Source organism: Snodgrassella sp. M0110 (assembly GCF_016101465.1).
Taxonomy (GTDB): Bacteria; Pseudomonadota; Gammaproteobacteria; order Burkholderiales; family Neisseriaceae; genus Snodgrassella; species Snodgrassella alvi.
On sequence record NZ_JACFQM010000004.1, the window covers coordinates 57,672 to 173,014 of the forward strand.

99 protein-coding genes and 1 pseudogene (2 of these 100 cut by a window edge) are annotated in these 115,343 nt (G+C 41.6%); 47 read left to right on the plus strand and 53 right to left on the minus strand.

The window, feature by feature from the left end; translation table 11 throughout:
• Window positions 1-405, minus strand: the 5' portion of a protein-coding gene (locus H3T84_RS06975) for a condensation domain-containing protein (RefSeq protein WP_198218675.1). 2,460 nt of this gene lie to the left of the window's left edge; the window shows 405 of its 2,865 coding nt (coding positions 1-405); its start codon is at window positions 403-405; its stop codon lies beyond the left edge, outside the window.
• 221 nt (window positions 406-626) lie between these two features.
• Between H3T84_RS06975 and H3T84_RS06980 the strand changes: the two genes are divergently transcribed.
• The 7 genes from H3T84_RS06980 to H3T84_RS07010 all read left to right on the plus strand — a co-directional run bounded on the left by H3T84_RS06980 (window position 627) and on the right by H3T84_RS07010 (window position 9,359).
• Window positions 627-2,240, plus strand: a complete 1,614-nt coding sequence (locus tag H3T84_RS06980; protein WP_198218676.1) for a (2,3-dihydroxybenzoyl)adenylate synthase — start codon at window positions 627-629, stop codon at window positions 2,238-2,240.
• Between the two features lie 32 nt (window positions 2,241-2,272).
• Window positions 2,273-3,148: an isochorismatase family protein gene (locus H3T84_RS06985; protein ID WP_198218677.1), complete on the plus strand. Its 876-nt coding sequence runs from the start codon at window positions 2,273-2,275 to the stop codon at window positions 3,146-3,148.
• Window positions 3,149-3,202: 54 nt separating this feature from the next.
• The gene (locus tag H3T84_RS06990) at window positions 3,203-4,804 is read left to right on the plus strand and encodes an ABC transporter ATP-binding protein (protein WP_198218678.1); all 1,602 of its coding nucleotides are present in this window, start codon (window positions 3,203-3,205) and stop codon (window positions 4,802-4,804) included.
• Window positions 4,801-6,393 carry an ABC transporter ATP-binding protein gene (locus H3T84_RS06995; protein ID WP_198218679.1) on the plus strand — a complete coding sequence of 531 codons (1,593 nt, stop codon included), beginning with the start codon at window positions 4,801-4,803 and terminating at the stop codon, window positions 6,391-6,393. Before H3T84_RS06990 ends, H3T84_RS06995 begins: the two co-directional genes overlap by 4 nt.
• 64 nt (window positions 6,394-6,457) lie before the next feature.
• Window positions 6,458-7,246, plus strand: coding sequence for a 4'-phosphopantetheinyl transferase (locus H3T84_RS07000; protein WP_198218680.1), 789 nt, complete (start codon window positions 6,458-6,460; stop codon window positions 7,244-7,246).
• 161 nt (window positions 7,247-7,407) lie between these two features.
• Window positions 7,408-8,571 (plus strand): isochorismate synthase MenF, encoded by a 1,164-nt coding sequence (locus H3T84_RS07005; RefSeq protein ID WP_198218681.1) that lies wholly within the window; start codon window positions 7,408-7,410, stop codon window positions 8,569-8,571.
• Between the two features lie 20 nt (window positions 8,572-8,591).
• Entirely contained in the window at window positions 8,592-9,359 is a 768-nt protein-coding gene (locus H3T84_RS07010; protein ID WP_198218682.1) for an SDR family oxidoreductase, read from the plus strand.
• A 40-nt stretch (window positions 9,360-9,399) separates the two neighbouring features.
• Here the strand turns inward: H3T84_RS07010 and H3T84_RS07015 are convergent, their stop codons facing one another.
• The 3 genes from H3T84_RS07015 to H3T84_RS07025 form a co-directional block, all read right to left on the minus strand.
• Window positions 9,400-9,870 (minus strand): hypothetical protein, encoded by a 471-nt coding sequence (locus tag H3T84_RS07015; RefSeq protein WP_198218683.1) that lies wholly within the window; start codon window positions 9,868-9,870, stop codon window positions 9,400-9,402.
• Window positions 9,871-9,972: 102 nt separating this feature from the next.
• The gene (locus H3T84_RS07020) at window positions 9,973-10,200 is read right to left on the minus strand and encodes a helix-turn-helix domain-containing protein (protein ID WP_370524065.1); all 228 of its coding nucleotides are present in this window, start codon (window positions 10,198-10,200) and stop codon (window positions 9,973-9,975) included.
• A gap of 12 nt (window positions 10,201-10,212) precedes the next feature.
• On the minus strand, window positions 10,213-10,761 hold the full coding sequence (locus H3T84_RS07025) for a DUF2975 domain-containing protein (RefSeq protein ID WP_198218684.1): 549 nt from the start codon (window positions 10,759-10,761) through the stop codon (window positions 10,213-10,215).
• A 629-nt stretch (window positions 10,762-11,390) separates the two neighbouring features.
• On the opposite strand from H3T84_RS07025, the gene H3T84_RS07030 reads away from it, so the two are divergent.
• The 6 genes from H3T84_RS07030 to H3T84_RS07055 all read left to right on the plus strand — a co-directional run bounded on the left by H3T84_RS07030 (window position 11,391) and on the right by H3T84_RS07055 (window position 27,999).
• Window positions 11,391-12,326 carry a DMT family transporter gene (locus H3T84_RS07030; protein WP_198218685.1) on the plus strand — a complete coding sequence of 312 codons (936 nt, stop codon included), beginning with the start codon at window positions 11,391-11,393 and terminating at the stop codon, window positions 12,324-12,326.
• A 1,538-nt stretch (window positions 12,327-13,864) separates the two neighbouring features.
• The gene (locus H3T84_RS07035; protein ID WP_198218686.1) at window positions 13,865-24,244 is read left to right on the plus strand and encodes an ESPR-type extended signal peptide-containing protein; all 10,380 of its coding nucleotides are present in this window, start codon (window positions 13,865-13,867) and stop codon (window positions 24,242-24,244) included.
• A gap of 978 nt (window positions 24,245-25,222) precedes the next feature.
• On the plus strand, window positions 25,223-25,579 hold the full coding sequence (locus H3T84_RS07040) for a hypothetical protein (protein WP_198218687.1): 357 nt from the start codon (window positions 25,223-25,225) through the stop codon (window positions 25,577-25,579).
• Window positions 25,580-26,165: 586 nt separating this feature from the next.
• Complete coding sequence (locus H3T84_RS07045; RefSeq protein ID WP_025331586.1) at window positions 26,166-26,711, plus strand: iron transporter; 546 nt, start codon at window positions 26,166-26,168, stop codon at window positions 26,709-26,711.
• Between the two features lie 107 nt (window positions 26,712-26,818).
• On the plus strand, window positions 26,819-27,154 hold the full coding sequence (locus tag H3T84_RS07050; protein ID WP_025331587.1) for a cupredoxin domain-containing protein: 336 nt from the start codon (window positions 26,819-26,821) through the stop codon (window positions 27,152-27,154).
• A gap of 14 nt (window positions 27,155-27,168) precedes the next feature.
• Window positions 27,169-27,999, plus strand: coding sequence for an FTR1 family protein (locus H3T84_RS07055; protein WP_198218688.1), 831 nt, complete (start codon window positions 27,169-27,171; stop codon window positions 27,997-27,999).
• 112 nt (window positions 28,000-28,111) lie between these two features.
• On the opposite strand, the gene H3T84_RS12315 is transcribed toward H3T84_RS07055, so the two are convergent.
• Window positions 28,112-28,237, minus strand: a complete 126-nt coding sequence (locus tag H3T84_RS12315; protein WP_255518379.1) for a hypothetical protein — start codon at window positions 28,235-28,237, stop codon at window positions 28,112-28,114.
• A gap of 143 nt (window positions 28,238-28,380) precedes the next feature.
• Here H3T84_RS12315 and H3T84_RS07060 point away from each other — a divergent pair, with 143 nt between their 5' ends.
• From H3T84_RS07060 to efeB, 3 genes are read left to right on the plus strand one after another with little or no spacing between them, the layout of a single operon-like run.
• The gene (locus H3T84_RS07060; protein ID WP_198218689.1) at window positions 28,381-29,199 is read left to right on the plus strand and encodes an FTR1 family protein; all 819 of its coding nucleotides are present in this window, start codon (window positions 28,381-28,383) and stop codon (window positions 29,197-29,199) included.
• Window positions 29,186-30,079 carry an EfeM/EfeO family lipoprotein gene (locus H3T84_RS07065; RefSeq protein WP_198218690.1) on the plus strand — a complete coding sequence of 298 codons (894 nt, stop codon included), beginning with the start codon at window positions 29,186-29,188 and terminating at the stop codon, window positions 30,077-30,079. The genes H3T84_RS07060 and H3T84_RS07065 overlap by 14 nt, the downstream gene beginning before the upstream one ends.
• Window positions 30,080-30,089: 10 nt before the next feature.
• The gene (gene efeB, locus H3T84_RS07070) at window positions 30,090-31,379 is read left to right on the plus strand and encodes an iron uptake transporter deferrochelatase/peroxidase subunit (protein ID WP_084548220.1); all 1,290 of its coding nucleotides are present in this window, start codon (window positions 30,090-30,092) and stop codon (window positions 31,377-31,379) included.
• A 129-nt stretch (window positions 31,380-31,508) separates the two neighbouring features.
• Here efeB and pepN read toward each other — a convergent pair whose 3' ends face one another.
• Together pepN and H3T84_RS07080 are read right to left on the minus strand one after the other, a co-directional pair.
• Window positions 31,509-34,154, minus strand: a complete 2,646-nt coding sequence (pepN, locus tag H3T84_RS07075) for an aminopeptidase N (RefSeq protein ID WP_198218691.1) — start codon at window positions 34,152-34,154, stop codon at window positions 31,509-31,511.
• Window positions 34,155-34,314: 160 nt separating this feature from the next.
• Window positions 34,315-35,607, minus strand: coding sequence for an MFS transporter (locus H3T84_RS07080; protein WP_198218692.1), 1,293 nt, complete (start codon window positions 35,605-35,607; stop codon window positions 34,315-34,317).
• A 336-nt stretch (window positions 35,608-35,943) separates the two neighbouring features.
• Here H3T84_RS07080 and H3T84_RS07085 point away from each other — a divergent pair, with 336 nt between their 5' ends.
• Complete coding sequence (locus H3T84_RS07085; RefSeq protein ID WP_198218693.1) at window positions 35,944-37,344, plus strand: amino acid permease; 1,401 nt, start codon at window positions 35,944-35,946, stop codon at window positions 37,342-37,344.
• A 239-nt stretch (window positions 37,345-37,583) separates the two neighbouring features.
• Here the strand turns inward: H3T84_RS07085 and H3T84_RS07090 are convergent, their stop codons facing one another.
• The gene (locus H3T84_RS07090) at window positions 37,584-38,369 is read right to left on the minus strand and encodes a thiazole synthase (RefSeq protein WP_232346141.1); all 786 of its coding nucleotides are present in this window, start codon (window positions 38,367-38,369) and stop codon (window positions 37,584-37,586) included.
• 718 nt (window positions 38,370-39,087) lie between these two features.
• Between H3T84_RS07090 and H3T84_RS07095 the strand changes: the two genes are divergently transcribed.
• The 4 genes from H3T84_RS07095 to H3T84_RS07110 all read left to right on the plus strand — a co-directional run bounded on the left by H3T84_RS07095 (window position 39,088) and on the right by H3T84_RS07110 (window position 42,918).
• Window positions 39,088-39,228, plus strand: coding sequence for a hypothetical protein (locus tag H3T84_RS07095; protein ID WP_198218695.1), 141 nt, complete (start codon window positions 39,088-39,090; stop codon window positions 39,226-39,228).
• Window positions 39,229-39,410: 182 nt separating this feature from the next.
• Entirely contained in the window at window positions 39,411-40,853 is a 1,443-nt protein-coding gene (locus H3T84_RS07100; RefSeq protein ID WP_198218696.1) for an SH3 domain-containing protein, read from the plus strand.
• A 924-nt stretch (window positions 40,854-41,777) separates the two neighbouring features.
• Window positions 41,778-42,284: a MarR family winged helix-turn-helix transcriptional regulator gene (locus H3T84_RS07105; protein WP_198218697.1), complete on the plus strand. Its 507-nt coding sequence runs from the start codon at window positions 41,778-41,780 to the stop codon at window positions 42,282-42,284.
• On the plus strand, window positions 42,271-42,918 hold the full coding sequence (locus tag H3T84_RS07110) for a peroxiredoxin-like family protein (RefSeq protein WP_198218698.1): 648 nt from the start codon (window positions 42,271-42,273) through the stop codon (window positions 42,916-42,918). Before H3T84_RS07105 ends, H3T84_RS07110 begins: the two co-directional genes overlap by 14 nt.
• 198 nt (window positions 42,919-43,116) lie before the next feature.
• Here the strand turns inward: H3T84_RS07110 and H3T84_RS07115 are convergent, their stop codons facing one another.
• From H3T84_RS07115 to H3T84_RS07125, 3 genes are all read right to left on the minus strand, one after another.
• Window positions 43,117-43,644, minus strand: coding sequence for a DUF1440 domain-containing protein (locus H3T84_RS07115; RefSeq protein ID WP_198218699.1), 528 nt, complete (start codon window positions 43,642-43,644; stop codon window positions 43,117-43,119).
• Between the two features lie 365 nt (window positions 43,645-44,009).
• Window positions 44,010-44,204 (minus strand): sulfur carrier protein ThiS, encoded by a 195-nt coding sequence (gene thiS, locus H3T84_RS07120; protein ID WP_198218700.1) that lies wholly within the window; start codon window positions 44,202-44,204, stop codon window positions 44,010-44,012.
• Window positions 44,204-45,319 (minus strand): FAD-dependent oxidoreductase, encoded by a 1,116-nt coding sequence (locus tag H3T84_RS07125; protein WP_198218701.1) that lies wholly within the window; start codon window positions 45,317-45,319, stop codon window positions 44,204-44,206. The genes thiS and H3T84_RS07125 overlap by 1 nt, the downstream gene beginning before the upstream one ends.
• Before the next feature lie 169 nt (window positions 45,320-45,488).
• On the opposite strand from H3T84_RS07125, the gene H3T84_RS07130 reads away from it, so the two are divergent.
• Window positions 45,489-45,761: a DUF3079 domain-containing protein gene (locus tag H3T84_RS07130; protein WP_198218702.1), complete on the plus strand. Its 273-nt coding sequence runs from the start codon at window positions 45,489-45,491 to the stop codon at window positions 45,759-45,761.
• Between the two features lie 815 nt (window positions 45,762-46,576).
• Here H3T84_RS07130 and pta read toward each other — a convergent pair.
• Together pta and H3T84_RS07140 are read right to left on the minus strand one after the other, a co-directional pair.
• Window positions 46,577-48,289 carry a phosphate acetyltransferase gene (gene pta, locus H3T84_RS07135; RefSeq protein WP_370524066.1) on the minus strand — a complete coding sequence of 571 codons (1,713 nt, stop codon included), beginning with the start codon at window positions 48,287-48,289 and terminating at the stop codon, window positions 46,577-46,579.
• A gap of 624 nt (window positions 48,290-48,913) precedes the next feature.
• Window positions 48,914-49,171 (minus strand): hypothetical protein, encoded by a 258-nt coding sequence (locus H3T84_RS07140; RefSeq protein ID WP_198218703.1) that lies wholly within the window; start codon window positions 49,169-49,171, stop codon window positions 48,914-48,916.
• Between H3T84_RS07140 and H3T84_RS07145 the strand changes: the two genes are divergently transcribed.
• Window positions 49,170-49,826 (plus strand): PQQ-binding-like beta-propeller repeat protein, encoded by a 657-nt coding sequence (locus tag H3T84_RS07145; RefSeq protein ID WP_100116614.1) that lies wholly within the window; start codon window positions 49,170-49,172, stop codon window positions 49,824-49,826. The two genes, H3T84_RS07140 and H3T84_RS07145, sit on opposite strands and share 2 nt — an antisense overlap.
• A gap of 782 nt (window positions 49,827-50,608) precedes the next feature.
• On the opposite strand, the gene H3T84_RS07150 is transcribed toward H3T84_RS07145, so the two are convergent.
• The 3 genes from H3T84_RS07150 to H3T84_RS07160 form a co-directional block, all read right to left on the minus strand.
• Window positions 50,609-50,917, minus strand: coding sequence for a hypothetical protein (locus H3T84_RS07150; protein ID WP_198218704.1), 309 nt, complete (start codon window positions 50,915-50,917; stop codon window positions 50,609-50,611).
• Between the two features lie 54 nt (window positions 50,918-50,971).
• Complete coding sequence (locus tag H3T84_RS07155) at window positions 50,972-51,613, minus strand: hypothetical protein (RefSeq protein ID WP_198218705.1); 642 nt, start codon at window positions 51,611-51,613, stop codon at window positions 50,972-50,974.
• 310 nt (window positions 51,614-51,923) lie between these two features.
• Window positions 51,924-53,339 (minus strand): hypothetical protein, encoded by a 1,416-nt coding sequence (locus H3T84_RS07160; protein WP_198218706.1) that lies wholly within the window; start codon window positions 53,337-53,339, stop codon window positions 51,924-51,926.
• Between the two features lie 257 nt (window positions 53,340-53,596).
• Here H3T84_RS07160 and H3T84_RS07165 point away from each other — a divergent pair, with 257 nt between their 5' ends.
• Window positions 53,597-54,601 carry an MBL fold metallo-hydrolase gene (locus tag H3T84_RS07165; RefSeq protein WP_198218707.1) on the plus strand — a complete coding sequence of 335 codons (1,005 nt, stop codon included), beginning with the start codon at window positions 53,597-53,599 and terminating at the stop codon, window positions 54,599-54,601.
• Between the two features lie 276 nt (window positions 54,602-54,877).
• Here the strand turns inward: H3T84_RS07165 and H3T84_RS07170 are convergent, their stop codons facing one another.
• The 5 genes from H3T84_RS07170 to earP all read right to left on the minus strand — a co-directional run bounded on the left by H3T84_RS07170 (window position 54,878) and on the right by earP (window position 59,954).
• Complete coding sequence (locus H3T84_RS07170; RefSeq protein WP_100126139.1) at window positions 54,878-55,531, minus strand: TetR/AcrR family transcriptional regulator; 654 nt, start codon at window positions 55,529-55,531, stop codon at window positions 54,878-54,880.
• Between the two features lie 51 nt (window positions 55,532-55,582).
• Window positions 55,583-56,632 carry a UDP-N-acetylmuramate dehydrogenase gene (gene murB, locus H3T84_RS07175; RefSeq protein WP_198218708.1) on the minus strand — a complete coding sequence of 350 codons (1,050 nt, stop codon included), beginning with the start codon at window positions 56,630-56,632 and terminating at the stop codon, window positions 55,583-55,585.
• Entirely contained in the window at window positions 56,629-58,014 is a 1,386-nt protein-coding gene (locus H3T84_RS07180; protein WP_025331609.1) for an MATE family efflux transporter, read from the minus strand. The genes murB and H3T84_RS07180 overlap by 4 nt, the downstream gene beginning before the upstream one ends.
• 139 nt (window positions 58,015-58,153) lie before the next feature.
• The gene (gene efp / locus H3T84_RS07185; RefSeq protein ID WP_025331610.1) at window positions 58,154-58,714 is read right to left on the minus strand and encodes an elongation factor P; all 561 of its coding nucleotides are present in this window, start codon (window positions 58,712-58,714) and stop codon (window positions 58,154-58,156) included.
• A gap of 43 nt (window positions 58,715-58,757) precedes the next feature.
• Window positions 58,758-59,954 carry an elongation factor P maturation arginine rhamnosyltransferase EarP gene (gene earP, locus H3T84_RS07190; RefSeq protein ID WP_232346143.1) on the minus strand — a complete coding sequence of 399 codons (1,197 nt, stop codon included), beginning with the start codon at window positions 59,952-59,954 and terminating at the stop codon, window positions 58,758-58,760.
• Window positions 59,955-60,374: 420 nt separating this feature from the next.
• On the opposite strand from earP, the gene gyrA reads away from it, so the two are divergent.
• The 3 genes from gyrA (at window position 60,375) to H3T84_RS07205 (ending at window position 64,228) form a co-directional block, all read left to right on the plus strand.
• The gene (gene gyrA / locus H3T84_RS07195) at window positions 60,375-62,978 is read left to right on the plus strand and encodes a DNA gyrase subunit A (RefSeq protein ID WP_198218709.1); all 2,604 of its coding nucleotides are present in this window, start codon (window positions 60,375-60,377) and stop codon (window positions 62,976-62,978) included.
• Window positions 62,979-63,145: 167 nt separating this feature from the next.
• On the plus strand, window positions 63,146-63,343 hold the full coding sequence (locus tag H3T84_RS07200; RefSeq protein ID WP_025331613.1) for a (2Fe-2S)-binding protein: 198 nt from the start codon (window positions 63,146-63,148) through the stop codon (window positions 63,341-63,343).
• Between the two features lie 243 nt (window positions 63,344-63,586).
• Window positions 63,587-64,228: a rhodanese-like domain-containing protein gene (locus tag H3T84_RS07205; RefSeq protein ID WP_198218710.1), complete on the plus strand. Its 642-nt coding sequence runs from the start codon at window positions 63,587-63,589 to the stop codon at window positions 64,226-64,228.
• A 319-nt stretch (window positions 64,229-64,547) separates the two neighbouring features.
• On the opposite strand, the gene H3T84_RS07210 is transcribed toward H3T84_RS07205, so the two are convergent.
• The 3 genes from H3T84_RS07210 to H3T84_RS07220 all read right to left on the minus strand — a co-directional run bounded on the left by H3T84_RS07210 (window position 64,548) and on the right by H3T84_RS07220 (window position 66,141).
• Window positions 64,548-64,955 (minus strand): GNAT family N-acetyltransferase, encoded by a 408-nt coding sequence (locus H3T84_RS07210; RefSeq protein WP_174834228.1) that lies wholly within the window; start codon window positions 64,953-64,955, stop codon window positions 64,548-64,550.
• 112 nt (window positions 64,956-65,067) lie between these two features.
• A complete protein-coding gene (locus H3T84_RS07215) occupies window positions 65,068-65,505 on the minus strand; it encodes an NAD(P)H-dependent oxidoreductase (RefSeq protein WP_370524081.1) in 438 nt (145 codons plus the stop codon).
• Window positions 65,506-65,712: 207 nt separating this feature from the next.
• Complete coding sequence (locus H3T84_RS07220; RefSeq protein ID WP_025331616.1) at window positions 65,713-66,141, minus strand: MerR family transcriptional regulator; 429 nt, start codon at window positions 66,139-66,141, stop codon at window positions 65,713-65,715.
• Window positions 66,142-66,504: 363 nt separating this feature from the next.
• On the opposite strand from H3T84_RS07220, the gene H3T84_RS07225 reads away from it, so the two are divergent.
• The 5 genes and pseudogenes from H3T84_RS07225 (at window position 66,505) to H3T84_RS07245 (ending at window position 70,390) form a co-directional block, all read left to right on the plus strand.
• A complete protein-coding gene (locus H3T84_RS07225) occupies window positions 66,505-68,073 on the plus strand; it encodes a hypothetical protein (protein ID WP_198218712.1) in 1,569 nt (522 codons plus the stop codon).
• A 175-nt stretch (window positions 68,074-68,248) separates the two neighbouring features.
• Window positions 68,249-68,476: pseudogene (locus H3T84_RS12470) on the plus strand (DNA polymerase beta superfamily protein); the annotation flags it as partial.
• Between the two features lie 266 nt (window positions 68,477-68,742).
• Entirely contained in the window at window positions 68,743-69,141 is a 399-nt protein-coding gene (locus tag H3T84_RS07235) for a cupin domain-containing protein (protein WP_198218714.1), read from the plus strand.
• 29 nt (window positions 69,142-69,170) lie between these two features.
• Window positions 69,171-69,497 (plus strand): carboxymuconolactone decarboxylase family protein, encoded by a 327-nt coding sequence (locus tag H3T84_RS07240; RefSeq protein ID WP_084548196.1) that lies wholly within the window; start codon window positions 69,171-69,173, stop codon window positions 69,495-69,497.
• A gap of 149 nt (window positions 69,498-69,646) precedes the next feature.
• On the plus strand, window positions 69,647-70,390 hold the full coding sequence (locus H3T84_RS07245) for an SDR family oxidoreductase (RefSeq protein ID WP_084565262.1): 744 nt from the start codon (window positions 69,647-69,649) through the stop codon (window positions 70,388-70,390).
• 322 nt (window positions 70,391-70,712) lie between these two features.
• Here the strand turns inward: H3T84_RS07245 and H3T84_RS07250 are convergent, their stop codons facing one another.
• From H3T84_RS07250 to H3T84_RS07320, 15 genes are all read right to left on the minus strand, one after another.
• A complete protein-coding gene (locus tag H3T84_RS07250; RefSeq protein ID WP_041881260.1) occupies window positions 70,713-71,135 on the minus strand; it encodes a F0F1 ATP synthase subunit epsilon in 423 nt (140 codons plus the stop codon).
• Window positions 71,136-71,145: 10 nt separating this feature from the next.
• Entirely contained in the window at window positions 71,146-72,543 is a 1,398-nt protein-coding gene (atpD, locus tag H3T84_RS07255; RefSeq protein WP_084548194.1) for a F0F1 ATP synthase subunit beta, read from the minus strand.
• A gap of 33 nt (window positions 72,544-72,576) precedes the next feature.
• Entirely contained in the window at window positions 72,577-73,452 is an 876-nt protein-coding gene (atpG, locus tag H3T84_RS07260; RefSeq protein ID WP_025331623.1) for a F0F1 ATP synthase subunit gamma, read from the minus strand.
• 24 nt (window positions 73,453-73,476) lie between these two features.
• Window positions 73,477-75,021, minus strand: coding sequence for a F0F1 ATP synthase subunit alpha (atpA, locus tag H3T84_RS07265; RefSeq protein WP_025331624.1), 1,545 nt, complete (start codon window positions 75,019-75,021; stop codon window positions 73,477-73,479).
• 10 nt (window positions 75,022-75,031) lie between these two features.
• Entirely contained in the window at window positions 75,032-75,568 is a 537-nt protein-coding gene (locus H3T84_RS07270) for a F0F1 ATP synthase subunit delta (protein WP_078475494.1), read from the minus strand.
• Between the two features lie 4 nt (window positions 75,569-75,572).
• Window positions 75,573-76,043: a F0F1 ATP synthase subunit B gene (locus H3T84_RS07275; protein ID WP_025331626.1), complete on the minus strand. Its 471-nt coding sequence runs from the start codon at window positions 76,041-76,043 to the stop codon at window positions 75,573-75,575.
• Window positions 76,044-76,107: 64 nt separating this feature from the next.
• Window positions 76,108-76,338, minus strand: coding sequence for a F0F1 ATP synthase subunit C (atpE, locus tag H3T84_RS07280; RefSeq protein ID WP_025331627.1), 231 nt, complete (start codon window positions 76,336-76,338; stop codon window positions 76,108-76,110).
• A 56-nt stretch (window positions 76,339-76,394) separates the two neighbouring features.
• Window positions 76,395-77,255 (minus strand): F0F1 ATP synthase subunit A, encoded by an 861-nt coding sequence (atpB, locus tag H3T84_RS07285; RefSeq protein ID WP_025331628.1) that lies wholly within the window; start codon window positions 77,253-77,255, stop codon window positions 76,395-76,397.
• Window positions 77,252-77,584, minus strand: coding sequence for an ATP synthase subunit I (locus tag H3T84_RS07290; RefSeq protein ID WP_172338527.1), 333 nt, complete (start codon window positions 77,582-77,584; stop codon window positions 77,252-77,254). Before H3T84_RS07290 ends, atpB begins: the two co-directional genes overlap by 4 nt.
• Before the next feature lie 206 nt (window positions 77,585-77,790).
• Window positions 77,791-78,645 carry a ParB/RepB/Spo0J family partition protein gene (locus H3T84_RS07295; RefSeq protein ID WP_084548191.1) on the minus strand — a complete coding sequence of 285 codons (855 nt, stop codon included), beginning with the start codon at window positions 78,643-78,645 and terminating at the stop codon, window positions 77,791-77,793.
• An 87-nt stretch (window positions 78,646-78,732) separates the two neighbouring features.
• The gene (locus H3T84_RS07300) at window positions 78,733-79,503 is read right to left on the minus strand and encodes a ParA family protein (RefSeq protein ID WP_174832367.1); all 771 of its coding nucleotides are present in this window, start codon (window positions 79,501-79,503) and stop codon (window positions 78,733-78,735) included.
• Complete coding sequence (gene rsmG, locus H3T84_RS07305; protein ID WP_174834233.1) at window positions 79,500-80,135, minus strand: 16S rRNA (guanine(527)-N(7))-methyltransferase RsmG; 636 nt, start codon at window positions 80,133-80,135, stop codon at window positions 79,500-79,502. Before rsmG ends, H3T84_RS07300 begins: the two co-directional genes overlap by 4 nt.
• Complete coding sequence (gene mnmG / locus H3T84_RS07310; RefSeq protein ID WP_084551373.1) at window positions 80,128-82,020, minus strand: tRNA uridine-5-carboxymethylaminomethyl(34) synthesis enzyme MnmG; 1,893 nt, start codon at window positions 82,018-82,020, stop codon at window positions 80,128-80,130. The genes rsmG and mnmG overlap by 8 nt, the downstream gene beginning before the upstream one ends.
• Window positions 82,021-82,168: 148 nt before the next feature.
• Window positions 82,169-82,492 (minus strand): hypothetical protein, encoded by a 324-nt coding sequence (locus H3T84_RS07315; protein ID WP_025331633.1) that lies wholly within the window; start codon window positions 82,490-82,492, stop codon window positions 82,169-82,171.
• A gap of 40 nt (window positions 82,493-82,532) precedes the next feature.
• Window positions 82,533-82,970 (minus strand): surface-adhesin E family protein, encoded by a 438-nt coding sequence (locus H3T84_RS07320; RefSeq protein ID WP_037394744.1) that lies wholly within the window; start codon window positions 82,968-82,970, stop codon window positions 82,533-82,535.
• Between the two features lie 93 nt (window positions 82,971-83,063).
• Here H3T84_RS07320 and recQ point away from each other — a divergent pair, with 93 nt between their 5' ends.
• From recQ to H3T84_RS07350, 6 genes are all read left to right on the plus strand, one after another.
• Window positions 83,064-84,854 (plus strand): DNA helicase RecQ, encoded by a 1,791-nt coding sequence (gene recQ, locus H3T84_RS07325; protein ID WP_198218715.1) that lies wholly within the window; start codon window positions 83,064-83,066, stop codon window positions 84,852-84,854.
• A gap of 462 nt (window positions 84,855-85,316) precedes the next feature.
• Window positions 85,317-85,985 (plus strand): LexA family transcriptional regulator, encoded by a 669-nt coding sequence (locus H3T84_RS07330; protein ID WP_198218716.1) that lies wholly within the window; start codon window positions 85,317-85,319, stop codon window positions 85,983-85,985.
• A 614-nt stretch (window positions 85,986-86,599) separates the two neighbouring features.
• A complete protein-coding gene (nrdD, locus tag H3T84_RS07335) occupies window positions 86,600-88,741 on the plus strand; it encodes an anaerobic ribonucleoside-triphosphate reductase (protein ID WP_198218717.1) in 2,142 nt (713 codons plus the stop codon).
• A 2-nt stretch (window positions 88,742-88,743) separates the two neighbouring features.
• Complete coding sequence (gene nrdG, locus H3T84_RS07340; protein WP_198218718.1) at window positions 88,744-89,214, plus strand: anaerobic ribonucleoside-triphosphate reductase-activating protein; 471 nt, start codon at window positions 88,744-88,746, stop codon at window positions 89,212-89,214.
• Window positions 89,215-89,592: 378 nt separating this feature from the next.
• A complete protein-coding gene (locus H3T84_RS07345) occupies window positions 89,593-90,150 on the plus strand; it encodes a hypoxanthine-guanine phosphoribosyltransferase (RefSeq protein WP_025331639.1) in 558 nt (185 codons plus the stop codon).
• Between the two features lie 522 nt (window positions 90,151-90,672).
• The gene (locus H3T84_RS07350; RefSeq protein WP_198218719.1) at window positions 90,673-90,843 is read left to right on the plus strand and encodes a hypothetical protein; all 171 of its coding nucleotides are present in this window, start codon (window positions 90,673-90,675) and stop codon (window positions 90,841-90,843) included.
• Window positions 90,844-91,337: 494 nt separating this feature from the next.
• Here the strand turns inward: H3T84_RS07350 and H3T84_RS07355 are convergent, their stop codons facing one another.
• Complete coding sequence (locus H3T84_RS07355) at window positions 91,338-91,736, minus strand: cytochrome b562 (RefSeq protein WP_198218720.1); 399 nt, start codon at window positions 91,734-91,736, stop codon at window positions 91,338-91,340.
• Between the two features lie 72 nt (window positions 91,737-91,808).
• Window positions 91,809-92,975, minus strand: coding sequence for an acetylornithine deacetylase (argE, locus tag H3T84_RS07360; protein WP_084587385.1), 1,167 nt, complete (start codon window positions 92,973-92,975; stop codon window positions 91,809-91,811).
• 129 nt (window positions 92,976-93,104) lie between these two features.
• Between argE and H3T84_RS07365 the strand changes: the two genes are divergently transcribed.
• The 6 genes from H3T84_RS07365 to fghA all read left to right on the plus strand — a co-directional run bounded on the left by H3T84_RS07365 (window position 93,105) and on the right by fghA (window position 98,643).
• Window positions 93,105-93,329 (plus strand): RNA-binding S4 domain-containing protein, encoded by a 225-nt coding sequence (locus H3T84_RS07365; protein ID WP_037474876.1) that lies wholly within the window; start codon window positions 93,105-93,107, stop codon window positions 93,327-93,329.
• Window positions 93,326-93,499 carry an oxidoreductase-like domain-containing protein gene (locus tag H3T84_RS07370; RefSeq protein ID WP_198190403.1) on the plus strand — a complete coding sequence of 58 codons (174 nt, stop codon included), beginning with the start codon at window positions 93,326-93,328 and terminating at the stop codon, window positions 93,497-93,499. The genes H3T84_RS07365 and H3T84_RS07370 overlap by 4 nt, the downstream gene beginning before the upstream one ends.
• On the plus strand, window positions 93,496-94,332 hold the full coding sequence (locus H3T84_RS07375) for a PHP domain-containing protein (protein WP_198218721.1): 837 nt from the start codon (window positions 93,496-93,498) through the stop codon (window positions 94,330-94,332). The genes H3T84_RS07370 and H3T84_RS07375 overlap by 4 nt, the downstream gene beginning before the upstream one ends.
• Before the next feature lie 581 nt (window positions 94,333-94,913).
• Complete coding sequence (locus tag H3T84_RS07380) at window positions 94,914-96,161, plus strand: condensation domain-containing protein (protein WP_198218722.1); 1,248 nt, start codon at window positions 94,914-94,916, stop codon at window positions 96,159-96,161.
• Window positions 96,162-96,609: 448 nt separating this feature from the next.
• Complete coding sequence (locus H3T84_RS07385) at window positions 96,610-97,719, plus strand: S-(hydroxymethyl)glutathione dehydrogenase/class III alcohol dehydrogenase (protein ID WP_174830731.1); 1,110 nt, start codon at window positions 96,610-96,612, stop codon at window positions 97,717-97,719.
• A gap of 90 nt (window positions 97,720-97,809) precedes the next feature.
• A complete protein-coding gene (fghA, locus tag H3T84_RS07390; RefSeq protein WP_198218768.1) occupies window positions 97,810-98,643 on the plus strand; it encodes an S-formylglutathione hydrolase in 834 nt (277 codons plus the stop codon).
• Window positions 98,644-98,667: 24 nt separating this feature from the next.
• Here the strand turns inward: fghA and pyrI are convergent, their stop codons facing one another.
• A complete protein-coding gene (gene pyrI, locus H3T84_RS07395) occupies window positions 98,668-99,126 on the minus strand; it encodes an aspartate carbamoyltransferase regulatory subunit (protein WP_025331648.1) in 459 nt (152 codons plus the stop codon).
• Window positions 99,127-99,132: 6 nt separating this feature from the next.
• Window positions 99,133-100,074 carry an aspartate carbamoyltransferase gene (gene pyrB, locus H3T84_RS07400; protein WP_198218723.1) on the minus strand — a complete coding sequence of 314 codons (942 nt, stop codon included), beginning with the start codon at window positions 100,072-100,074 and terminating at the stop codon, window positions 99,133-99,135.
• A 253-nt stretch (window positions 100,075-100,327) separates the two neighbouring features.
• Between pyrB and H3T84_RS07405 the strand changes: the two genes are divergently transcribed.
• On the plus strand, window positions 100,328-102,508 hold the full coding sequence (locus H3T84_RS07405; RefSeq protein ID WP_198218769.1) for a primosomal protein N': 2,181 nt from the start codon (window positions 100,328-100,330) through the stop codon (window positions 102,506-102,508).
• A gap of 116 nt (window positions 102,509-102,624) precedes the next feature.
• On the opposite strand, the gene H3T84_RS07410 is transcribed toward H3T84_RS07405, so the two are convergent.
• The 3 genes from H3T84_RS07410 to sstT all read right to left on the minus strand — a co-directional run bounded on the left by H3T84_RS07410 (window position 102,625) and on the right by sstT (window position 106,075).
• Window positions 102,625-103,521 (minus strand): glycosyl transferase, encoded by an 897-nt coding sequence (locus H3T84_RS07410; RefSeq protein WP_198218724.1) that lies wholly within the window; start codon window positions 103,519-103,521, stop codon window positions 102,625-102,627.
• Between the two features lie 191 nt (window positions 103,522-103,712).
• Window positions 103,713-104,708 (minus strand): LLM class flavin-dependent oxidoreductase, encoded by a 996-nt coding sequence (locus tag H3T84_RS07415; protein WP_232346145.1) that lies wholly within the window; start codon window positions 104,706-104,708, stop codon window positions 103,713-103,715.
• 131 nt (window positions 104,709-104,839) lie between these two features.
• Window positions 104,840-106,075, minus strand: coding sequence for a serine/threonine transporter SstT (sstT, locus tag H3T84_RS07420; RefSeq protein ID WP_174832379.1), 1,236 nt, complete (start codon window positions 106,073-106,075; stop codon window positions 104,840-104,842).
• A 343-nt stretch (window positions 106,076-106,418) separates the two neighbouring features.
• On the opposite strand from sstT, the gene H3T84_RS07425 reads away from it, so the two are divergent.
• A complete protein-coding gene (locus H3T84_RS07425; protein WP_198218725.1) occupies window positions 106,419-107,165 on the plus strand; it encodes a hypothetical protein in 747 nt (248 codons plus the stop codon).
• A 10-nt stretch (window positions 107,166-107,175) separates the two neighbouring features.
• A complete protein-coding gene (locus tag H3T84_RS07430; RefSeq protein WP_198218726.1) occupies window positions 107,176-107,748 on the plus strand; it encodes a hypothetical protein in 573 nt (190 codons plus the stop codon).
• A gap of 23 nt (window positions 107,749-107,771) precedes the next feature.
• Here H3T84_RS07430 and H3T84_RS07435 read toward each other — a convergent pair whose 3' ends face one another.
• The 7 genes from H3T84_RS07435 to gmd all read right to left on the minus strand — a co-directional run.
• A complete protein-coding gene (locus H3T84_RS07435; RefSeq protein ID WP_198218727.1) occupies window positions 107,772-108,764 on the minus strand; it encodes a glycosyltransferase family 2 protein in 993 nt (330 codons plus the stop codon).
• Between the two features lie 12 nt (window positions 108,765-108,776).
• Window positions 108,777-109,601 carry a glycosyltransferase family 25 protein gene (locus H3T84_RS07440; protein WP_198218728.1) on the minus strand — a complete coding sequence of 275 codons (825 nt, stop codon included), beginning with the start codon at window positions 109,599-109,601 and terminating at the stop codon, window positions 108,777-108,779.
• Window positions 109,602-109,675: 74 nt separating this feature from the next.
• Window positions 109,676-110,455, minus strand: a complete 780-nt coding sequence (locus H3T84_RS07445; protein ID WP_198218729.1) for a putative nucleotide-diphospho-sugar transferase — start codon at window positions 110,453-110,455, stop codon at window positions 109,676-109,678.
• An 80-nt stretch (window positions 110,456-110,535) separates the two neighbouring features.
• Window positions 110,536-112,290, minus strand: a complete 1,755-nt coding sequence (gene msbA, locus H3T84_RS07450) for a lipid A export permease/ATP-binding protein MsbA (RefSeq protein ID WP_198218730.1) — start codon at window positions 112,288-112,290, stop codon at window positions 110,536-110,538.
• Between the two features lie 28 nt (window positions 112,291-112,318).
• On the minus strand, window positions 112,319-113,743 hold the full coding sequence (locus H3T84_RS07455) for a glycosyltransferase family 1 protein (protein WP_198218731.1): 1,425 nt from the start codon (window positions 113,741-113,743) through the stop codon (window positions 112,319-112,321).
• A gap of 25 nt (window positions 113,744-113,768) precedes the next feature.
• Window positions 113,769-114,674, minus strand: coding sequence for an NAD-dependent epimerase/dehydratase family protein (locus H3T84_RS07460; RefSeq protein ID WP_198218732.1), 906 nt, complete (start codon window positions 114,672-114,674; stop codon window positions 113,769-113,771).
• Window positions 114,674-115,343, minus strand: the 3' portion of a protein-coding gene (gene gmd / locus H3T84_RS07465) for a GDP-mannose 4,6-dehydratase (protein ID WP_198218733.1). Its footprint extends 365 nt past the window's final position; the window shows 670 of its 1,035 coding nt (coding positions 366-1,035); its start codon lies beyond the right edge, outside the window — the gene reads right to left on this strand; its stop codon occupies window positions 114,674-114,676. The genes H3T84_RS07460 and gmd overlap by 1 nt, the downstream gene beginning before the upstream one ends.

Below are 115,343 nucleotides of genomic sequence, written 5' to 3' on the forward strand. Positions count from 1 at the left end.
AATCATATCGGCATCTATATGCAGGCGGAAAACCTGATTACCCAGAAGGCTGACAGAAAAACGTACTGTCTGTCCTTCATCCAGACTGAGTTGCTGATGTGTCCATTGCCGGCGTTTGTCTTCAAGTTTCTGTTGCTGCTGCGCCTCGGATAAATGTAAAAAATTATCTATTTCCAATACATTTTGCGGCAGCGTATCTCTGATCCTTACTTCACCTTCGGCATTCAGTTGCAAACGTAACAGTTCATGCTGCCGATACAGACATTCAATTGCCTGTCTGAGCCTGTCTGAATCCAGCTGAGTGCCATTGAATTCGGTATACAGATGCGCAGCCACACCACCGAGCATGGCGTCATGCACACGCCCAAACCAGCATGCAGACTGCATTGGAGTAAGTTCACACATTATTTCTTTACTCTGTTGACAAATTTACGATTTTTGACGATGATACAGTTAAATGAAAATGATTACTAGTTTCATTTAACTAAAATTTATCACTACAGCAAACCGTAATCAGCAATCCTGAACAGACCATCAGAAAAATGTTGGATGATTCAATTTGTTTTGATTAATCAATATTTTTGTCTGATTCAGCTGGTTTAACAGATAGAAAAAAGGCTGATAAGATGATTAGCTATACACACTGGCCTGAAGATTTAGCCCGGAAATACCGCCAGAAAGGTTACTGGCTGGATCAGCCGTTAACCCGCGTGCTGACACAAACAGCCAGACAGTTTCCGCAGTCAACTGCGATTATCTGTGGTGAACGGCATTTCAGTTATGCGCAGTTAAATCAGTTTTCCGATAATCTGGCAGCCCGACTGAGCGCACAGGGCTTTGGTATAGGTGATACTGCACTGGTGCAGCTACCTAATATTGCCGAATTTTATATTGTCTTCTTTGCTCTGCTGAAAGCCGGTATTGTGCCTTTGAATGCACTGTTTAATCATCGTCAGCATGAATTAAAGAGTTTTTTCAGCCAGATTAAACCCCGGCTGCTGGTGGCTTCACGCCATCATGAAGTATTTAGCGGAAATGACTTTCTGACTGAACTGACTGCTTTACAGCTGGCGCCGGCTTTAACTCTAATGCTCAATGCCTTTGCTGATGATGAAAGCCTGCCGGACTGGTATACCACTGCGCAATCTGATATCAGCCATTATGCTGCCACACCGGCAGATGAAGTGGCTTTTTTCCAGCTTTCCGGCGGCAGTACCGGTACGCCGAAACTTATTCCGCGTACGCACAATGATTATGATTACAGCGTGCGTGCCAGTGCCGAAATCTGCGCTCTGAATCAGCATACCCGATTACTCTGTGCCATGCCGGCAGCACATAATTATATGCTGAGCTCACCCGGCGCTCTGGGTGTATTTCATGCCGGCGGATGTGTGGTAATGGCGGCAAGCCCTGAACCACTGAGCTGTTTCAGCCTGATTGAACAGCATCAGGTGACCATGGCTTCGCTTGTACCCAGTGCCGTATCTATGTGGTTACAGCAGGCACCTGAACAACTGGAAAAGCTGCACTCACTACAATTAATTCAGGTAGGCGGTGCCAGTTTCCCGGAATCAGTGGCACGACAGGTATTAAATGTTTTTGGCTGTCAGTTGCAGCAAGTATTCGGGATGGCGGAAGGACTGGTGAACTATACGCGGCTGGATGACAGCGAAGAGCTTATTGTTACCACTCAGGGGCGTCCTATCAGCCCGGATGATGAAGTAAAAGTGGTGGATGAAAACGGTGACGAAGTGCCTGCCGGAGAAACAGGTATGCTGAAAACACGCGGTCCCTATACCTTTCGCGGTTACTACCAGAGCCCTGAGCACAATACACAGGCTTTCGATACAGAAGGCTTTTATTATTCAGGTGATTTGGTACAGCGTAACAGCAACGGATATTTGAAAGTGGTGGGACGGGTTAAAGATCAGATTAACCGCGGTGGCGAAAAAATTGCTGCTGAAGAAATTGAAAAACTGATGATTACCCATCCTGATGTTACCGAAGCCGCACTGGTTGCTATTACGGATGAACGTTTTGGTGAAAAGAGCTGTGCATTTATTGTGTCACAGAATCAGCACTTAACTGCTCTGAGCCTGAAACGCCATCTGCTCAATCTGGGTATTGCTCATTACAAACTGCCTGATCAGGTATGCATTGTTGATAGCCTGCCGCTTACTGCCGTCGGCAAAACCGACAAAAAACGCTTACGTGAAACCTTTCAGCAAAATCCTGCCTGAAATAATTATCAGAATGAGAAACGAGAGACAGCATGACTATCAAACAAATCGCTGATTATCCGATGCCTGCTCTGGCACAAATCCCGCAAAATAAAACCGACTGGGAAGCTGATGCTGCGCGCTCTGTATTATTAATTCATGACATGCAGAATTATTTTCTGAATTTTTATCAGCAGGACAGCACACTCATCCGGACAATGATAAAGAATCTGCAAAGTTTGCGCAGCTGGGCGGCTCAGCAACAGATTCCCGTGGTGTATACCGCCCAGCCGCATCAGCAGAATCCTCAGCAACGGGCGCTGCTGAATGATATGTGGGGTGTGGGTATTACTACCGCACCTGTTGAAGAGCAGAAAATAGTTGACGCCCTGACACCACGTCCGGAAGATACCATACTGACCAAATGGCGTTATAGCGCTTTTCAGCGTTCAGATTTACTGGCACACATGCATAACTGGCAGCGTGATCAGCTGATTATCGGTGGTGTTTATGCGCATATCGGCTGTATGCTTACCGCTGCCGAAGCATTTATGCAGGATATTCAGGTATTTTTTGTAGCTGATGCACTGGCTGACTTCTCTGCGGAGCAACACCAGCAAGCGTTAAATTATGTTGCCGGCTGTTGCGGGCAAGTGACCACTACAGAAGCATTGTTACCGGCAACAAATAGTCTTACCCGTGCATGGCTGACACAAAAAGTTCAGACATTACTGGAAATACCGGAAGAAACCATTAACCCTGAAGAGAACCTGATTCTCTACGGTCTGGATTCTTTACGCATTATGCAGTTTGCCGCTGAACTGAAACAGTATGACATCAATATTGGCTATGATGTACTGGGTCAGCAGCCTTCACTAAACAACTGGTGGCAGCTCATTGAAAAACAAAATAAAACTGTTTCAGCCTAGAATTGGCTGCAAATAATTAGCCGGACGCTGCATACAGCTTTGGAAACATAAAACATGACTGACTTAAATCTATCCGGCAAGAGCATACCGTCCGGTCTGGCACATCAGTGGCGGGTAGCCCTGCCCGGGCTGATAAGCGGTACATTTGCCGCCGTAATTGCCGGTATCGCTATGCTGGCAGGGCTGTGGTTTATCATTAAATTTATCGATAACATGAGCTGGTGCTGGCTGAATTATGCACTGGTCAGCTGGCTGCTGGCCGCTTTGTTTACAGCCTTGTCCTCATGGCTGGCACATCAGGCAGAAAGCCGCTTTGCGGCGGCTTTACGCCGGACAGTGGCACAGCATTTAATCCGCCTGCCGTCCAATATACTGGCTAAACAGAATGAGCAGACACTTAAACAGCTGCTAACCGATGATGTTGCCAGTTTGCATCATATGCTGGCTCATTTACCCGGTGAGATTGCCGTATTCACGGTTATTCCGCTTTTATCCATCGGTATCCTTGTTTATTTTATCGGCATATCGGCAATATGGGTATTATTACCCGGACTGATTGCTTCGGTTTATTATCTCATCATCATACCGCGCATGACCCGGCGTGACGGTACCGCACGTATGCAGGTAATGCTGGATATTATTAATAAAGCCGATGAATATGTACGCGGGATTCCGGTTTATCGTATTTACGGGCAGCATTCCAGCGCATTAACTGCCTATACAGAAGCAACTGAAAAATTTACCCGCAATATGGTGCACTGGGTAGCCAAGGCAGCCACACCGGCAGCCATAGCCACTGCTATGTTACAGGCAGTAGCGACATTTGCCATTGGCTACTGGGTCAGTTATACACAGGACACCACTACTCTGGCTGCCACTCTGTTATTCAGTCTGGCCATTGTGACACCCGCATTACGTCTCGGGCATGGTATTGATTACATCAGAGCCGGACGCGCTGCTGCCGGACGTCTGACCGAATTTTTACATCAGCCTTTATTACCGGCCGGAACCATAAATCATCTGCCGGAGCCGGCAGTATTATCTATGCATGATGCAGTTTTTTCTCAGGAAGAACATCCGGTTTTACGCAAACTCAGCTTCACATTTCCCGCCGGCGCCATTACCGCTATTACCGGCCCCAGCGGAGCAGGTAAAACCACTTTACTCAATGCATTAGCCGGATACATACCATTGACATCCGGAACTGTTCAACTGGGTAAGACCGATCTGTCTGCATTACATGATGACACCCGCCACCGGCTGATTCTGTTTATTCCGCAAGGATATGATGTTTTAGACAATACGATTCGTGCCAATCTGGCCTTAACTGCTCCTGATGCCAGCGATGAAGTCATGCAGCAGGCTCTGACCAGAGCCAATCTGAATCTGGATTTATCAACACCTGCCCGTACCCTGTCCGGCGGAGAAAAACAACGTATTTGCATTGCACGGGCTTTTCTCACTCAGGCAGAAATTATCTTAATGGATGAGCCTACCAGTGCGCTGGATGATCAGAATGCCCGGGAAATATTTCAGGCCTTGCAGGAACTGGCTCATACTGCGCATAAAACCATTATCATTGTTACTCACCAGCCGGCTCTGGCCGATAAAGCCGATGCAAAACTGGTACTGGAAGCATTAAGGAGCGAGGCATGAATACAGCAGCCGGCAACAAACACTCCCTTTTTGAAACCATACCGGCCGCCACCAGACCCCGCCTGATTGCTGTCAGCATCGGCTGGATACTGGTTGCCGTACTGGAAGCATGTGCTTACACCATACTGGCTCTGGCTATAGTAAATCAGCAGTCGCCACTGTGGGTAGTGATTAGTGCTGCTATTGCCATAGTGATTACAGTACTGGTTACCCGTAACGGCTTTCTTACCGGCGTACGTCTGGCCGGAGATTTATTTGCCGCACTGGGGCGTTCTCTGTCCAGCGCTAAATTATCCTGGTTTAAGGACCAGCGCCGTGCGGTTATCAGTAAAACTGCCGGACAGGAAATTCCGAATTTCATGAGCATTCCGGCACATCAGTTGCAGACGTTTTTACATGCGCCCTGTCTGCCCCTGTTTATCTGTATCGGGCTGGCCTTTGTTGCCGGTACAGGCATCATGTTAGCAGCACTGGCGATGATATTGCTGTCCTTACTATTACAAGTATGGGCACAATATGCTTTAAATAAAACTGATGCACAGCGCCATCAGACCGAACTGGACAGCACCACGGCAACCATTGAACTGGTTGAACACCTTACTCTGCTGCGTACATCCGCAGGTTCAGCTCATGCGCTGGATACTATCCAGCAGCGCTGGAGCACTCAGGAAAACCTGCTAAGCAAAATTAATTGCAGTGCAGCCAGTGCAACGCTGATAGCTACTTTAGCTAATGTGCTGCCCATGGCAGGTATGGCGGTTTATTGTATTTTGTCCGCTCAGAACGATGAATACCTGATACTGGCTGTATTATTACTGATGGGGCGCGCCGGCGCACCATTAAGCGCACTGGCTACTGCCGGTCTGAGCATCAATGACTTAATCAGCTCACTGCGCCACTTTCAGCAACTTACCCATCCTCCGGTACTGCCTGAAGCAGAAGAAACGCGCACCCCGAAGCATGCACAGTTATCTCTGCATAATCTGAACTGTATCACCGGCTCGACAACCATTAATCAGGATATCCCCGAAGGTGCACGCTTACACGTCGCCGGTGTTAGCGGCAGTGGCAAAAGTACCTTGCTGCAACTATGCCTGCGCTTTGATGATCCGGCTATGGGAGAAATCAGATTAGACGGCATTCCACTGCCTCAACTGTCTTATCAGACACTGACAGACAATATGGCTTATGTGGCTCAAAACCCGATTATTTTTACCGGCACTCTGGCAGACAATATCCGCATCGGCCGTTTTGATGCCAGTGACGCTGAAATCGAAGCTATTGCCAGACAATGTATGCTGGGAACAGTTATCGACCGGACGGATGAAGGCATTCACCAACATGTCGGCCAGCAGGGCTCTGCCCTATCCGGCGGCGAACAGCAGCGCGTAGCCATTGCCCGTGCTCTTATCAAGCATGCGCCGATACTGATTCTGGATGAAGCCACATCAGCACTGGATGAAAGCACGGAACAACAACTGATTGACACTATACTCAGCCAGTCCCGTACCCTGATTTTTGTGTCGCATCGCAGTGCGGCTCCGTGGCAGCCTACCCTGACTCTGGATTTATCGCCGGATATTACATAAACACCAGATATGATTCAGGCAAATACTACTGATTAGAGCCATATCTTAAAAATACGGGCTATGCATGTCATTTATATCAGACCTGGGTAAAACAGACTGCCGGCAAGACACTTCTGCCGGCAGCAGAAAATTGCTATTGCCGGTGAATGATTCGCCTGCATTATTCTGTCATCGCACAATCAGCATCGGCAATAACACCATTCACCAGATATGCATGCCATTAGCCGACACAGCGGTTTTGCATAAAATTGGTCAGATACATAACATCTTTCTGCCGGACAACATCAGAAAAAGCCGGCACAAACGCCAGACAGAATTTATAGCCGGCCGGCTGACGGCAAAATATGCATTATTACAGTATGGTTACAGCAACTTTAATCTGAAAACAGGCTCACAGGGACAGCCGCTTTTTCCTGAATCCTTACAGGGAAGTCTGAGCCACACCAGCAATCAGCGCCAATGTCTGGCTATTGCCTGCGTACAGAAAAAACAGCCGACACACCGCTATCTGGGTATCGATATTGAATACCGGCAGCATCAGAGTATTATGAATGAGCATAAATCCACTCTGAGCCTGTTTCTCCGGGCGGCCGAATTACGCTATATAACCGAACACAGTACTGACCTGCCGTTGATGGCGCTGCTGCTTTTTTCAGCAAAAGAGAGCATTATCAAAGCATGGTTTCATCAATATCAGAAACTGATTAATTTTACTGATATAGCTTTCCAGTCGTATCGTCATTCATACCTGAATTTCCTGATTGATTCACCGCTTACCCATGCAAATCCGCAAACAGCAGAAGTTTGTTTCCATTGCACAAAAGAAAAAATAATAACCATTGCATATATCTGAAACAGCTTGTGGCTGAATTTTGCCCAGAACAGAAAATTTTCTGTATTTTATTATAATTATTGATAATGATTACTATTTGCATTAATATAAACAAACTTACATAGCCTGATTTATCTAGATTTTTCATTACATATAACCCGCATCTGTCTACAGGTAATAAAATGACGATTACAGAATCAAGCGTTGTTTCCCACTCTCCTATTCAATCTCAGGATCAGTTTGCCTGTTTTGCAACCAGACAGCATCACATCAGTGCCAGACATCTTATCCATAAAATACACATGCCGGTTAATCAGTCCGAATCCTGCAATCAGCAGATTGCCGACTGTTTTAATCACATCAAAGCGCAGGGATATACCAATCCCATTCTTATTGCTGCTATTCCATTTGATACCAGAAAAAACGGTACCTTAAATTTTTACAGTGAATTTAATCAAACCTCACCAGCTCACTTTGAGCACAATACTGCCTCAGCAGGCAAAATAGCAAACTCCCTTATCCGCAAAAAATCATTGGTAGAGCGTCAGGCATTCGAACACAGTGTTCAAACGGCTTTAAGCGCTATGGCGGATAAACAGATGCAAAAAATTGTGCTGTCACAGGCAACAGAATTTGAATTTGCCCGGCAGCACAGCCCGGAGGATTTACTGAATATCCTTATCCGGCAAAATCCTGATGCCTATAAATTTATGATTCCTGTAGAAGAAGACCAGTACATTTTTGGTGCCAGCCCGGAATTACTGTTATCGCGCCAGCAGCAACAGGTACACAGTAACCCGCTGGCCGGCTCCCGACCGCGCCCGGCCATTCCGGAACAAAACAGCCAGACTCAGACAGAACTTTATCAGTCGGCCAAAGACAGGCATGAACATCAGCTGGTTATCGATAATATCCGGCACAAGCTCAGCAGCTATTGCTCAGCGTATCAGGCATCAGAAATACCCGAAATTTTAACTACATCAACCATGTTTCATCTGTCATCAGTCTTTCAGGGGCAACTGAAAGCCGATGCGCCCGATGCACTTAATCTGGCACTTCATCTGCATCCCACACCGGCCGTTTGCGGCACACCAACGGATATCGCCAGAGACTTTATTCTCAATCATGAAGGCTATAACCGTCATTACTACAGCGGACTGAATGGCTGGATGGATGCCAGCGGGAACGGAGAATGGGTCGTTACTATCCGCAACGGCTTACTGAATCACAATATTATCCGCCTGTATGCCGGAGCAGGCATCGTTGCAGGCTCAGACGCAGCAGCAGAATGGTTTGAAACCGAAGCCAAAATGCAAACTATGCTCAATGTATTTCAGCAACAGTAACATTATCTGGAGAAACAACCATGCAGCAAGCCATTATCGTTACCGGTGCAGCCCAGGGTATAGGGGCTGCGATTGTTACCAAACTGCTCAAACAGCACTATCATGTTATCGGAATCGATAAACAGCCCTATTCGCCGAGCTGGCCGGTACAACAGATGATTGAAGCCCAGTATCAGACTTACTGGACAAGCATTAGTCAGGATATCACTGCTTTCGAAGAAACCCGTATATTACTCAACACACTGATTAATCAATACAATATAACCGGTCTGATTAATGTGGCCGGAGTATTAATCCTTACACCATTGCTGAGTGCCACTGAGGCACAATGGCAAACCAGCCTGAATGTTAATCTGCTGGCGCCCATATTCATCAGCCAGCATTTAGCCGCACATTTCCGGCAGCAGCGACAAGGCTGTATTGTTACCGTCAGCTCTAACAGTGCCCGCATGGCGCGCACGGAGATGGGTTTATATGCCACCACCAAAGCAGCACTCAGCCATTTCTGCCGCAATCTTGCTCTGGAAGTTGCCCCGTATGTCCGGGTTAATATCGTTTCACCGGGCTCTACCCTCACAGCGATGCAACAACAATTATGGACCGACAACGAACCACCGGCCGGCATACTGGATGGTGACTTAACACAATATCGTCTTGGCATTCCTCTCAGAAAACTGGCTCAGCCGGCAGATATCGCCAATACCGTTTCTTTCCTGCTCTCTGAAGAAGCCGCACAGATCACTATGCAGGAAATTGTTGTAGATGGCGGAGCAACACTGGGCATCTGATTCGCTTTTATGTTCTCCGGATTGTAGATTTTCTTAAAATCTATAGTTTTTTTTGATATTCAACTATAGAGATTCCATCAGTATGACTAATGTTTAGCCTTACATAATTCCATGTGAAAATTTTCTCCATAGAATTTAACTTCCTTAATTTAGGGTTGTATTTAGATACTAAAACTAAAAACCAAGTATTATCTGTAACAATTCCTAGTGAACCTGGGAGTTCTATAACTACTTGACCATTAAAATCTAGGCTATTGTATAAACAGACATCAATAGGTTGCCAGAGTTCCTCCTCTGTACATTCCGATAAATCATTCCTGTGACCAATTATTTCAAAGTGATATAGCTTTGGTTTAGAACTGCAGATCTTTTGTTCAAATATTACACCTTCATTTTTATTAAGAAATAAATGAATTTTCTCAGTTTTCTTATTTCTATAGAACCTAGGAAATTTCAAATTATTTTCATCTATTAATTTCCTATCTACAGGTTCCCAATCAATATCAAGCATAATCACTCCTTATCTAAAGAAAACAGATAAAATACGATTTTTATTTTAGTTTTTCTTATGGGTAAAATATGGTAATGCGCTAATGAAACGACATGATAACGGTTACAATGTCGTTTCCGGGTGATTATCTTTAATATATTCCAATATATCAGCCGGCTGCGAATCCAGATACTGACAGATTGCCTCCAGCGTAGCCAGCCTGATACCTTTTACTTTTCCCTGTTTAAGCAAAGATAAGTTTTGCTCGGTAATACCAATAGCAGCAGCCAGCTCTTTTGATTTCACTTTCCGTTTAGCAAGCATAACATCTAAATTTATTCTAATCGGCACATTAAACTCCTGTTAAATAAACTGCTTATTTTCTTCTGCAATCTGGCATGCTTTTTTTAGTATCTGACCGATAATCATAATACTGATAGAAGGGAATAACAGAATTAAATCACTACTTTCAAATGATATCGAAATATACCGATCCGGAAAATGATTATTAAGCGTTAAGATAAACGATAGCAGAGGCTCTGAGAGCAATTGTAAAACCTCCCAAATCACCAAATCTTTACCAAAGGCATAACAGTAATTTGCTGATTTCACAGAAAAATAATCTGCTTTACTGTAGCTTAGAAACAGTAATCTGAGCTGAACGAAACCATAAACCAGAATCGCAATGATTATGGTATCAATTAAGGTAGCAGAAACTGCCTGCCATAAAGAAAGTTTGGATATATCAATATCAGCATTACCATCACCCATACTATGAGTAATAAAAAATGAATATCCGCCGGAATTCAGTCCGATATTATGAATATCAAAAAATAAAATAATAAAGGAGATACCATGCCGATACCGATACAGAATATAGGAATCAGGGTTAACTGAGACATTAATTTGCAATAACGGTTTAATCGGGAATGTGTTTCAAGCATTACAGTGTTCATGTTTAATACCTTTTTATAAAAAATATAAAAACCAGGCATACAATATCATGTAAATGTAAATTTAAAAATAAAAAATTAAAATAAAACGATAATAATTTATTATATAAAATTAATAATTATAATTATTCATCAACCAGATAAGACAATAGCCGGCTTTTATATATAGTGAACTAAACCTGTTCCCTGCTGATACAGAATTAATCTTCAAATAACCATTAAACCGGTACAGAATAAAACAATCATTTAAGTGGTCGGTTACATCATCAAATGTTACAAAAATAATCAGCACCGGCGATAATAAATATATTTATTTAGCATAATTAAAACCAGTAAAAATATTTCTGCTCTGACTACTATTCAGTAAATACAAATTCAGAAACCGAGAGATGGGACGGGCAATCAAGAATTCTTAAAACTATAAAAACAGACTTGTTAAACAGTATAGAATATTGGCTTTAGCATATGATTATTTAATTATCGTGTCAGATAGCTACAAGTTTGAATGAATGATCGGAACCTGATTCTGAGTTTAGTCAGCGTATTCGAAATCTGCCATGTGGAAAGATTTATCGGAGAAAGTCCATAATGCCTAAAGCTTTAGCCGGAATTTTATTTGCATTATCAGCAGCCGCACTAAATGGTTCTATAGGTATTATCAGTAAATTACTGATGGCCAGTGGATTGAATCCTTATGAAATAGCGTTTTATAAAACGTTTCTGGCTTTTGTTTTTGTTTCACTACTCTTGATACGTACTCCATTTACCCGGCAAATTCAGATAGTTGCCCCTGTATCAGATAATAATATAAAAATCTGGATGCATATCGGTCTGTGTGCTCTGTTTGGAATATTTACTTTGTTTTTCTTTGAAACAATCGCTTACGGGCATGGCAGTGCGGCGAATGTAGTCGTGATACTCATGGCTTCAGCTACGATAGCGGCATTAGTTTTCGGCTGCTTATTATTAAATGAAAAAATTAAAATATCAGCCGTTTCCGGTGTTGCTGTTGCAATCGCCGGCATTAGCATTATTTCATGGTCTGGGCAGGCCTCATTATTGTTATTGATATTTGCCAGTGCCGCAGGAGCCGGTTACGGGCTGTTTAGTGTATTGGTTAAGAAATTCGGTTTACATGGTGGTATTTATCTGACCAGATTTTTATTATTGTTTGGTCTGATCTATCTGGCTATACCCTATTTAGCAACCTTCCGGCAAAATCCTTTTGATTTTCACTGGCAAACCGTCGCAGGGCTGATAGCTTTGGCCATTTTACCTACTATTCTGGGATTTTACTGTACTACCAAAGCACTTGGTTATTTATCCGCTGCTCAGGTTCAGGTAACTGAATTAGCTGAGCCAATATTTGCCATGCTGATGGGCTGGCTGATTCTGTCTGAATTACCTGACTATGCTTTTTTCCTCGGTGCTCTGTTGATTATTACCGGTATTATGCTGATTAATGATGTATTGGGTTTATTAAAAACTTATTTTTTTAAAAGAACAAAGATTAGCAAAAGGTAATCACTCTTTTGTCAGTTATCATATCCTGGATAAGAAAATCTGCAATGCTGATACCCTGGCAGAAAATACACTATTCATAATTCCACTTTTAATATATTTTTTATTAATGTTTTATACCATTCACTTTTATTTATCACCCTGAAAACTAATTTTCTTTAAAGATAAAAAACAATCTATAATAGTATTAATTCAGCCAAAAACTAAACCCGTTGATTCATTCTAATATATATATATTAATTTTGGTTTGCAGTGTACAGATTTAATAGATTTCTCCCGCCAGAATTAAAACTCGTTCTAAAGAAATCTGAAAAGTTACACTCTTATAATATTAATCTATGCTATTACAAATAAGATATTGAACCAAATGGAGCGGTTTAATATCATAATACTAATTATCTAAATAGCATTATGATATTGATAAACGTATGGATACCTCATTTAATATACTACAAGGAACATTAAACGAATTTGATGATATATCATAACTTTTCTCTGAATATCGAGAATTTTATGGTATTAAGGATTGTCATTCTGAATCAAAATAATTCATTAAAGAAAGATTGATAAACAATGATTCAATCATTTTTCTAGCCTACGACAATAAAACAGCATATGGTTTTATACAGTTCTATTTTTCATATTCTTCTTTAGTTATATCACTCACTATCATTTTGAATGACTTATATATTATAAAAAGCCACAGAAGATGCGGTGTTGCCACCCATTAATGGAAAAAGTAAGAAACTTCGCTAGTAATTCTGCCTATGACGGCATTCCATTATGCACATCAATCGATAATCTCAAAGCCAGAGCTCTGTATGAAAAGTCAGGTTATAAAATTGATGATCAATTTGTTTACTAATTTTTAGAACTAGATAAAAAGTGCGATATGAAAATTTATGATTTAGCCGGCTAATTTGTTCGTCTTACTTTCTCATCTCTGCTGATTTGGATTTAAATTTTCTTAAATCCAAATTATTTTTTATCTTTTTCGATTTCTCCTGTAATCGACACACTGCAATAATATCCGTTTTAAATAATTTGCAAATATCAAATATTTCTTTTTCTATCATTCACAGCCATAAAATGGCATTTTTACTGTTTCTCTCTCATTTTTATTCTTTATTTTAATTTTTACATTAATTTCTTACGTTTAAAGTTAATTATAAATAAGTACATTTATATTTTTTCATGTTAATTCTATATATTTAATATTAATTATTCAGTTTGCTCATACCTTTGTATTAAAAAGTTACAAGATTAAGTTAATCATTTATCTATTCTGAAAATATTAATAATTAATAATTAAGAATTTATAAGCTTTTATTTTTCAAGCGTAATCTTTTTCATTAATTGGATTTAACGCTGGGTAAACCTTTGTCATTGTTTATTCCGGAAGATTATTTCCTGAGTCGGCTATCTGCTGATACAGCCGTCAAGATAAGCAGATATTTTAAAGCCGGGTAAGCAGATTCAAATTGTAGTACAGGGGGTTGGATTGTTGGTTTTGTAACTTTAATCAATCAGGAGAAAAACCTATGAACAAGGTTTATCGGAATGTCTGGAATGAAAATACCCAAACATGGGTAGCCGCATCAGAGCTGGCGAATAGTAAAACCAAATCAAATACTGTTTGTGAACAATCAATAGTTAAAAAAATTATTAATAAGCTAGGGCTGAAAAAAATTGTCAGTGTAACAATCACAGCGCTGATTTTAGAATGGCAGGCAATTGCTCCAGTATATGCAGCTAATGCGGCAATTGTCGGCGGCAATAACAGCGGTACAGTTTGGCCTGGTGGCGGCTATCAATATGGCGGCCATGGTAGCATGGTATTCTCGGGTGATGACGACCATTGTGGTGCAGACAGAGTTAATGGTCGCAGAACCGTTTCAGACGGCATTACAGCAAAAGATGAATACTTACGTTTCATTAGAAATACTGCGTTTACGAACGGTCGTCCGTACGGAAGCGTAACTTCTAACAAAGCAGAAGCATGGAGTGATGAAGGTAAGACCGATAGCGGAACCGGTTATCAGGCCGCCCCTACCGGCGGTGATAACAATGCAATGCCTGTAGCTTATGGTATTTATTCTTTTGCCTATGGCTGCGGTTCTTACGCTACCGGGAATTATTCCACTGCATTCGGAGCTAACGCAACTGCAACTGCGGGCGGAGCAATGGCTTTCGGCGTAGCATCTCTGGCTTCCGGCGCTGCATCAATTGCCTTTGGTATAAGCTCTCAGGCAACTGGTATTTCCAGTGTGGCTCTGGGCTCTATGGCTTCTTCAAATGGTACCGGCAGCGTAGCAGTTGGTTTAAGCAGTGCTGCAAATAAAGATGCAGCGGTTGCTTTGGGTGCCGGTGCAACTGCATCCGGTAACAGCAGTGTGGCAGTCGGTAATGCAGCACAGGCAGTTGGCGATCAGAGTATCAGTATTGGCGCGGGTAATCAGGTCAGCGGGCGTAAATCCGGGGCAATCGGCGGTGTACAAAGCAATGCCATTTTCAAGGATGGTGAAATAATTGCAGCCCAGAGCAACCCAACCAATATTACCGGTAACAACACTTATTCTCTTGGTAACGAAAACGGCACAATTGCTGTTGATGATTCTGGTGTTTTCGGTAATAAAAATACCATTAGCGGTACAACTGAAGGCGTAAATAATATCCGTATTGTTGGTAATAACAATACTGTTAGTTCAGCCAAAGATTTGGTTTTTGGTAATGATAATACTGTTAGTTCAGCCAAAGATTTGGTTTTTGGTAATGATAATACCGTCACGGCCACTCGTGGCCTGATTCTGGGCAATGATAACACGGTTAATGCCGATCGTGGCTTAATTATTGGTAATAACACAAGTACAGGTGCCAATGCTACTGATGCAATTGCTATTGGTAATTCTGTCAGCGTTAGCAACGCCAGTGGTATTGCAATAGGTACCAATGCTACGACTATTGTAGACACAGGTGTCGCTCTGGGCAGCGGATCAGTTGCCGATATTGAGAAAGGAAAAACCGGCTTTGACCCTACTGGTACAAATTCTGCTGCGAATAATCCGACCTGGACCAGCACCGCAGGTGCTGTTGCTATTGGTAATGCAGGCAGCGGAATAACCCGTCAGTTAACCGGTCTGGCAGCAGGTACAAACGATACCGATGCGGTGAATGTGGCACAGATGAAAAATCTGGCCAGTGTTACAACCACTGGTTTAAGCTCGTTGTCTACTGCTGTAAGCAAAGTCGGTGATATGAGCAATGTTAATAGTAATATCAGCACACTGAACAGCAATGTTTCTGCTTTGCAGTCTGATGCACTGCAATGGAAAAACAATGCCGATGGGTCTGGTGCCTATGATGCCAGCCATGGTACTAATCAGGCGCAGAAGATTACTAATGTGGCTGCCGGTCTGGTGGAAGACGGTTCTACTGATGCAGTTAATGCCAGCCAGCTTTATCAGGTATCCACCTCTTCTGCTTCCGGTATCACTTCTTTATCTACCGCTGCTCTTAGCACCACCGGCAAACTGAATACGGTAAGCAACAATGTTTCTGCTTTACAGTCTGATGCGCTGCAATGGAAAAATAATGTTAATGGTATCGGCGGCTTTTATGATGCCAGTCATGGTACTAATCAGGCGCAGAAGATTACTAATGTGGCTGCCGGTCTGGTGGAAGACGGTTCTACTGATGCAGTTAATGCCAGCCAGCTTTATCAGGTATCCACCTCTTCTGCTTCCGGTATCACTTCTTTATCTACCGCTGTAAGCCGTGTCAGTGATATGGCCAATGTGAATGGTAATATCAGTACACTGAGCAGCTCTGTTGCTGATTTAAAATCTGATGCGCTGCAATGGAAAAAGAATACCGATGGTTCCGGTGCCTATGATGCAAGCCATGGTACCAATCAGGCGCAGAAGATTACCAATGTGGCAGACGGTCAGCTGATAAATGGTTCTACTGATGCGGTTAATGCCGGTCAGCTTTATCAGGTATCTACTTCTTCTGCTTCCGGTATCACTTCTTTATCTACCGCTGCTCTTAGCACTACCGGTAAACTGAATACGGTAAGCAGCAATGTTTCTGCTTTGCAGTCTGATGCACTGCAATGGAAAAACAATGCCGATGGTTCCGGTGCCTATGATGCCAGCCATGGTACCAATCAGGCGCAGAAGATTACTAATGTGGCTGCCGGTCAGCTGGCAGACGATTCTACTGATGCTGTCAATGCCAGCCAGCTTTATCAGGTATCTACTTCTTCTGCCAGTGGTATCACTTCTTTATCTACCGCTGCTTTAAACACCACCGGTAAACTGAATACGGTAAGCAGTAATGTTTCTGCTTTACAGTCTGATGCGCTGCAATGGAAAAAGAACACAGATGGCTCTGGTGCCTATGATGCCAGCCATGGTACTAATCAGGCGCAGAAGATTACTAATGTGGCTGCCGGTCAGCTGGCAGACGATTCTACTGATGCAGTCAATGCCAGCCAGCTTTATCAGGTATCCACCTCTTCTGCTTCCGGTATCACTTCTTTATCTACCGCTGCTCTTAGCACCACCGGCAAACTGAATACGGTAAGCAACAATGTTTCTGCTTTACAGTCTGATGCGCTGCAATGGAAAAATAATGTTAATGGTATCGGCGGCTTTTATGATGCCAGTCATGGCACTAATCAGGCACAGAAAATTACCAATGTAGCTGCCGGCCAGCTGGCAGACAATTCTACTGATGCGGTCAATGCCGGTCAGCTTTATCAGGTATCCACCTCTTCTGCTTCCGGTATCACTTCTTTATCTACCGCTGTAAGCCGTGTCAGTGATATGGCCAATGTGAATGGTAATATCAGTACACTGAGCAGCTCTGTTGCTGATTTAAAATCTGATGCGCTGCAATGGAAAAAGAATACCGATGGTTCCGGTGCCTATGATGCCAGCCATGGTACCAATCAGGCGCAGAAAATTACCAATGTGGCAGACGGTCAGCTGATAAATGGTTCTACTGATGCGGTTAATGCCGGTCAGCTTTATCAGGTATCCACCTCTTCTGCTTCCGGTATCACTTCTTTATCTACCGCTGCTCTTAGCACTACCGGCAAACTAAATACGGTAAGCAGCAATGTTTCTGCTTTGCAGTCTGATGCGCTGCAATGGAAAAACAATGCCGATGGCTCTGGTGCCTATGATGCCAGCCATGGTACTAATCTGGCGCAGAAGATTACTAATGTGGCTGCCGGTCAGCTGGCAGACAATTCTACTGATGCAGTTAATGCCAGCCAGCTTTATCAGGTATCCACCTCTTCTGCTTCCGGTATCACTTCTTTATCCACCGCTGCTCTTAGCACCACCGGCAAACTGAATACGGTAAGCAACAATGTTTCTGCTTTACAGTCTGATGCGCTGCAATGGAAAAATAATGTTAATGGTATCGGCGGCTTTTATGATGCCAGTCATGGCACTAATCAGGCACAGAAAATTACCAATGTAGCTGCCGGCCAGCTGGCAGACAATTCTACTGATGCGGTTAATGCCAGTCAGCTCTACCATTTATCCACCTCTTCTTCTACCAGCTTTAACTCATTGTCTACCGCTGTGAGCCGTGTCAGTGATATAGCCAATGTAAATGGTAATATCAGTACACTGAGCAGCTCTGTTGCTGATTTACAGTCTGATGCGCTGCAATGGAAAAAGAATACCAACGGCTCTGGTGCCTATGATGCCAGCCATGGTACCAATCAGGCGCAGAAAATTACCAATGTGGCTGCTGGTCTGATAAATGAAAATTCTACTGATGCGATTAATGCCGGTCAGCTTTATCAGGTATCTACTTCTTCTGCTAGTGGTATCACTTCTTTATCCACTGTTGCTCTAAGCACTACCGGTAAACTGAATACGGTAAGCAACGATGTCTCAGCTTTAAAATCTGATGCATTGCAGTGGAAAAGTAATGTAGACGGTAGCGGAGCTTATGATGCCAGTCACGGAACTAATCGTGCGCAGAAAATCACCAATATTGCTGCCGGTCATATAGATGAATACTCTACTGAGGCAGTCAATGCTGCTCAGTTTTATCAGCTATCTACTTCTTCATCTACCGGACTGAGTACATTATCATCCACTTTAAATCGTGCTGGTGATCTGACGAATGTTAACAGTAATATCAGTACATTAACTACTAAAGTGAATGATTTGGTTATTGATGCTCTGCAATGGCATGGAAATGCAGATGGTTCCGGTTTTTACGATGCCAGTCACGGAACCAACCGTGCGCAGAGAATCACCAATATTGCCGCCGGTCAGGTTAATGAACATTCTACTGATGCGGTCAATGCTGCCCAGCTCTACAGCTTATCCACAACGACTTCAACCAGTCTGAGTAATTTGAATGAGGCAGTAGCCACTACTGGTAATATTGCCAATATCTCTCATAATGTCAATGTTTTAAATGACCAGGTAAGTACTCTGCTCGGTGGCGCGCTGCAATGGAAAAGTAATGCTGATGGCTCAGGCTTTTATGATGCCAGTCACGCAACAAGTAGTCCGCAGAAAATCAGCAATGTAGCAGCCGGTGTACTGGATGAGCATTCTACTGATGCAGTCAATGCCGCTCAGCTCTACAGCTTGTCTACAATCACTTCGACCAGCCTGAGTAATCTGAATGAAGCGGTAGCTACTACTGGTAATATTTCTACTGTTGCCAGCAATGTTTATGTTCTGAATACTCAAGTTAGCTCTCTGCTCAGTAATGCGTTGCAATGGCATGGAAATGCTGATGGTTCTGGTTTTTACGATGCCAGCCATGGAACATCCAGTCCTCAGAAAATCAGTAATTTAGCGGCCGGTGTACTGGATGAGCATTCTACTGATGCGGTTAATGCCGCACAGCTCTACAGCTTGTCTACAACCACTTCAACCAGTCTGAGTAATCTGAACGCAGCGGTGGCCAATACAGGTAATGTTACCAATATCACTAACAATGTTACTCAGCTAATGGCTGATGCCCTGCAATGGAAAAAAAATACCGATGGCTCAGGTGTTTATGATGCTAGCCACGGTACCACTCAGGCGCAGAAGATTACTAATGTGGCTGCCGGTCAGCTGGAAGACGGCTCAACTGATGCGGTTAATGCCAGTCAGCTTTATCAGTTATCCACCTCTTCTGCTACCAACTTCAGCTCACTGTCTACTGTTGTAAGCCGTGCCGGTGATCTGACCAATATCAATGGTAGTATCAGTACAGCAAACAGCAATATCGCTGCTTTACAGTCTGATGCGCTGCAATGGAAAAAGAACACCGATGGTACTGGTGCCTATGATGCCAGCCATGGTACCACTCAGGCGCAGAAGATTACTAATGTGGCTGCCGGTCTGGTGGAAGACGGTTCTACTGATGCAGTTAATGCCAGCCAGCTTTATCAGGTATCCACCTCTTCTGCTTCCGGTATCATTTCTTTATCTACCGCTGCTCTAAACACCACCGGTAAACTGAATACGGTAAGCAGCAATGTTTCTGATTTACAGTCTGATGCGCTGCAATGGAAAAACAATACCAATGGCTCTGGTGCTTATGATGCCAGCCATGGTACTAATCAGGCGCAGAAGATTACTAATGTGGCTGCCGGTCAGCTGGAAGACGGCTCTACTGATGCAGTTAATGCCGGTCAGCTCTATCAGTTATCCACCTCTTCTGCTACCAGCTTCAGCTCACTGTCTACTGTTGTAAGCCGTGCCGGTGATCTGACCAATATCAATGGTAATATCAGTACAGCAAACAGCAATATCGCTGCTTTACAGTCTGATGCGCTGCAATGGAAAAAGAACACCGATGGCTCTGGTGCCTATGATGCCAGCCATGGTACTAATCTGGCTCAGAAGATTACCAATGTAGCTAACGGTGATCTGACGTATAACTCTACCGATGCTGTAAATGGCAGCCAGTTATCTACTACTAATTCTAATCTGAGTATCGTTTCCAGCTCAGTACACAAAGTGAACGATACAGTAAACAAACTGGAAAAAGACAGCTTGCAATGGGTAGAGGAAGAGAATGGCAACAGTTATTATGATGCCAGCCATGGTGTTACCAATGCCCGGTATCGAATTACCAATGTTGCAAACGGTTCACTGGCACCTGATTCATCAGATGTAGTGAATGGCAGCCAGCTATATACTACAAATTCTAGTATTAATGCTGTATCCACTTCGGTAAATTCAGTAACTGCTGCTGTAACCAGACTGCAGGACAATACTCTGCAATGGAATGGATCTGCCTACGATGCCGGCCATGGTTCTACTATGGCGCAGAAAATCACCCGCGTAGCCGAAGCTGATTTAGCCCCGGATTCCACCGATGCAGTCAATGGCAGTCAGCTAAATCAGACTAATTCGAGGGTAGGCAGCTTAAGCTCTACAGTGGCGAATCTGAATGATAGCCTGAATAAGACCAATACGCGGATTAACAGTATTGCTGAATCCACTTCCAGAATTTCCGATAATTTGTCTTCTGCTACAGATAGAATCAATACTCTGGATCAGAATGCCCTGCAAATAAATGGTGAAAATTATGATGCAAACTACAAAAAAATCACCAATATTACAGGCGGAAAAATTGAACGGGGTTCAAATGAGGCAGTAACAGGCGGTCAGCTGTTTACCACCAATGATAAACTGAACACCGTTTCCTCTTCTGTAGGTAATCTGACTGGCAGACTGAATGGTGCTATTGACCGTCTGGATACAGTTTCCGGCGCAACAGCTACGCTGTCGACCAGCTTAGCAGAGGTTAACACCAGCATCAGTGACCTGCGACGCGATGCACTGGGTTGGAATGGTAATGCTTATGATGCCAGCCATAGTTCCGGCACTGCCCAGAAGATTACCAATGTAGCAAACGGTACAGTGAGCAATAGTTCTACCGATGCCGTTAATGGCAGCCAGCTGTATAATCTGTCCACCTCACTGAGCAGCAGTCTTTCCACTGTAACTGCCGGTAACAATACCGGAATCTCCACTACCAACAGTAATGTCTCTACTTTGTCTAGTAGTCTGAGCTCGGCAGTGAATAACATCAGTAATCTGCAACGCGATGCGCTGCAATGGAATGGTAATGCTTATGATGCCAGCCATGGTTCCGGCGCTGCCCAGAAGATTACTAACGTAGCCAACGGTACACTTAGCAGTGGCTCTACCGATGCCGTTAACGGTGACCAGCTGTATAATCTGTCCACCTCACTGATCAACAGTCTTTCCACTGTGACTGCCGGTAACAATACCAGTCTCTCTACTACCAACAGTAATATTTCTACTTTGTCTAGTAGTCTGAGTTCTGCTGTGAATAACATCAGTAATCTGCAACGCGACGCTCTGCAATGGAATGGTAATGCTTATGATGCCAGCCATGGCTCTGGCGCTGCCCAGAAGATTACTAACGTGGCCAACGGTACACTTAGCAGTGGCTCTACCGATGCTGTTAACGGTGACCAGCTGTATAATCTGTCCACCTCACTGATCAACAGTCTTTCCACTGTGACTGCCGGTAACAATACCAGTCTCTCTACTACCAACAGTAATATTTCTACTTTGTCTAGTAGTCTGAGTTCTGCTGTGAATAACATCAGTAATCTGCAACGCGACGCTCTGCAATGGAATGGTAATGCTTATGATGCCAGTCATGGTTCCGGCGCTGCCCAGAAGATTACTAACGTGGCCAACGGTACACTTAGCAGTGGCTCTACCGATGCTGTTAACGGTGACCAGCTGTATAATCTGTCCACCTCACTGAGCAGCAGTCTCTCCACTGTGACTGCCGGTAACAATACCGGACTTTCTACTACCAACAGTAATGTATCTACTTTGTCTAGTAGTCTGAGTTCTGCGGTGAATAACATCAGTAATCTGCAACGCGACGCACTGCAATGGAATGGTAATGCTTATGACGCCAGCCATGGTTCCGGCGCTGCCCAGAAGATTACTAACGTAGCCAACGGTACACTTAGCAGTGGCTCTACCGATGCCGTTAACGGTGACCAGCTGTATAATCTGTCAACCTCACTGAGCAGTAGTCTTTCCACTGCGACTGCCGGTAACAATACCGGGCTCTCTACTACCAACAGTAATATCTCTACTTTGTCTAGTAGTCTGAGCTCGGCAGTGAATAACATCAGTAATCTGCAACGCGACGCACTGCAATGGAATGGTAATGCTTATGATGCCAGCCATGGTTCCGGCGCTGCCCAGAAGATTACCAACGTGGCTGCCGGTCAGCTGGCAGACGGTTCTACTGATGCAGTCAATGCCGGACAGTTATACAGTATTTCGTCTTCCATCATTAGCAGTGTATCAAGCTCAGTTGATCAGGTAGTTACTGAGAGCAGGACAACGATAGAAACGATGAACAAAGATATCAAAGCTGCTCAGGATGATATTAAAACTGCTCAGGATGATATTAAGACCTCAAAACGTTTGATTGACGAATTGCAGAAGAACTCAGTGCATTTTGACGATGGTACAACAGCCTTCTCAAATCAGCTGACTCGTGAAGCAAGCAACGAAAGAACCATTAGTGGAGTTGCAGACGGACGAGTAGACGCAACGTCTAATCAGGCAGTAAATGGTCGTCAGCTCTATTCGCTGTCCACTTCCACCTCAACCAGTCTGTCCAGCCTGCAGGATCAGCTTCACCTTGCTTCCGGCACCATACCGGCAGGAATATCCACAACATTGAGCTCATTACAGCTTAATGCCCTGCAATGGAACGGTTCAGCTTACGATGCCAGCCATGGCTCCGGCACTGCCCAGAAAATTACCAATGTTGCTTCTGGTGATACAGGCCAGAATTCAACAGAGGCAGTGAATGGCAGCCAGCTGTGGCAAATGAAAAATGAATGGAAACAGGATTTACAAAGTCTTTCCAGCTCAGTGGATACCAAGCTGGCACAAAACAGTGGTGGCGGTAATGCTTCTGCGATCAATGAAGCAACTGAAAAAGCCAATCAGGCTATTTCGGATACCCAGAAACTGTCTGCTTCAACAGCTGATGCCCTGTCTGCAGTAGCAGCCAGCCTGGGCGGTAATGCCAGCTACAACCCGCTCACCAGAGCCGGCACAGGTGGTTTCACTGCACCAAGCTATACAACCAGCAATGCTGATGGTACTGCGGTAACAGCCAATAATGTAGGCGATGCCATTAACAATCTGTATAACGGCGGCAGCAAATATGCAAAAGTTAATTCCACTCAGGCTGTGGCTTCAGCAAGCGGAAGTGATGCTATTGCTGTAGGCGGTGCAGCAGCTGCCAGTGGTAAGGCTGCTGTAGCTATTGGTTCACAAGCAGCAGCCAGTGCAGAAAACGGCGTAGCTATTGGTAATCATGCCAGCGTTACTCAGAATGGCGGAATTGCGCTGGGTGCCAACTCTGTGGCCAATACGGCAGCAGGTATTAATGGCTACATTCCGGTTAGTGCTACGGCACAACAGGCAAGAGCCATTCAGGCAACCACCAGCACTCAGGCCGCTGTGTCTGTGGGTGACGCCGCCAATGGTGTTTACCGTCAGATTACAGGTGTCGCTGCCGGTACTGCCGACACTGATGCAGTCAATGTGGCGCAGCTGAAAGGTGTTAATGCCCGCATGGAAAATATCAACCGCTACGTCAATGATGTTAACGACCGCGTACATCGTGTAGAACGGCGTGCCTATTCCGGCACTGCTCTGGCCATGGCACTGTCTGGTGCTTATCTGCCGCAATTAAATGCCGGTGAACAGACAGTAGGTGTAGGCATGGGTTCATATCATGGTTATGCTGCAGTTGGTATTAACTACAAAGCCACAAACAATACCGGTAAGTTCTCATGGGGTGCAGGTGTCTCCACTACCGGACGTGAAACCGGCTTTAATGCAGGTATAGGCTATAAGTGGTAATCATCAGATAAATAGCTTCAAAATCGGGCATACACTGGTATGCCCGATTTTTTTGCTGAAAATAACAAATTAAAGCACTGAGAAATTACATTATCCTGATACTAAAGACTGAATGATGAAATACCAGTTTTTTTAGTTATATCAATTCGCTTCTAATACCAATAAAACAACACTTTAAAAATAAAACTGTTAACCATTAAACAAAAAATATTGCAAATACACTAAATCGAAGAATATGCAGCCGGTTCCTGTATATTACCCATTTATATTATTCAATAGTCATCACAGCCTGTTCAGCGAATATGGCTACAGCTCAAGATATTCTGTCCTGTAAACAATAAGTAATTACATAATCGTCTGCTTAATCTCGCATTTATCATAAAAATATGCAAAATATATAATAGCCGGCAATACATGCCAAAAAAATAAAAACTGGCTTTTCAGTCATAAAACAGACTTAATAATCCGGATAAACAAACCATTTTTACCCGGAATGAAAATGCATATCAGATAACTCATACATATATATGAGTCAATAATTGACAGTTCCCTGCTTTAGCGGCAAGATAAAGACGTTACGTTCAATAGCGTAACCAGCTTTGACAGGCTGAACAAAGAGGCAGACTTTTTGCTACTTACAAAAAAGTAGCGTTGGTCTGTAAAAACCCATTGCCACCGCTTTTTTTCATGGTGGACAGTGGCAGGGAGGCTTTACGCCTACCGGTATACTCTTTGTCGGTCTGTCAACCCTGCCATTTGTCTGCCGCCATCTGTGTTTAACAGCACACTTGCGGTCTCATGATTAAAGAGAAGGGCAATGATATGAACATCTACAAAGCAAATCTCCCCTTTCAGAAACCACAATCTAACCTGTTTGCCCAAAAACTACTGACAATCAGGTGTCGTCCTGATACACAGATATACTACATACTTCATACAATTACTCATTCAGCATAAAATACAAAGGGAGAATAAACAATGAAACTTCTTGCGCCTGACAAGAATGCGCTATCCACAGCATTGCACGACAACCTACAACTGCAATACCCCTTTGCACTTTATTATATACAACAAACTACATCACTCGGCAGCCAATGGCATAACGAACCAGAGGAAATTACCGAATATACAGCCTATATCCTGTCACCCTATATCATCAAAGCCGACTCAGACTGGCAGGATAGCGGGTTGCTGGTTTTCAAGCCCTGTAACAGCATCATCAGAGCCGAAACCCTGGTATTTTCATTCTGCAAACAGCGTAACTGGGAACCCCTGCTCTGGCAGGGAACAGAACCCATAGCACAACAAATATGGCAGGCAGTACACAGAACCTAATCATTTTCTGCTTATAGTAATTTCACCATAGGCAACTATTTTCGATAACTGTTTATTCATACCACCAAACCAGCCCGAACAGTTTTCTGCTTCAAACTAACACATACCAATTAAGGTACTATCCGGAATCTGTTCCGGCTGATCATCTCCATAACCAGCGCTATCGCAACCACAAGCATAATTTAACATTACTTAACTTATATATCAATAGTTTGCCTACGCCACAACAGCAAATAATTTAGAAATTTCTCTATCAGATTTCCGGCTGGTAACGACCAGATTTATATTAATAACGGCTGAAACCATTTTCAGCCGGTGTTTTCAGCTTTTTTAATCTATATATTTATTAATAAAGGATATATTCAATTATCAATATAAATTTGTTATTTATAAGACACTTTTACGGATAGGATAAAAAATTACTGTTATCTTCACCACAATAAATAACATTAAACACCAGTAAAAAACATAATTTAATTATTTTCTAACATTGGTAAAAGGAGTATATTGATAATCCTTATCAATTGATATGCAGTCATATCTGATTCAATTTGTCTCAATATGAATAAAATAGGGAAATTATAAAATGCTGTTACAAAAAATTGCTATCGCCAGTGCCGCTCTTGTATCAATGGCAGCCTTTGCTCAGGAATACCCCATGGGCAAACCTATTATTAAAAACGGAATGGAAATTTCCGGTGTATATCTGCCGCCTATTACTATGGACACTGATGGCATGGATCACAGTAATATGCATTTGCCGGCCAGCAAATCCGACGTGCACATGGAAGCCGATATTCATGCAACAGAAGGTAATCCTAACGGCTTTGCCGAAGGAGACTGGATTCCCAATCTGAATATAGAATACTCCATTACCAAACTGACTAAAGGCAAATTCGAACATTCAGGTAAATTCATGTCTATGGTTGCCAATGATGGTCCCCACTATGGTGACAACATCAAACTGAATGGTCTGGGCAAATATCGTGTTACCTACCGTATCTCCCCACCAACAGCCAACCAGATGGCTCGCCATATTGACAAAGAAACCGGCGTAGCTCCATGGTTCAAACCATTTGAAGTCAGCTGGGATTTTGATTATGCCGGTGTAGGCCGCAAAGGCAGCTATTAATCGCATTTAGCTGGCTGTGATCAGGGATTATTCTAGCTTCAACTGGCTGAATAATCCCTTATTACATTATTACTGCCACAACACCTTTCACTGTAAGAATATCTGTTATGAAAAAATTTCTTCTTATCTTATTGGGTTTATGCAGTCTTATGTTTTCATTTTCAGCCATTGCTGACGATAAAGTCACCCTGGAACTGAAAATGAAAGATGGTGATCTGATTCCCCTGACCCTCAATGCACCGGCCAACAAAATTATTCGCATTAAGGTTACCAATATTGGCAAAGGTCCCGTCGAGTTTGAAAGTACCCAGCTGGTCAAAGAAAAAGTACTCGCCCCGGGTGCTTCATCAGTGGTCGTCATCGCCCCGAAAAAACCCGGTACCTATATCTTTTTCGATGACTTTCATCTGAATAAGCCCAAAGGGCAGTTAATAGTAAAATAAAAGCAGGAAATACAATGGGACAAACAATTTTTGTCGTCTGGCGTGAATGTTTCGAAGCATTACTGGTTGTCGGCATTATTTATGCATGGATTAAACGTAATCCTGACAGTAGTCATGGTATGCGTTATTTGTTTGGCGGTGTCGGGCTTGGCGTACTGATTTCTGTCATACTGGCATTAATCATCAACGGCGTATTCAAAGCGCTTACCGATGATCATCAAACCATGTTTATGATGGGCATGTCTGCTGTTGCCTGCATACTGATTGTGCAGATGGTGTACTGGATGAACAAACACGCCCGAAATATGAAATCATCCCTGGAACAGGAAATGGCACAACAGGTAGCCCGCAATTCATGGTGGGGAGCTCTGTTTATTATAGCCATTGCCATTGCCCGTGAAGGCAGTGAAATTGTCGTATTTCTGTCCGGCCAGATTATGCAGCTGAACAGTCAGAATTACTCCAGCTTCTGTCTCGCCGTACTTATCGGCATAGCAGTATCTGCCCTGACATTTTATGCTTTTATTCTAACCAGCCGCTTCATCCAATGGAAAAAATTTTTTACCATAACCGGTATTGTCCTGTTATTTCTGGCCATTTCATTATTGCTGAGAGCTGTTGAAGACGGTACCAATATGCTGCTGGAGCATGACGTATCAATTCCTGATTTCCTCATTAGCCCGGCATGGGATACATCACATTTTATTGACGATAGCGGTCTGATTGGCAGTTTTGCTTCCTCACTGTTTGCCTACCGCTCCCAGCCAATGTGGATTAGCGTCATTACTTTTGGTGTATTCTGGTTATTAATGGCTATATTGTTTTTAAGGAAAAAATCCAGATAAGGCAGAACCTGCTGCATATCTGATTTACTTACTTTGGGCATGTGCCGGTTATTTCTTCAGCATATGATTTACCGGCACCATCCAATCATGATTTGATTGCTTTTATACAGCCTTATACTTCTCTAGCATTACTGATAATTAGCTCAGGCTGAAAATCATGCCCCAGACATTTAACGCCCTTATCAACCATATCTGTTACTTGTCGCAATATGGTGAATACGAACAAAAGATATGTCACGTTTGTCCCCCGCTGTCACAATAAAAAGTGATCGGCGCAATGCTTCATCAGTTGCTACAATTGCACTGAAAAACCCTGTAACTATAAATTTCATTGGAACAGGTCTTTAAATCAATTAATTTTAAAATAAAACGAGATTTAGAATGGAACAAACCTTTTTTATTGTCTGGCGTGAATGCTTTGTAACACTGATTGTTGTCGGCATTATTTACTCATGGATTAAGCATAATCCAGACAGCAAAAGCGGGATGCGCCATCTGTTTAGCGGCTTGATACTCGGTGTACTGTTCCTGGCAGCAATTATCAGTGGCGTGTTCAGATATATTCCCGATAAAAATCAAAAAATGCTTATGATGAGCATATTGATATTGATTTCTTTACTGACATTTTTAGTAGTGTTCTGGATGTTTGAGTATATCCTGAGCATGGGATCGGCACAGGAACAGAAAAAAGCTCAGCAGATGGCCCGTTCATGGACAACAGCTATGTTCATAGTAGCTCTTACTATTGCCTGTGCAGGCAATGAAGTTATCTTATTATTGTCCAGTCAGATCAGGCAGCTGAATAATTCTGATTATACTAATTTATACCTTACAGTAATTTCCGGCATTGCAGTATCTGCCCTGACATTTTATCCGTTTGTTGTAATCAGCCGCCGCATGCAGTTGAAAAAATACCTTATCATAACCAGCATTATACTGTTAGTTGTGATTTTCCCCCCATATGTCAAAGCGGGTGTATATCTGTCGACACAAAGTGAACCCCCTTCTGATATTGTGATGTGGCCGGCAGTGCAAATCTCACATTTTATTGACAATAGCTTTTTGTCCGACAGCTTTCCTGCCTTAATTTCTGCCTATAATTCCCCGCCCGTATGGTTTAGCATCATTTCATTTGTTAGTTTCCTGCTATTAATCGCCATAAAGCTCTTCTTAAGGAAAAGTTTAAATGACACAGAATAAATTTCGTGCACTATTTATTATTTGCTCTTTACTGGTGCCTGTCATTGCTGCTGCACATGGTTTACGGGCACCAATTATCAATGATTCTAATGCTGTAGTCGCAAAAGGGGATATTCCCACTCCGGAAAAATACCAGTCAGCAATTCGTAATTATCAGCAGGAAGTTGTACTGCAATTAAAAAGCACCCAGCAATATCTTAATGCAATTGAGAATGCCTGCAAAAACGGACAGCTGCAACAGGCGCAACAAAATTATATCCGTGCCCATCAGAGTTACGAACAAGTACGGGTTATCGTCAAACTGTTTGGTAATGCTGACCAGAATATTAACTCGCGCGCTGATTATTATCTGCAAGGTACCGATGATCCAAATTTTAGCGGTTTTCACCGTTTAGAATATGATTTATTTAAACTCAAAGACCTAAAGCAGGCTCAGGCAGAAAACAGCAATCTGCAATATGAAATTATTGATTTACAAAAACGTGTAGCAGCCGATGATCTGGATATTGCCAAAGTAGTTCAGTCAGCATCCGACTTTCTGGAAATGATTCTGCAAACCAAACTTGCCGGCAAAGAAAATCAATATAGCCACAGTGATCTGGCCGATATCCATGCCAATGTAACCGGTTCAGCACAAATCATGCAGCATCTGCAGAGCTTTATTCCAGCAGAGCAGCGTAAAGCACTGAATCATGGTTACCAGCAGATTTTTGCCATTCTGCAGCATTATCAACTGCCCCAGAACCAATTCCAAAGTTTCAGCCGGCTCAGTCAGACAGATCACGATATCCTGTACTCCTTACTAAGTACGCAGACAGCACGGCTGGCCCAGCTTAGGGCGCAACTAAGTATACGTGTTTATTATAAATATCCTCATTAAGGTTTAAGTTATGTCTAAAAACACCTTCAGACATCAGCCTGTCTCAGCTGCCTCGCCTGAAGACAATCCGGCCAGCACTACGCGACGCAATAGCATGAAAATGCTGCTGGCCGGAGGGCTGGGTATCGCCAGTCTTGGCGCCGTCAAAGCAGCCAATGCGGCCGGCAACTGTACTCATGATTACAATCAGGCCGTTGATTACTGGGGTAGCCATCAGGCCGGCGTAATCACCCCCGACACCAAAGAAGCTATCTTTGTTGTCTTCAACGTTACTGTAAAAAACAAAAAAGAGCTGCAACAGTTATTCCAGCGGATTTCACAACGTATTGCCTATCTCACCAGACCACAAACACTCACAGCAGGAAAAAATGACCAGCTTCCTCCGGCAGAATCCGGGCTGCTGGGTCAAAATCTGTCTCCCGACTCACTGACAATTACCCTGGCCGTGGGTGCCAGCCTGTTTGACCAGCGTTTTGGTCTGTCTCAGCTCAAACCCAAAAAACTGATTCCTATGCCCCGCTTTCCCAACGACCGGCTGGAAAAAGCATGGTGCGGCGGAGATTTATCAATCCAGTTCTGCGCCAACAGCCGCGAAAGTGTCATTTATGCCCTGCGCGATCTGATTAGTCATTGTAATCAGTATATGGTGCCGGTATGGAAAATGGACGGATTTCTGCCGGCCAGAGATATCGACAATCACACTACCGCTATTAATCTGTTTGGTTTTAAAGACGGTACCGGTAATGGCTCCATTAGCGATAGCAAACTGATGGATGAACTGGTATGGGTAACCAAGAACAACCAGGAACCGGCATGGTGTCTGGGCGGCAGTTATCAGGCAATCCGTCTGATTCGCTTCAATCTCGAATTCTGGGACAGAACCCCGCTGGAAGATCAGGAAAATGATTTTGGCCGTTACAAAACCAGCGGAGCACCCATTGGTATGCAACATGAAATGGATGACCCGAAAATGAACAGTGACCCTCATGGCGACCGTATTCTGTTTGATTCACACATGCGCCGTGCAGAACCACGTATTCCTGAACGGCATGTAGCCAAACTGCGCCGGCGCAGTTTCAGTTACTCTCTGGGTGTATTACCCAACGGTCAACTTGATATGGGTCTGATTTTTGTTGCCTATCAGAACGACCTGAAAAAAGGTTTTATTGATACCCAGAATCGCCTGAATGGCGAACCGATGGAACGTTATATCAAACCATTCGGCGGCGGATTTTTCTTTGTTTTACCGGGAATGGCCAAAGAAAATGACTATCTGGGCAGACTGCTGCTTGAAGGATAAACAGTACCAAGACAGATATTTTTAAGTTTATAAGGCTTAAAAAATAAAATACTGAAATAAAAAAGCACTACAGCATCAACTGTAGTGCTTTCATTTATCTGGCTTATCACTAAATAAATCAGCAATTCCTCAGCCACCTAATATTTTATCTACAATTTCACGGCTATCTTTGGACAGCCCGTCATGTTTTTGAATCCGCTGTAACTGCTCGGCCATCAAGGCTTTGCGGTGCGGTTCCAGCCGACCGTACAGATTAAATGCCTGTACCAGACGAGAAGCCACCTGCGGATTAAATCCGTCAATGTGCAATATATGCTCAGCAATAAAACGGTAACCACTGCCATCGGCTGCATGAAAGTGCTGAATATTCCGGCTAAAGCTACCCAGTAAAGAACGTACCTTATTCGGATTTTCTAAGCTGAAAGCGTGGTTCTGTAATGCTGCCTGCACCTGTTGCAGAGTATCCGTACGCTGGCTGCTGCCTATCAGAGTAAAATACTTATCCATCACCAAATCATCATGAGCATGGCGCTGAGCAAACTGGTCTAATAACTCATTACGCTTTGTATCAGCCAAATGATTAATGGCCAGAAGCATTCCGAATTCATGAGTCATATTGGTAGCACGCTGCGGATACTCGGCAGCAATGCTTTGCAATAATTCTGCTCTGGCCTGTACGCCCCATTGCAGTAAAGTATTGCGCAGGCTGCGAATACCGGCCAGATCAGGATGGTATTCCTGCGGGGCAGCATGTTTGCTGTTCTGCTCCTGCTCATCAGCCCACTGACGCCAGTGTGTCAGTGTATCCTCCATACTGCATGCCAGATCCTGCAACAGTGCCTGACGTGCACGAACATACAGCTCGGGATTAATGCTCTGAGCATCTTCCCACAATTCTGCTTCAGCCGGTACTTGCAACAACACTGCCTTATACGCCGGATCAATATCAGCATTCAGTGCCGCCGTAATGGCCTGAGCCAGCGCAGCATGATGTGGTACAGGCTGACCGGCTTCAAGCGCAGCCAGATTTGCCGTAATGGCACGCCGGTACAGAGTTTGTGCTGCCTCCCAGCGGGCAAAAGAATCACTATCATGCGCCAGTAACAGCATTAAATCAGCATCACTATAGGGATACTCCAGTCTCACCGGAGCACTGAATCCGCGCAATAATGACGGTATAACTTCTTGTGTTACATCATTAAAGACAAAAGTCTGTTCAGCCTGATTAAATACCAGTACTGTTTCCTCAACCACAGAATCACTGTTATCCAGCCGGAACGAAACTGGTGAGCCATCTTTACCGATTAAACCGGCTTTTACCGGAATCACCATTGGCTGTTTTTCATTCATATCCGGTGTGGGCGGAATAGATTGCTGCAAATGCAGACTAAATGTACGTTTTTCCGCATCATATTCACCACGTGCTTTAACCTGCGGTGTACCGGCCTGACTGTACCACAACGCAAACTGTTCCAGATTAACACCATTGGCATCAGCCATAGCCGCACGAAAATCGTCACAGGTAACAGCCTGTCCGTCATGCCGCTGGAAATAAAGCTGCATTCCTTTCTGAAAACCTGCTTCACCGAGAAGAGTATGGTACATACGTACCACTTCGGCACCTTTTTCATACACAGTCAACGTATAGAAATTATTCATTTCCTCGTATGAAGCCGGTCGTACCGGATGTGCCATCGGACCGGCATCTTCCGCAAACTGCATACTGCGCAATACTCTGACATTATGAATACGGCGAACAGCTCTGCTGGCCCGGTCGGCTGAAAATTCCTGATCACGAAAAACGGTCAGCCCCTCTTTCAGCGACAACTGAAACCAGTCCCGGCAAGTGACCCGGTTACCTGTCCAGTTGTGGAAATACTCATGCCCGATTACACCCTCTATCGCCTCAAAATCAGCATCTGTAGCTGTATCACTGCTGGCAAGCACATATTTGGTGTTGAAAATATTCAGGCCCTTATTTTCCATGGCGCCCATATTAAAATCACCAACAGCCACCACCATAAAAATATTTAAATCATATTCCAGATTAAAGCGCTCCTCATCCCACTGCATGGCATGCTTCAGCGACTCCAGAGCAAAACCTGCCTTAGCACGGTCTTCCGGACGAGTATAAAATTTCAGCGCCACTTCTTTACCGCTACAGGTAGTAAAACTGCCTTCGAGCACCGCCAGCTTGCCTGCTACCAGAGCAAACAGATAGCTTGGCTTGGCAAACGGGTCACGCCAGCATACCCAGTGACGGCCATTATCCAGTTCACCACTATCAATCAGATTACCGTTAGACAGCATAACCGGATACTGCTCTTTGTCACCAATAATGGTGGTGGTAAACTGGCTCATCACATCCGGACGGTCAAAGTAATAAGTAATTTTACGGAAGCCCTCCGGCTCATTCTGGGTATACAGATTATCACCGGATTCATATAAACCCATCAGCGTTTTATTTTGTGCCGGATACAGTCTGGTCGTGATTTCCAGTACAAACTGTCTGTCCGGTACAGTATGAATAATCAGCTTTTCATCTTCCACAGCATACTCATGCGGATATAAGGATTTGCCATTTAAAACAATCTGCAATAGTTCCGCACTGCCATCAAGCACACAAGGTTTTTGCGTCTGCTTTGGTACAACAGTCATACGATTGATTACCGTGGTATAAGCTTCCTCCAGAGTAAAAGTCAGATTAATATCTGCCACCGCAAAATCCGGTGCCTGATAATCTTTAAGATAATGAACCACTTTTTCTTCACTCATCATTAACACTCTTTATTCAAATCTGTTTCGGTTATTGTACGACTGCCATCAATACAATCAACCTCATCACTGCCCTGTCCGGCAACATAATTATCTTTAAATACGGTCATGTTCGCCGTTCTCAATTCCTACCAGTTATTAATAGCAGAATTGGCAATTATTATTCATATTTAACCTGATAACGACCACCGTTACCAGAACTACCATTATTTTTCAGCATAGATAACAGGAAAGAGGCTGCCGCTGATAATGCCATCCATATAGCAACAAAACAGATAACCGGAAAATAACTACCGCAATATACCCGCAGCAAACCACCAAACCAGGCAGTTAATAAACCGCTAATCTGATGAATCAGAAAAAATGCACCAAAAATAAAACCTTTATGCCGATAACCAAAAATAGAACCGGCCAGACGGGAAATAATAATGACGGTTCCCATATAAGTTATTCCGAAAAAAATCCCGAACAGCGGCACCATCATTGGTTCCGGCCACAGAGCCAGTGCCATGAGCGTTATACAACGCACGATATACAGCAAACACAGCAATAAAGGCAGGGATACTTTTTTAGCCACCAGATAACCAATCAGTATACTGCCTACAGCTTCTGCCAGCCCCAGCAGACTGAGTGAAGTACCAGTAAACAGATTGGCGGTTTCATTATGACTTAATATTTCCTGTATTGCCGGAACATAATGTACATCAATAAAAATCATTGAAGTACCGCAGCCGGAAAAAGCTAAGGCAGACAGCACAAACCGACAGTCCAGATACCAGTAACGGGGTAAAGGTGCGATAATATTCCGAGCGGATGTCTGACATTCAGGAGGCATACCTGCTGACTTCAACTTTGTTTTTACAGGAATTTTTATAGGTGTACCGATACCCTCTACCCTGCTTAACGATGCCGGAACAATAGCCAGACAAGCATATACGCCAGCTAGAATAGCACACAGCATTGACCAAGACATATAGCCGTCCAGATAAATCCATAGAGGAGACAATATCATCAGACCGGCAGCAATACCGTTAGTGGCCAGCACATACGCAAACTGGCGCCGCTCAGGTATCACATATCTGTCAATCAGAATACTGACCGGTACAAAAGTCAGGGCAGCAACCGCATATGCAGCCAGCAGCAGAAACCCCAGTACAAAAGTCATGAAACTGTTACTAGAGGAAAATAGTAAAAAGGCACAGGCAGCAGCCAGCATTCCCGATAACAGGACATGGCCGGCTCCGCAACGGTCACACAGATTACCGACTAATATCGAATAAACACCTTGGGCAAGACCAAAAAAACCACCAACCAGAGCCATCGTTTCAATACTCACAGCATAATGATTTACCAGACTGGTAAAATAAACCTGATAAACTCCTTTTATGGCTGTACTGATAAACATCACGATAAAACCATAGCCCACCACTAATCCGGTCCGGATGGCGCGCATGGATATGTTCTCCTTCCTCAATTATCTGTTATCCCGTCTTTTTGTAACGCTCTGCCAATAAAACACCTACCTTAATACAACAGTTTCTCATTCTCAACAACTATATTCATATATTGCCGGCTACATCAATAAATTGTGATAAAGTATTATAAATTCAGGCTGACCTGCATCTTGCAAAATATGCTTATGTCAGTATATGGATACAAACATCCTAATAAATCGGCCTGTATTTAGCAGCATACATATTTATCATAATTAACTTTATACCAAAGTATACATTTCTAAAAATAAAACCATGTTTTCTATTTTTGTTTTCCAGTCTGTAAAGGATACACCATGAGCCGACCACCTGAGTTAAAACGCACACTGAAAAACCGACATTTACAATTGATTGCTATTGGTGGCGCAATCGGCACCGGTCTGTTTATGGGTTCAGGCCGTACGATCAGCCTGGCCGGACCATCTGTGTTGTTTACCTATGTCATCATCGGCGCATTTCTGTTTTTTGTGATGCGTGCCATGGGTGAATTACTGCTGCACAATCTGCATTACAAATCTTTTGTCGATTTCACTACCGATATCCTGAATCCGACTGTAGGTTATTATGTCGGCTGGTCATACTGGTTTTGCTGGGTAGTGATTGGTATGGCAGATATCGTAGCGATTACCGGCTATACTCAGTTCTGGTGGCCGGAAGTGCCATTATGGCTGCCCGGCATTATCTGCATTGCCATCCTGCTGGCGCTGAATCTGTTATCGGTCAAACTCTTCGGCGAACTGGAATTCTGGTTTGCCCTGATTAAAATTCTGGCGATTCTCGCGCTTATCGGCTGTGGCGGCTATTTATTACTAACCGGCTTTACCAGTTCCAGCGGCATTCAGGCCAAAATCAGCAACTTATGGTCTTACGGCGGTTGGATGCCTCATGGCTGGTCAGGTTTTTTTGCCGCATTTCAGATTGCTATCTTTGCTTTTGTCGGCATTGAGCTGGTTGGTACTGCTTCAGCTGAAACAGATGATCCTAATACCACCCTACCAGCTGCCATTAACAAAATACCGGTGCGTGTCATTATTTTCTACGTACTGGCACTAACCATTATTATGACGGTTACCCCGTGGAATATGGTCGCCCCCGACCGCAGCCCGTTCGTCAATATGTTTACCCTGATTGGCATCAGTGCTGCGGCCACTATTATTAATTTTGTTGTACTCACCTCTGCACTGTCTTCCGCCAACAGCGGTATGTATTCTACCGGCCGTATGCTGTACGGCCTGTCGAAAAACGGCGTTGGCCCGAAAGCTTTTGCACGGCTATCCGCCAACGGAGTGCCGCAAAACGGTCTGTTATATTCTTGTGCTCTGCTGCTGATTGGTGTTGGTCTGCTTTATGCGGAAGGCGACGTGATGAAAGTATTCACGATTGTCACCACCGTATCCAGTATTTGCTTTATTTTTGTATGGGCAGTCATTCTGATTGCCTATCTGCGCTATCGCCGGCTGTATCCTGAAGCGCATGCGCGCTCAGTTTACAAAATGCCTCTGGGTATACCTATGTGTTATGCCTGCCTGATATTTTTCGTTTTTGTCCTGTACCTGTTCAGTCAGGATAAAGATACGCTTACCGGTCTGATAGCCACACCAGTGTGGTTTATTCTGCTGACCATGTTCCTGCCTTTGTATCGTCAGCAACTGAAAAAACGCATTACCTATACCGATACAGACCATCCGAATCATTAATACCCAAAAATCCGTCCTCTTTAATTACATATGCATCAATTAAACAGGACAGAATAATCAATAAAAGACCTAAAGCTTATATACGCTTTAGGTCTTTTATTGAATACTAATCTTAATCTGCTTGCTACTCTTCAATTCAAAATGTTATTGGGAGAATTCTCCTTATCCGGCAACTGTTAAGCAATAACCGCTAAGCCATTTCACACAAACTCAGTATTCAGTGACAAATGAAAACATAGTTAAGCATAGTGCCAGAACGGCTGTCCGACCTGAGGTGTAGAGGCTTGTGCATTGTCTCGCGGTACTACCGGCTCCGCTTCATAAGCCATTCTTCCTGCATTAATAGCCAGTGCAAACGCTTCTGCCATCATCACCGGCAAGCCACTACGTGAAACTGCGGTATTCAGCAATACCCCGTCAAAACCCCACTCCATTACTTTTGCCGCATGCGAAGGTAAGCCCAAGCCTGCATCGACAAGCAGAGGAGTATCCGGTAAGCGTTCACGCAGGACATGCAAAGCATATTCATGTACCGGTCCCAGACCGGTACCAATCGGTGCAGCCCATGGCATCAGTGCCTGACAACCGGCATCCAGCAAGCGACGGCAGGCAATCAAATCTTCAGTACAATATGGCAGTACTTTGAAACCCTCTTTAATCAGGATTTCGGCTGCACGCACCAGCTGAAATACATCCGGCTGCAAGGTATCATCATCACCAATCAGTTCAAGCTTGATCCAGTCTGTTTCAAATACCTCACGGGCCATCTGCGCAGTTGTTACCGCCTCTTCTACACTCAGACAACCGGCAGTATTAGGAAGAATCGGTACAGCCAGTTCCTGCAACAATCCCCATAAACCCTGCCCATGCTCTGCCGAAGTTGCGCTCTGACGGCGTAAAGCAACCGTAATCATAGCCGGCTGCGCTTTCCTTACTGCCGTACGCAGTACTTCGAGTGTGGGATAAGCAGCAGTGCCTAACAACAAACGACTATTAAACTCTTCATCATAAAGTTGTAAAGCCATATTCATTTCCCCCGTTAACATAAAAAATAAAAATCTTCTAACTACAAGCTATAAAGGCAAACTGCACAAAGTATTTATACTTTATAACAAAAACAATAACTTTTCACTTATTTTCACCTAAAACGACATTTGTTATTATTACCCAGTGCATATACATCTAATTATCATAATTAACATTTTTATTTTAAATATCAAAGCACCGCACACATAGCTTTTATCATGATAGGAAACAAAAACCCTGTGTAATAAATGTCATGGTAAATATCAGTCCTAATAAATGAAAACATTTGCAGCTATTTTTTCCTCCGACATAGTTACAACAATTGAGTTTATCCTAGCGATGAAATAAAAAATTTCAAAAATATCTAAAAAATAAATAAATTCTTATGACGACAAAGATGTTATTTAAAGTCTGACATTTAATTTACCAGGCGCGATAAGCCAGTTGGTACTCGAATGGTTATTGTCCGCTTGCCAGACGGTAAAATGGAAAAGTTTGAGGCTAAAACAATACCCGAATGTAACAGCTGGTAATCACAATCAGCCGATAGTTTCTTTCAATTAGACTTTGAACTAAAGCGGGCACTTATACAACCTTAGAAGCAACTGATGCTAGTATGTTACGCATTCCTAACAGTGTTCTTTTTGATTACGCCGGCTTAGACAAGGTCAATCCACAACTATTTAAATTAATCTCAAAAGATGGGATGGTTATTACATGAATAAATCGTTCGGTATTCGCCAGATTAAAGATCATTACGACAATACCTTAAGCTATACCCATAGAGCACTGTTTATCAAAGCACCAGACGAGTGGATTAACTCATTATTTGAATACGATCATCGCCTGTATGATTAAATATGCGTACATACTGAGCTTTTAGATGAGGGCTATTGTTTATATCGGGAGTGATGTCGCAGGAGAATGCATAAGCTTAATTTTAAAACAAAATAACAAAAAAAACATATATGACATATTATGGTAAAATTTACTCATTTTCTAACTTTAGGATTGATCTTTATAAGATACATACTATAGCTATGAAGAAAATTATCTCTTTTATCTCGTTTTTTTTATATATTTCCCTTACCTTTGCAGAGGTTTCCCTAAGACCTGGGATATACCGTCATATCCCAGAAGACTGGCAAAATGATGTAGATACAAGTCATCTAACTGGTAACATCACTGCCGGCGAAAAGACAGAAGTAGAGATACAGCATGCTATACCTGCATCATCCCAGATAAAATATGCTATTGTTTCACGTGCTAAGGTATCAGATAACCGAGATATTTCAGAAAATAAAATGATGTTTCTTGAACAGGAGAACCCAGCAGCTACTGAAAAAGACGCAAACGCTTTTTGTAAAAGGTATACATGGGCAAGTAGATGGAGTAAATCTAATCTTTATTGCTACGCTTACAAAGCAGATGAAAACATAATGTCACATGAACCCTTATTTAAGTGGGATCAGGAATCATTTGCTATCCGCTGGGTTAGTAAAAAACAGCATATAGATTCACAATACACACCCGCCAAGCACAAACCTGCTAAGAAAGATTTCCCATGTTTGTCGGATGGATGCGCCCCTGACATCACCATAAAAAATTACAGGCAAGTTTATTATAATGATGTGTTTAAACTAGAAACACCACAACCTTATCAGGACATTTTATACCTTAATGAAGATATGCCTCTGTATCAAGAACCAAATCAAAAATCCCCTATCATTAAACAACTTTACAAAGGAAATTCTGTCGCTTTTATATTAAAAACTCCTGACTGGTATCAAGTGGATGATATCTCTGCTGATGGTGTCATTACACGCGGTTGGATTAATCGTGATGATCTAATAAAAGTCCAGTGGTACCCTCAAAAAGCTAAGACACCACTATTTCGCTTTCTGGTCGCGGTAGATGAAACTACTAACTCTCCTGTCGCCATTGCCGTGATAGACCGTAAAACAAATAATCGCGTCCAAGTATTACGTAATATTTACCCGTGTAGACCAATTGAGAATTACGTCCATGTAGTACAAGATAGTGATATTTTCACGTGTGCAAAAATTAGTGATGAAATCGATCCAGATGCATTTAAGTCTGATGAGCTAATAAGGCTCGTAGATGCCAATTTCGATAAATACCCCGACTTATTGATATATGGCTCATCAGGTGGAGCAGGCCCTAATAATACAGATAATTATTTTTTATATCATCCTAAAACGCGGCACTTTGTATTTAATAAAGAACTCTCATCCATGACACAATTAGAGTTTGATTCTAAAAACCATACAGTGATTACCTCAATGCGCGGTAGCTGTTGTGATCATTATTCTGAAACGTATCGATTTATAAATAATCAACTTAAATTGATTAAAACTTGGGAGAGATATAGTACATCCGATAAAACCTCTGAAACAACAGGAACGCTAAAAAACGGAAAAATGCATTACAGAACAAGAATATACAAAGATAAATCGCATTAAAATTCAGCATATTGAGCGGTATTTATTGCTTGTATTGACGTGGTAAGACAGCCCTATTTCTGTTCAGTAAACGTATATTTAAGGATATATGAAAGATTATCCAGACTATATTAAAGAAACCTTTAATAACACGGCAGAACTATCTGATACCGAACAGTCAAAAGACAAACCGCAAACATCTGAACCGTGGTAAAAACCGATAAAAATACAATGGAGCATTAACAATGATTGGTATGTTACGTTGAGAGATTACTGTGTAGCTTTTGTTAAATAACGAAAATTATAATAAGCCAACAAAGAATGTCCTTTTAGCACTTGTTGCTGTATTGCAGGACGCAGTTTTAGTGATAATTCTGATGATGAAAATATTTTAATAATAAGAGACGAGCGGTTTCATAAATGATTAGAAAATGGCGATGATACTATTATTTTTATAAAAGTTTTATAGAATCCGATTATTGGATAGAACTACACAAAGTAAAGAAAGAGCTCTCACAGGCAGCAGAGCTTGAGTTTTATACTGACATTCTTAAATCTGTAGAATTTGATTATTTGGCTGAGTTAATTAATACCTGAATTTTAGGATTAAATATTATTCGTTAACAAGGATTACTTTTTTAAGATTCCCTGCTGCATTATTAGCACTTTTACTTCTTTGCGAAGCCAATTAATTCAGCCTTTTCATTGCTATCCAAGCTAGATACCTCTTGTTTGCTCAGTCTTTCACTTATAATCAACAAAGCTTTACCGAAGTGACAAAAACTAAAAACCTCATTGTTACAAACATCCGGAAAACAGCAGACACAGCCATTCATATCGATTCACCATAACAATACAATTCTGAAATTATTGACAAGAATTTTCCTAGTCTATACTATAATTAATAAATAGTAAGGTCACTAACTAATTTATAGAAATAACCGTATGCAACTTGAAAACCGTTATTTATCCTTTTGTAATGTTCTGGAAAAAGAAAAAATTGCAGATCTGGATAAAATTAAGACATGCTTTACTCTATTATCCGTTGCAAACACTATTGATATTGAATGCGCCAAACGTTTGCAGCAATTTCATTTATCTGAAAGCAGGCTGATTATTTTAGTATTGTTAAAAGAATACCCTGAGCTGTCATTACAAGAAATTGCTAAATTATTAGGCATAACCAAAGCATCAACAACAACACTAATCAGCTCATTAGTTAATGAAAAACTGATTTCAAAAAGAACAGCCAGTCAAGATAAAAGAATTTCCCTCGTCTCATTAACTGATACCGGCACTAAACTGGTTGAAGAAATTCTGCATCAGCACAGCCAGTGGATAGAAAAAATAACCCAAAATTTATCTGCTGAAGAATTAACGATATTTAAAAAAATTCTGCAACAAATTCATCAAAACGTTTCACAACAGGAAAGTCATAATGAAAATAATTGAAGAGCTAAAATCAATACAGCAAGATATGTTTACCCAGTTACCTGCAGAAGTATTGAATGTAATGGGAAATTCATTATCAGAAATGCTTACGCAGAATTTAGATTGCCATGCCATAAAAAGCGGAGATACCGCACCAGATTTTTCTCTGGTAGCGACAAATAATCAAAAAATCGAACTCTATAAATTGCTGGAGACAAAACCAGTCATTCTCAGTTTTTTCCGGGGCAGCTGGTGCCCGTTTTGTGTTAAAGAATTAGAACACTTTAACAAAAATCTGAAATTAATCCTCGATACTCAAGACGTTCACTTTATCGCTATTTCTCCGCAAAAACCTGATATCAGCGCTCAATTAATACAGGAACACAATATTAATCTGACTATTTTATCTGATACGGGTAATCAGATAGCCAAACAGTACGGTCTGGTATTTACCTTACCTGAGAATGTCAGAAATTTATACAAAAACTTAGGTGCAAATCTGCCGGATTTTAATGGCGATGACAGTTATCAGCTGCCCATACCGTCCACTTATATTATCGGCCAGAATAAAAAAGTCATCTTTTCCTATATCAATGTCAATTACATGGAAAGAGCTGACACTTCGGAACTAATCAAAGTACTGAAAAAAGACTAAGCCTGCCATCATCATGATTTCATCCATCACAAAGCGCCAAAGCCAGCAGGCTGAAGTGCTTAACATAATGCCCGTGCATGTCTGTATCATCAGGAATAGCGGCTAAATAATATTTTCCCGATTGTTACAGATATACACAGGCATCGTATCCGGTCTTAAGCATATAAGCCGGTACATCATGCATAAATCAGATGAGTTTTACTGAAACTCCGGATCCGGTTTTTCGGTCAGGCGGTTACGCAGATCGCGGCGGAAGATTTCAATTGTCCACATCCACAATAGCGTACCAACAAGTTCGGAAAACAATTCATCAAACGGCAGATTCCATGGTGCCGGAGATAAATTCAGCACCGGCAGCATAATACCGTGAAACAGAATAGTTACACCAATACCAAAAGCCAGACCCTGCCATAATTTAACTTTAGGAAAAATTTCAGCAGCCATACAGTAAATAATAGCCCATACAATTGAAAACAGAATATGTATAGTACTACCACCCCAGTTCACCACCTGATCTGAATAGGTGTAAACCATGCTGTGAATATCAATACCCATATCCTGAATCATCTGAATAGGCGGTGCTATACGATCCGGGGTTCGTGGCGGCATTATTCCTTCCGTACCTGATTTCACAAAAGCAGAAACCAGACCGCCCATAATACCGGCAAAAAAGGCTACACCATAATTGCGACTGGATGTTTGTGTGCGAGTAAACAGATTAGACATAATTATTTCCTCTTAATGTAATAATGATTACTGTTTTTTCTATTAATTAACCCAAAATAGGGGTCGAAAGTGTAAATTCACATTTATTGAAAAATCAAGTAAATTTACCCTCCGAATATCTCTCCAGTAGAGCATAAATAACTGTTTAAAAATCTGAATGGCTGTTTAATCAGCAATATACTGATTTTGTATACCGGAAAATCCAAATACCTCTCATCGAATTTTCACTGCTCAAACCACCAATTCATTTACAGATAAACAAAGTAAATTATTCTTCCCGGCAGATATAAACCGGCTGTTGTCAGATAAGCAAAAACCCTGTATCAAACAGGGTTTTCAAAATAAAACTTAACTACCAGCGGGTACTACCCGCCCACTACCGGTCTGACAATATCTACTTTATCCTGCGGCTGCAACTGATAAACAGAATATTGTTTTTTAGATACAAAACAAGTATTTACCGAAACAGCAAATGGTGATTCCGGCATCAGCTGCTCCAATAGATCAGCCACAGTATCACCATTAAAATCAATTACATCATCATTAACACTAATATCCATTAATCTGTTTCTCCATTGTCATTTTCCGGTAAAACATCAATATGATAACGTGCCGGCGCATCCGGAATGGATTGCTGCTGCATTAAGGCCTGTAATACCCGTACTGTCGCAATACTTACTGCCGGCGAAATCATAAAACCGTGCCGGAACAGACCATTTACAGCCACTACATGATTTTGCTTATCATAACGTATTTCCGGGCTTTCGTGATTAAGTGTCGGGCGCAGTTCGGCCATACTTTCCAGAATCCTTGCTTCACCGAATGCCGAATGAACAGTATGCAAAGCAGACATCAACTCCAGACCGCTGCGCACACTCAGATTACTGTCATCTTCACTTTCAATCTGTGTAGCACCAATAACAAACAACTTATTCTGTTTGGGTGCAATATAAATAGGATAGCGCGGATGCAATATCCGTACCGGACGATTAAGCTCAATATCAGGCGCATAAACCCGGAGCACTTCTCCCCGTACCCCGCGCAGACGGCTCTGACCGTGGCTATTCCAGTTACTTTTGCCGCCATAGCCGCGGCAATCCAGCGTCCAGTGAGCCAGACCGGCACATTCAGCCAGATCACTGCTCTGCTCCCAGTGACAGCTAACCTGCTTTTGCTCGAGCACATCGGCCAGAGCCAGTAATGTCTGGCGATTATCCAGCTGCCCCTCGGTCGGTAAAAACAATCCCTGCTTAAAACGTCCGGCTAGCTGTGGTTCATGCTCACTGATTGCCTGTTTATCCCATATCTGCCAGACACTGTTATCCTGATGGGCACGCTGCAAGTGATTAGTAAATTGTTTTGCTAACGCACGATCCTGCGGATGCCATACAATCAATGAACCATTTTGCTGCATAAATACCGGTGTTGGAAACGAATCCACCCACTGGCGCCAGACAGGCAGACTGGTATAACCCAGTTGTACCACAAGCGGCGTTGCTTCTACTGCTTCAGCTGTAGGTGCCAGCATAGCTGCCGCTGCAAAAGCAGCAGCGCCTTCACCATTACGTTTACCGGCATTAAATAATATTACTTTACAACCCTGCTCTGCCAATAACCAGGCAGTCAGACGTCCCAATAAACCGCCTCCCAGCACTGCAACATCATATTGTTTCATCGTGCACCCATTTTTGTTGACTAGAATCTGTATTCAATTTCAGTCTGCATCCGATACCATCAGCACCTCATCCAGACAAAATATTACACGGTTTTCATTTAACCGTTCCTTGAATAAAACTATCTCAGCAGGTATAACTTCATATTAATCGTCACAAGTATGCATCATCATGGCCAAGGTTTTTCCGTTACACCCGAAACATCCCGAACGAATCTGCTGGGGTTGTGATAAATATTGTCGTGCTGATGATTTGCAATGTGGTAATGGTTGCATCCGTATTCCGCATCCCTGCGAAGATTTCGGCGAGCAATGGTATCTGGACGGAGACTGGTCTGGCTTGCTTTCAGAAGCACAGCGCGCACAGATTGCCACCGCCGGTAAACCCTCTTTACCGGAAGAGAAACCACATAAACCGCATATCAAACTGGCGTTAAAAAAGTAAGCTGTCCCTAATGTAACAGCAAATACACTTACCTGTCAGAACCCATGTCGCAAAAAAACAATTTCTTTAATCCAGCTCATAATTTTGAAACACACAAACATGTGACGCACATCATGCTAAGTCAATTCAACATGAACCGGACTGATCATTAAACTAGATTTATGATTAAAAATCATATGAATATATTTTTAAACCAGATACAAGATTGAAAACAGACCTGAAATTTACCATCGTTATCCATATTACAGAAAATAGTGGCTGTGCAATACATAATAAAAAATGATTTCGAATGACGATATTACAGTATAAAAACTGTATTCTGGTAAAATTCCAAACCTGTATATAATTTATTTAAAATAGTAGATTCTTTCAGATAAACCAATACCTGAAACAATATTGCAAATAATGAACAGCAGCGGACAACAACCAAGTCGGCATGTGCGCGCAGAAATGGTTCTCATTTCAAAATAACAGCAAATAAAAATAAAACGCCTGCAAATATCTGCAGGCGAGTATTTAATACCGTAATATTTCCTCTATCTTCAAATTATGCCTCTGTATTCTTGGCTTTTTTCAGATCATCGTCTGTGTAATAAACTGTAATTTATGAATTCAATTTTGGCAATAGTTTGTAAATATATAGCACCAAAAGACAACAATCTATCTCTTTATAACTAAAATTATTGATAAAATTTCTCAAAAGAATAGATTTATTAAAATTTATTACCAGAATTTAAAAAACAGGCAGATGATATTACTATCATCTGCCTGCTATATAACAAAATTACAATGCCTGCGGGCTTGTAATATCCCGCTTAGTTCATCTGTACTGCCTGAATTGCCGTCAGTGCAATGGTATACACAATATCTTCAATCAGGGCACCACGTGACAAATCATTTACCGGTTTATTCAGACCCTGCAACATCGGACCAACACTCAGCACATGTGCACTGCGCTGTACTGCTTTGTAAGTAGTGTTACCCGTATTCAGATCAGGGAATACAAATACAGTTGCCTGACCGGCTACTTTGCTGTCCGGTGCTTTCTGTTTGCCCACACTTGGTACGCTGGCAGCATCATATTGTAAAGGACCGTCAATATGTAAATCAGGACGTTTTTGCTGTGCCAGTTTGGTGGCTGCGGTAACAGTTTCAACATCAGGGCCACTGCCGGATGAACCGGTAGAATATGAAATCATCGCTACTTTGGGTTCAATACCGAATGCTTTAGCAGAATCAGCAGACTGGATAGCAATATCAGCCAACTGTTCGGCTGTAGGATTCGGATTAACAGCACAGTCACCATATACCAGAACCTGATCCGGCATCAGCATAAAGAATACACTGGATACCAGACTGGCCCCCGGCGCAGTTTTAATCAGCTGCAAAGCCGGACGAATAGTATTGGCCGTTGTATGTACGGCACCGGATACCAGACCGTCTACATCACCGGTAGCCAGCATCATTGTGCCCAGAACTACCGTATCCTGTAACTGTTCAGCAGCCTGTTCCGGAGTCAGACCCTTGCTCTTTCTTAGTTCGACCATCGGAGCAATATAACGTTCACGGATACTGTCAGGATCAATAATTTCCAGAGATGCAGGCAAAGTAATGCCTTTAGCCTGAGCTACTGCTTCCACTTCTGCTTTTTTGGCCAGCAGTACACAACGGGCGATACCTTTATTCTCACAAATTGCAGCCGCAGCAATAGTACGCGGTTCATTGCCTTCAGGCAGAACAATGCGTTTATTCGCCGCACGGGCACGTGCCATCATCTGATAGCGAAACGCTGCCGGTGCCAGATGTGTTGCTACAGGTTTCGCCAGTTCGCTACCCAGCACGTCTGCATTTAACTGTGCCGCTACCGCTTTAGCAGCTTCCTGTGCCTGTGCAACCTGTACATCTGCCGGTACAGTAACCAGACCGATACATTTCAGCTGCTTACCATGTTTAGCGAGTTCAGCCTGAACATCCGCCGCAAAACCGGCAGACGGTACATTCTGTGCATCCGCAGTTAAAATAAATCCACTGATTTCAGTATGTCCGTGTGCATAATCATGTAAAGTCAGTTGTAATTGTGCAGCCACCGCCGCTGCTGTCTGACCAGCCACTGCTGCTACCAGAATTACCCGAGCATTCAGTGCAGCCGCAATTTTCACATTCTGTGCTGGCAGATATGTACGGCCTGCTTCAGGTATTGCACCTTCAATAACAACCACATCGTGTTTAATTTCGTCCATCTCGTGGAAAGCAGCAACAAATTCTTCTACTACATCATCTGCCTGTCCCTGATATACACGTTCATCCAGATTGCTTAGAGATTGCAGTACTGGTAATTTCTGATTCAAGACAGCCTGTACAAGTTTAGATGTATTATCCTTAGCTACATCTTCAGCAATTGGTTTAAAGTACAAAGGCACATGACCTGTTTGTACAAATACCTGCGCCACGCCCAAACCTACAGCAGTTATATTTGTCTGAGTTCCTGTCGGCACCAGCAAAAATTGTGACATAAACATCCCTTTCATTTAAATTACACTAGCAGCAAATACTGCACTTATTTTATCGCTAACGATTATAATTTACTTCGCTGCGCTATATTATAAGTTACATCAATTTTTGCATGAAAAAACATAAGCCGGTCGGATATTGCAACCACTAACCAAGTCATAAGTCATTATCTGCTCAATTATTTCCTGCCTGAATCAGGCAGCAGTATCAGCACAGCATTACTAATTTTTACTCAAAAATTATTATAAAAAACATTAGTTTGAACTAATAAAATCATCCAAATCTGTCAAATAACTGTATATGTTTATTTTTGCTATTGCTGAGTTTCGCCTTTGATATTTATTTTATATCGCTAATTTCGTATTTCTGTATTTTCTGTTTTTTATATACGCTTTTGACAGGCTTTATTCATGCATTATTCGGGCATTTAAATTTCAGAGAATGATGATGGCAAATTATGAATCATTTATTTCTGACTCTTGCCCAGAAAATAGCTATACCGGCTTTCGCTTTAAGTAAGCCATAGCATTGCAGAAACAAAAGCTAAGCAATTTTTGCTTAGTAAGCTTAAGCATGAATAATGGCCATTAGCAATTTCTCAGCTATTCTGAGTGTTATGGTGTTCACATTTTCTTTAGCTTTTAGCGGGTACTCATGATGAAAAAAATCTCTTTATATTCCATTGCTTTTGCTTGTTTTGCTTTATGTACTTTATATCTATACGGAAGGGGCGATATGGTCAGCTCAACAACCCGAGCAACTGCATCCAATACGTCAGCAAATAATACTACCAGAGCAGCTGCATCCAAAACATCAGCAGATAATACTGCCGGATTAACCACTGTAGCAACTTCTTTTAGTGCGCCCACCGGTATTGCTTTTGATAGCTCAAATGCCATGTATGTTACCAACTGGTCTGGCAATTCAATTACTAAAATAACTGCGGACGGTGAGCGTAAAACTATTTATTCCAATATTTCTTCTCCTGCCGGTATTGTAATTGATGCAGAGGATAATATTTACGTATCATCATACAGTGATGACTATATTCTCAAAATAACTGCTGACGGCAAAGCTGAAAAAATTTCTGATGGCTACCATACTCCGACAGGTATTGCTTTTTCCAATTCGGGAAATTTACTGATTACCAACCGCTCCACCGGAGAAATTGTGTCTCTTGATTTAAACAACCGTCGCAAGGAAATTATTGCACGCGGTCTATCCACTCCGGTTGGTGTAACACAGTTACCGGATAACAGTTTGGTTGTTTCCCAGTATAGTGGTCGCCTGACCTTAATCCGCCCGAATGGTCAGCAAACAGAACTGGGCAAAGACTTCAACCGGCCGGGAGTAGGTATTGTCACCGTTTCGCCAAATGTAGTTGCCGTGATTGATAATGGCGCTGATATGGTACGCACAGTTGATATTAAAACCGGGACTGTACGTAAATTAGTTACCTCTTTACCGGGAGCAGTAGCATTGGCCTTACATAATAATCGCTATTACATAGGTACATGGCAGGATGGCACTGTTTATGCTTTTAATCCTAAATAGGATTAAAACGAAGAATGAGTGTTGGCTACTTAAATGTTTATATAGCTTATATACGTAACAATTCTGTGAACAGGAAATTCCCAGATCAGATGTCTGATAATTAAAAGATACTTATGTAAAAAAACCTGAATGACCTTATAAGCCATTCAGGTTTTGTTTTAGAAACTGGTTTGAGCTGTTTATTGAAACTATTGCCTATCTAATAGATAACTAAATGGAAATTAGAAGACAAATACAATTTATATTCCGCCTAGTAATAGAATTTTTTAATTACTTAGAGGAAAAGGGTAACTTTATTCTTATAATGTAATGCTTGAGTTCATTTTTTTAAAAGTATCTGCAATTTTAGTGTTAATTCTACATAACAAAATTAAGCAAATAATAACAGGATAAATTAAGTATTTGATACTTTGATTTTTTCATTCTATAAAATCATATATTGTAATGGTAATTATAATTTTAATTGCTATTAATCTGATCAGGTTTTAATAATCATAGCTCAACAAAATCTAAATTATCTTTATCTATTCTATAATGAAATTTATTTACTGAATCAATATGGTCACTGTATTCATCTAATGATAATAGATAGATATCCCCATCAAGATCTATATAGTAATATTGACTACTTAAATATAAAGCGGCAATAGTATCATAAGAATAGCTAGCTAATAGAATTTGCTTTTTAACTTCTTGTTTATAAACTAGTGATAAATTTACTTCATATACAATTTTATTTAGTGAAAAATCAAAGTAATTGGCTGTTTCATATTTTTCACTATTTATAACAAGTTCAAAATCTCCATCCCGATAGATGGTCTTTTTTTATCAATTAAATCATATAGTTTAGTAAAATCAAATTTAGTGGTATTCAAAGGACAACGTTTTCTATCTAATTCACGTTTTTTATTAGTAAATTTCATACTGGTTTCATCATTTATTGCGCAATTATCAATTAGCTCAGACAAATTAACATCTTTTACAAATGGAGCACCAGTATATTTTTCATCAATAATAAAAGTTTGACCATAACAAAAACAAAATGATAAATTGACTAATAATAACCAACCTAAATAATGAGATATTTTCACCACCTCTCCTTAGTTATAAAATAAATTGAGTTAATCAAATAAATATTTTTGATTTTATCTTTGACGGATAACTGTTTCTTTGATTTTTTTAAAAGTACCAGAACTACCCATCTGATATTCAATTTTTGCTAAAACATGAATATCACCTGCTTTTAAGTTATCACCATTATCATCAATAAGCATTTGCTCCATTTTATTTACTGTTATTCGTCCATCGGCCTGTATTTTAAAATCACTCCACCATAATGCTTCACCTTCAGCATTTAGCCGTTCATCTAATGTTATAGCATCAATAAAATTTCCTTGTTTATCATAACTATTTAATTGAAAGAAAAATATTGCATCATCGCCATATGTTCCATAGACCATATAAATAATACCCTTATATAAAATATTTTTATAATTAAAATAAATCGCAGGATAATAAAAAGAATTTTTATAAGAAAGTCTAACTAATTTGGGTGTATAGGCGTATTCTTTAGCTGAGAACCTTATTGGTATTTTAGGATTTGGAGATATATATAAAACATAGTCGTCACCTTTCCAATAATAATATTCAGTTGTTTCATTTGATGAATAAGGTAAGTCTATTTTTTTATAATGCTTAAGTTCATTTTTTATAGTATCTGCAATTGCCTTATTAACATTTCCAAACACAATAAAACAGATAATAATCGGATAAATTAAGTATTTCATTCTTTGATTTCCTTAACTTTCTTCATGTTATAAAATTGAACGTGCAAATAATGATCATGGTTTTCTGTATGTTTGGGATATAGTTTAAAGGTACACTTTATTGCTTTTTTATAGCTCCAGCTCAACATATTTGTTCAGCCAAATTTATACAAAACATCAATCCACGGATTTTGTCTATTAACATCCAGTTCTTCAGGATGAATTTGATATCAAGACTTGTATTCCCCCTTATATAGTATCTTGTTTTTTAATATTTGAAATATCCATAGTAATTCCTGCTGTCTGACAATTAAAAATAGTTTTTAAACAACTATAGATTTGCCAGTGCTCTGCTCATTTCAGCAATGTCTCCACGCATATGAGACCAAAGATTAGTACGTGCCTCATCTAACTGCTCATCACGACTAAGCAATGTACCTTTTGTATATGCCGTATATTTTCTGGGAACATGTCCGTCAAACCAGTAATAGGTTTGTGATGAAGTACTTTTCCCACTGTAGCTGCGGTTTAATTCATACAATCCGCTTGTGTGCACCTCAGCATTCGTTACCGCTTCATTAATTGTCTTCACACTATATTGTTTGAAATAAAAATCTTCATAAACAGATTGCTCAATCATATTACCATTTTCATCAGCTACCTTTTTTGTACCCACTTTCAGATTTTCATATTTATCATCCGTCTCAATATTTTCCTTATACTGCTGAAAATGATTGCGGGTCATACTTACATCAATCACCAGATTAGCCGCGCTCGGGCTGGTTACAAAGCTGACATAGCTTTTTTGCAGCACTACACTTATCTGGTAAGTCAGAAATTCATTCCCGTAGATATATATCTGTACCTGTCCTTTACGTTCATATACACCAGCCTGTCTGGTAGAATCTTTATAGGTGTTACCATAAGGACTGTACACATCACTGGCTGCACGGAACAAAGCCGCTGCCTGCCGGTATTCACTCAGAAGTCTTGCTTTGCGCACAATACCCTGCGCTTCCTGATAGTGACTTTCCGCTTCAGCAGTACGCCATTTTTTTTCATAAATAGCAGCTAATTTGGCACTGTCCTTATAGTTGCCCAAAGGCTGATAAACATCATGAGCTTTGCGGAAATTATCCGCTGCCTGTTTATAATTTTTGTCTCTGACATTAGCCTGTGCTTCGGTGTAATATTCCTGAGCAGCAGTTTTATAATACATGTTCTGATTATCATCAGCGCGCTTTTTAATATCTTTGTAATTAAAATATTCATAGCCTTGCCGGTATAATTTAGCCTTGCGCAAATAATCAGCACTGTTTGCAGCCACAATTGCATTAGCCTGCTGATAAAACTGTATAGCCAGAGATTCTTTCAAACCATCCACTGTATACAGGCTTAAATATTTTTCAATATAAGTGCTGTAACTTTTATCTTCCAGCTCAGTTTTCATCGCCAGTAACAGCTGATAGCTTTTAATCCGTAAGTCATAATCAGAAACGGCAGCCTGCTGAATATTTTTCTGCGCCATTTCCACTAAACCGCTAACAGTAACCTGCAAATACAGAATATCCTTATCCTTCCATGGCTTATTCTGTTGTTCTAGCTTCTTAGCCTTAGTGTTGAAATTAGTAGCCAGAACTTTCACCCCGCCTACATAATCACCGGTTTTGAACTTGTCCTCCGGTTTAACCGGTAATGTACAGCTTGCCAGCAACAGACATAAAAAGACCAGTAAAATTTTTTTCATTTATCGATCCTCAGAGGCGCGAAAACAGGCGCATGATAAAATACAAAAGGCGCATATTAACACTAGTTAACAAAACAAACAAATGCCTTTACTTTTATCCTGATTTCATTCTGTGCATAACATCATCCCACCGTCGTAATTTCGGTATATCTACCTGAATGATTGATAATTAAGTTAAAATAGAACCTGCAAACAGCATTAAAACATTTAAACTGATAATATATTGCCGTAGCTGTATCAGCTAAAGACAACAGATAATGCTATTTAAGAAAAGAAACCCATATTACAATCCGGCTAAAAGTCACCATACACCTTACGGTTTCTGCAATCTGGAACCTACCGTCATCAAACCCCTGGAAGTCTATCGCTGGAACTGGGAAAGGCATATCCATCATCTGCCTAAACCACCGCAAAACGGATATGAGCATTTTGCACGCGACTGGTATCAGAAACCGGACTTTACACTGAGCGGCAACCGGTTGTGGTGGATCAGCCATGCCACACTGCTCATACGTTTACAGCAATGTACCATTATTACCGATCCGGTATTTTCACAGCGGGTATCACCAGTAACATTTGCCGGCCCCAAACGCCGTACTCAGCCTGCAGCCAGTATTTCCCAACTGCCTTCAGTGGATGTTATCGCACTGTCACACAACCATTACGATCATCTGGATAAGGCAAGTATCCGCCAGTTAGCCGAACGTTTTCCGTCCATCACTGCCGTTGTTCCCCTAGGTTTGAAAAATAAACTGGAACATATGGGCGTACGTAATGTCATTGAACTGGACTGGTGGGAACAGGTGACGATTAAAGATATCCGGTTTCATGCTGTACCGGCACATCACTGGAGCCAGCGCGGCATTTTCGACCGCAATCGTACTCTGTGGTGTGGCTGGATAATGCAGACAGCCGCGGGAAGTACTACCTATTTCAGCGGAGATACAGGTTTCAGCGAGATTATGTTCCGGCAGATTGCCGGGCGATTTGCCCCGATAGACATGGCTGCAATCCAGACAGGAGCTTATGCGCCCCGCTGGTTTATGCATAATCAGCACATAGATCCTTATCAGGCAGTAACAATTTTTCAAATACTACAATGCCGTCAGGCCGTTGGCATGCACTGGGGTGCATTTGAACTGGCAGATGAACCCATAGATGAACCACCACAGCTACTAGCTCAGGCCTGTGAACAACAGCAGCTGGACAACAGTCGTTTTGAAAGTATCAAAATGGGAGCTAGCCGTCCCATTCCTGATTAAATTAAACAATAATAAAAAATTTCATACCCGGCATATCGTTCCGAATGGAACTCACAGATTGCAAAATAAAAAATATTATCTTTAATTTTATTTAAATTTCAGTCTGCTACATCTGAAATACGGACTGACCAATTGATTGCCGTATTAATCAGTGCAAATTTATAAATATGCGTGCAGAAATAGTATAGTTTCTTAACTTGAGCAAATGAAATACTGATAAAAAATATCGCATTAAAAATTCTGTTTAAGCTAAACCACTTTTATTTATTTTTATTTTCACACCTGATTACGCAAATCATTCATCATGCGACTGAATTCTTCCCGGTAGGCAGGGGTAACATAAGGTCGTAACAGAGTCAGAGTCTGGTGGGTACCACGAAATTTAGAAGCTTCAGTCAGTTTGCGTTCATATAAGGCACTGTCATAATCACACCAGTATTTGGTTATCAGCCAGATATTCACTGCCATTTCCTTGCGGGCAACTTCGTCTGTTTGTATAAAACCAATATCAGTCAGTTGCTGCAAGAGATTTTGCAGTAGTGGTGATACACGAACCCGGGTGAAATTATTGTGTTCACCCAATAATTCGGCACTGCGTGAAAGCATTGCATTTAAATCACTGAATAAAAAACGGTATTGCCACATTACATCATAAACACCAAGCATATAGTTCTTAATCGCTTCTGTGTCCTGTGGCGGACTGACCTGCTGCAGATAACACAGCAATTTCTCACTGTAGCGCTTGAATAACTGCATAATAATTTCATCTTTATTACGAAAATGATAATAAAGATTGCCCGGACTGATGCCCAGAAAAGAAGCAATATGATTAGTACTGATGTTGCGTTCACCCTCTTCATTAAACAGTTTCAGACTGGCATCAATAATGCGGTTATACGTATTGGGGCGTGATTCTTTCACCATATTAATTTCTTTCTGATTATGCAGTTTATCACCAAGCAAAGCATACAGATTATTCTCTTAATCAGCCGCATGCGGCAAAACTTCCGGCAGCCAGACCGGTTCCGGTTCGAGCAATACCTGAAAATGCTGTGCTACACAGTTACGAACATATTTAGCCAGAGCAACTACATCGGCCGCGCTGGCCTGTTTTTTATTAACCAGTACCAAAGCCTGCTGTTCATGAACTGCCGCACCGCCAAGCTGATAACCTTTCAGGCCGCACTGGTCTATCATCCAGCCTGCTGCCAGCTTTACCTGCCCGTCAGGCTGTGGATAATGTGGCAAAGCCGGATATTGTTTTAATAGGCTTTCTGCCAGTTCAGCCGCCACAACAGGATTTTTAAAAAAACTGCCGGCACTGCCAAGCACTCGCGGATCAGGCAGCTTCTGCTGGCGGATACGACACACTGCCTGTGCAACGATACTGGCAGTTAGGGCTTGTCCCTGTGCCAGCTCTGTGGCCACCTGAGCTAAATCACCATAATGCAGTTGCGGTGTAAAACTGCGGGATAATACAAACCGTACCGCCACAATGACATAACGCCCTTGCCGTTCATGCTTAAATACACTGTCCCGGTAAGCAAAGCTGCATTCATTCCGACTAAGCCAGCACAGTTGCTGATTTTCAAGATCAAAACATTGTACAGCCTCAATACAGGATTGTACTTCAACACCATAAGCGCCGATATTCTGTACAGGTGCCGCCCCTACTGTACCCGGAATCAGACTCAGATTTTCCAGGCCACACCAGCCCTGTTCCAGCGTGTACTGAACAAATTCATGCCAGTTTTCACCGGCCGCAGCTTCTACGATAACCTGTTCACCATCATCAGCCACCAGCCTGATACCACGATTGGCCATACGCACCACCAGTGCCGGATAATCCGCACAAAACAGAATATTACTCCCACCACCCAGCCACAGCACACTTTGCCGTTCAAACTGAGGCAGTGCCAGAATATCCGGCAACTGTTCAGTATTCGTTAATGTGACCAGCCAGCGTGCCCGTACCGGCAGAGCAAAAGTATTTAGCGGCTGTAAATCTGCATGTTCAATCACACTTATCATGATTTGCCTTCTGCATCTGTCAGCATAAATTTTTCACTTTTCCGGTGCAGATACCACACCAGAGCCACAGCCGCACCTGTCAATGCCAGCACCAGAGCCAGCCAGAAACCATAAAGTGCCATACCGAAATACAAACCAAACAGACAGCCGAAACCCAGACCCAGACCCCAGAAACTGAATGCATGAATCACCATCGGAATCTTAGTCAGCTTATAGCCGCGCAAGGCATAGGAAGCAATTGTCTGTGTAGCATCAGACAACTGGAAAACTGCTGCAAAAATCAACAGCGTACCGCCCAATAAAATCACTTCCTGATCAGCTGTATATAAGCCTACCCAGAAATGCCGGAACAGCAGCAGCATGATCCCGGTAAAGCAGGCACCAAGCAGACCCATACATAACCCTACTCCGGAAACAAAGCGGGCACGCTGCCAGTTACGTGCTCCGACTGCCTGACCCACACATACAGCCAGCGCAATGCCCACACTTTGCGGCAACATATAAATTAAAGAAGTAATACTGATTACTACCTGTTGCGCTGCCACCTGAGTGACCCCGAAACGGGCAATCAGCAAACTAATAAAAGTAAACAGGCTCACTTCCAGAAAAAACGACATTCCGATCGGAATACCCAGACGCAACAAAGAAGCCTGTGTACGCCAGCGCGGCCACTCAAAGCGCGCGAACAAAGCAAAAGGTGCAAAATACCGCTGCCGTATAATATATATGCCTAATGCAATGGCATTCAGCCAGAAACAGATAGCTGAGGCCAGACCACAGCCGGCTCCTCCCATCTGCGGCATCCCGAATTTTCCGTAGACAAAAATATAATTAAGCGGAATATTCAGCAATAGTGCAATCAGACTCACCACCATAATAGGTTTGGGGCGGTTTAAAGAAGAGGCAAAAGCATAAAATGCCCGGTGAATCATCGCTGCCGGCATACCCAGTGCAATATAGAACACAAACTGACCAAATACTGCATCCACATATGCACCCATATTCAGCCAGTGCTGCATTGGTATAATCATTGCCCACAGCAACAGCATACCCAGAACACCGAGAAACAGTCCGAACCATATTCCCTGTCGTCCCTGCTCTCCGATTTCCGTTGTTTTACCGGCACCGTATAACTGTGCCAGTATTGGCTGTAATGCCGTCATCACTCCCAGAAAAGTAATATACAGCGTAATAAATACATTCGAACCCAGAGCCACGCCGGCCAGGTCGTTGGCACTGGCATGACCGGCCATTACAGTATCGACTACGCCTACACCTACCTGCGCTACCTGTGCAATAAGAATCGGCAACGCCAGCCGCAGCAATCTGCGACATTCAGCCAGCAACTCGCCCCGGCCGTGCTGATTCAGTTCAAACAACATGTTTCACCTACAAAATTAAACAATACAAACAACAAAATACCGTAGATCATCACATTTATCAGGCAGTTTACTGCTGCGATGCCAACAATAAAACAGGCTGCCTGAAATCATTCAGACAGCCTGCCAGCAAGAAAATCAATTAAGCGCGTTTACGGAATTCAAAAGTACGTGAATCAATTTCCACTTTATCGCCATTTTCAATATAAGCAGCTACCTGAATTTCGGCACCACCTACCAAACGTGCATTTTTCATTACTTTGCCAGAAGTGTCACCTTTTACTGCCGGTTCAGTATATTCCACTTCACGCACGATAATAGTAGGCAGTTCTACAGAAATAGCGCGGCCGTCATAGAACGTTACTTCGCATTTTTCTTCCATGCCGTCTACAATAAACTTGATGGCATCGCCGATGTTTTCTGCTTCCACTTCATACTGATTGAATTCATCATCCATGAAAACATACATCGGATCAGCAAAATAGCTGTAAGTGCACTGTTTGCGATCCAGCACTACCACATCAAATTTTTCATCGGCTTTATAAACCGTTTCTGTAGCAGCACCAGTCAGCAGGTTTTTCAATTTCATTTTTACCACGGCAGCATTACGACCGGATTTATTGTATTCGGACTTCTGCACCACCATCGGATCATTGCCCACCATAAATACATTACCCGGGCGCAATTCTTGTGCGGTTTTCATCTTTAATCTAACTTCCAAAAATGTTCAGCAAATAATAAGTATATTATTTTAGCGGAAGATGGCTGAATCTGGCTAGTTTTTCCAGCGCATTGTCCTGCCCATGCAGCATTTCTGACCACGCAGCGGCTGATTTTACCCAACTTTGCCAATGCGCGCACAAATACTGCCAAGCCTGTTCACGTTTTAACGAACTCATAGCCCCTGCTCCGTTCAGATCATCCGACAAAACAGTAAATGCCTGTCTGAGCTCTGCCGGCCAGCCTTGCATCACCTTAAACCAGAATGCATGCAGCTTTTGCAGATGGACATCATCATCCTGACGGTAAATATGCCAGAAAAACGGTAATCCTGCCCATAATGCCCGGACAAGGCTGTCTTCACCGCGCACAATAGCCGCATCTGCCAGCCACAGCAAACGGTCAAAGGCCGCCTGTGGCACAAACGGAATACGTACCAGCGTCACGTTCCCCAGCTCACAGATATCCCCTTCCTGCTGTAGCTCCTCCGGTGCAATTAATTTTGTCGCACGTAAACTTTCAATGACCTGTCCGCCGGCAAGCCACAACGTTACCGACGTATCCGCCTGCTGCCACATAGCCATCCATTGTGCCCACTGACCGGAAGTGTAAGCAAATACCAGCCATAACTGCCCTGTATGCTGTAACGGCAAACCATATTCCTGCCTGAATGCTTGCTGAAGCTTCGGCTGTTGTCTGAATTTTTCCCGCTCAGCCAGATAATCCGGTTCCCGTAACAAACCGCCACTGTCCGCATCAATACCCATAAACCAGAAATATTTTTCCAGACCATTAGGCTGCAACGATGACATAGCATGTAAACCTACCGCCCAGTCTTCGGCGGTCAGATACTCCCAGTTCAGCCACAATGGCCGGCACTGCCTCATTCTCTCCAGTACCTGAGGCGGGAGCTCGCAACCAAACGTTTCTATTACCAGTATCGGATCGGCAGCAGCAGACAGCTGTTGCTGCATTATGGCATCGCTCTGCCATGCTTCGATAGTAATCTGTGTCTGTTGTTCCGATGCCGGCACTAACTTATTAAGTGCATCAGTATCGTCAATCCACAAACGCACATGCATGTGCATATATTCAGCCAGCAGACAGCTTAGCCGCCAGCCTACGCCCGCATCACCATAATTATCAATTACCCGTACAAATACCCAAGCCTCTGCCATAGACTCATCCGACAGCATAGTTTCAGGTAAATTTAAAACATGCATTAAAATTTCCTTACACACAGCACAATTTACTCACACATTCTCACTATTTATCCTTTTGTCAACCATAAAACAAACTTGACAAACTGATTTTATCCACATGAATTAAGCAGCGCATACTGAACCCTATAAAAAGCAAAAATAGTCACACGTATGCAATTTATTTTTTTAACTAATTGTTTTTAAACTATTTTATTTTCGGGCTTATTTTTTAAGCAAGCACATGCAAGTCTTGATTTATAGGCAATTATGCCTGCTCATCTTTCATTTTCCACAGATTTATCCACAAATATTGTGGGCATATCTTTAACCCCTTTAACAACAAGGTTTTTTATGCCAGATCATCTGCGTCATGAAAAATAATCAGAAACTAATCACCATTATGGTAAAATAAACCATGCTCTCTAAAGTAGTAAAGCCATTATGTCTGATGCACTTTTTGCCAAAGAAACCATAGCAGTATCACTTGAAGATGAAATGCGCAGTTCCTATCTGGATTACGCCATGAGCGTGATTGTAGGACGTGCCCTTCCTGATGTACGCGATGGGCTAAAACCGGTTCATCGTCGTGTGCTATATGCAATGAACGAAGCGAATAACGACTGGAACCGGCCTTACAAAAAATCTGCGCGCATTGTCGGCGATGTTATTGGTAAATACCATCCGCACGGCGATATAGCAGTTTACGATACTATCGTACGTCTGGCGCAGGATTTTTCCATACGTTATCTGCTGGTCGACGGACAGGGTAATTTCGGTTCCGTTGATGGCGACAGTGCAGCTGCTATGCGGTATACCGAAATCCGCATGACAAGAATTGCGCATGAGCTAATGGCTGATATCGAACAGGAAACTGTTGACTTTGTCCCGAATTATGACGGCAAAGAACAAGAGCCAGCGGTATTGCCAACACGTATTCCGACATTACTGATTAATGGTTCTTCCGGTATTGCCGTCGGTATGGCTACCAACATTCCGCCGCACAATATTAACGAAGTGATAGGCGGTGCCAAAGCCCTGCTGGCTAATGAAAATCTCAGTATTGACGAGCTTATCGATCTGATTCCTGCCCCGGATTTTCCGACTGGCGGTATTATTTACGGACTTTCAGGCGTGCGTGAAGGTTATCGTACCGGTCGCGGTCGCGTCATTATTCGTGGTAAAACCCATATCGAACCTATCGGACATCATGATGAACGCGAAGCAATCATCATTGATGAAATTCCGTATCAGGTAAATAAAGCCAGACTAGTCGAAAAAATCGGCGAACTGGTACGCAATAAAATTCTCGAAGGTATTTCAGACCTGCGCGACGAGTCGGACAGATCCGGCATGCGTGTGGTTATCGAGCTCAAACGCAATGAAAATACCGAAGTTGTTCTTAATCAGCTGTATAAATTAACTCAGCTTCAGGACAGTTTCGGCATCAATATGGTGGCTCTGGTAGACGGTCAGCCGCGCCTGCTGAACCTGAAACAGATTCTGAATGAATTTCTGCGTCACCGTCGCGAAGTTGTTACCCGGCGTACCATGTTTAACCTGCGTAAAGCACGTGAACGCGGTCACCTGCTCGAAGGTCTGGCAGTAGCTCTGTCTAATGTCGATGAAATCATTGCCCTGATTAAATCATCTCCTACCCCTTCAGAAGCCAAAATCGCTTTAACCTCACGGGCATGGCGTCCTGATCTGGTTAAAAACATGCTCGTACGCAGCGATATTGATGCAAAATTAATCAAGCCACAGAATTTACCGGAAAATACCGGTCTGAGTGCTGACGGCTATTTCCTCTCCGACGCGCAGGCACAGGCCATTCTAGAAATGCGCCTGCAACGTCTTACCGGTTTGGAACAGGATAAAATTGTCGATGAATACAAAACTATTCTTGATAATATTATCGACTTACTTGATATTCTTGCCAAACCGGCTCGTATCAACCAGATTATTCATGATGAGCTGACTGCCATCCAGCAACAATTCGGGGATGAACGTCGCAGCGAAATCAACACTTTTGGTGGCGACATTGCCGATGAAGACCTGATACCGAAACGTGACATGGTGGTTACACTGACTCACGGCGGCTATATTAAAACCCAGCAGGCAGATGACTATCAGGCACAACGGCGAGGTGGTCGTGGTAAACAGGCAACTGCCACCAAAGATGAAGACTTTATTGAAACTCTGTTTATCGCCAATACACACGACTACCTGCTGTGTTTCACCAGTTTGGGTAAGTGCCACTGGATTAAAGTATACAAACTGCCTGAAGGCGGCCGCAACAGCCGTGGGCGGCCGGTTAACAACCTGATTCAGCTTGAAGAAGGTGAAAAAATTAACACCATTCTGCCAGTACGTGAATTCAGCGAAAATGAATACGTCTTTATGTGTACTGAACAGGGTATCGTTAAGAAAACCTCACTAATCGATTTTTCACGTCCACGCTCAGCCGGCATTATCGCCCTCGGACTGGATGAAGGTGACCATCTGATTGGTGCGGTTAAAACTGCCGGTAAACACGACATCATGCTGTTTTCCAATGGTGGTAAAGCAGTACGTTTCAGTGAAGACAATGTTCGTCCGATGGGGCGTAGTGCCCGCGGCGTACGCGGCATGAAACTGGCTGAAAATAATCAGGTAATCAGCCTGCTGGCCTATGATGCTGAAGAAGATAGCGACAAACTGGTACTGACCGCCACAGCCAACGGCTTTGGTAAACGCACTGCTGTTGATGACTACCGGCGTTCCGGCCGTGGTACTCAGGGCGTAATTGCCATCGATACCGGTGAACGTAATGGTGACCTGGTAGCCGCTACACTCGTAGCCGATAGCGACGACCTGATGCTGATTACCAGTGGCGGTGTACTGATTCGTACCAAAGTTGATCAGATCCGTTCCACTGGTCGTGCCGCTGCCGGTGTTAAACTGATTAATCTGGATGAAGGTGAAAAACTGGTCAGCCTGGAACGTATTGCTGAAGCAGAAGAAAACAGCGATAACGAAGTAGATATACTGGAAACACCAGAAGCTTAATTCCGACATTTAAAAGCATAAAGCCGACTTTCCCAGTCGGCTTTATTTTTACCGGTATAAACATAATAAGCTTTCAGACAGCATAAAATCCACTACTTGATAATAATAATGAAATCCACTATCATCTTTATCCACAAAAGAAACCAAACACACACAAAGGACAAAACATGTATGTTTGTCTGTGCAATGCCATTACAGATCGCCAGATAAAAGAAACTGTTGCTGCCGGCGCCTCAAGTCTCACTGATTTACAGGCTCAACTTGGTGTAGCCACTTGTTGTGGCTGCTGTGCTGATTTAGCCAGCTCATTCCTCTCCTGCCAACAGGATCGTCAGATTAATTGCACCAAAGCGGATAACACATAAAAATTTGATACTTATACGAATAATTAACCGCTATTTTCTTTACTACATTCTTTATTTATCAACCATTTCATATTTTTATTTTTTAACTAAATATAGATAACTTATTTATAATTATTTGCACTACCCGAATCAACAAAACCATATATTTTACATAAATCAACAAACAGGCATATAAGAACACATAAGCCTTTTGGTTTGTTTATTATGTTCAATATTTTGTTTTTTACTTAAAGGGAGCAATAAATGAAAAAGAATAATCTGATAAAACACTATTTTCTTACATCAAGCTTAGCGATATTAATTACATTAGCATTACCTGCTACTGCAAAAACCACTACCAGAGTTAATAAAGCTGAAGTTGATCGTTTATCGAATTATTTTATAGCTCAGGATAAATCAGTCAGCAGCAAAATTGATTTTGATGGTTACATGAAATTAGCCGAAGAAGTAAAACGATACAGAGCTAAAAGACTTCTTCCTTTAAACCAATTTTTGGCCAAATCCAAAAATTCAAAAACCATTATTTTGGACTCCAGATCTAAAGAAATGTATGACAGAAAACATTTGAAAGGGGCTATTCATCTGAATTTCTCCGACTATAATCAGATTAGCCTATACAGATTAATTCCAGATAAAAATACAACCATTCTCATTTATTGCAATAATAATTTTATAGATGACCAGGAAAACTTTGCCAGTAAAATGGCAGTAACACCAACAGACCTGAACGGACTGCCATCTTATCGTGATAAGATCAGTTTAGCCCTTAATATACCTACCTTTATTAATCTATACGGATATGGCTATCGTAATGTTTATGAATTAGCAGATCTCGTTTCTGTTAACGATAAAAGATTAGAATTTGAAGGTAGCGAAGTTAAATAAATCATTTATCCGCACAAATCATTAAACCCATCTATTCTGACTATTCACATGAATAGTCAGAATAGATGGCCGTACTTACTTTTTTTCTCTGTTGATTGAAACCATACTAAGTTATTAACTTGCTGGTAAATACCAATATCACCTTCAGGAGCAAAACAGGGATCTGCCCACAGCCCTGCCCTTATTTTGTGATTATCTGCCAATTCATCATGATACCGCCACTACACTTATATCTGAAAAACGCTGTTGTTGCCAAACCTGCTTGTCCGGCACCCGGCACGACAGAAGAATAATCAATAGCAACGAACTGTATTTACTATCATAACGGTTTCTTTAAAACCCATGCAGATGTATGAGCAGTAAAACCGATATGACCATAATAATCGACAGCCTGTGGCGCAGCAATTAAAACAATTCCGGCATTCTCTCCAGTATTTTTCTGAATTTCCCGAATCAACTGCTTACCAATACCCTGCTTTTGATAGTGCTCATCAACAGCCAAATCAGCCAGATAAGTAATATAAACAAAATCAGTTAAACAGCGCGCAATACCTACCAACTTCTGTCCGTCCCATGCTGTAATAATTAAATTTGCATTATTCAGCATAGACTGGAAACGGGATTTATCCGTAATCGGACGCCGCTCCCCCAGGCTGCAATTTCGGTAAAGATTCAGCGTTTCTTCGAGTTCGGGTTTGATATTAGAACGGTAAGCAATATTATTCATACATAATACCTCCAGTAAACGAACAAATTATTAACTTCACATACAGATACAGTGAAAAACTAATTTGTACAGATGAAACCAACTAATAACCCTGTTCATGGTTCAGCATACTTTAAAATGTGTTTAGAAACTTAATATAATCAGCAGCAATTTGATTGATTGCCTGCGGAGTAATGGTTACTAATGAAGCATCTGTATTAGCGCCAAACAAAGAAAATGCACCCTGATAATTTGCTTTAACATAATGTATAGTCATTTCATACGGACGCAGAACTGCTGTTAAATCGTAAGGTGCCTGATAATCCTGTTCCAAACTTCCCATAGAAACAGCCAAACCGATTTTTCGATCTTTAAGCTGAGTCCCGCGGGAACCATATGCCCATCCGTAGGTTAAAACATCATCAAACCACTGTTTCATTAGTGGCGTGCAGTTAAACCAGTAAACCGGAAATTGCCAGATCAGACTACCATATACCTCTACCAAAACCTGCTCTTTCTCCACATCAATCTTACCGTCCGGATAAGACTGATACAGCTCATGCACCGTAATTTTTCCGGAAAATTTTTTACTTCTTCAATCCAGCGTTTATTGACTAAAGAATGTTCAATATCAGAATGCGCTACAATAATCAGTATTTTTTCATTTTATTTCCCTTGGTTGTTTGATTACTAAATATAAATAAAAATTAGCTTATCCGAACACATCCGAATTTCAGTTTACAGTACAGCCTGCACTTTAGCCAGACAGAGCACAGTATTACAGACTATGGCCGTTGCTGATTAAATATTCAGCAAAACTCACCTGCTCAGATAAAAGACCCTGCTGCCGTCGCTGATACCATTCAATCTTGTCATTCAAAATCTGCAGATGTTTTTGCAGTTTTGCCTGCTGTTGCAAAAAATCATCACGGGTCTGTAACAACAACTCCAGCCGCTCAGCAATAGTTACATCACCCTGACTGCGCAGCAACACATACTGCTGAAGCTGTTCCATACTCATACCGGTATTTTTCAGATGCAAAATAAAACGCATCCAATCAACGTCCTTTTCGGTATAGAAACGACGCTGATTGACAGAGCGCTGCGGAGAAATCAGCCCAAGACTTTCATAATACCGGACAGTTGCCGGCGTTAATCCGAATATATCCGCAAAAGCACGGATACTGTATTGTTGTGACTCTGTCATTCTTATTCCCATCACTAAAATAAAGCTCAAACAACTTAAAATATCATTTCATATTAAAAACTAAGTAATAGCAAATCAGGCAAAACAAACAGACTGAGCAATAACTTGCTTGCCTAACCCTTTTAATGCGTAAAATAAAGAATCAATCTGTATAAAAATAGTAATAAAACTTTGATAATGAATAAAAAATATAATTTGAAATAGATATTCAGATAATAATACAGGAAAGCATATGCTTAATATATTGCTAAGGTATAATCAAACCACTACAGCAAAATCAGACAGTACTGGTAACCGTACTTAATTTTTACCAGAGATTAACACCATACATAAAACTCTAAAATATTAAAAATCTGAAAAATAATGGAATACCTGAATAATATTAATTGCCAACACTTTCCATTGGTATGGGATAACCATAAAACCAGTATTTATCAGTTTTTACTCCCTTATCAAAACGCGGATAAACTTCCCGAAACGGCCAAAATTCTGCCTGATCACTCCTTAGATAGTAGAAAAATAAAACAGGCAACAAGAATGAGGGATGGAATTACAAATTATCATAGTGCCTCTGCAGAACAAAGTTGTGTAGAAAAAATTTTAGCATTACTCACCAAAATAACTGCGCAACCTAATCAATCCGATATTGAAACACTTTACACCCTAGTCCAAACAGGACGAACCTTAAGTTATATTGAAGATTTAACTGAGGAAATACTTAAACTCATTATTGATTTTGATAAATTATACGAATTTATTTATTGGCTAGCACTTAATAGTCCGGATCGTGAAATCATTAAATTCAGTATTGCCATATTAGGATGTTTTACTACCGAACAAACAGAATTATTTTTGTTATTTGGTATGCATGAAGAATTTTCATTATATTCTGCTGGCGCATTACAAAATACACTATCATCTGAAACCGATATTGAAAATGCCTTGCTGACATTAGCAAAAAAAATTGATGGTTGGGGGCGTATCCATATCATTTATCGATTAGTAACATATCCCTTATCATCATCAACAAAAGACTGGTTACTAAGATCCGGCTATCGAAATAGTTTGATGAATGAATATCTTGCTTATACCTGTGCAATGTCAGGTGAATTAGATAAAGCTTTAGCGCATGAAACCATTGATAGTGAATTAATCAGCTCCACAAGTGAAATTATTGAAGCGCTGATAAACGGCGGACCCACTCAGGATATGCATAACTATGCTGCTGGTGCTAAAGTCTGTCTAAATTATTTAACTCATTTACTCAATCTACCAAATTTAACGGATCTGAAAATATTACGAACCGTTTGGTTATTACACGATTTTGTGGTTAATAAAGTAAACCATTATTATCCTAACTGGGATACGCAAATCAAAAATCAAATAATCAACAAAGCAAATGAGGTTATTAAGCAGGATAAATGGTTAGACTTGCTTAAAAATACGCTGACAACTAATGATACGCAACAATTTCAGCTGGCTGCAAACCTTTATACACAATATGGCTTTGATGCATGGGAAGCACATTTTGAACATCAAAAAAATTATCATAGCGATCAGTGGCCTTATTTACTACTAAGTGATTCATTACCGAGAATAAAGCAAGTTATTCAATTAGCTAATCAACAATATGATTTTGCTAAAATCGCAACAGGCCCAGAATTGATCCATGAATATGAAACAGAAATTGACACACATAATTTATTAGATTTGATTTTACAAGAACTCAATCATTTTCCCGGTGTTGGAGAAGATTTAATATTAATCGGCTTGAATAGTCCGGTAATACAAAACCGCAATACAGCATTAAATACTATAGAAGCTTGGGATCAGTCATTTTGGTCAGAAAGAATTAAAATCGCAATCCAAGAACTGGCAATTATTGAACCTGATGAAAAAACTAAACACAGAATCATCACGTTATTAACTTAACACAATGATTGATAGCCTTATTCTTAAAACAATCTTTATAAAATTAATTAACAGAGATGTTTATTACATAGGCAAAACCGTATTAAACAGAACTGACTGCATTAGAGCAGTAAAATAATATCAAAATTATTTTGTCTGCGAATCTGGCAGCCTCACTTAGTGATTTCCTTTACCAAGTAGTGATTATGATGTGGGTTTTATATATGTTCATCCGTTTGCTAAATACTTATTAATTGATAATCCGGCTTCTCTTTTGACTCTTCCATTTAATAATAAATTGGATTTACATAGTTTGGATTTGAAAAAACCTTACAACTGCTTCGAAAATCGAATACTACGCCTTTTGAGTAAAAGATTAAGCAAACCTATCAATATAATAAATCAGTCCGAATGGTCAAAATAGATAGTAGACAAAATCTCAAAGAATAAGAAATTCGCGGCACCAAATATATTTAAAAAGCATATTTTTCGTTACATCTATGATGAAGATAGATATTCTTGAAACAACTGCTATACTTCTAAAACTAAATCTACAATCTTATAACTTTAATCTTTGCATAATTAAAACTATATCTAAAGTTGATGGTTCTGGTTCAATACAAAATAACTCTTGAGTTAAAGTTAACTTTAAGTTTTATACTCAAATACTGATAACAACAGGAGTTAGCCATGTCTACAGTATTCAAACAGATCTTTCCGCAAGGCAAGATTAATATTAATTATGCACAATATTTTATCGGCCAAAGCTATTTATGTAACTTAGCCGCTATCGATGAACAAATAGATGTCGATGTTAGCAATGTTACTTTTGAGCCGGGCTGCCATAATCACTGGCATAAACATCTGCATGGCTATCAGATTCTGCTTGTTACAGCAGGACAAGGCTGGTATCAGGAAGCAGATAAACCAGCGCGACTGCTAAATCCAGGGGATTCGGTAATCATTCATGCCGGAGTCAAACACTGGCATGGTGCCACTAAAGACAGCTGGTTCAGCCATATAGCCATTACTAAAGGTCAAAGTGAATGGCTGGAACCGGTAGACAGCAGTGATTACAACAATCTTTAACTGATTTTTTTAATCTATAGGAGAAAACCATGAAAAAACAGACAGCAGGCCATGATTTATTAGGTGATTTTGCCCCCCAGTTTGCACATTTTAATGATGATGTACTATTTGGAGAGGTGTGGTCTCGCGAACAGCAATTACCAGCGCACCAGCGTAGTATGATTACTATTGCCGCACTGATCAGTGCCGGTAACTTTGAGCAGTTACGCGCGCATTTAAACATCGGACGACAAAACGGTATTACTGAAACTGAAATCGTTGAGATTATCACTCATCTGGCTTTTTATGTTGGCTGGCCCAAAGCATGGTCAGCATTTAATCTGGCTAAAGAAATATATCACGATACTAAAAAGTAATCTGTGCAATAATGATCATATCAAACAAATTAATTGTCAGATTATAGACTTATTTGCAAACTATTCTGATTTGTTTGAAGACAGTAAATGCCGGTTTATTAAATTTTCTGCCGGTAATGTTCAATTTTACAATCTGCAAAGGAATAAATATGAGTGTTCAGAATAAGGTTGTTATTATTACCGGTGCATCATCCGGTATTGGTGCGGCAACAGCCCGCTTACTGGCTCGGAACGGAGCTAAAGTTGTTCTGGCAGCACGCCGTGAACAGCAACTGCAATTATTGCAACAGGAAATTACTCAATCTGGCGGTCAGGCAGTTTATCAGGTTACAGATGTGCGCCAACCGGAACAACTGCAGACACTGGTCGAACTGGCACAAAAACATTTTCAGGGCGTTGATGTGATATTCAATAACGCCGGAATCATGCCTAACTCACCAATCAGTGCCGTTCAAACTCAACAGTGGAATGACATGATTGATATTAATCTGAAAGGTGTGCTAAACGGTATAGCTGCAGTGATGCCGATTTTTACTAAACAAAAATCGGGACATATTATTACCACCTCTTCTATAGCCGGTATCAAAAGCTTTATGGGTTGTGGTGTTTATGGAGCCACCAAATTTGCTGTACGCAATCTGATGGAAGTGATCCGGCAGGAAAGTGCAACCGAACAAACCAATATTCGCACCACTACCCTATATCCGGCTGCAATCAATACCGAGCTTTTACAAAGCATTACCGATACTGCTGTTTTACAAAGTATGACTGAACTCTATAAACAGGTAGGCATCAGCCCTGACGCCATTGCGCGCGTAGTAAATTTTGCTATTGAACAACCTGAAGATACCAATATTAGTGAATTAACTATTTATCCGACTAAACAAGCATAGAAGTTAAATGTAATTTACCAACAAGAGTGTAATATTCATCTGTTTGAGCCGATATTACACTCTTATTACGTGAGCTGATACGGAGTGAATCACGATCATTTATATTTTTTCTTCATATATAGCATAGTTGCCTGTATGCAATAAAATATTCAGCATAATCAGATACCATTAAACAACTAAATGATGTATATCTAATGAATTCATTGTTGATAACATTCGATTGAATCTGTGCAGATATAAAAAGCCCGGACAAATTGTCCGGGCTTTTCAACATCTCAGTCAGGCAATCAGATAGTTATAGATTGATTGCCATCAAAGTTGTTTATTTTCGATGCGTGCGCAAGTAGTCCAGCGTTTTCAGTTGGGCAATTGCCGCAGCTAAAGCCACATGTGCTTTTACCAGAGAAACATCATCTTTGGCTTCATGTATACCTGATTCTGCTGCTTTTTTAGCCTCTTCGGCACGCTGCTGATCCATTTCTTCACTGCGAACGGCCACGTCCGCCAACAGCGTAAGCTTATCCGGCTGTACTTCCAGGACACCACCTGATACGGCTACAAGAATTTCTTCTTTCTGGCCAGGCACTGTCAAACGCAGGGCACCAGGACGCACCAGGCTCATAATGGGTTCATGGCGAGGATAAATACCAAGCTCACCTTCCAGAGTAGGCACGACTACAAAACTTGCTTCTCCGGAGTAGATGCTTTCTTCATTGCTCACCACTTCCACTTGCATGGTACTCATCAAGTGCTCCTTAGTTTAGGGTTTTCGCTTTTTCAGCAGCTTCTTCGATATTGCCTACCATGTAGAAAGCCTGTTCCGGCAAGTGATCATATTCACCGCTCAGAATAGCCTTAAAGCCGGCAATAGTATCACGCAGAGATACATATTTACCCGGCGCACCGGTAAATACTTCCGCTACGTGGAAAGGCTGTGACAAAAAGCGCTGAATTTTACGCGCACGGTTTACAGTCAGCTTGTCTTCATCAGACAATTCATCCATACCCAGAATTGCAATAATATCGTTTAATTCTTTGTATTTTTGCAGAGTAGTCTGTACACCGCGTGCAACATCATAATGTTCCTGACCGATTACAGCAGGATCAAGCTGACGGGAAGTGGAATCCAGCGGATCTACAGCAGGATAAATACCTAAAGAGGCAATATCACGGCTCAGCACGACTGTAGCATCCAAGTGGGCAAAAGTAGTAGCCGGAGACGGGTCAGTCAAGTCATCCGCAGGTACATATACGGCCTGAATAGACGTGATAGAACCAGTTTTAGTGGAAGCAATACGCTCCTGTAAGCGTCCCATCTCTTCAGCCAGTGTCGGCTGATAACCCACAGCAGACGGCATACGTCCTAATAATGCAGATACTTCAGTACCGGCCAGTGTGTAACGGTAAATGTTATCGATGAACAGCAATACATCGCGACCTTTACCATTTTCATCTTTTTCATCACGGAAATATTCCGCCATGGTCAGCCCGGTTAATGCCACACGCAGACGGTTACCCGGTGGCTCATTCATCTGACCATACACCATCGCTACTTTATCCAGTACGTTGGAATCTTTCATCTCGTGATAAAAGTCGTTACCTTCACGGGTACGTTCACCAACGCCGGCAAACACAGACAAACCACTGTGTGCTTTAGCAATATTATTAATCAGTTCCATCATGTTGACGGTTTTACCCACACCGGCACCACCGAACAGACCAACTTTACCGCCTTTAGCAAACGGGCACAGCAAATCAATCACCTTGATGCCGGTTTCCAGCAATTCAGTAGAGCTGGAAAGTTCATCAAATTTCGGTGCCTGCTGATGAATAGAACGGGTAGTATCGGTTTTGATTTCTCCTGCTTCATCTACCGGGTGACCCAAAACGTCCATAATCCGGCCCAGAGTCGCTGTACCTACTGGTACGGTAATCGGAGCACCGGTATTGATTACGGCCATACCGCGTTTCAGACCATCAGAAGTACCCATCGGAATGGTACGTACAATACCATCACCCAGTAACTGTTCAACTTCCAGAGTTAAATCAGTATCAACCAGTTTAAGAGCGTCATACACATTGGGGATAGAATCATGCGGAAATTCAACGTCCACTACCGCACCAATGATTTGTACGATTTTGCCTTGGCTCATTATCGCATCCTAAGTTTATTTGACCTGTGCTGCTTAAACAGCAGCAGCACCGGCCACAATTTCTGACAACTCTGTGGTAATCGCTGCCTGACGCGATTTGTTATATATCAGACGCAATTCTTTAATGGCATTGCTTGCATTATCAGTAGCAGCTTTCATCGCTACCATACGTGCAGCCTGTTCGGCAGCCATATTTTCAGATAAGGCCTGATAAACCACAGACTCTAAATAACGGCGGACTAAAAATTCCAGCACCTGCTGTGGTGATGGTTCGTATACATATTCCCAGCCGAACTCTTTGCTTTCAGATACTTCATCCAGAACATTCTGACCAATCGGCAACAGGGTTTCCAGACGTGCTTCCTGACGCATAGTATTGATAAAACCGGCATAAACCAGATAAATAGCATCCAATTTACCTTCGGCATAGCGCTGGAAAATTTCCGTTAACGGACCTAATAATGTAGCTACTTTAGGTGTATCACCCAAACCCACAGCACTGGCAATGACATTCAAACCTACACGGTTACAGGCTGCCAGCCCTTTACCGCCCAGACACACAATCTCTGCATCCAGACCATTCTGCTCACATTCCTGCACCTTATGAAAGAATGCTTTTAAAATATTTGCATTCAATCCGCCGCACAAGCCTTTATCTGTGGTAATAACAATAAAGCCAACACGCTTGCTGTCATTATTACTGCGCAATAAAGGTACGTTATGAGTAGAGTGTGTTTGTGCCAGATGGCTCATCACCAGACGAATTTTATCGGCATACGGACGCGCCTGACGCATCCGTTCCTGAGTCTTCCGCATTTTAGAGGTTGACACCATCTGCATCGCTTTAGTGATCTTTTGAGTATTCTGAACACTGCGAATTCTGGTGAGAATCTCTTTTCCTACTGCCATTTCAGACTCCTTTCAATAACACGCTTACGCAAAGCTGTAAGACGATTTGAAGGTCTTCATGGCGTTGTCCAATGCTTTGGCATTATCATCGCTCAAAGCGCCGGTTGTATCAATGTCCTGTAACACATTCGGACACTGGGTACGCACATAGCTTAAAAATTCTGCTTCAAAGGCCAATGCTTTTGATACCGGCACATCATCATAAGAGCCGTTATTAATCGCCCACAGTGTCAGCGCCATTTCACCTGTGCTTAGTGTACTGAACTGCTTCTGTTTCATCAGTTCCGTCACAACTTCACCATGACGCAGCTGTTTACGGGTAGCTTCATCCAGATCAGAAGCAAATTGCGAGAATGCAGCCAGTTCACGGTACTGTGCCAGTGCCAGACGAATACCGCCGCCCAGCTTTTTAATGACTTTAGTCTGTGCTGCACCACCTACACGGGATACTGAAATACCGGCATTGATAGCAGGACGAATACCAGAGTTAAACAGGTCTGTTTCCAGGAATATCTGACCGTCTGTAATCGAAATTACATTAGTAGGTACGAATGCAGATACGTCACCGGCCTGAGTTTCAATAATTGGCAAAGCAGTCAGAGAACCGGTTTTACCTTTAACGGCACCTTTGGTCAGTTCTTCTACCTCATGTGCATTAATGCGGGAAGCGCGTTCCAGCAGACGTGAATGCAGATAGAATACATCACCCGGATAAGCTTCACGGCCTGGCGGACGACGCAAAAGCAGGGAAATCTGACGATACGCCACAGCCTGTTTAGACAGGTCATCGTATACAATCAGCGCATCTTCGCCGTTATCACGGAAATATTCACCCATACTGCAACCGGCATATGGCGCAATATATTGCAGTGCAGCTGCTTCTGATGCAGTGGCAGCAATAATGATGGTGTGATCCATGGCACCATGTTCTTCCAGTTTACGTACTACACTGGCAATGGAAGAAGCTTTCTGACCGATAGCAACATAGATACAGATAACACCGGTATCTTTCTGGTTAACAATGGCATCAAGTGCCACGGCTGTTTTACCAGTCTGACGGTCACCAATAATCAGCTCACGCTGACCACGACCAATCGGTACCATTGAGTCAATGGCTTTCAAACCGGTTTGCATTGGCTGATCTACAGACTGACGCGCAATCACCCCGGGAGCAATTTTTTCTACCGGAGCGGTGTGTGTAGTATTAATCGGACCTTTGCCATCGATCGGGCGGCCAAGTGCATCAACTACGCGACCAATCAGTTCACGGCCAACCGGTACTTCCAGAATTCGGCCGGTACAGGTAACTTCGTCACCTTCCTTAATATGTTCTGATTCACCCAGAATCACGGCACCTACAGAATCGCGCTCCAGGTTCATGGCGAGACCAAATGTATTGCCGGGAAACTCGAGCATTTCACCTTGCATCACGTCTGATAAGCCGTGAACGCGCACAATCCCGTCAGTTACAGACATTACAGTACCGCGGGTACGTAATTCTGAATCAACGTTCAGGTTTGCGATTTTAGCTTTAATCAAATCGCTAATTTCAGCAGGATTAAGCTGCATGAAAACTCTCCTAATTCATCAATGCCGTATGCAGGCTGTTTAATCTGCCTTGCACCGACAAATCCAATACTTGGTCACCAACTTCTACTTTTACGCCACCAATCAATTCCGGGGCAACCACCTGACGCGCTTTCAACCGGCTTTTGAAATGGGCTTCCATATCTAAAACGACTTGTGTAAATTGTTGTTCGTCAATGGGATAAGCCGTATATACAGTGGCCTCTTTTATGTCGTTTAGGGACAAAGCATAGTCTTGGAATAACGTATAAATTTCTGGCAAAACTGTTAAGCGTTTGTTCTGCGCTAACAGAAAGATGAAATTTTTTAATTCATCAGCCGGCGTAAAATCCACTAATGACAGGATTTGTTTTGCCTTTTCTGTGTATTCGCATTCAGGCTCGTCAATCAGTAACTGCACTTTAGGTTGCAGAATAATTTCAGCCAGTGTTTTCAGTTCGTCCAACCAAGACTCAATTTGATTCTGTTCTTGTGCCAGACTGAATAATGCCTTTGCATATGGTCTGGCTATGGTTGCGAACTCAGCCATGGGATTACAGCTCCTGTTTCAGGTTCGCCAGTAAATCAGCGTGACGTGAAGGATTAACTTCGCTGCGCAGGATAGATTCGGCACCTTTAACAACCAAATCAGCTACCTGCTGACGCAGTGCTTCACGGGCTCTGTTGGCTTCCTGCTCAACATCAGCTTTTGCCTGAGCCATGATACGGGCAGCTTCTTCTGATGCCTGCGTTTTGGCATCTTCAACAATCTGCGCGGCACGCTTTTCCGCATTGGCCACCATTTCGGAGACCTGACTGCGACCCTCGGCTAAGATATCAGCAACGCGTTTTTCCGCCTGAGCAAAATCGTTTTTCCCGCGTTCGGCAGCGGCCAAACCTTCGGCAATTTTGTCGGCACGGGCATCAAGTACTTTGACAATGGGTGGCCATACGAATTTCATCGTAAATAGCACAAACATGACAAAAACGAGTACTTGTGCAATTAGGGTTGCATTGATATTCACGATTAAACCTTTAGAATTTGTGTTTATTAATTAAAACAGTTAACAACCAGCAAATCCAAGTTTATCAGCCGCCAATTTTGGCAAAGTATAAGAATGATACGCCCAGGGAGATAATGAACGCAGCATCAATCATACCCATGATAATGAAGAATTTACCCAGCAATGAGTTCATTAATTCAGGCTGACGGGCAGAAGATTCCATGTATTTTGCACCCAGCATACCAATACCGATAGAGGCACCCATTGCAGAAATACCAATCATCAGACCACAAGCGATAGCGATTAAACCACCCATTTACTTAACTCCTTAAATATAAAGAAAAGAGAATACTACAACAAATAAACTGACCCTTAATGGGAATCGTGAGCCTGACCCAGATAAACAAAAGTCAGTACCATAAAGAGATAGGCCTGCAGGGCGATTACCAGAATATGGAATATAGCCCATGCCAGACCTGCAATTATCTGCAGGATAAACAGCACAACATCACTGACACCGGCGGCACCGGACATACCCCATGCACCACCCATTAAGGCAATAACCATAAACAGAATTTCACCGGCATACATGTTACCGAACAGTCGCATACCATGTGAAAGGGTTTTGGAGAAAAACTCAATAATATTCATCAGAAAGTTTGGGATAAACAACCAAACTTTGTTACCGAACGGCGCACTGAATAATTCATGAATCCAGCCACCCAGCCCCTTGATTTTAATATTATAAACAATACATAAAAACAAGACTGAAATAGCCATGGCCATGGTGGTATTCAGATCGGCGGTAGGCACTACACGCAGATAAGCATGATGATCACCGGTAGCATGCTGCCATGCCCATGGCAGTAAATCCACCGGCAATAAATCCATGATATTCATGAAGAGAATCCACATGAATACAGTCAGCCCCAGAGGAGCAATAATCTTACGAGATTTCTCGTTATGAATCATATCTTTGCAGATACCACTAACGAATTCAATTAGCAGCTCAATTGCAGCCTGAAAACGGGTTGGCACATCTGCTTTCATACGTCTGGCTGCTATAAACAAGATAGCAGAAGCGATTACACCGGTCAGAATGGAAAAGAATAGTGTATCCAGATTGAGAAATGAGAAATCAACCATATTTGTCTGATAATCTGGTGATTTCTGGGTGTAATTAATTAAGTGATGGCTAATATATTCGCCCGGAGTCATCTCTGTGCCGCTCATAATAACAATCTTTTTCTAAATGTGAACAATCCAGCCTGACTGACCAGTATTAGTCCTGTCAGGAAAGCAAACCAGTTAACAGCGGAATAGCATACATACACCAGCAACATCATCAGGCATATCATCAGAATTTTGCTAATCTCGGCCATTAACAGTGTTGCAGGTAATAGCGCCGGTAATTTTTTTGCAGCAATAATAGTTAATATCGCCAGTAATGTAGGTATCAGGTAACTCAACCCACCCAATACTGCTGACCAGATAGCAGAATAATTCCACAACCACGCGGACACGCAAACTGCGGCAAACAACATGACTGTTTGCCAAAACATGATCCACTTCATTCTGTTACCCTGAAAAACACTTCGGTAAGCTGCGATAATATAATCAACTAATACAATATCGTCAAGTAATTTTGTGAAATTTTGTTAAATTAACTACACCTAATTAATTAATTTTTCTATATATTTCTACAAAATTGCTTAAACTGATAACCCAACTAAACAATTTTGCCACAGTTAATTTCTGTTTGCATGAATTATTCTAGTCCTAGTTTCTGTAATAAATGACTTAAAGTTTCCGGATTATCAAATTGCAGAATAATCCGGCCGCTGCGCTGATTTTTACTTTGTACCTGCACAGGCACAGAAAAACGCTGCTCAAGCGCCGCTTCTATTTGTTGAACTTCACTGCTTTTTTCTGCCGGATGACGTTTGGCAGTCTCCGGTTTGGCCTGAATTTGCTGACAGCGACGTTCAACTTCCCGTACTGACCAGCCATTTTGTACCGCTTTCTGTGCCAGGTCAATCTGTTGGATTACCGGCAGAGTTAATAAAGCTCTGGCATGTCCCATTTCCAGCTGACGGCCATACATCAGATCCTGAACCGGTTGAGGAAGATTAAGTAAACGGAGACTGTTAGAAATACTGCTGCGGCTGCGACCGACTGCTTTGGCTACTGTATCATGTGTAAGTCCGAATTCATCTACCAGACGTTTCAACCCCTGGGCTTCTTCGATAGGATTCAGGTTCTGCCGCTGGATATTTTCAATCAGCCCCATTGCCAGCGCAGCTTCATCGGTAATGCTTTTGATGACTACAGGTATTTCCTGCAACCCGGCAAGCTGAGCAGCACGCCAGCGACGCTCACCAGCGATAAGTTCGTACTGATGCAGCCCCATTTCACGTACGATTACTGGCTGAATAACGCCCTGAGCACGAATTGAATCAGCCAGTTCCTGTAACCCTTCATCATCAATCTGGGTTCGTGGCTGATAACGCCCGGGAATAATATCTGTAACTGCTACTGTTGTTAAACGATCCCCTCCGGTAATATCGCTACCGGAACCAAGCAGGGCATCCAGTCCTGCACCCAAACCTTTTGCTTTTACCATGTATCGCTCTTTAATTTCCGGATTAACACCACATTGTGGCAAAGGCTGTTATTACATAAATACATTTAATTTATGCTTATTAACTGCTTATTTGCTGGTACGCAGCAATACCTCATCAGCAAGTGCCAGATAGGCTCTGGTACCAGTGGCACGAGGATCATATTGCAAGGCCGGCATGCCATGGCTTGGTGCTTCAGCCAGACGTATATTACGCGGAATCGGTGTACTGAACAGCTTATCGGGAAAGTGGGTACCCAGCTGTTCGTCCACCTGTTTTGCCAGCAAACTGCGCGGGTCGTACAGGGTACGGACAATACCTAAAATATCCAGTTGCGGATTGATGGCCTGGCGGATTTTACGAACTGTGGCAATCAGATCAGAAATACCTTCTAGTGCATAATACTCACACAACATGGGTACAATAATGTGCTGTGCTGCAACCAGACCGTTAATGGTTAATAAAGTCAGTGTCGGCGGGCAGTCAATGATAATGTAATCGTACTGGTCTGCCACCTGTGCCAGTGCATTTTTCAGGCGCATTTCCCGCGCCAATTCCTGCACCAGCTCCACCTCAGCACCTGCCAGAGCACGATTAGCAGACAAAACATCAAAGCCGCCATGCTGAGCAGAGGTAATAGCCTGCTGAATAGTTTCATTACCAAGCAACACAGCATAAACTCCGCTGGTTACATTGGCTTTATTAATGCCACTACCAGTCGTGGCATTACCCTGAGGGTCGAGATCAACTATCAGAACTCTGGACTTTTTTTCCACCAGCGAAGCGGCCAGATTAACTACGGTTGTAGTTTTACCTACCCCGCCTTTCTGGTTGGCTACTGCAATAATATGCGCACTCATGCACTTTCTTTCTTGCGTACCAGAACCATATGCCGCTCTGCATCCAGATGCGGTACACTGAGTTTATCTACCCGGATCAGCTCTGCATTTTCAGGTAACCGTTCAATTTCTTCATAGGGATAAACTCCCTTCATAGCCGCCCAGTAACCGCCTTTTGCCATCAACTGTTTAGTGATGGTAACAAAATCATTCAATTCAGCAAAAGCCCTGCTGGTAATGACATCGAACTGCTCACCAACCATGGCTTCTACCCGTGCCGTTATAACCTGCACATTACTTAAGCCCAGCTCGATTACTGCCTGTTGTAGAAATGATGTTTTTTTGCTGTTAGCATCAAGCAGGGCGACTGCCAAATCAGGGCGTGCTATAGCTACGGGTATGCCCGGCATACCACCGCCGCTGCCTACGTCAATCAGGCCTCTGGCATGCTCTACATAAGGCAAAAGAGTGAGGCTGTCGAGAATATGATGACTGATAACATCCTGATCATTGCGCAGTGCAGTCAGATTGTAGGTACTATTCCATTTTTTCAACAGCTCTACAAAGGCCAGTAATTGTAATTGCTGCGGAACAGTCAGTTCGATATTCATCTGCTGCAAACCTTGTTGCAACATAGTTTTCATGTCATTCATATTTTTTTGCTCCCTCAAAACCCCGTTTCAGATGCACCATCAGTAATGCGACTGCCGCCGGTGTGATACCGGATATACGTGAAGCCTGTCCAACTGTTTCGGGACGAAATTGATTCAGTTTTTGTTGTACCTCTGCGGAAAGGCCTTTTACCAGTGTGTAATCAATGCTGGCCGGTAATTTTAGTTTTTCCAGATTCTGACGGTGGCTGATTTCTTCATTTTGCCGCTCAATATAACCCTGATATTTGGCCTGAATTTCTACCTGCTCAGCCGCATCGGCTTCAAGTACTTCTTGCTGTGCATTAGGTAAAGTCATTAAGTCAGCATAGCTGACATTAGGCCGGCGCAGCATATCCAGTAAACTGGATTCTTTACTCAGTGGCTGACCCAGCACCCGCTGCTGATCACTCAGTGGCAGATTCAATGGTGTATACCATGTGTGGCTCATGCGTTGCAGTTCGCGCTCAACTGCTTCCTGTTTGCGCTGAAATATTTGCCATTGCGCATCATTTACCAGACCAACAGCTCGCCCCAGACCAGTCAGACGCATATCAGCATTGTCTTCACGCAATTGCAGACGGTATTCGGCACGACTGGTAAACATGCGGTATGGCTCAGTAACGCCTTTAGTAATCAGATCATCCACCAGTACACCCAAATAAGCCTGATCACGTTGCAATACCAGTGGTTCTGCTTCACGCAGATATAATACAGCATTGGCTCCGGCTAGTAAGCCCTGAGCAGCTGCTTCTTCATAACCGGTAGTGCCGTTAATCTGTCCGGCAAAAAACAGTCCGGCTATATTTTTGGTTTCGAGACTGGCTTTGAGATTACGCGGATCAAAGTAATCATATTCAATGGCATAACCGGGGCGCAGAATATGTGCGTTCTGTAATCCGGGCATTGAATGCACCAGCTTTAACTGAATATCAAACGGCAGACTGGTAGAAATACCGTTCGGATAATATTCGTGTGTTTTCAGCCCTTCAGGTTCCAGAAAAATCTGATGGCTTTCTTTATCGGCAAAACGATTGATTTTATCTTCTATAGAAGGGCAGTAACGTGGACCGACTCCCTCAATCTTACCGGTAAACATCGGGCTGCGGTCGAAACCACTACGGATAATATCGTGGGTGTGACTATTAGTATGAGTAATCCAGCAGGAAATCTGCTGCGGATGTATCTCCCGGCTGCCACGTACTGAAAATACTGGTGCCGGATTGTCGCCCGGCTGTTCTTTAAGCTGGCTGAAATCAATACTGCGTCCATCAATTCTTGGCGGGGTACCGGTTTTCAGACGTCCCTGAGGCAAATTCAGCTCTTTCAGGCAGCCTGATAAACGCTGGGCTGCCGGATCACCGGCACGACCACCGGCATAGTTTTCCAGACCAATGTGAATTTTACCAGCCAGAAAGGTACCTGCCGTCAGCACCACTGCACGACTACGGAACATAACGCCCATTGCCGTCATTACTCCGACAGCACGGCCATGTTCCACAACAATATCTTCTACCTGCTGTTGAAATAATTGCAGGTTCGGCTGATTCTCCAGCATGGAACGGATAGCTGCTTTATACAGAATGCGGTCGGCCTGTGCCCGTGTTGCACGTACTGCCGGTCCTTTTGATGCATTCAGGCGACGAAATTGAATACCTCCGTAATCAGCAGCCAGCGCCATTGCTCCGCCCAGCGCATCCAGTTCGCGCACCAGATGACCTTTGCCGATGCCGCCGATAGACGGATTACACGACATTTGTCCCAGAGTTTCGATATTGTGGGTAAGTAATAATGTTTGCGCGCCCATACGCGCAGCGGCCAAAGCCGCCTCTGTACCGGCATGTCCGCCGCCCACCACAATTACATCGTATTCAATCGGATAATTCATTTGACAACAGTTGATTCCATAGCATTGTTTTTTCAAGAAACAATGCCTGAGCAAAATAGTGCTATTTTACGCGAGCTGTTGCCATTTGTCAGGCATGTAAAAATGCAAAGAGATTTTTCACCCCGGCAGTTATTGCAGTCTGTCTGTTTTAACGGCCATGCACACCCTGCCATGCGGCATCCAGTCTGGTACCGGCAGCCTGTAATGCAGCATCAGCCTGCTGTCGCTGAACATCAGCCTGATTAAAATCATTTTGCAGACGGGTAACATTATCCTGTGCATTTTTCAGCTGTAACTGCGCCGATTGCAACTGAGTTTGCAATTGCAATGCTTTACTCTGGCTGGCACTTTGTGCTGACAATGCCGCCTGATAAGCTTTCTGAGCACTGAGTAATTCAACATCGGCAGGAGATTCAGCCCATGCCGTAACCGCCAGACCTAAAATCAACCACAAGCTATATTTTACTTTCATGCCTGCTAACTTTCTTAATCAGAATTAATCTTAATTAGAATTAATGTGCACATACATGCTGATATTGCTGTTCGGAAGCTGAACCACTGGTAATACCCATCGGGCGCAAATCTGTTTCACCAAAATGATCCTGACGAATCAGTTCGCCATGCGCATCCAGCAACTCTACATCAAGCACCCGGAATATTTTACGACTACAGTCAATCTGCGTTGTACTCAGTGCGGTTTTATAAGCCGGTGTATTACTGTAATACTGCTGTTTAGGGTCGATAACGGTTTTGCGATCGCGGAAAGTAACCAGATTACCCTGGCGTTTAATACTGCCGCTATCAAGCGCATACTGGATATTACCACTGGCGGATACACCAAGCTCAACCCAGCTGCCGCTGGCTTTCGGAACATTGGTGGTAGTACATGCAGCCAGAATAGCACAAACAGCCAAACTGGTTATCAGGTGACGGAAATAAATGATTTTCATGCTAATTCCTTGCAACAGCCATCAGGTAACTGTCGGAAATAAAGGTAAATTGCAGTACAATACCCGTTTCAGATTAAATGTAACAGGTGTTTTGTGACCCATGCCGAGCAAATTTTACACGATGTTTTCGGCTATCCGGAATTTCGAGGACAACAGGCAGAAATTATCGACACAGTAGCCAGCGGTCATAATGCACTGGTACTGATGCCTACCGGCGCGGGCAAGTCTTTATGTTATCAAATTCCGGCATTAATGCGCGATGGTGTCGCTATTGTGATTTCACCACTGATCGCACTGATGCAGGATCAGGTTACAGCTCTGAATGTCAATGGTATTTCTGCCGCCTGTGTACACGGAGGCACGAGTAGTGAAGAGATACAGCGCATTGCTGATGAAATCGCGGCTGAGCATCTGAAGCTATTATATGTAGCACCGGAACGTCTGGTTATGCCGCGTTTTTTACAGTTTTTACACAATACCCGTATTAGCCTGTTTGCAATTGATGAGGCTCATTGTGTCAGCCAGTGGGGACATGATTTTCGTCCTGAATATCAGCAACTGAGCATTCTGGCAGACGAATTTGCCGATATTCCGCGTATTGCCCTTACTGCCACAGCAGATAATGCCACCAGAGCAGATATTCAGCACTATCTGGATTTAACAGACGCACGATTATTTGTTTCCAGCTTTAACCGCCCGAATATTGACTATCAGGTTATTGAAAAAAACAACGGCAAGAAACAGTTATTACAGTTCATCCGCAGCCAGATGTCTGGAGAGAATGGTATTGTTTACTGTCTGTCACGCAAGCGTGTGGAAGATATTGCTGCTTTTCTAAGCGAAAACGGTCTGACTGCCCTGCCCTATCATGCCGGACTAGACTGGGAAATACGCAGCCGGAATCAGCGCCGCTTCACACAGGAAGATGGCATTATTATCGTAGCAACAGTAGCTTTCGGTATGGGTATAGATAAACCGGATGTACGTTTTGTTGCCCATCTTGATATGCCTGCCAGCATTGAACATTTTTATCAGGAATCAGGGCGTGCCGGCCGTGACGGCCTGCCTGCCACCAGCTGGTTGTGTTATGGCCTGAATGACTGGGTACTATTGCGCGAACGGATTGAGCTTGCTGAGCGCGATGAAGCACAAAAACGCATTGATTTACAAAAACTCGATGCCATGCTGGCCTTTTGTGAGACTGCAGACTGCCGCCGCCGGCTCTTGCTGCGCTATTTCGGAGAGGAAGGTGATTCCTGCGGACATTGCGACAACTGCACTGATCCGCCCAGCAGATTTGACGGCACTGTACTGGCACAAAAATTACTTTCGTGCGTGTATCGGGTAAAACAGCGTTTTGCTACTGGACATGTGATTGATGTTTTGCGCGGTCGCGAAACAGACCTGGTAATACGCTGCGGACACCAGCATTTATCTACTTTCGGTATAGGCAGTGAATTAACAGTTAAAGAGTGGCGTACAGTGGTACGGCAATGCGTTGCGTCAGGGTATCTGAATGTTGATATAGCCAATCAGGCATTACAGCTTACTGAGCAAGCACGGGCAGTATTAAAAAACCAGCAACAGGTCTGGCTGCGACCATTGAAGCATGATAAAACCCGCAACAATCGCAATACTGATACCTGGCTGCGTACTGAACGCGAAGAACGTCTGTGGCAAACGCTGCGCAACTGGCGTAAAGAACGCGCCAGCAAAAACAATGTACCAGCCTATACCATTTTTGCCGACCGGACATTACAGGATTTAGTCCGGCATCCGCCGGCCACACTGGCTGATTTAAACCATATTTATGGATTAGGTGAAAGTAAAATCAGAAATTTCGGTGCAGATATTCTGGCTCTGTGTCGCAAATGGGCGCAATAATAGTCAGAACGTCTCCGCTATTCTGCTCATAAATCATTTATTTTCTCAGTTTTTATAACTTTTATCTTTGCTTATCCGGTCATGATTCTGCTTTTATACCTATACAGCAAATAGTTTTTCATAACAGGTGATTATCGGCAGAATAACACCTGATTTTACCTACTTTATGTGCATAAGGATGTCCGGTAATACAGGCATTCTGCTGCCGGTATTCTGCCATTATCTGATTGTTATTTTTTATCTGTTTTTTACTAATTTATCGCATCTATTCCGAGATTCATTTACCCATCCATCTGATTAGTTTGTCCACCTGCTATGCTTACGGCAATTAAAATATTTTTATTCAATCCTATGTCCTCATTATTTTTTAGTCCATACTTTGTGGATTGGATTAGATCAGTCAATATTTAAGATACAGCAATAGTACATTAAAGCTATACTCTGATTTTTTAGAGTATTTTTATGAAGTTTGATATTGGTAATTGGGTAAAATCAGCTCGTTTGAATGCGGATTTAAGTCAGGAAGAATTAGCTTTAGCACTTAATTTATCGGGAAAGGCATCAGTATCTGCATGGGAAACTAATAAAAATGGTGTGTCATTTGATGTAATGGTAAAAATCTCAAATTTATGTGGATATCCACTTCCATATATTGAACCAGACAATACTAAAATGATCCGTAAATCAAAAAATGGATACATCAGAATAAATTATCTAAATGTCTGTAATGATATTGAAGAAAGAAATGTTGAAAATACTGAAATTGAGCCGCTGGAAGCAGAACAGATAATTGAGATACCTGAAGCTTGGGCGAAAGAAAATATAGGGAATAACCTAACATCAATTGCGATAATAAAAGCAAAAGGTGATTCTATGAATCCCACATTAAAGAACGGTGACCTACTATTTATTGATACTACAATTCAATTTTATATGTCTGATGGTATATATGTTTTTTACGTTGATAATGGTTTTAGTATTAAACGATTGCAATTATTATTTGATGGTCAATATCGCGTAATGAATGATAATCAATCAAGATATCCCTCGGAAACAATTACTCGTAGTGATTTGGATAAAATTCATATTTGTGGCAAAGTCGTCGCATATTGGACTATTAATAGGTTATAAAGACATAATCAATAAAAACAGAAGTTCATATAATTTGGACTTCTGTTTTTTGTTTCTTTTATCTCTAAATTATCAGACACCTACCATGCTCAAATTTATCTGTTATATAGATTTACTATCATTACCGATGGCAAACTGTATTGTTTACCCGGTTGTCAATTATAAGTATCCCCATCAGCCTTAACTTAGGTTACTTGCATAGCAATCATCTGATAATGACAATAAGCATATTACTGAAAATAAAATTATCTAATTCAGACATGTTACCTTCTAACAGAGATTTCAGACGAGCTGGTTACAGACATCAGCATTTCAGTTGCAGGCAAGAAATGACCATTTTTTACACTTTGTTTTCAATAATATAAACCAATGATTTATCTATAATAAATAGTCATGTCAACCATGAATGATGCGCTATATCAAATAAATGTGAAAAATGCTGCTTTATTCATCATATAAATCCCATATATAGTAAAAAAAAGCGCAACAACAGCATTTAAACACTAAATATAGTATTTTTTACATATAAGCACTGTGATCAGACAAATTGTTATTATTTAATAACAATGCAGTAACTGCTGCCGGTTATTACAGGCGGCAGAAGGATAATCAGCATGAAACCCATTGTAATTAAAAGAGATGGTTGTCACGTACCTTTTGATACAACCCGCATCAAAGAAGCCATACAACAAGCAGCCAAAGCAGTACAGATTAACGATATCGATTATTGCCATCAGGTGGCAGAAAGTGTGGCCGGTCATCTTGCCGAGCGTGAATATATTGATATTCATGATATCCAGCAGGCTGTTGAAGACCAGTTAATGGCCGGACAGTACAAGGAACTGGCCCGTGCGTATATTGAATACCGCCATTCCCGCGATGTGGCACGTGAATCACGCAGTCGTCTAAATCGTGAAATTCAGGGTCTGGTTGAACAAACCAACTTTAGTCTGCTTAATGAAAACGCCAACAAAGATAGTAAAGTTATTCCGACACAGCGCGATTTACTGGCCGGCATTGTCGCCAAGCACTATGCACAACAGCACCTGCTGCCACGCGATGTGGTACTGGCACATGAACGGGGTGAAATCCATTACCATGATCTGGATTATGCGCCTTTTTTCCCGATGTTTAACTGCATGCTGATTGACCTGAAAGGCATGCTGACTAACGGCTTCAAAATGGGTAATGCCGAAATCGAGCAGCCGAAATCAATTGCCACTGCCACTGCGGTAACCGCACAGATCATTGCGCAGGTAGCCAGCCATATTTATGGCGGCAGCACCATCAACCGTATCGATGAAGTACTGGCTCCCTTTGTTCGTGCGAGCTACAACAAACATCTGGCAGTAGCAACTGAATGGCAGATTGCCAATGCAAACGAATATGCACGCGCACGTACTGAAAAAGAGTGTTATGACGCCTTTCAGTCACTGGAATATGAAGTCAATACGCTGCATACGGCCAATGGTCAGACTCCTTTTGTAACCTTTGGCTTTGGTCTGGGCACAAGCTGGGAAAGCCGGCTGATACAAACCGCTATTTTACGCAATCGCCTCGCAGGCCTTGGGAAAAATGGCAAAACAGCCGTTTTTCCCAAACTGGTATTCAGCATAAAAGATGGTATTAATCACAAAGCCGGTGATATTAACTACGACATTAAACAGCTGGCTCTGGAATGTGCTTCCAAACGTATGTATCCGGATATTCTTAACTATGATCAGGTTGTCGCTGTTACCGGTTCCTTCAAAACCCCGATGGGCTGCCGCAGCTTCCTTGGTGTCTATGAAGAAAACGGGGAGCAAATCCATGAAGGACGAAACAATCTGGGGGTTATCAGCCTGAATCTGCCCCGTATCGCCATAGAAGCCAGATATGATGAAACACACTTCTGGCAGTTACTGGATGAACGTCTGCAACTGTGCCGCAAAGCACTGATGACACGCATTGCCCGTTTTGAAAATGTCAAAGCCAGAGTAGCTCCGATTCTGTATATGGAGGGTGCCTGCGGGGTACGTCTGAATGCTGATGATTCAGTAGCTCAAATATTCAAAAACGGCCGCACCTCAATTTCACTGGGCTATATCGGTCTGCACGAAACCATTAATGCCCTGTATGGTACCGAAAAACATGTTTTTGATAGCGAAACCCTGCGCGAGAAAGCCATTGCTATCGTACAAAAACTGCGTGACACTGCCGACCGCTGGAAAGCCGAAACCGGTTATGGTTTCAGCCTGTACAGCACACCCAGTGAAAACCTGTGTGATCGCTTCTGCCGGCTTGATACTGCCGAATTCGGGGTTATCGATGGTGTGACCGATAAAGGTTACTATACCAACAGCTTCCATCTGGATGTTGAGAAAAAGGTTAATCCTTACGATAAAATCGATTTTGAAGCACCCTATCCGAAAATGGCCAGTGGTGGTTTTATCTGCTACGGGGAATATCCGAATTTACAACACAATCTTAAAGCATTAGAGGACGTGTGGGACTACAGCTACCGATACGTTCCCTATTACGGAACCAATACTCCGATCGATGAATGCTACGACTGTGGATTCAGCGGTGAATTTTCCTGTACCAGCAAAGGTTTTGTCTGCCCGAAATGCGGCAATCATGATCCTGCACGGGTATCCGTTACCAGACGTGTATGCGGTTATCTGGGCAGTCCGGATTCCCGCCCGTTTAATGCCGGCAAACAGGAAGAGGTTAAACGACGGGTCAAACACCTTGGTCAGCAATGTGGTGCACTCTAAGTATGAATTATCATCAGTATTATCCGGTTGATGTTGTCAACGGTCCCGGAACCCGCTGTACGCTGTTCGTAGCCGGCTGTGAGCACAAATGCCGGGGCTGCTATAACGCCACCACATGGCGGACAGATTCCGGTAAGCCATTTGACCAGCAGATGGAAGACCTGATTATCAGCGACCTTAACGACAAACGCATTGTGCGTCAGGGGCTGTCGCTCACCGGCGGAGATCCGCTGCATCCGCATAACCTGAATGCCATCATGAAACTGGTCAGACGGGTACGGCAGGAAACCGAACATAAAGACATCTGGCTATGGACAGGCTACACGCTGGCAGAATTATCACCGGCGCAAATACAAGTTGTAAATGAAATCAACACTCTTATCGACGGTAAATTCATACAGGAACTGAAAGATCCGGCATTAGTCTGGCGCGGCAGCAGTAACCAGCAGATTCATTACCTGCATCCGGTATAATTCAACCATCTGGCACCATTGTAGTTAACAGATTAATTCTGCATAACAGCAATGGTGCTTCTTTACCCCTTGCCGTCAGAAAATTTTTCTAATAAACCAGCCAGTTATTTTACTCGCATGTTCTCAGACTGCCCGAAACGGCCAGAATGGCATAAAATTCGCGTATTGCAAGTAAAATTCTGGGATAATTTACCTTTAATATTCTGGTTTAAACAATCAAAACATATCCGTCTTAGTGCTGCCAAATCACCAGAGCAGCACAAATTTACTCAATTAAACCGTAGACAACACTACCTGCATCTATTCTGAGCATATTGGTGGTCAATTAAGTGACATACGGTTTTACTTACCCGGATATACATGGACATACCAATGAGCATAATTGATGTAACTGACAGACGCGCCGAAACTCAAGCAATGCTGGATAAAGCAGATCTATTGTTTGACCGCAGAACCTGTGAAACCAGGCTGGAGCAAATGGCTGCGGACATCACTGCAGCATTAAGTGATAAATACCCGCTGGTATTACCAGTGATGGGTGGTGCAGTTGTTTTCACCGGAAAATTACTGCCATTACTGCGTTTTCCGCTGGATTTTGATTACATCCATATTTCCCGCTACGGTGATAAACTTAAAGGTGGTAATTATCAGTGGCTGCGTGCCCCGCAGAATGCGGTAGTCGGACGCCACATTCTGGTACTGGATGATATTTTGGATGAGGGACATACACTGGCAGCCGTAAAAAAACAGATACTGGAAATGGGTGCAGCCAGCTGTTCTACAGCTGTTTTTGCCAACAAACTGATTGGCAAAGAAAAGCCAATTATGGCTGATTTTGTCGGACTGGATGTTCCCAATCGTTATGTTTTCGGGTATGGCATGGATGCTGAAGGTAAATGGCGTAATCTGGACGAAATTTACGCTCTGGCTGAGTAATCGTTACGAACAGCATCTATATTCGGTCACAGTAATCTATATACTGTGACCATCTGTTTTAATGATATTTCTCACTTCTCTTAATGCCAGTAACATTGATAAAACAAATTTTATTACTATTGCAAATATAATCACTATTCTTGAATACTTCCTCTAAAAAATTATGCCGATTTAAATGCAGAATTAATTCTCACAGATATTTATAAATTTTTATTAATATTTTTATAAAATAAAAACCCAACTATATTGAAATAAAAATATTTAAAAAAATAATTATTTATATAATATTTTTATTCTTTACATTTATTATTATAATTTATTTTTAAATTTACATTATATATTAATAATATTATTTAATTAACGAATTGTTGACAAATTTAATTATCCGCCAGTATGATGATAGTACCGTATTAAATAGTACGGTCAGCTCTGGAAGGCTGTTTATCAGACAGATAAACCATTGATATTTTTATATTATGGTTTTTTCATATTCTGTTTACCAAGTCATTGACATACCTTTCGATGGTAGACAATGGCAGGGAGGCTTTACGCCTGCCGGTTCTGATTAACGGTCTTCCAGCCTTGCCATTCTTCTACCGCCCGATGCGTCTGGAAGCGCATAGCGGTTTGGTTAGAATAATCAGGAAAGGCAGTGTCTATGACTACTTTTGCGGCGGGAAACCGCCATTTTGAAGCGTATATGTTACGCCTGTTTCCGCCAGCGATGGTTCCAATCATCAATACGCAGGTTTTACCAGATTTTTTTTATATCAATTTGCGTAAAAACAACATTTTTATATTTGATATACACTCATTTATCAGATATGAACTGAAATACCTTAAAAAAGTGATTAATTAGGCAGTCAAGCCTGACAACTCAACTAATTGAGTATTATAATCAGTAGTGCAATAATTAGTTTTTTATAACATATTATATTTACTGTATTTAGTATTTTTTGTATTAATTGCTACGATTATCTGATTGTAGAAAGGGGATTAAAAATGGTTCAACAAAAGGATTATCTAAACAATTTAAGATAATGTCATCACAGAATCTCTGATTCTGGTCATTATCTATAACCGGTTTGTTTGTCTATGTTTCCTGGTTCTTTAGCTTTTTAAGGGGCGGAACCAGGCTTTTTGCATTCTGAACTATCGTTTTTACTGCTATACCGCCCTAGTATCTTTTATTGCCTCATCGCTTTATGCCCTTCATCACGTAATTGCAATATTTTCTTACCCTCCGCTTTAGCCTGTACCATCTTTCCCGCTTTAACCAGATTATTGGTTTTATCAATTTCTGCAATCAATTTATCCATCTCAGCATAGTATGCTCTCAATTTTGAATTATTCGGTGCAGCATTTTCCAGACCGGAAGGTTTTTTTGCTTTAGCGGCCACGGCAGCAGCCCGCATACTGGCCAGAGCTTTACTGGCATCTGCGACTGTTTGCGCTGAATTAAAACGCGCATAACTCATATTAATAGCACTCATATAAACGTTTACGCCATTCGCCTGAACAGTCATCACTGATAATATCAGTGATAATAACAATATCCCTGCAGAGAGAAATTTTTTGGTTGCCATCTGATTTTCCTGTTCTTCAGTTAATCCTAAACATTTTATATATAAAACAGCGCAGAGTTTGATAATACCGTATCAAGTAAATGATAAGCTTTGCACCTGAATCAGTTTGCGTAAAAAGTGATCACAGCGTTCAAGCTGCTCCAGTTCTATATATTCATCAGCCTTATGAGCCACTGTAATACTACCGGGACCACATACAACAGTATTGATACCGCTATTCTGAAACTGGCCGCCTTCAGTCGCATAGGCCACTTTGGCTTGTTGTTTATTATCCACTAGTTGAGTAATCAATGCATGCAGCTGCTGATTATTTGCGTCATTTAAAGCAGGTACCTGTACATTATGGGTTAGCTTAATTGATGCTTCCGGTACCACTGCCTGCATAGCGGGTAAAAGGGTCGTTGCAATATATTGCCGAATCGGTTCAGTCAGCTCTTCTACCGTCATATGCGGCAAATTACGATAATCAAATTCAAAGGTACAATAATCCGGCACAATATTAATAGCAGTACCGCCACGAATCAGGCCGGTTGAAACAGTAGCAAACGGGACATCAAAAGCATGATCCAAATCAGCCCGCTGTTGTAATTGCTGAGCCAGCTGGTTGATAAACACAATCAGACGGGCTGCATATTCAATTGCATTCACACCATCAGGTGTGAGCGAAGAGTGAGCATTTTTACCGTGTACTTCACAACAGAAAGTATGGATCCCTTTGTGGGCTACTACCATTTGCATGGATGTAGGTTCACCAACAATACAGGATTGCGGCTGCAAACCTCTTTTTTCCAGCTCAGCCAGCATCACCGGTGCACCGAGACAGCCGACTTCTTCATCAAAAGACAAAGCAATATGTAATGGGACTTTCAGCTTTGTCTTCTGCATATCCGGAACCGTAGCCAGTACGCTGGCAATAAAACCTTTCATGTCACTACTGCCACGACCATATACGCGGCCATCGCGTATATTTGCTGCAAACGGATCTGATAACCATTTTTGCCCGTCTACCGGCACAACATCAGTATGACCAGAAAGTACTATCCCACCGGAAATACTGCCATCAGCAGCCGGGATAGTGACAAACAGATTGGCTTTATCCCCCTTTTCATTATGTGCCAGCCATGGCGACAGTTTACGGCTCTCTAGATAATCGGCCACATAATTAATCAAGGCCAGATTACTCTGACGGCTGGTGGTATCAAAAGCAATCAGCTGACATAACCAGCTAAGTGTATCCACGGCAAATCTCCGGTTAACTCTGGTTAAACCATAGCATAATTTATGCCTTTAGCGTAACCAATACATAAAACAAAATCCTCTTCGACGCTGATAATAGCTACAATAGCTATTTATGGAAAGGTATAACAGATGAAACAGCAATTTGACTTAGCCGGACATCCGCATGTTGCACTATGTGATCTGCTTAAACTGGCCGGGCTGGCAGAAAGTGGCGGCAGAGCCAAACAATTGATTGCCGAAGGTAAAGTACTGCGCAATCAGCAACCGGAAACCCGTAAAACTGCGAAAATTATTGCCGGAGACAGTATCCGGTTGGGTGACAGTGAAATCAATGTCATTAATAGTGAGTTATGAGCGCACCGGAATTATTAACTCCGCCAGTACCACCGGAAGACTGGGAATGCTGCAATAGTGACTGTGGCGATGCCTGTGTCTGGCAAATTTATTACCGCGAAAAAGCTGCATATGAAGCGATCCAGGCACAGTTGTCCACATCATCTTCTAATAACGAAAAAAGCTCATGAATATTGATTTACATTGTCATTCCACGGTTTCTGATGGCGCACTGACGCCGGCCGAAGTTGTCCTGCGTGCTTCTGCTAATGGTTGCACATTGCTGGCATTAACAGACCATGACCATACCGGAGGTCTGGCCGCCGCGCATGTACAAGCAAAGCAGTCAGGAATCACTTTGATTAACGGGGTGGAAATCTCAGTAAGCTGGCGCGGACGCACTATACATATTGTCGGTCTGAATATATCTCTGGAAGATGAAGTATTACAAACTTTACTCGGACGTCTTCGCAGCGGCCGTTTACAGCGTCTACAGGCCATTGCCGATAAGCTGGCTAAAAAAGGAATTAGTGATGCTTATGAAGGTACACTGGCACTTGCTACGAATATAGATATGGTAACACGTACGCATATTGCTGATTTTTTAGTCCGGTCCGGCCATGTGAATAAAAAAGCTGATGCATTTCGCAAATATCTGGGTGACGGTAAATCCTGCAGTGTTAAACATCAGTGGGCAGAACTGGCTGAGGTTGTTACCGCTATCCGGCATGCCGGCGGGATTGCGGTTATTGCGCATCCAATGCGCTATGAGCTGTCTGCTACTGCACGCCGCAATCTGTTCAGTGATTTTAAGGCTTGTGGTGGCGAAGCGATTGAAGTGCATAGTGGGCGTTCTAATCTGAACGATAGACTGAACTATGCCTTACTGGCACAACAATTCGATTTTTTAGCCAGCTGTGGCAGTGATTTTCATCGTGATGGTGATTTTGGTGGTGGCCTACTCGGCTGCTGTCCTGAACTACCACCTATCTGTAAACCAGTGTGGGATCATTTAGCTGATTAACCGCATTATCTCTGATAGATTTTAAATCAAACAAGGTATTTCAAGTTTGTTTCAGTCATAAACCAATCACAAAATGTTGGATTATAATATGCCAAAATCATATAAAAATTCAGATAATAAGAATTAAACAGTAAATCAAATTTTTATTGCCTGTACAGTAATAGCCAGTATGAACGGGAAAGTAAAATATATACGGAAATCCGCTAAAAAAATAATATTAAAATGTCTATCAATTTTGCTGAAAAACCGTACAGTCTTATTACTTACCAGATATGCGTGCTTACTTCGCTATTAATATTAATAAATAATTGGCCTATTACAGATAAATTTATTTTATTTATATATTACTAATAGTGTTGCTTAATAGGCATTATCATTCCAATAAAATGTAAAATATATCTACATATACAATACTTTAATAGCAAATTATCTACAAAATAAAATAAGATTTAAAAATAAATAAAATAACAGTATTAGACTTACCTTATTTTAAATTTGTGTTTTCCTATCGATTTCTTTTTTAACAAAAAATTATTAATCGCTTTTCTGAACTTATTCAAGTCAATATAAAGGAAATAAAAATGAGCACTCAGATCTCTGATATTCAATCAGAGGCGTTAAACTTTATCCGCCCCCTGAACAGACTGGAAAGTGGTATGGCAAATTTGCATACTAATTTTTCAGGAACAACACAATTTACTTTAATTCTGGAGGTTGAAGGTAAACTGGAACCGAGCAGAGTAGAGCAGGCTTTACAAATCATTCAAAAGCAATATGAGGCACTGGCCTCCAAAATTCTTCTACAGGAAAGTCAATGGCATCTGGTTAAATCCTCTTTATCTTTTCCCATAATATTCACCGTCATTACCGTACCGGAATTACCCTCAAATGATGTCCGCTGTTTTGATGAATTACTGGAAAGAGAGGTAAATGATCCGTTAGATATCCATCAGCAATTATGCAGATTGACCATGCTGAGTCAGGATAATTTTAATCGCCACTTACTGATACTGACACTGGCTCACGTCATTGCAGACGCCACAGCCGGTCTGAAGATTTTTTCTGAAATATTACGTCTGTCTACACAAAATTTTTCTGATAAAACTATTGACCGAAATATATCCCCGGAAAATTCAGGTTTTAGTTCTGCAAATAAAACAGGACACAGTTATTCTGATTATCAACAAGCTGTAAAAATGTGGAGTAATCCTGCCAGAGAAATCCAAACAGCAAGCTATACGGCCATAATTGAAGCAGAAACTGTTGAAAAATTAAGCTCTATAGCAAGCAGACATAATCTGACCATGAATTCATTATTGACTGCCCTGATTCAGCAGACCAATACAGATTTTTTTAAGCTGGATTCATTTCCCATATTAACTGCGATTAACTGTCATCCTATACTCAACATAGAAGACAGCTTTACCTGCTTAATTCAGCAGGCAATAACCACCATTTCCGGAGATATTTACACCAGTGCACAGCAAATTAAACAAGATATTCTGGATGCCAAAGCAACAGTTGCAGCAAATAAAATGCTGTCACCGATAACGTTACAAAATCTGCAAAAAGATTTGGTTTTTATCTATACCAATAATGGCCGGATTAACAAAATAACCGTACCGCCAAACTTCAAGCTGCATAACTTTCGTACCGGAGCCAATATGAACAGCGGCACGCTGACTGCTACCTTTCATCTGGCTTTCCTTAATGGCTGCCTGATACTTTGCCTTTCTTATTACAACAAAATATTACAACGTAAAATTATCAGCCAGTTGATGGAAAGAATTGCCAGACAGCTAACAAATTTCGCCATAAAAGAGTATTGAGCATTTAAAAATCAATAAATTAAATACTCAAAATATAGCTGCGATTGCTGCATTTGGCTTGGAAAATCCTTGTTTTAAAGATAATGAGTACACCTATATTTCAGATATATCAGCATTTTCTAACAAGGAAATCAGGCATTTCTGGCTGATTTTTATGCTTGCACATCAGTCAGCGCCACTATCGATATATTAAGTTTGATAGTGGCGCTTTCCGGTTAATAATTTTATTTATACATACAAATATACTATCCATACTGGCATACAAATAAAATTCATTAGAATATCAATATAAATCAGATTTTTATACTCATAATATTTATTCTGCACAGCTTTTCTGGTCTCATATTCAGACTATCAGACTGGCAATTAAGAATCTGACAATTGATTTATTGCTGCAATCCCGTTATGTTAGCCGAATACATGTGCTTATTAATTCAGAGGATAGAGTATGAAATCTCGTGCCGCAGTTGCCTTTGCTCCGGGAGAAGCATTACAAATTGTTGAAGTAGACGTTGCTCCGCCCAAGGCTGGTGAAGTACTGGTAAAAGTTACCCATACCGGTGTTTGCCATACTGATGCATTTACTCTGTCGGGCGATGATCCTGAAGGTGTATTTCCGGTTATTCTGGGGCACGAAGGTGCCGGTATTGTGGTAGAAGTCGGTGAAGGCGTCACTTCTGTCAAACCCGGTGATCATGTTATTCCCTTGTATACCGCTGAATGCGGAAAGTGTTTGTTTTGCCGTTCGGGTAAAACAAACCTGTGTACCGCAGTAAGAGCAACACAGGGTAAGGGGCTGATGCCTGACGGCACAACACGTTTTTCCTATCAGGGAAAACCAATTTACCATTATATGGGTTGTTCAACTTTCAGCGAATATACCGTTGTGGCAGAGGTATCTCTGGCTAAAATCAATCCTGAAGCCAGACATGATCAGGTTTGTCTGCTAGGCTGCGGAGTCACTACCGGTATTGGTGCAGTACACAATACAGCTAAAGTACAGGCAGGTGATACTGTTGCCGTATTCGGGCTGGGTGGTATCGGGCTGGCTGTAGTACAGGGTGCACGACAGGCCGGAGCCGGACGAATTATTGCTGTTGATACCAATCCGGCTAAATTTGCCCTTGCCAGACATTTTGGTGCCACAGAATGTATTAATCCGAACGATTATCAGGAACCTATACAACAGGTAATTATTGGTCTGACTGAATGGGGCGTAGATCACAGTTTTGAGTGTATCGGTAATGTAGAAGTGATGCGTGCTGCTTTGGAATGCGCTCATCGGGGCTGGGGACAAAGCATTATTATCGGTGTCGCCGGTGCCGGTCAGGAAATAGCCACACGCCCTTTTCAGCTAGTTACCGGACGGGTATGGAAAGGATCTGCTTTCGGTGGGGTTAAAGGACGCTCACAACTGCCGCAGATGGTGGAAGAAGCCATGCAGGGTAAAATCGAGTTGACACCATTTATTACTCATACATTGCCGCTGACTGATATTAATCAGGCATTCGAGCTGATGCATACCGGCGAATCAATTCGTACAGTCATTTATTATTAATAATATGCGTATGTGCATACACATTATTAATGTAATTGCCGGTATTTCATCATGTTATAAACTCAATACGGATCCTTTAAAATGGCTGAAATAACTCTGCTGACCACTCATAAACTGTTTAACGGCGAACAACGACGTTACCGGCATTACAGTCACTACAATCAATGTGACATGACATTTTCTGTCTATCTTCCGTCACGTGCCTTACAAGGTTACCGGCTGCCTGTGCTGTATTGTCTGGGCGGGCTTACCTGTACTGATGAAAATTTTTCGGTGAAAAGTGGTGCACAGCGTTTTGCTGCTGAATGGGGTATTGTTCTGGTTATGCCGGATACCAGTCCGCGCGGTACTGATGTAGCTGATGCTGATGTTTACAATCTGGGACAGGGTGCCGGTTTTTATCTTAATGCTACCCGGCAGCCGTGGGCTCAGCATTACCAGATGTATGATTATGTGGTCACAGAACTGCCCGAACTTATCGAAAAACATTTTTCGGTTAATGAACAGCGTAGTTTATGCGGCCACAGTATGGGCGGTCATGGTGCGCTGATGATTGCCCTGAAAAACCCTCAGCGCTACGTTGCTGTATCGGCATTTGCTCCTATCGCCCATCCGGTAGCCGGAGCATGGGGTCAGACAGCATTCTCAACCTATCTGGGAGCCAATCAGCAAGACTGGGCTGCATATGACAGTACTGAACTGATCAGCCGGTATCCGTTTTCATTACCAGTTCTTATCGATCAGGGAAGCGTGGATGAATACTATCCTGAGCAATTAAATCCACAGGATTTCGTTCAGGCAGCCAAAGCCAAAGGCATTAACATTCGGTATCAGCTGCGTGAAAACTATGATCACAGCTATTATTTTGTCAGTACATTTATAGAAAGCCACATCAGCTTTCATGCCGAAGCATTCGGACTATAAATCACCAGACCGGTAAATTAACAGCTAAGCTTCAATCACGGATTCGCGCGCAAACGTTTTTTCGCAGTAATGACAGCATAAACGGGTTTCGCCATGACTCACCCGAACAGAAAAATGGCTCTTTACCGGTTCTCCATGGCTGGCACAATTGCTGTTCGGACAACGAAACACTTCACTGATACTTTCCGGCAAAGTCAGTGTACGTTTGCGTACTACCCGAAAATTTTCAATATCATTAACTGTAGCCTGCGGCGCGAACAAAGCCAAACGGTTAGCCGCAGCATCATCAAGATACTGACCGGAAATTTTAATAATATCCTTGCTGCCTGTGGATTTACTGCTCAGATTAAACCCTACCGTAACCGCATCACCGGAATGCAGCAATTTAAACTGGCGCAAAATAGTCAGCCCCTGCCCTACCGGGATGTGATCAATCACAGTACCATCTTTTATTGCCTCAACACTCAGTCTGGTCTGATTCATCATTGTTTATCCTTTTGCTCCAACTATATCAATATGTTCATTCAGAATCGCCGCCAGAATAGCCTGCCGCGCATACATACCATTATTGGCCTGCTGAAAATAATAAGCATGAATACTGTCATCGACATCTGCATGGATTTCATCCACACGCGGTAAAGGATGCAAAATACGCATATTCGGTTTAGCCTGCCCGAGCATATCAGTACACAAATTAAAATGACCACTGATTCTAGCAAACTCCTGTTCATCGAACCGCTCACGCTGAATACGGGTCATATACAGAATATCAGCCCAGGCCAACGCTTCTTCGAGACTGCCGGAAGTCCTGTAGTGTACGCCATTATCATCCAGCTGCTCACAGATATAAGCAGGCATTGCCAGAGTTGGCGGAGACACAAAAATAAATTCACACCCCCAGCGACTGAGAGCCTGCGCCAGTGAATGTACAGTACGACCATATTTCAAATCACCAACTAAAGCAATTTTAAGATTCTGTAAATGCCCCTGCGTTTCATAAATGGTGACTAAATCCAGCAATGTCTGTGACGGATGCTGATTCGTACCGTCTCCTGCATTAATAACTGGCACCCGGGCAAACTCACTGACTACCCGGGCTGCACCATCTTTCGGATGACGCATTACAATTGCATCTGCATAATTACTGATAATTCTGGCGGTATCAGCAAGCGTTTCTCCCTTCTTGGCACTGGTATTGGCACCATCAGCAAAACCAATAACTTTACCGCCCAGCCGCTGGATAGCAGTTTCAAATGACAAACGGGTTCGTGTAGACGGTTCAAAAAAACACGAACCAATTAAACGTCCGTCTAATAAATCAGCCTGAGGCTGCTGTTTTAACTGTAAAGCGAGCGCCAGCAAAAATTCCAGCTGCGCAGTAGATAAATCATTAATAGAAATGAAATGTTGCCGATACAGCGGATTAGCCATAATTTAACCTTCAGCATTTATCAATAGGCACAAAAAAACCCGTCTTCAAACGGGTAATATCTTACGGAAATTAGCTGTACTGATGTAATACTTGTTCCAGACAATCTTGAACATCTGTTGCCAGTATTTGCATCACGCTATCATTCCCGTAATAATATATTAATACAAATTATCGCATAAACAGCGCAATGATAAAAGCTGGCCAAATTGAGTTACAATCAGCATTTCATTGCCTTTTTTATTTCTGCTTACATTGATTTACCATCAACTGGCACTGAATGTGCCCCTGTATTCTCTGCTTACTTATGCCCATACCACAGCCCTGCCCGCCGGTACACGGGTAGCAGTACGCTTTCGCAAACGTCTGGTGGCCGCCATAGTATGGGAAAGTAATGTAGAACCGGAAATTGATATCAGCAAAATACGACCAATAGAATCAGTGCTTTCTGATGACTGGCAATTGCCTGAAGACTGGCGCACATTACTCAGTTTTACTGCCCGCTATTATCACTATCCTCTCGGACAGGCAGTAATGGCGGCGTTGCCGAAGGGACTGCGTCAGCCTGAAGTCGTACAATTACCCCTACCGGAAGTGATTTACACGTTAAATGCTCTGGGGCATGAACAGCCTCCTCCACCGGCACGTTTTCACAAACAAAATGCATTATGGCAATATCTGCAAACAACATCTGCTACATTACGACAACTTAAGACCATACATTCACAGGCTGCACATTATCTTAATCAGTGGCAACTACAAGGCTGGATACAGACTACTTCAGTTCCGGCCTGCGGCAGCATTCCAGAAAGCCAGCATCAGCTTAATCAGCAACAATTGCTTGCCAGTACAACAGTACAGAATAAATTCGGCCAGTTTGCTCCGTTTCTGTTATATGGCATTACAGGCAGTGGCAAAACAGAAGTTTATTTCGACATCATGGCCAAAATATTGCAGCAGGGCAAACAGGTTTTATTTCTGCTGCCCGAAATCAATCTGACCCCGCAATTGTTGCAGCGTGTGCGTCAACGATTTCCACATACTATTACTGCTCTGCTGCACAGTCAGACTGCTGCCGGACAACGGACAGCTAATTATCTTCAGGCAGCACTCGGACAGGCGGCACTGATCATTGGCACCCGACTGGCTGTTTTTACCCCCATGCATAATCTGGGATTAATTGTAGTCGATGAAGAACATGATTACTCATTTAAGCAGGAAAGCGAACTGCGTTATCAGGCACGGGATCTGGCTGTGTGGCGTGCGCAGCAAGCAGGATGTCCTATTGTACTGGGCAGTGCCACTCCATCTCTGGAAAGCTGGTATAAAGCCCAGCAAAAAGATTATCAACTACTGCAATTAAGCGAACGCGCCCATATCAGTGCTCAATTACCGCAAATTCATCTGGTAGATATTCGCCGGTTACCACTGGATAATGGTTTGAGCGATATTATCAAACAAAAATTACAGACCAATTTTGCCAATGGTGGCTTAAGTATGGTCTATCTGAACCGTCGCGGCTTTGCTCCGGCTTTATTCTGCGCCGCCTGCGGGCATACTTTCGGCTGCCCTAACTGCTCGGCCAAGATGGTTTTACATCAGCATGCCGGTCAGCTGCGCTGTCATCACTGTGATTTTCACCAGCGTATTCCACATTGTTGCCCGGAATGCGGTAATCAGGATTTAACGGCTGTCGGGCAAGGAACACAACGCATAGAAGAAAACCTGCAATATCTGTTACCTAAGGCACGTATTCTGAGGGTAGACCGCGACAGTACCGCACACCGGCAGGATTGGTCAGATATTTACAGTAAAATCATTAACCGGCAGGTAGATATTCTGATCGGCACCCAGATGCTGGCCAAAGGCCATGATTTTCCGCAATTGAATCTGGTTGTTGTTTTAAATGCAGATAACAGTCTTTACAGTGCAGACTTTCGCGCACCAGAACGCTTGTTTGCCGAATTGATGCAAGTAAGCGGCCGTGCCGGCAGAGCAGAATGCAGCGGCGAAGTCTGGGTACAAACCAGACAACCCGAACACAAAGTTTATCAGGCGCTGGCTGCACAAAATTATGTTACCTTTGCAACAGCAGAACTGGCGGAAAGACAGGAACTGGGCATGCCACCTTTCAGCTATATGGCAGCTATTCGTGCTGACGCCAGAACCATGCGTGAAGCACAGGAACTCCTGCGACAGGCATTACAGGGTATCGGACAGCAACAGTCTTTACCGTCCAGTGTCAGTATTTTCGGACCAGTACCAATGTTAATGGCACGGCTGGCCGGTTATGAACGGGCACAGGTCTTTCTGGAAAGTCATAATCGACGCGAATTACATCACAGCATTACAATATGGCAAAGCTGGCTACTGCATCTGGAAAAAACCAGCCCGCACACACGCTGGCTGATTGATGTAGATCCGCTGGAAATGTAATTATTATCACATTTGAATTATAAGCATATATTCATTCATTTTTGCCCCTATCAGTAACAAAAAACTGGTCATCAGCCAGATTGGCAAATGACCAGTAATCAGATTTAACTGATAACTTATTCGCGCCCACGCAAACTATGCCAAACACGTGAAAATAAAGATTTTTGTTCTTTGTGGCGCGTAACTTCATTACCTCTATAACCAGCTTGTGATTCTTTAGGAAAAACACCGAAAGGTTTAACAGCATAATTTTCCAATTTGTAACCGGCATCTAGAGCTTCCTGATAATATTGATCAAACAATTCAATCAGATCTTTACGTGGATGAGGTAAAATCTCACTATCAAACCAATGCTTTTGACCAGCTGCAGTCAAACGTGGAATTGAATATTTATGACTGAACTGGGTACCCATATCTGAATAATGCAAAATTTTCATCTGCTCGATCGGCATACCTTCACCATCGACACAATTCCATGCAGCTGTATAAGCCTGCACCCATTCAGGATGCTTTTTAAATTTGGCCATCATTTTTTTATGTGAATCAGGATCAGCACGTAAGGAGTTCAGTTCCGGTAATTTGGATTTTGCCTTAGCACAATCCCAAACACAGGTACACAGGCGGGTAAAGCATTTGCCCTTGGCATGATCATGCACTTCCTTGGCAGCAACAATTGCTTCACCTTCAATAGGATGCTCCCAAAGTTCGGCTAAATCAGCCAGAACAATCATATCCCCATCCATATAAATAGCTCGACCTTCATAATTACAGGCAGCAGGAATACCCCAGCGAAAGCCCGAAAATGGTGTCGCCCATTTTTCAGTATGCCAGCCAGCACCAGATTGCGGATCAGAGTACCATGCACTGTCCAGATCATGGCTTAACTGCATCCAGACAATTTCCACAGGCCGCGATGTATGTTTATGGATGCTGTAATCCACCACCATCATCTGTTCCAGATCACAGTTATTCGGGTCACAACCCACAAAGACCTTAATTACATCGTTGCTCATGCATATACTCCCGATTTGCTTACGTTATAAAGATAATTGTAATCTTACCGCAAAAATACCAGTAAAAATGATAATATTAATCAAGTAATATTTGATATGAAACAAATAATTCCAATCAAATTTATAAATATCAGACCGGTAGATAGCTGTTATCAAGTATTAATTCGTTTTAATAATGGCAAGTTAACAGATTAGCCGACAATATCTGCCACACTCTTAAAAATATCATAAGACTCAAGTAACTTATCCATATCATAAATATAACTCACAGCCATTACCTCATCCGGCTGTAAGCGCAGACGATATTCTTCCAGCTGCTGACGAATGGTATCAGGAGCACCCAGTAATGTGCAGGCAGTAAAGTTACGCACATAAGTTTCCTCCTCAGCAGTCCATAAACCGTGCATATGAGGTACTGGTGGCTGTAACGGCGCCCGGCTATTGCGAACCAGTCCCAATACTGATTGAAACTGCGTAGTCTGCAGGTAACGAGCCTCTTCATCCGTTGCCGCGGCAATAACATTTAAACACAGCATAAAAAAGGGCTTACTCAGCTGAGCAGAAGGCTGAAAACGTTCCCGGTAAATCGCTGCGGCCTCTTCCAGAAAACGCGGTGCAAAATGTGCAGCAAAAACGTATGGCAGTCCCATTTTGGCCGCCAGATAAGCACTATCCGTACTGGAGCCCAGTATATAGAGCGGAATATGTGTACCAATACCCGGATAGGCCTTTACTATTCCCTGACAATTCTCATCGCCAAGATAACGTTGCAACTGCACCACATCATCAGCAAACTGTAATGAAACATCATTTAACTGCCGACGCAAAGCTGCAGCTGTTACCCTGTCAGTACCGGGTGCACGCCCCAGTCCCAAATCAAGCCGGTGCGGATAAATGGTAGCTAAAGTGCCATACTGTTCTGCAACCATTAACGGACTGTGATTAGGCAGCATTACTCCTCCGCTACCTACCCTTATCTTATGAGTATGTGCCAGTGTATGACTAATCAATACCTGAGTGGCAGAGCTGACAACCATCGGCATATTATGATGTTCTGCAATCCAGTAACGCATAAAACCTGACTGTTCAGCAGCCTGTGCCAGACGCAACATATCCTGTATAGCCGCTGCAGCAGTACCTTTATCCCGACGTGGTACCAGATTCAATATAGAAACAGGAATAGCCATAAATTCCTCACATTGAAGAAAAACAGATATAAATTAAATTCGTCCTATGCACAGAAAACGAATACTCTGCCCACGTATAAAAAACCGCTGCATAAATTATACAGCGGCCTATACACAATCATGATACAGGCTTATTCGGGCAGTAACTCAATTTTACTCGGATCTCTTCCCTGCTGCTTGAGTGACACCACAGAGGTAAACAGCATATCGCTGGAAGAATTCAAAACTGTTTCAGCTGAGTCCTGAATTTCACTGATAACGAACCCGATTGCTACCACCTGAGCGGATATAGCCGGATCAATACCAAACATACTGCATGCTACCGGAATCAGTAGCAGCGAACCGCCGGGCACACCGGAAGCACCAAGAGCACATACCGTTGCCAGAATACTCAACAATAATGTCTGAATAAAGCTCACATCCAGACCTAAAGTATGCACAGTAGCCATCGTCATCGTCGTAATCGTGATAGCCGCTCCATTCATACTCATTGTCACACCCAGAGGAATAGACAGCGAATAAATTTCTTCCGGCAATTGCATACGCTGAGCTAGACGGATATTTACCGGAATATTTGCTGCTGAACTACGGGTAAAAAACGCTGTAATTCCACTATAACGCAAACAGGTAAACACCAGCGGATATGGATTTTTACGAAAATTCAAAAATACAATCAGCGGATTAATCACTAGTGCCACAAACACCATCAGACCCAGTAATACACCAATCAGCTCAAGATAATTCTTCAGCTTAGCCAAACCATCACTCGTAAAGTGGGAAGCAACCAGACCAAGTACACCATAAGGAGCAATTGCCACAACAAGGCGAACCACCCAGATAGTGGCATCCGACCAGTTTTTAATCACCGATTTCGTTGCCTCACTACTCTGGCGTAATGCAATACCCAATGCTGTTGACCATGCCAGAATACTCAGAAAATTACCGGTTGCCAGTGCATCAATCGGATTATCTACAAACTTGAGCACAATATTCATAAGAATTTCTGCCACACCTTCCGGCGGTTTTTCAGATATCGGCGGTACATCCATTACCAGCTGTAGCGGATATAAAAAACTTACCGTAGAAGCCAGTACTGCAGAAATCAGAACAGTAACAGCATATAACCAGGCTACAGACTTAATACTGGAAACATTATCAAATTTATTATTAACAATAGAAGATATGACTAATACAAAAACCAATATCGGAGCAGCTGCACGTAAAGCCTGAATAAATACCTTACCCAGAAATTCCAGTTTCACCCCATACTGCGGTAAAAACGCCGCAATAAACGCGCCGATAATCATACATATCAGCATGCGTACAATCAGATTACTCTTAAATAATACCCATAAAAGCTTCTTCATTCACAATCCTTGGTTATCGCCGGATTCAAACACACTTAAAAACAGATACAAAATATCATCGGAACTGACAATAAATCCGTGAACAGCAAATTATCTCTCATCGGAAAATCTGTTTTAATCCGTCTTTTCAACACCATTAAACCTTAACAGAAAACCATTTCAGTTTACCTAGCAGATAATAAGTTTAGCATTAAAACGAACACAAACAGCGAATAATCACTAAAACCGCGAAAAACAGTTAAAATCAATCAGCAATTTATTATTCTTAATCAATGGAATCAAACTACACAAAAACCTAAAATGCTATACTCCCACACCAGTAACCGCCCAGACAAAATATGCCATGGACACAGCTTCACAAAACTACATACTTTGCATGAAATGGGGGCAAAAATATGATGCTGAATACATCAACCGCCTCTATAACATGGTGCAACGCCACTTAACGCTACCATTTACCATGATTTGCCTGACAGATGATGCTAAAGGCATCAATCCAGCTGTTCAGTGTTATCCGCTAATACCACTGGATCTGCCTCAGGGTCTGCCTGAACGTGGCTGGAACAAACTGACAACATTCAGCGCAAATTTATATGGTTTACACGGTACAGCTTTATTTCTTGACATAGACATAGTCATAATCGATAACATAGACTGCTTCTTCACACATCCTTCAAACCGTCAGGACGAAGTATGGATTATTCGTGACTGGAAAAAACCGTGGCGAAAAGTCGGCAATAGCTCAGTATACCGATTTCAGATTGGTGCATTACCAGAGTTAATGAACTATTTTCGCGAGCATTTCCAGACTATCCGTCAGCAATTTCGTCATGAACAGGCATTTTTATCATGGTATGTGCGCGAAAATCATAAATTAAGTTACTGGCCTGAAAATTGGTGTCTGAGCTATAAATATGACGTATTAAAAAAAATGCCTTATGCGCTATGGCAGCCACCGGAAAAGCCGGATTACGGCAAAATTATCATCTTTCACGGCGAAGTTAATCCTCCGGATGCCATAATGGGAGGCGGAGGAAAATGGTACCGTAAAGTTTTACCGGCTCCATGGTTAAAAAATTATTGGCAATAAAATTATTATTATGAAAATCGTACAACCACACAGTAAATTCTTCATCATTGGCAATGCTGACGAACAAAATTCTATTGTCGGATTAATTCATGAAGACGATATCGTAGTCCGCTTTAACAATCCCAATCCAAACTGTTCACTTATGGCCGACTGGGTATTTATTGCCAATGGCTACACACAAATCAGACATCTGAGTATTGATCATCAGTTTTTTAAACCTGACACACAAATATTTTTTCGATATACCAGAAAAGATATTTTTCTGGGGCGGTATGAGAATATTCCTTTACACAAACGAATAAAATATATTTGGCGTTTTCCCAAATGGAAAAGACAACTCGGTTTATATCAATACAAAACAAAAGTTATCCCTTCTTCTGAATATTTACATTGTGTTACATTACTTAATCACAAATTACCAAGCACAGGCCTGTTGGCAATAAGCTATATATTAAATCAATATCCTAACAATCAATTATATTTGCATAATTTTACCAATAAGGGGTGGTTTGGACATAATTGGAAAAATGAAAAAAAATTGATTCAACTCTGGGAAAATAATAATTATTTAATTTTAGTTTAAATAAAGAGGAATAATATAAAAAACTAACCCACCAATTTATTCTTAACTTTAAAAAATATTGCATAAAAAAATAATTTCAATGCTTTAGAATACATTCTTTGATTACATAACAACCTCACAACTTCTACCTCGGAAATATTTTTTTCTGCATAAAATAATTGAGCTAATCTAGTTAACTCACCTTTATGGGAAGATGAAATAGTTATTTCAGATATTTTTTTGTTTATACGATAATAATAAATACAAGCTTTATATAATAAATAAGCTCTGCACTTACTATCATTTATTATTTTCTCCGCATATTGAGCTTGTTCAATATATGCTTTAATACCATATGCCTGCTGCAAACTAACTTTTTGTGCAATTGAATCTTTTCTAATTCGATAGTGCACGACAACTTGAGAAAAATAATAAAAACTTTGACATTTACTCAAAAGTACTGGTGTGTAGGCTATATCCTCAAACGCAGGAATATCAAAGGAAATACTATTTTCAATTAATTTTCGATTAAATATCTTATTCCAGAAATAATGCCTACCATCAATAATAGCTGTACGATATATATTAGCACCTGATGTATGTACTAATGTATCTTTTGGAGAAAAAGACAATTTTTCACGATGTTTTCTTTGATTACTTTCATCAAAGAAAACATCATAATCAAATATTATTACATCAGGCTGATTTTTAACCAAAATCCGAAATATTTCAGATAAAGCTGAGGCATTTATTTTATCATCTGAATCAACAAACCATACATAATTTGCACTACTCGCCTGTAACAACTTCTCACGCGCTCTGGTTAAACCAATATTTTTACTGCCACGTAATATACGTACTGAATTAAAAGGATAAGATAGTAAGAATTTTTCAATAATAGCTATTGAATTATCTGGTGAAGCATCATCATAAAAAATCACCTCTGTATCTATAGGTAAATTTGGTAATAAATCCTGTAACAAATCCGGCAAATAAGCAGCAACATTAAAAACAGGAATTAGAATACTTAACTGCATTATTAGCCTTCATTATTTATTTGTTAAATATGATGTATATTCAAAATCTTTTTTTTGGATTGGCACCATAACCCTTTTCGCATATCTATAAACGGATATCTGTCGTAATCCTATACGTAATTGTGCAATTATGCGACGAAACTTGAATCTCAAGTAATCAAAACGATTATTAGCCTCTGGTCTTAAGGAGTGTAATGGTGTTATTGTAGATGTAAAAGGATTATCAATATCTAAATTATAATTCTTACACTGATCTAATTGAATAGCAGCAGCTGGATAAACCTGCCATGCATGTAGTTCATATGAACTGCATAAAAAAGCATCCGCAAGCGTTATAGTAGATATTGTTGTTTTATGTAAAAGTTTCTTAGCTCCGCTTGGAAATAAAAAATAAGCTGCTGCCCCACTACGATCCTGATATAAACGTCGTAATGTATAGCCTTTAGTCAGACCAATAAATTTTTTACCCAACCATTTACGTCTATATCTGGTTTCCAGTGTGACATAATCTATCTCTTCACCCTTATCAATCAGTTCATATAAAATTTCATGTACAGACTGAGATAAGAGAGCATCATCTTCCAATATTAACCAAGGCTTATTTGAATCAGCCACATATTGCCATGCTGCTTTATGACTTAAAAAACATGCAACTTCTGCAGGGCTTAATTTACGCTCCCACCCATTAGCTAAGAATTCATAATCTTGAGATGAAATATCTTTACAATCTACCGCTGACAATCTTTCCATTGGTAAATTTAAATTTACCAATTGTCGACGCTGAAAATCCAAACGTTCGGTAGATTGCTTTAAATTTATTACCAATGCAGAAATCATAACAATAAATTGGTTATAGACCTATCCTGATCTAAATATTAAAATTGCCGTTCAGCATATTAAATATAAATTAATTACAAAAATAAGATATTTTCAATTTCTGAAATACGATCAATACGACGCTGAACACTTTTTTTTCTAAGATGAAACCAACTATAACTTTTTTTTCTACGCTGTTCATCCTGAATACTCCGACTAGCTTGTAAATGCTCAATGTAAACGACTCCATTACTTTGTTTTAAATTACATTCACGATCAAATACCCAACAATATTCGATTGGTAATTCTGAAACATTATAATAAGGTTTTGATAAATTTTTATTGTTAGTTAAAATATCTTCCAACACTTTTTGATCCCAAACATTGGTTCTTTGTTTACATTTTTCATTCCACTCAACCATCAATTCCATAGCTCTAGATGTATCTTGTAAAAATAATGTACCCGACATCAAATGTCCATCCTGGATATCATGACAAACCGCAATATCACAGCTTATATCAGCCAGAGATTCTAACGGAGAGCGGTGAAATACTGCATCAACATCGACGTATAATATAGGGCCGCGTATTTCTGTACGCATTTTTTGAAGAAATGCTGCTTTAAAAGACGTATTTTTTATCCACCCCCCCTGATCATCAATAACTGTAATTTTAACCGGAATATCAAGTCGTGCAGCTGAAGCATATAATCTTTTTGCCTCGTGTGTATACAACTCATCTCTAGTATGATAAGCAACTACCGTAACATTTGATTCTAGTGAAGCTTTTATTTTATTATCAATTACTAATGGAAATGAAACTTTTGCCTTTTTAGCATAAGAACTCCATGCACGTTTCCGTTTTAATATAAACATCTAAAGACCTACTTTTAAATCAAAAAATGATAATTTAAAGTGTAATGAATTTTTCTATTCATTACAAATATCGTTATATATTATTTGTTAAATTGCATATTATGAAGAAAAGCGTAATGACCATTTTTTTCAAGTAACTCTTTATGCTTACCTTGCTCGACAATTTTACCTTCATGCATAACTACAATATTATCGGCATTCTCTATAGTAGAAAGTCGATGTGCTATTACTATAGTAGTCCGATTTTTCATTAATGTATCTAAAGCAGACTGAACTAATCGTTCTGATTCAGTATCTAATGCACTGGTAGCCTCATCTAAAATTAAAATAGGTGCATCTTTTAGTAATGCCCTTGCAATAGCGATACGCTGACGTTGACCACCAGATAGCTTCATCCCCTGATCACCAACCTGAGTATTTAATCCCGAAGGCATTTTATTGATAAATGACCATGCGTTTGCAGCTTTAGCAGCCTGAATAATTTCTGTTTCAGTTGCTTTTGGAGATCCATAAGCAATATTATTAGCTATAGTATCATTAAATAAAACCACATCTTGACTGACTAAAGCCATTTTAGATCGTAGACTTTTTAAGTCAAAATCTTGAACATCTATTCCACCAATACTTAATTTACCACTGGTAACATCATAAAATCGTGGTATTAAATTAACAGTTGAAGTTTTACCACATCCAGATTCTCCAACTAATGCTACTACTGTACCTTGTTTAATTGTTAAATTAAAATGATTAACAGCTTCTTTGTCACTTTTATGATAACGCAGCACAATATCATCAAAAACAATATCTCCAGTAGGTGACAATAGTTGTTTTGTACCTTGATCTTTTTCTGCAGGTTCATCCAGAAAACGAAATACACTATCGGCAGCCATCAGCCCCCCCTGAAGCACAGAAGCCATATTAGTAATTCGCTTAAGCGGATCAAACATCATCAACATTGCAGACAGAAATGACATAAAATCGCCAGCAGTAAAATTAGAATGTGTAGCTCTTCTGGCTGCAATATACAGAATGATGGATAAAGAGGTTGCGATCATTAATTGAGTAATTGCACTACCTATTGATGTATAAGACTGCCTTCGAACAGCTAAACTTCTTAAGGTTTTATTGGTTGTATCTAACCGCTTTTGCTCATATTCCTGTCCGCCATATACGCGGACTACTCGAGTACCATCAATAGATTCAGACAATATTTGCATAACCTGCCCTAAATCATTCTGGCTTTTCGATGCCAATCGTCGAATACGTTTATTAATTACTCGCACACACCAGCCAATTAATGGAATTGTAACAAATGTAATCAATGTTAATTGCCAATCAAGATAAAATAACCAGATTAACAAACCTAAAACAGTTACCCCGTCTTTGGCAAAAACAGTTATGACATCGAAACCAGCCGCAGTAATCCCTTTTGCATCATTAGTAATACGTGACATCATTCGCCCACGGCTATTTTCTTGATAATAGCTAATAGGCAACATCATCATTTTTGCAAATAAATCTCTTTGAATTGATTGCACCATTCGATTTGAAATATAAGCGCTGGTATATTCATTGATATAATTTGCAATTCCTCTAAAAATAAATAAACCTACAATTTCCAGAGGAATCCATTTCATAAGCTCTAGATTTTTGTCGACAAACCCATTATCAATGATAGGCTTGAGTAAAGAAGCAAATAAAGGCCCTGTTAAACCGACAACAATCATAGCAAGCACGGAAATAAAAAAATATTTCAATAATCCGCGCATATAAGGAAACAATCGTTTATACAACTTTCCCGAAGTATACTGAGCACTTGTTTTGTTTCTGTTCATTCGATACTATCACTAACTAAATTTCATTTTAAGATTTTAATAAAGTTGCTAAATCATTAGCAACATCTTCCCAATTCCTAAGTTGTGTATGTTTTATTTTATTTTCCAGACTTTTCCGATAATCCGGTTGATAAACTAATTTCTCAATTGAGCTAGCAATGCTTTCAATCGAAAAAGGATCACAATACTCAACTAAATTCATTCCAACTTCTGGTAAAGAAGTTCCATCAGCTACTACAGCAGTTTTTCCATAACCAAGAGCTTCTCCGACTGGGAGACCCCACCCTTCCGATACACTTACCATAGCGACAAATAAACAGTTTTTGTACAATATATCTAATTCTTCATCTTTAGCATTTTCTAATACTGAAACGTACCCATATAAATTGGCAGTTGAATTTAATAAATTCCAAAGATTATCATTATTCCAACCCTTTCTTCCTAACAATACTAAACGCGGTAAATCATAATACCCTTTTTCTAATAAATATTTCCATGCAAGAACTAATCGCCAAGTATTTTTTCTAATTTCAATTGTACCAACACACAAGATGTATTCATAACTAAGAACATTTTTGTAAATGGCATCTAGTCCACTTATTTTCCTTAATGGTTCCGGAACTGCAAAATCCTTATCGCCTATACTACCTTCTGTGTTAGTTTTATTATACGTTGAAATACCGACTTGAACTAAAGGGAGTGTGATAATTTCTTTTTTAATGCTATTTTTATTTAAAAATTCACGTAATTCCTTTTTAGTGCTTTCAGAATCTACTAAATAAATATTTGTATATTCAGTGGATTGAATTAGCCATTTATAAAAATTAGTTGTAATCTCAAAAGATAATACGAATTGTGGAGAATTAATCGGAATTAAATCATATACCATTGTAATTATTTTAACATTTTTAAGTTTTATCTTATGGTACATTTTTACGTTTTCAGCACGCCAAGTAGCGTCTATCAATACCAGTTGATCATTTGCCGTTATAATTTCTTCCAATTGAAAAAAATTATTTTTTAATTTATTTGAATTTCGAAATTGCCACCATTGTTCTATAGTCACACCTCTTTGATTGAAGAGTCGATGATTTTTAAAATAAGCAGCTATGTCTAAACGTGTCCTATGAAAATAGTACTTAATTTTATTCTGTCTATATTTGAAAATAAGACCACCAGCACCTAATATTCCTAACTCACTAAAAAAATTATATGTTAGATCAGGCGATTCCCAATGTTGAAAATTAGACTTAGTTAAATCAAAAGCTATATACTGCTGTTGATCAGGTCTATCCGCCACCTTAACACAACAAATCCAAACTTGCTGATTTTTTATTTTTTGAAATTCTTTTAATATCATAACAACAGCACGCTGTATACCAGAGTAACATCTATGTACATTTAGGTAATTTAACAGCTCACTAAGATCAAATATAATTTTAGAATCACTCATGAATATTCTCCTAATTTATTTAAATTCAATTATTTAGCATCCAATATAAAGTATCATTCAAATTAAAAGTTAATTCATTGTTAATAGTATTTAATAACAATTGATTATTGCCACATAATTTTTCTATTTCATTTTTTCGAATCAAAGAAGGGTTTACATTAATAGTGAGTCGATAATTGCTATAATTTTCACATATTGAAATAATATTCTTTAATGAATATTCTTTGCCTGTACAAACATTACATATAAAATTAGATAGTCTTTTTTCAATCAATTGTCGATATATTCGTACAACGAATCTTACATCATTAAATTCACGATATACATTAATATTTCCTAATTCAATTTCTTTTTTACGTAATTTAAAATGTTCTATTATCTTAGGAATTAAAAAATTATTTTGTTGACCAACTCCAGTATAATTAAAAGGTCTGGTGATAATAATAGGTAACTGATCCATCCATATTTTTGCAATATACTCCATGGCTAGTTTACTGACTGCATAGTCATTTGCAGGATAAAGATCATCTTTCTCCGATAAAACTGATTTATTACTATTACCATAAACATTAGCACTACTTGCAATTAAAATTGATTTGGGTTGTATATTTAACTCCGCAGTTATTGATAATAAATTACGAGTCCCTATAGTATTAACCTCGTAAATTTGTCGTACATTATTATGTCCAACATATGCAATTGCAGCCAAATGAATAATAATATCTGGCTGCACAGTTTCTAAACAAATGCGAATGGAATTTTCATTTAACAAATCAAGTATAAAGTAATTACTTGCATCTTTATTTGAACTAATGCCTGAACGATAAACTTCATAGCCAAATTCTTCCATTTCTGCTCGCATATACTTACCAGTAAAGCCTTCACTTCCTGTAATAAGTACTTTTAAAGCATCATCTTTACTTTTAGGCATTAAAATGAATATCCCTTTTTATTACGGTCTAAATCTGCATAAACCATCATTGAACATAGCTCCTCAAGAGTAGTAGTAGGTTTCCATCCTAAAACTTCTTTAGCTTTTTGTGGATTACCTATTAACAAATCTACTTCAGCTGGTCGATAATATTTAGGATTAACTTTTACTAATGTTTTTCCACTCATAGCATCAATACCGCGTTCATTTTCTCCTTCTCCAGTAAAATGCAGTTCATATCCGGCAATTTTAAAAGCCATTTCTACAAAATATCTAACAGTTTCTGTACGATTAGTAGCCAATACAAATGTATCAGGAGATTCTGCTTGCAGTATTCTCCACATTCCTTCTACATAGTCTTTAGCAAACCCCCAATCACGTTTAGCATCCATGTTCCCCAACTCTAAAAATGTTTGTTTGCCTAATTTTATTTTTGCAACTCCATCTGTGATTTTTCTAGTAACAAACTCCCGTCCACGTAATGGGGACTCATGGTTAAATAGGATTCCACTTGTCGCAAAAATATCATAACTTTGACGATAATTGACCGTAATCCAGTGAGCATATAATTTTGCAACTCCATAAGGACTTCGTGGGTAAAAAAGTGTTGTTTCTGTCTGAGGAACTTCCTGAACTTTACCAAACATTTCCGAAGTGCTAGCCTGATAA

Coding starts and splice junctions, on each gene's coding strand:
- H3T84_RS07445 (WP_198218729.1), bottom strand. CDS start 110,455: ATGTTTATATTAAAACGGAAACGTGCATGGAGTTCTTATGCTAAAAAG.
- H3T84_RS07385 (WP_174830731.1), top strand. CDS start 96,610: ATGAAATCTCGTGCCGCAGTTGCCTTTGCTCCGGGAGAAGCATTACAA.
- H3T84_RS07045 (WP_025331586.1), top strand. CDS start 26,166: ATGCTGTTACAAAAAATTGCTATCGCCAGTGCCGCTCTTGTATCAATG.
- H3T84_RS07065 (WP_198218690.1), top strand. CDS start 29,186: ATGACACAGAATAAATTTCGTGCACTATTTATTATTTGCTCTTTACTG.
- H3T84_RS07110 (WP_198218698.1), top strand. CDS start 42,271: ATGAAAATAATTGAAGAGCTAAAATCAATACAGCAAGATATGTTTACC.
- H3T84_RS07315 (WP_025331633.1), bottom strand. CDS start 82,492: ATGAAAGTAAAATATAGCTTGTGGTTGATTTTAGGTCTGGCGGTTACG.
- efp (WP_025331610.1), bottom strand. CDS start 58,714: ATGAAAACCGCACAAGAATTGCGCCCGGGTAATGTATTTATGGTGGGC.
- H3T84_RS07155 (WP_198218705.1), bottom strand. CDS start 51,613: ATGAAATACTTAATTTATCCGATTATTATCTGTTTTATTGTGTTTGGA.
- H3T84_RS07435 (WP_198218727.1), bottom strand. CDS start 108,764: ATGCAGTTAAGTATTCTAATTCCTGTTTTTAATGTTGCTGCTTATTTG.
- H3T84_RS07240 (WP_084548196.1), top strand. CDS start 69,171: ATGAAAAAACAGACAGCAGGCCATGATTTATTAGGTGATTTTGCCCCC.
- H3T84_RS07235 (WP_198218714.1), top strand. CDS start 68,743: ATGTCTACAGTATTCAAACAGATCTTTCCGCAAGGCAAGATTAATATT.
- H3T84_RS07015 (WP_198218683.1), bottom strand. CDS start 9,870: ATGCTTGATATTGATTGGGAACCTGTAGATAGGAAATTAATAGATGAA.
- H3T84_RS07320 (WP_037394744.1), bottom strand. CDS start 82,970: ATGAAAATCATTTATTTCCGTCACCTGATAACCAGTTTGGCTGTTTGT.
- H3T84_RS07000 (WP_198218680.1), top strand. CDS start 6,458: ATGTCATTTATATCAGACCTGGGTAAAACAGACTGCCGGCAAGACACT.
- atpD (WP_084548194.1), bottom strand. CDS start 72,543: ATGAGCCAAGGCAAAATCGTACAAATCATTGGTGCGGTAGTGGACGTT.
- earP (WP_232346143.1), bottom strand. CDS start 59,954: ATGCATGTTTTAAATTTACCTGAAACTATGCTGTCGGATGAGTCTATG.
- H3T84_RS07410 (WP_198218724.1), bottom strand. CDS start 103,521: ATGAGCAACGATGTAATTAAGGTCTTTGTGGGTTGTGACCCGAATAAC.
- H3T84_RS07250 (WP_041881260.1), bottom strand. CDS start 71,135: ATGAGTACCATGCAAGTGGAAGTGGTGAGCAATGAAGAAAGCATCTAC.
- H3T84_RS07005 (WP_198218681.1), top strand. CDS start 7,408: ATGACGATTACAGAATCAAGCGTTGTTTCCCACTCTCCTATTCAATCT.
- H3T84_RS07330 (WP_198218716.1), top strand. CDS start 85,317: ATGAAGTTTGATATTGGTAATTGGGTAAAATCAGCTCGTTTGAATGCG.
- H3T84_RS07090 (WP_232346141.1), bottom strand. CDS start 38,369: ATGGCTTTACAACTTTATGATGAAGAGTTTAATAGTCGTTTGTTGTTA.
- H3T84_RS07270 (WP_078475494.1), bottom strand. CDS start 75,568: ATGGCTGAGTTCGCAACCATAGCCAGACCATATGCAAAGGCATTATTC.
- H3T84_RS07205 (WP_198218710.1), top strand. CDS start 63,587: ATGAAAAAGAATAATCTGATAAAACACTATTTTCTTACATCAAGCTTA.
- H3T84_RS07440 (WP_198218728.1), bottom strand. CDS start 109,601: ATGATTTCTGCATTGGTAATAAATTTAAAGCAATCTACCGAACGTTTG.
- pyrB (WP_198218723.1), bottom strand. CDS start 100,074: ATGGCTAATCCGCTGTATCGGCAACATTTCATTTCTATTAATGATTTA.
- pyrI (WP_025331648.1), bottom strand. CDS start 99,126: ATGAATCAGACCAGACTGAGTGTTGAGGCAATAAAAGATGGTACTGTG.
- H3T84_RS07460 (WP_198218732.1), bottom strand. CDS start 114,674: ATGCCTAAAAGTAAAGATGATGCTTTAAAAGTACTTATTACAGGAAGT.
- H3T84_RS07030 (WP_198218685.1), top strand. CDS start 11,391: ATGCCTAAAGCTTTAGCCGGAATTTTATTTGCATTATCAGCAGCCGCA.
- H3T84_RS07375 (WP_198218721.1), top strand. CDS start 93,496: ATGAATATTGATTTACATTGTCATTCCACGGTTTCTGATGGCGCACTG.
- H3T84_RS07350 (WP_198218719.1), top strand. CDS start 90,673: ATGGTAGACAATGGCAGGGAGGCTTTACGCCTGCCGGTTCTGATTAAC.
- H3T84_RS07455 (WP_198218731.1), bottom strand. CDS start 113,743: ATGAGTGATTCTAAAATTATATTTGATCTTAGTGAGCTGTTAAATTAC.
- H3T84_RS07430 (WP_198218726.1), top strand. CDS start 107,176: ATGAAAATCGTACAACCACACAGTAAATTCTTCATCATTGGCAATGCT.
- msbA (WP_198218730.1), bottom strand. CDS start 112,290: ATGAACAGAAACAAAACAAGTGCTCAGTATACTTCGGGAAAGTTGTAT.
- H3T84_RS07160 (WP_198218706.1), bottom strand. CDS start 53,339: ATGAAAAAAATTTTACTGGTCTTTTTATGTCTGTTGCTGGCAAGCTGT.
- H3T84_RS07125 (WP_198218701.1), bottom strand. CDS start 45,319: ATGAAACAATATGATGTTGCAGTGCTGGGAGGCGGTTTATTGGGACGT.
- H3T84_RS07060 (WP_198218689.1), top strand. CDS start 28,381: ATGGAACAAACCTTTTTTATTGTCTGGCGTGAATGCTTTGTAACACTG.
- atpA (WP_025331624.1), bottom strand. CDS start 75,021: ATGCAGCTTAATCCTGCTGAAATTAGCGATTTGATTAAAGCTAAAATC.
- atpE (WP_025331627.1), bottom strand. CDS start 76,338: ATGGGTGGTTTAATCGCTATCGCTTGTGGTCTGATGATTGGTATTTCT.
- pepN (WP_198218691.1), bottom strand. CDS start 34,154: ATGAGTGAAGAAAAAGTGGTTCATTATCTTAAAGATTATCAGGCACCG.
- H3T84_RS07165 (WP_198218707.1), top strand. CDS start 53,597: ATGCTATTTAAGAAAAGAAACCCATATTACAATCCGGCTAAAAGTCAC.
- H3T84_RS07365 (WP_037474876.1), top strand. CDS start 93,105: ATGAAACAGCAATTTGACTTAGCCGGACATCCGCATGTTGCACTATGT.
- H3T84_RS07380 (WP_198218722.1), top strand. CDS start 94,914: ATGAGCACTCAGATCTCTGATATTCAATCAGAGGCGTTAAACTTTATC.
- H3T84_RS07415 (WP_232346145.1), bottom strand. CDS start 104,708: ATGGCTATTCCTGTTTCTATATTGAATCTGGTACCACGTCGGGATAAA.
- H3T84_RS07055 (WP_198218688.1), top strand. CDS start 27,169: ATGGGACAAACAATTTTTGTCGTCTGGCGTGAATGTTTCGAAGCATTA.
- pta (WP_370524066.1), bottom strand. CDS start 48,289: ATGAAAGGGATGTTTATGTCACAATTTTTGCTGGTGCCGACAGGAACT.
- murB (WP_198218708.1), bottom strand. CDS start 56,632: ATGATAAGTGTGATTGAACATGCAGATTTACAGCCGCTAAATACTTTT.
- H3T84_RS07245 (WP_084565262.1), top strand. CDS start 69,647: ATGAGTGTTCAGAATAAGGTTGTTATTATTACCGGTGCATCATCCGGT.
- H3T84_RS07220 (WP_025331616.1), bottom strand. CDS start 66,141: ATGACAGAGTCACAACAATACAGTATCCGTGCTTTTGCGGATATATTC.
- H3T84_RS07290 (WP_172338527.1), bottom strand. CDS start 77,584: ATGTTTTGGCAAACAGTCATGTTGTTTGCCGCAGTTTGCGTGTCCGCG.
- atpG (WP_025331623.1), bottom strand. CDS start 73,452: ATGGCAGTAGGAAAAGAGATTCTCACCAGAATTCGCAGTGTTCAGAAT.
- H3T84_RS07040 (WP_198218687.1), top strand. CDS start 25,223: ATGAAACTTCTTGCGCCTGACAAGAATGCGCTATCCACAGCATTGCAC.
- H3T84_RS07200 (WP_025331613.1), top strand. CDS start 63,146: ATGTATGTTTGTCTGTGCAATGCCATTACAGATCGCCAGATAAAAGAA.
- nrdG (WP_198218718.1), top strand. CDS start 88,744: ATGAATTATCATCAGTATTATCCGGTTGATGTTGTCAACGGTCCCGGA.
- H3T84_RS06985 (WP_198218677.1), top strand. CDS start 2,273: ATGACTATCAAACAAATCGCTGATTATCCGATGCCTGCTCTGGCACAA.
- H3T84_RS07100 (WP_198218696.1), top strand. CDS start 39,411: ATGAAGAAAATTATCTCTTTTATCTCGTTTTTTTTATATATTTCCCTT.
- H3T84_RS07355 (WP_198218720.1), bottom strand. CDS start 91,736: ATGGCAACCAAAAAATTTCTCTCTGCAGGGATATTGTTATTATCACTG.
- H3T84_RS07115 (WP_198218699.1), bottom strand. CDS start 43,644: ATGTCTAATCTGTTTACTCGCACACAAACATCCAGTCGCAATTATGGT.
- H3T84_RS07010 (WP_198218682.1), top strand. CDS start 8,592: ATGCAGCAAGCCATTATCGTTACCGGTGCAGCCCAGGGTATAGGGGCT.
- H3T84_RS07225 (WP_198218712.1), top strand. CDS start 66,505: ATGGAATACCTGAATAATATTAATTGCCAACACTTTCCATTGGTATGG.
- atpB (WP_025331628.1), bottom strand. CDS start 77,255: ATGAGCGGCACAGAGATGACTCCGGGCGAATATATTAGCCATCACTTA.
- H3T84_RS06990 (WP_198218678.1), top strand. CDS start 3,203: ATGACTGACTTAAATCTATCCGGCAAGAGCATACCGTCCGGTCTGGCA.
- H3T84_RS06995 (WP_198218679.1), top strand. CDS start 4,801: ATGAATACAGCAGCCGGCAACAAACACTCCCTTTTTGAAACCATACCG.
- H3T84_RS07295 (WP_084548191.1), bottom strand. CDS start 78,645: ATGGTAAAAGCAAAAGGTTTGGGTGCAGGACTGGATGCCCTGCTTGGT.
- H3T84_RS07080 (WP_198218692.1), bottom strand. CDS start 35,607: ATGCGCGCCATCCGGACCGGATTAGTGGTGGGCTATGGTTTTATCGTG.
- mnmG (WP_084551373.1), bottom strand. CDS start 82,020: ATGAATTATCCGATTGAATACGATGTAATTGTGGTGGGCGGCGGACAT.
- H3T84_RS07095 (WP_198218695.1), top strand. CDS start 39,088: ATGAATAAATCGTTCGGTATTCGCCAGATTAAAGATCATTACGACAAT.
- efeB (WP_084548220.1), top strand. CDS start 30,090: ATGTCTAAAAACACCTTCAGACATCAGCCTGTCTCAGCTGCCTCGCCT.
- rsmG (WP_174834233.1), bottom strand. CDS start 80,135: ATGAATGACATGAAAACTATGTTGCAACAAGGTTTGCAGCAGATGAAT.
- H3T84_RS07035 (WP_198218686.1), top strand. CDS start 13,865: ATGAACAAGGTTTATCGGAATGTCTGGAATGAAAATACCCAAACATGG.
- H3T84_RS07050 (WP_025331587.1), top strand. CDS start 26,819: ATGAAAAAATTTCTTCTTATCTTATTGGGTTTATGCAGTCTTATGTTT.
- nrdD (WP_198218717.1), top strand. CDS start 86,600: ATGAAACCCATTGTAATTAAAAGAGATGGTTGTCACGTACCTTTTGAT.
- H3T84_RS06980 (WP_198218676.1), top strand. CDS start 627: ATGATTAGCTATACACACTGGCCTGAAGATTTAGCCCGGAAATACCGC.
- H3T84_RS07145 (WP_100116614.1), top strand. CDS start 49,170: ATGTATGTTACCAACTGGTCTGGCAATTCAATTACTAAAATAACTGCG.
- sstT (WP_174832379.1), bottom strand. CDS start 106,075: ATGAAGAAGCTTTTATGGGTATTATTTAAGAGTAATCTGATTGTACGC.
- H3T84_RS07130 (WP_198218702.1), top strand. CDS start 45,489: ATGGCCAAGGTTTTTCCGTTACACCCGAAACATCCCGAACGAATCTGC.
- thiS (WP_198218700.1), bottom strand. CDS start 44,204: ATGGATATTAGTGTTAATGATGATGTAATTGATTTTAATGGTGATACT.
- H3T84_RS07425 (WP_198218725.1), top strand. CDS start 106,419: ATGGACACAGCTTCACAAAACTACATACTTTGCATGAAATGGGGGCAA.
- H3T84_RS07085 (WP_198218693.1), top strand. CDS start 35,944: ATGAGCCGACCACCTGAGTTAAAACGCACACTGAAAAACCGACATTTA.
- H3T84_RS07140 (WP_198218703.1), bottom strand. CDS start 49,171: ATGGCATTTGAGCTATCAAAAGCAATACCGGTGGGCGCACTAAAAGAA.
- H3T84_RS07210 (WP_174834228.1), bottom strand. CDS start 64,955: ATGAATAATATTGCTTACCGTTCTAATATCAAACCCGAACTCGAAGAA.
- gyrA (WP_198218709.1), top strand. CDS start 60,375: ATGTCTGATGCACTTTTTGCCAAAGAAACCATAGCAGTATCACTTGAA.
- H3T84_RS07370 (WP_198190403.1), top strand. CDS start 93,326: ATGAGCGCACCGGAATTATTAACTCCGCCAGTACCACCGGAAGACTGG.
- H3T84_RS07300 (WP_174832367.1), bottom strand. CDS start 79,503: ATGAGTGCGCATATTATTGCAGTAGCCAACCAGAAAGGCGGGGTAGGT.
- H3T84_RS07180 (WP_025331609.1), bottom strand. CDS start 58,014: ATGTTGTTTGAACTGAATCAGCACGGCCGGGGCGAGTTGCTGGCTGAA.
- H3T84_RS07105 (WP_198218697.1), top strand. CDS start 41,778: ATGCAACTTGAAAACCGTTATTTATCCTTTTGTAATGTTCTGGAAAAA.